105 protein-coding genes, 3 tRNA genes and 7 pseudogenes (2 of these 115 cut by a window edge) are annotated in these 115,343 nt (G+C 50.4%); 55 read left to right on the top strand and 60 right to left on the bottom strand.

The window, feature by feature from the left end:
• The 5 genes from yebS to BZK42_RS02120 form a co-directional block, all read left to right on the top strand.
• A protein-coding gene (yebS, locus tag BZK42_RS02140) for a membrane integrity lipid transport subunit YebS (RefSeq protein ID WP_016152782.1) crosses the window boundary here: on the top strand, positions 1-1,255 show its 3' portion. It extends 29 nt beyond the left edge of the window; the window shows 1,255 of its 1,284 coding nt (coding positions 30-1,284); its start codon lies beyond the left edge, outside the window; it ends in the stop codon at positions 1,253-1,255.
• Positions 1,224-3,857 (top strand): PqiB family protein, encoded by a 2,634-nt coding sequence (locus BZK42_RS02135; RefSeq protein WP_080858676.1) that lies wholly within the window; start codon positions 1,224-1,226, stop codon positions 3,855-3,857. Before yebS ends, BZK42_RS02135 begins: the two co-directional genes overlap by 32 nt.
• Positions 3,858-3,940: 83 nt before the next feature.
• Entirely contained in the window at positions 3,941-5,362 is a 1,422-nt protein-coding gene (rsmF, locus tag BZK42_RS02130) for a 16S rRNA (cytosine(1407)-C(5))-methyltransferase RsmF (protein WP_072050809.1), read from the top strand.
• 100 nt (positions 5,363-5,462) lie between these two features.
• Positions 5,463-5,699: a DUF1480 family protein gene (locus BZK42_RS02125; RefSeq protein WP_169922378.1), complete on the top strand. Its 237-nt coding sequence runs from the start codon at positions 5,463-5,465 to the stop codon at positions 5,697-5,699.
• A 102-nt stretch (positions 5,700-5,801) separates the two neighbouring features.
• The gene (locus tag BZK42_RS02120) at positions 5,802-5,993 is read left to right on the top strand and encodes a YdfD/YebW family protein (protein WP_016152779.1); all 192 of its coding nucleotides are present in this window, start codon (positions 5,802-5,804) and stop codon (positions 5,991-5,993) included.
• On the opposite strand, the gene pphA is transcribed toward BZK42_RS02120, so the two are convergent.
• The 5 genes from pphA to yobA all read right to left on the bottom strand — a co-directional run bounded on the left by pphA (position 5,994) and on the right by yobA (position 10,183).
• Positions 5,994-6,635 (bottom strand): protein-serine/threonine phosphatase, encoded by a 642-nt coding sequence (pphA, locus tag BZK42_RS02115; RefSeq protein ID WP_080858674.1) that lies wholly within the window; start codon positions 6,633-6,635, stop codon positions 5,994-5,996.
• 77 nt (positions 6,636-6,712) lie between these two features.
• A complete protein-coding gene (locus tag BZK42_RS02110; RefSeq protein ID WP_080858673.1) occupies positions 6,713-7,993 on the bottom strand; it encodes a hypothetical protein in 1,281 nt (426 codons plus the stop codon).
• A 580-nt stretch (positions 7,994-8,573) separates the two neighbouring features.
• Complete coding sequence (locus BZK42_RS02105; protein WP_080858672.1) at positions 8,574-8,912, bottom strand: YebY family protein; 339 nt, start codon at positions 8,910-8,912, stop codon at positions 8,574-8,576.
• Between the two features lie 20 nt (positions 8,913-8,932).
• Positions 8,933-9,805 carry a copper homeostasis membrane protein CopD gene (copD, locus tag BZK42_RS02100; protein ID WP_049271209.1) on the bottom strand — a complete coding sequence of 291 codons (873 nt, stop codon included), beginning with the start codon at positions 9,803-9,805 and terminating at the stop codon, positions 8,933-8,935.
• Positions 9,806-9,808: 3 nt separating this feature from the next.
• Positions 9,809-10,183, bottom strand: a complete 375-nt coding sequence (gene yobA / locus BZK42_RS02095) for a CopC domain-containing protein YobA (RefSeq protein ID WP_080858671.1) — start codon at positions 10,181-10,183, stop codon at positions 9,809-9,811.
• Positions 10,184-10,326: 143 nt separating this feature from the next.
• Between yobA and BZK42_RS02090 the strand changes: the two genes are divergently transcribed.
• The 3 genes from BZK42_RS02090 (at position 10,327) to exoX (ending at position 12,006) form a co-directional block, all read left to right on the top strand.
• Positions 10,327-10,557 carry a DNA polymerase III subunit theta gene (locus BZK42_RS02090; RefSeq protein WP_003034925.1) on the top strand — a complete coding sequence of 77 codons (231 nt, stop codon included), beginning with the start codon at positions 10,327-10,329 and terminating at the stop codon, positions 10,555-10,557.
• A 106-nt stretch (positions 10,558-10,663) separates the two neighbouring features.
• Entirely contained in the window at positions 10,664-11,320 is a 657-nt protein-coding gene (locus BZK42_RS02085) for a carbon-nitrogen hydrolase family protein (RefSeq protein ID WP_016156222.1), read from the top strand.
• 23 nt (positions 11,321-11,343) lie between these two features.
• Positions 11,344-12,006: an exodeoxyribonuclease X gene (exoX, locus tag BZK42_RS02080; RefSeq protein WP_016152773.1), complete on the top strand. Its 663-nt coding sequence runs from the start codon at positions 11,344-11,346 to the stop codon at positions 12,004-12,006.
• Here the strand turns inward: exoX and ptrB are convergent.
• From ptrB to yebG, 4 genes are all read right to left on the bottom strand, one after another.
• Complete coding sequence (gene ptrB / locus BZK42_RS02075) at positions 11,988-14,063, bottom strand: oligopeptidase B (RefSeq protein ID WP_211280435.1); 2,076 nt, start codon at positions 14,061-14,063, stop codon at positions 11,988-11,990. The two genes, exoX and ptrB, sit on opposite strands and share 19 nt — an antisense overlap.
• A gap of 86 nt (positions 14,064-14,149) precedes the next feature.
• Positions 14,150-14,809, bottom strand: coding sequence for a tellurite resistance TerB family protein (locus BZK42_RS02070; protein WP_016156220.1), 660 nt, complete (start codon positions 14,807-14,809; stop codon positions 14,150-14,152).
• Positions 14,810-14,910: 101 nt separating this feature from the next.
• Complete coding sequence (gene yebF, locus BZK42_RS02065; protein WP_016152770.1) at positions 14,911-15,264, bottom strand: protein YebF; 354 nt, start codon at positions 15,262-15,264, stop codon at positions 14,911-14,913.
• A 121-nt stretch (positions 15,265-15,385) separates the two neighbouring features.
• On the bottom strand, positions 15,386-15,676 hold the full coding sequence (yebG, locus tag BZK42_RS02060; protein WP_003833810.1) for a DNA damage-inducible protein YebG: 291 nt from the start codon (positions 15,674-15,676) through the stop codon (positions 15,386-15,388).
• A gap of 132 nt (positions 15,677-15,808) precedes the next feature.
• On the opposite strand from yebG, the gene purT reads away from it, so the two are divergent.
• On the top strand, positions 15,809-16,987 hold the full coding sequence (gene purT, locus BZK42_RS02055; protein ID WP_080858669.1) for a formate-dependent phosphoribosylglycinamide formyltransferase: 1,179 nt from the start codon (positions 15,809-15,811) through the stop codon (positions 16,985-16,987).
• A 66-nt stretch (positions 16,988-17,053) separates the two neighbouring features.
• Here purT and kdgA read toward each other — a convergent pair whose 3' ends face one another.
• The 3 genes from kdgA to zwf all read right to left on the bottom strand — a co-directional run bounded on the left by kdgA (position 17,054) and on the right by zwf (position 21,249).
• Entirely contained in the window at positions 17,054-17,695 is a 642-nt protein-coding gene (gene kdgA, locus BZK42_RS02050; RefSeq protein WP_016152768.1) for a bifunctional 4-hydroxy-2-oxoglutarate aldolase/2-dehydro-3-deoxy-phosphogluconate aldolase, read from the bottom strand.
• 34 nt (positions 17,696-17,729) lie between these two features.
• Positions 17,730-19,541 carry a phosphogluconate dehydratase gene (edd, locus tag BZK42_RS02045; RefSeq protein WP_047358576.1) on the bottom strand — a complete coding sequence of 604 codons (1,812 nt, stop codon included), beginning with the start codon at positions 19,539-19,541 and terminating at the stop codon, positions 17,730-17,732.
• Between the two features lie 232 nt (positions 19,542-19,773).
• Complete coding sequence (gene zwf, locus BZK42_RS02040; RefSeq protein WP_003034896.1) at positions 19,774-21,249, bottom strand: glucose-6-phosphate dehydrogenase; 1,476 nt, start codon at positions 21,247-21,249, stop codon at positions 19,774-19,776.
• A gap of 368 nt (positions 21,250-21,617) precedes the next feature.
• Here zwf and BZK42_RS02030 point away from each other — a divergent pair, with 368 nt between their 5' ends.
• Together BZK42_RS02030 and pyk are read left to right on the top strand one after the other, a co-directional pair.
• Positions 21,618-22,487 carry a MurR/RpiR family transcriptional regulator gene (locus BZK42_RS02030; RefSeq protein ID WP_080858668.1) on the top strand — a complete coding sequence of 290 codons (870 nt, stop codon included), beginning with the start codon at positions 21,618-21,620 and terminating at the stop codon, positions 22,485-22,487.
• 118 nt (positions 22,488-22,605) lie between these two features.
• The gene (gene pyk / locus BZK42_RS02025) at positions 22,606-24,048 is read left to right on the top strand and encodes a pyruvate kinase (RefSeq protein ID WP_046276423.1); all 1,443 of its coding nucleotides are present in this window, start codon (positions 22,606-22,608) and stop codon (positions 24,046-24,048) included.
• A 46-nt stretch (positions 24,049-24,094) separates the two neighbouring features.
• Here the strand turns inward: pyk and lpxM are convergent, their stop codons facing one another.
• The 3 genes from lpxM to znuA form a co-directional block, all read right to left on the bottom strand.
• Entirely contained in the window at positions 24,095-25,066 is a 972-nt protein-coding gene (gene lpxM, locus BZK42_RS02020; RefSeq protein WP_080858667.1) for a lauroyl-Kdo(2)-lipid IV(A) myristoyltransferase, read from the bottom strand.
• A gap of 119 nt (positions 25,067-25,185) precedes the next feature.
• Complete coding sequence (gene mepM, locus BZK42_RS02010) at positions 25,186-26,505, bottom strand: murein DD-endopeptidase MepM (RefSeq protein ID WP_016152763.1); 1,320 nt, start codon at positions 26,503-26,505, stop codon at positions 25,186-25,188.
• 15 nt (positions 26,506-26,520) lie between these two features.
• Entirely contained in the window at positions 26,521-27,465 is a 945-nt protein-coding gene (gene znuA / locus BZK42_RS02005; protein ID WP_019076521.1) for a zinc ABC transporter substrate-binding protein ZnuA, read from the bottom strand.
• Between the two features lie 78 nt (positions 27,466-27,543).
• On the opposite strand from znuA, the gene znuC reads away from it, so the two are divergent.
• From znuC to BZK42_RS29025, 6 genes and pseudogenes are all read left to right on the top strand, one after another.
• A complete protein-coding gene (znuC, locus tag BZK42_RS02000) occupies positions 27,544-28,299 on the top strand; it encodes a zinc ABC transporter ATP-binding protein ZnuC (protein ID WP_016152761.1) in 756 nt (251 codons plus the stop codon).
• Positions 28,296-29,081: a zinc ABC transporter permease subunit ZnuB gene (znuB, locus tag BZK42_RS01995; protein ID WP_080858666.1), complete on the top strand. Its 786-nt coding sequence runs from the start codon at positions 28,296-28,298 to the stop codon at positions 29,079-29,081. Before znuC ends, znuB begins: the two co-directional genes overlap by 4 nt.
• Before the next feature lie 703 nt (positions 29,082-29,784).
• Positions 29,785-30,642 (top strand): protein YibB, encoded by an 858-nt coding sequence (gene yibB, locus BZK42_RS01985; protein ID WP_046276027.1) that lies wholly within the window; start codon positions 29,785-29,787, stop codon positions 30,640-30,642.
• Positions 30,643-30,777: 135 nt separating this feature from the next.
• The gene (locus BZK42_RS29210; protein ID WP_318043728.1) at positions 30,778-31,167 is read left to right on the top strand and encodes an Arm DNA-binding domain-containing protein; all 390 of its coding nucleotides are present in this window, start codon (positions 30,778-30,780) and stop codon (positions 31,165-31,167) included.
• Positions 31,168-31,699: 532 nt separating this feature from the next.
• Positions 31,700-31,963: pseudogene (locus tag BZK42_RS28895) on the top strand (SOS response-associated peptidase family protein); the annotation flags it as partial.
• A gap of 54 nt (positions 31,964-32,017) precedes the next feature.
• A complete protein-coding gene (locus tag BZK42_RS29025) occupies positions 32,018-32,224 on the top strand; it encodes a hypothetical protein (protein WP_080858665.1) in 207 nt (68 codons plus the stop codon).
• A 99-nt stretch (positions 32,225-32,323) separates the two neighbouring features.
• Here the strand turns inward: BZK42_RS29025 and BZK42_RS01970 are convergent, their stop codons facing one another.
• The gene (locus BZK42_RS01970) at positions 32,324-33,250 is read right to left on the bottom strand and encodes a LysR family transcriptional regulator (RefSeq protein WP_047054289.1); all 927 of its coding nucleotides are present in this window, start codon (positions 33,248-33,250) and stop codon (positions 32,324-32,326) included.
• A 182-nt stretch (positions 33,251-33,432) separates the two neighbouring features.
• Here BZK42_RS01970 and BZK42_RS01965 point away from each other — a divergent pair, with 182 nt between their 5' ends.
• The 4 genes and pseudogenes from BZK42_RS01965 to BZK42_RS28890 all read left to right on the top strand — a co-directional run.
• Positions 33,433-34,596: a mandelate racemase/muconate lactonizing enzyme family protein gene (locus BZK42_RS01965; RefSeq protein ID WP_080858664.1), complete on the top strand. Its 1,164-nt coding sequence runs from the start codon at positions 33,433-33,435 to the stop codon at positions 34,594-34,596.
• Positions 34,597-34,672: 76 nt separating this feature from the next.
• Positions 34,673-35,518 carry a fumarylacetoacetate hydrolase family protein gene (locus BZK42_RS01960; RefSeq protein WP_047054293.1) on the top strand — a complete coding sequence of 282 codons (846 nt, stop codon included), beginning with the start codon at positions 34,673-34,675 and terminating at the stop codon, positions 35,516-35,518.
• Between the two features lie 85 nt (positions 35,519-35,603).
• Positions 35,604-36,947: an MFS transporter gene (locus tag BZK42_RS01955; RefSeq protein ID WP_047054294.1), complete on the top strand. Its 1,344-nt coding sequence runs from the start codon at positions 35,604-35,606 to the stop codon at positions 36,945-36,947.
• Between the two features lie 617 nt (positions 36,948-37,564).
• Positions 37,565-37,660, top strand: a pseudogene (locus tag BZK42_RS28890) (SOS response-associated peptidase); the annotation flags it as partial.
• Between the two features lie 114 nt (positions 37,661-37,774).
• On the opposite strand, the gene BZK42_RS01950 reads toward BZK42_RS28890, so the two are convergent.
• Positions 37,775-39,316 carry an EAL domain-containing protein gene (locus tag BZK42_RS01950; protein WP_249025124.1) on the bottom strand — a complete coding sequence of 514 codons (1,542 nt, stop codon included), beginning with the start codon at positions 39,314-39,316 and terminating at the stop codon, positions 37,775-37,777.
• A gap of 278 nt (positions 39,317-39,594) precedes the next feature.
• Between BZK42_RS01950 and BZK42_RS01945 the strand changes: the two are divergent.
• A pseudogene (locus BZK42_RS01945) lies at positions 39,595-39,726 on the top strand (DinI family protein); the annotation flags it as partial.
• A gap of 26 nt (positions 39,727-39,752) precedes the next feature.
• Here BZK42_RS01945 and BZK42_RS01940 read toward each other — a convergent pair.
• Positions 39,753-40,340: a DUF4376 domain-containing protein gene (locus tag BZK42_RS01940; protein WP_065554943.1), complete on the bottom strand. Its 588-nt coding sequence runs from the start codon at positions 40,338-40,340 to the stop codon at positions 39,753-39,755.
• An 11-nt stretch (positions 40,341-40,351) separates the two neighbouring features.
• The gene (locus tag BZK42_RS29480; protein ID WP_080858662.1) at positions 40,352-41,443 is read right to left on the bottom strand and encodes a hypothetical protein; all 1,092 of its coding nucleotides are present in this window, start codon (positions 41,441-41,443) and stop codon (positions 40,352-40,354) included.
• 281 nt (positions 41,444-41,724) lie between these two features.
• Between BZK42_RS29480 and BZK42_RS01930 the strand changes: the two genes are divergently transcribed.
• On the top strand, positions 41,725-42,018 hold the full coding sequence (locus BZK42_RS01930) for a hypothetical protein (RefSeq protein ID WP_048233519.1): 294 nt from the start codon (positions 41,725-41,727) through the stop codon (positions 42,016-42,018).
• Positions 42,019-42,154: 136 nt separating this feature from the next.
• Here BZK42_RS01930 and BZK42_RS01925 read toward each other — a convergent pair.
• Both BZK42_RS01925 and BZK42_RS01920 read right to left on the bottom strand, forming a co-directional pair.
• Positions 42,155-42,262 (bottom strand): annotated as a pseudogene (locus BZK42_RS01925) (putative holin); the annotation flags it as partial.
• A 92-nt stretch (positions 42,263-42,354) separates the two neighbouring features.
• Positions 42,355-42,543 carry a hypothetical protein gene (locus BZK42_RS01920; protein ID WP_049268779.1) on the bottom strand — a complete coding sequence of 63 codons (189 nt, stop codon included), beginning with the start codon at positions 42,541-42,543 and terminating at the stop codon, positions 42,355-42,357.
• A 144-nt stretch (positions 42,544-42,687) separates the two neighbouring features.
• Here BZK42_RS01920 and BZK42_RS01915 point away from each other — a divergent pair, with 144 nt between their 5' ends.
• Positions 42,688-43,062 (top strand): FlxA-like family protein, encoded by a 375-nt coding sequence (locus tag BZK42_RS01915; RefSeq protein ID WP_016152722.1) that lies wholly within the window; start codon positions 42,688-42,690, stop codon positions 43,060-43,062.
• A 317-nt stretch (positions 43,063-43,379) separates the two neighbouring features.
• Here the strand turns inward: BZK42_RS01915 and BZK42_RS01910 are convergent.
• From BZK42_RS01910 to BZK42_RS01900, 4 genes and pseudogenes are all read right to left on the bottom strand, one after another.
• Positions 43,380-43,709 (bottom strand): annotated as a pseudogene (locus BZK42_RS01910) (hypothetical protein); the annotation flags it as partial.
• Positions 43,669-43,845 carry a hypothetical protein gene (locus tag BZK42_RS28705; protein WP_158083347.1) on the bottom strand — a complete coding sequence of 59 codons (177 nt, stop codon included), beginning with the start codon at positions 43,843-43,845 and terminating at the stop codon, positions 43,669-43,671. The gene BZK42_RS28705 and the pseudogene BZK42_RS01910, both read right to left, overlap by 41 nt.
• A 12-nt stretch (positions 43,846-43,857) precedes the next feature.
• On the bottom strand, positions 43,858-44,334 hold the full coding sequence (locus BZK42_RS01905; RefSeq protein ID WP_080858661.1) for a toxin YdaT family protein: 477 nt from the start codon (positions 44,332-44,334) through the stop codon (positions 43,858-43,860).
• The gene (locus BZK42_RS01900; protein ID WP_080625018.1) at positions 44,334-44,573 is read right to left on the bottom strand and encodes a Cro/CI family transcriptional regulator; all 240 of its coding nucleotides are present in this window, start codon (positions 44,571-44,573) and stop codon (positions 44,334-44,336) included. Before BZK42_RS01900 ends, BZK42_RS01905 begins: the two co-directional genes overlap by 1 nt.
• An 82-nt stretch (positions 44,574-44,655) precedes the next feature.
• On the opposite strand from BZK42_RS01900, the gene BZK42_RS01895 reads away from it, so the two are divergent.
• From BZK42_RS01895 to roxA, 9 genes are all read left to right on the top strand, one after another.
• Complete coding sequence (locus tag BZK42_RS01895) at positions 44,656-45,063, top strand: helix-turn-helix domain-containing protein (protein WP_080625017.1); 408 nt, start codon at positions 44,656-44,658, stop codon at positions 45,061-45,063.
• Between the two features lie 596 nt (positions 45,064-45,659).
• Positions 45,660-45,854 (top strand): hypothetical protein, encoded by a 195-nt coding sequence (locus BZK42_RS01890; protein ID WP_080858660.1) that lies wholly within the window; start codon positions 45,660-45,662, stop codon positions 45,852-45,854.
• A complete protein-coding gene (locus BZK42_RS01885; protein WP_044711810.1) occupies positions 45,847-46,032 on the top strand; it encodes a hypothetical protein in 186 nt (61 codons plus the stop codon). The genes BZK42_RS01890 and BZK42_RS01885 overlap by 8 nt, the downstream gene beginning before the upstream one ends.
• 333 nt (positions 46,033-46,365) lie before the next feature.
• Positions 46,366-48,183, top strand: coding sequence for an exonuclease family protein (locus tag BZK42_RS01880; protein WP_080858809.1), 1,818 nt, complete (start codon positions 46,366-46,368; stop codon positions 48,181-48,183).
• Positions 48,184-48,466: 283 nt separating this feature from the next.
• Positions 48,467-48,682, top strand: a complete 216-nt coding sequence (gene xisR, locus BZK42_RS01875) for an excisionase family protein (protein ID WP_003832298.1) — start codon at positions 48,467-48,469, stop codon at positions 48,680-48,682.
• Entirely contained in the window at positions 48,682-49,968 is a 1,287-nt protein-coding gene (locus BZK42_RS01870) for a site-specific integrase (protein WP_080858659.1), read from the top strand. Before xisR ends, BZK42_RS01870 begins: the two co-directional genes overlap by 1 nt.
• A 73-nt stretch (positions 49,969-50,041) precedes the next feature.
• Positions 50,042-50,716, top strand: coding sequence for a two-component system response regulator PhoP (gene phoP, locus BZK42_RS01865; RefSeq protein ID WP_047359312.1), 675 nt, complete (start codon positions 50,042-50,044; stop codon positions 50,714-50,716).
• Positions 50,713-52,176, top strand: a complete 1,464-nt coding sequence (gene phoQ, locus BZK42_RS01860) for a two-component system sensor histidine kinase PhoQ (RefSeq protein WP_047359313.1) — start codon at positions 50,713-50,715, stop codon at positions 52,174-52,176. Before phoP ends, phoQ begins: the two co-directional genes overlap by 4 nt.
• 92 nt (positions 52,177-52,268) lie before the next feature.
• Positions 52,269-53,390: a [50S ribosomal protein L16]-arginine 3-hydroxylase gene (roxA, locus tag BZK42_RS01855; protein WP_016152697.1), complete on the top strand. Its 1,122-nt coding sequence runs from the start codon at positions 52,269-52,271 to the stop codon at positions 53,388-53,390.
• Positions 53,391-53,494: 104 nt separating this feature from the next.
• On the opposite strand, the gene pepT is transcribed toward roxA, so the two are convergent.
• Entirely contained in the window at positions 53,495-54,721 is a 1,227-nt protein-coding gene (gene pepT / locus BZK42_RS01850; protein WP_080858658.1) for a peptidase T, read from the bottom strand.
• Between the two features lie 250 nt (positions 54,722-54,971).
• On the opposite strand from pepT, the gene potA reads away from it, so the two are divergent.
• Both potA and potB read left to right on the top strand, forming a co-directional pair.
• Entirely contained in the window at positions 54,972-56,108 is a 1,137-nt protein-coding gene (gene potA / locus BZK42_RS01840; protein ID WP_016152695.1) for a spermidine/putrescine ABC transporter ATP-binding protein PotA, read from the top strand.
• A complete protein-coding gene (gene potB / locus BZK42_RS01835) occupies positions 56,092-56,955 on the top strand; it encodes a spermidine/putrescine ABC transporter permease PotB (RefSeq protein ID WP_016150058.1) in 864 nt (287 codons plus the stop codon). The genes potA and potB overlap by 17 nt, the downstream gene beginning before the upstream one ends.
• A gap of 502 nt (positions 56,956-57,457) precedes the next feature.
• Here potB and BZK42_RS29600 read toward each other — a convergent pair.
• Positions 57,458-57,634 (bottom strand): YnfU family zinc-binding protein, encoded by a 177-nt coding sequence (locus tag BZK42_RS29600; RefSeq protein ID WP_213083733.1) that lies wholly within the window; start codon positions 57,632-57,634, stop codon positions 57,458-57,460.
• A gap of 153 nt (positions 57,635-57,787) precedes the next feature.
• Between BZK42_RS29600 and BZK42_RS01825 the strand changes: the two are divergent.
• Positions 57,788-58,020: pseudogene (locus BZK42_RS01825) on the top strand (hypothetical protein).
• Between the two features lie 19 nt (positions 58,021-58,039).
• Here BZK42_RS01825 and BZK42_RS01820 read toward each other — a convergent pair.
• Both BZK42_RS01820 and BZK42_RS29195 read right to left on the bottom strand, forming a co-directional pair.
• Positions 58,040-66,622: a GH36-type glycosyl hydrolase domain-containing protein gene (locus BZK42_RS01820; protein WP_080858656.1), complete on the bottom strand. Its 8,583-nt coding sequence runs from the start codon at positions 66,620-66,622 to the stop codon at positions 58,040-58,042.
• Positions 66,623-66,778: 156 nt separating this feature from the next.
• Positions 66,779-66,943, bottom strand: coding sequence for a YnfU family zinc-binding protein (locus BZK42_RS29195; protein WP_175299807.1), 165 nt, complete (start codon positions 66,941-66,943; stop codon positions 66,779-66,781).
• Between the two features lie 318 nt (positions 66,944-67,261).
• Between BZK42_RS29195 and BZK42_RS29595 the strand changes: the two genes are divergently transcribed.
• Complete coding sequence (locus BZK42_RS29595) at positions 67,262-67,378, top strand: YnaM/YnfT family protein (RefSeq protein ID WP_350185928.1); 117 nt, start codon at positions 67,262-67,264, stop codon at positions 67,376-67,378.
• A 262-nt stretch (positions 67,379-67,640) separates the two neighbouring features.
• Here the strand turns inward: BZK42_RS29595 and BZK42_RS01815 are convergent, their stop codons facing one another.
• The 4 genes from BZK42_RS01815 to cspG all read right to left on the bottom strand — a co-directional run bounded on the left by BZK42_RS01815 (position 67,641) and on the right by cspG (position 68,736).
• Positions 67,641-67,814 (bottom strand): GnsA/GnsB family addiction module toxin, encoded by a 174-nt coding sequence (locus BZK42_RS01815; protein ID WP_016152691.1) that lies wholly within the window; start codon positions 67,812-67,814, stop codon positions 67,641-67,643.
• 206 nt (positions 67,815-68,020) lie between these two features.
• The gene (locus BZK42_RS01810; RefSeq protein WP_019076503.1) at positions 68,021-68,251 is read right to left on the bottom strand and encodes a hypothetical protein; all 231 of its coding nucleotides are present in this window, start codon (positions 68,249-68,251) and stop codon (positions 68,021-68,023) included.
• 73 nt (positions 68,252-68,324) lie between these two features.
• Positions 68,325-68,513, bottom strand: coding sequence for a cold shock small protein YmcF (gene ymcF / locus BZK42_RS01805; protein WP_087121842.1), 189 nt, complete (start codon positions 68,511-68,513; stop codon positions 68,325-68,327).
• A gap of 10 nt (positions 68,514-68,523) precedes the next feature.
• Positions 68,524-68,736, bottom strand: a complete 213-nt coding sequence (gene cspG, locus BZK42_RS01800; RefSeq protein ID WP_016152690.1) for a cold shock protein CspG — start codon at positions 68,734-68,736, stop codon at positions 68,524-68,526.
• A 1,341-nt stretch (positions 68,737-70,077) separates the two neighbouring features.
• Between cspG and BZK42_RS01795 the strand changes: the two genes are divergently transcribed.
• A complete protein-coding gene (locus tag BZK42_RS01795) occupies positions 70,078-71,163 on the top strand; it encodes an FUSC family protein (RefSeq protein ID WP_080858655.1) in 1,086 nt (361 codons plus the stop codon).
• A 203-nt stretch (positions 71,164-71,366) separates the two neighbouring features.
• Here BZK42_RS01795 and BZK42_RS01790 read toward each other — a convergent pair whose 3' ends face one another.
• The 3 genes from BZK42_RS01790 to cspE form a co-directional block, all read right to left on the bottom strand.
• Positions 71,367-71,666 carry a hypothetical protein gene (locus tag BZK42_RS01790; RefSeq protein WP_249025123.1) on the bottom strand — a complete coding sequence of 100 codons (300 nt, stop codon included), beginning with the start codon at positions 71,664-71,666 and terminating at the stop codon, positions 71,367-71,369.
• 211 nt (positions 71,667-71,877) lie between these two features.
• Positions 71,878-72,066 (bottom strand): cold shock small protein YmcF, encoded by a 189-nt coding sequence (ymcF, locus tag BZK42_RS28880; RefSeq protein ID WP_071600303.1) that lies wholly within the window; start codon positions 72,064-72,066, stop codon positions 71,878-71,880.
• A gap of 428 nt (positions 72,067-72,494) precedes the next feature.
• Positions 72,495-72,707: a transcription antiterminator/RNA stability regulator CspE gene (gene cspE, locus BZK42_RS01780; protein WP_005127641.1), complete on the bottom strand. Its 213-nt coding sequence runs from the start codon at positions 72,705-72,707 to the stop codon at positions 72,495-72,497.
• A 552-nt stretch (positions 72,708-73,259) separates the two neighbouring features.
• On the opposite strand from cspE, the gene BZK42_RS01775 reads away from it, so the two are divergent.
• The gene (locus BZK42_RS01775; RefSeq protein WP_016152687.1) at positions 73,260-73,472 is read left to right on the top strand and encodes a KTSC domain-containing protein; all 213 of its coding nucleotides are present in this window, start codon (positions 73,260-73,262) and stop codon (positions 73,470-73,472) included.
• A 139-nt stretch (positions 73,473-73,611) separates the two neighbouring features.
• On the opposite strand, the pseudogene BZK42_RS28130 reads toward BZK42_RS01775, so the two are convergent.
• Positions 73,612-73,719: pseudogene (locus BZK42_RS28130) on the bottom strand (antitermination protein Q); the annotation flags it as partial.
• A gap of 238 nt (positions 73,720-73,957) precedes the next feature.
• On the opposite strand from BZK42_RS28130, the gene potC reads away from it, so the two are divergent.
• Together potC and potD are read left to right on the top strand one after the other, a co-directional pair.
• Positions 73,958-74,737, top strand: coding sequence for a spermidine/putrescine ABC transporter permease PotC (gene potC / locus BZK42_RS01770; protein ID WP_003030794.1), 780 nt, complete (start codon positions 73,958-73,960; stop codon positions 74,735-74,737).
• A 27-nt stretch (positions 74,738-74,764) separates the two neighbouring features.
• Complete coding sequence (gene potD, locus BZK42_RS01765) at positions 74,765-75,811, top strand: spermidine/putrescine ABC transporter substrate-binding protein PotD (protein ID WP_046274797.1); 1,047 nt, start codon at positions 74,765-74,767, stop codon at positions 75,809-75,811.
• A gap of 51 nt (positions 75,812-75,862) precedes the next feature.
• On the opposite strand, the gene cobB is transcribed toward potD, so the two are convergent.
• The 5 genes from cobB to lolC form a co-directional block, all read right to left on the bottom strand.
• Positions 75,863-76,684, bottom strand: coding sequence for a Sir2 family NAD+-dependent deacetylase (cobB, locus tag BZK42_RS01760; protein ID WP_016152685.1), 822 nt, complete (start codon positions 76,682-76,684; stop codon positions 75,863-75,865).
• A gap of 15 nt (positions 76,685-76,699) precedes the next feature.
• Entirely contained in the window at positions 76,700-77,611 is a 912-nt protein-coding gene (gene nagK, locus BZK42_RS01755) for an N-acetylglucosamine kinase (RefSeq protein ID WP_016152684.1), read from the bottom strand.
• Positions 77,612-77,752: 141 nt separating this feature from the next.
• Positions 77,753-78,997 (bottom strand): lipoprotein-releasing ABC transporter permease subunit LolE, encoded by a 1,245-nt coding sequence (gene lolE / locus BZK42_RS01750; protein ID WP_016152683.1) that lies wholly within the window; start codon positions 78,995-78,997, stop codon positions 77,753-77,755.
• Complete coding sequence (gene lolD / locus BZK42_RS01745) at positions 78,997-79,698, bottom strand: lipoprotein-releasing ABC transporter ATP-binding protein LolD (RefSeq protein WP_003832278.1); 702 nt, start codon at positions 79,696-79,698, stop codon at positions 78,997-78,999. Before lolD ends, lolE begins: the two co-directional genes overlap by 1 nt.
• Complete coding sequence (gene lolC, locus BZK42_RS01740; protein ID WP_080858654.1) at positions 79,691-80,890, bottom strand: lipoprotein-releasing ABC transporter permease subunit LolC; 1,200 nt, start codon at positions 80,888-80,890, stop codon at positions 79,691-79,693. Before lolC ends, lolD begins: the two co-directional genes overlap by 8 nt.
• Before the next feature lie 261 nt (positions 80,891-81,151).
• Between lolC and BZK42_RS01735 the strand changes: the two genes are divergently transcribed.
• From BZK42_RS01735 to ldtC, 3 genes are all read left to right on the top strand, one after another.
• Complete coding sequence (locus BZK42_RS01735) at positions 81,152-82,216, top strand: acyltransferase family protein (protein ID WP_016156211.1); 1,065 nt, start codon at positions 81,152-81,154, stop codon at positions 82,214-82,216.
• 118 nt (positions 82,217-82,334) lie between these two features.
• Complete coding sequence (gene mfd, locus BZK42_RS01730; protein WP_016152681.1) at positions 82,335-85,781, top strand: transcription-repair coupling factor; 3,447 nt, start codon at positions 82,335-82,337, stop codon at positions 85,779-85,781.
• 148 nt (positions 85,782-85,929) lie between these two features.
• Positions 85,930-86,895 carry a L,D-transpeptidase LdtC gene (gene ldtC / locus BZK42_RS01725; protein ID WP_080858653.1) on the top strand — a complete coding sequence of 322 codons (966 nt, stop codon included), beginning with the start codon at positions 85,930-85,932 and terminating at the stop codon, positions 86,893-86,895.
• An 84-nt stretch (positions 86,896-86,979) separates the two neighbouring features.
• On the opposite strand, the gene bhsA is transcribed toward ldtC, so the two are convergent.
• Positions 86,980-87,237: a multiple stress resistance protein BhsA gene (bhsA, locus tag BZK42_RS01720; protein ID WP_029139491.1), complete on the bottom strand. Its 258-nt coding sequence runs from the start codon at positions 87,235-87,237 to the stop codon at positions 86,980-86,982.
• Between the two features lie 243 nt (positions 87,238-87,480).
• Here bhsA and comR point away from each other — a divergent pair, with 243 nt between their 5' ends.
• Positions 87,481-88,116 (top strand): TetR family copper-responsive transcriptional repressor ComR, encoded by a 636-nt coding sequence (gene comR, locus BZK42_RS01715; protein ID WP_016156207.1) that lies wholly within the window; start codon positions 87,481-87,483, stop codon positions 88,114-88,116.
• A 255-nt stretch (positions 88,117-88,371) separates the two neighbouring features.
• Positions 88,372-90,552, top strand: coding sequence for a TonB-dependent siderophore receptor (locus tag BZK42_RS01710; RefSeq protein WP_080858652.1), 2,181 nt, complete (start codon positions 88,372-88,374; stop codon positions 90,550-90,552).
• A 57-nt stretch (positions 90,553-90,609) separates the two neighbouring features.
• Here BZK42_RS01710 and BZK42_RS01705 read toward each other — a convergent pair whose 3' ends face one another.
• From BZK42_RS01705 to hinT, 8 genes are all read right to left on the bottom strand, one after another.
• The gene (locus BZK42_RS01705) at positions 90,610-91,149 is read right to left on the bottom strand and encodes a glycine zipper 2TM domain-containing protein (RefSeq protein WP_003030814.1); all 540 of its coding nucleotides are present in this window, start codon (positions 91,147-91,149) and stop codon (positions 90,610-90,612) included.
• 167 nt (positions 91,150-91,316) lie between these two features.
• Positions 91,317-92,621, bottom strand: coding sequence for an NADH-quinone dehydrogenase (gene ndh, locus BZK42_RS01700; protein ID WP_016152676.1), 1,305 nt, complete (start codon positions 92,619-92,621; stop codon positions 91,317-91,319).
• Between the two features lie 236 nt (positions 92,622-92,857).
• The gene (ycfP, locus tag BZK42_RS01695) at positions 92,858-93,400 is read right to left on the bottom strand and encodes an alpha/beta hydrolase YcfP (protein WP_003030817.1); all 543 of its coding nucleotides are present in this window, start codon (positions 93,398-93,400) and stop codon (positions 92,858-92,860) included.
• A 21-nt stretch (positions 93,401-93,421) separates the two neighbouring features.
• Entirely contained in the window at positions 93,422-94,447 is a 1,026-nt protein-coding gene (gene nagZ / locus BZK42_RS01690) for a beta-N-acetylhexosaminidase (RefSeq protein ID WP_080858651.1), read from the bottom strand.
• Positions 94,448-94,457: 10 nt separating this feature from the next.
• Entirely contained in the window at positions 94,458-95,282 is an 825-nt protein-coding gene (gene thiK / locus BZK42_RS01685; protein ID WP_080858650.1) for a thiamine kinase, read from the bottom strand.
• On the bottom strand, positions 95,263-95,904 hold the full coding sequence (lpoB, locus tag BZK42_RS01680; RefSeq protein ID WP_016152673.1) for a penicillin-binding protein activator LpoB: 642 nt from the start codon (positions 95,902-95,904) through the stop codon (positions 95,263-95,265). Before lpoB ends, thiK begins: the two co-directional genes overlap by 20 nt.
• 13 nt (positions 95,905-95,917) lie before the next feature.
• Complete coding sequence (locus BZK42_RS01675; protein ID WP_019076489.1) at positions 95,918-96,292, bottom strand: YcfL family putative periplasmic lipoprotein; 375 nt, start codon at positions 96,290-96,292, stop codon at positions 95,918-95,920.
• Between the two features lie 2 nt (positions 96,293-96,294).
• On the bottom strand, positions 96,295-96,654 hold the full coding sequence (hinT, locus tag BZK42_RS01670; protein ID WP_016156204.1) for a purine nucleoside phosphoramidase: 360 nt from the start codon (positions 96,652-96,654) through the stop codon (positions 96,295-96,297).
• Between the two features lie 348 nt (positions 96,655-97,002).
• Here hinT and fhuE point away from each other — a divergent pair, with 348 nt between their 5' ends.
• Positions 97,003-99,189 (top strand): ferric-rhodotorulic acid/ferric-coprogen receptor FhuE, encoded by a 2,187-nt coding sequence (fhuE, locus tag BZK42_RS01665; RefSeq protein WP_080858649.1) that lies wholly within the window; start codon positions 97,003-97,005, stop codon positions 99,187-99,189.
• Positions 99,190-99,287: 98 nt separating this feature from the next.
• On the opposite strand, the gene BZK42_RS01660 is transcribed toward fhuE, so the two are convergent.
• Positions 99,288-99,363 (bottom strand) — tRNA-Asn (locus tag BZK42_RS01660).
• Positions 99,364-99,523: 160 nt separating this feature from the next.
• Between BZK42_RS01660 and BZK42_RS01655 the strand changes: the two genes are divergently transcribed.
• Positions 99,524-101,011 (top strand): EmmdR/YeeO family multidrug/toxin efflux MATE transporter, encoded by a 1,488-nt coding sequence (locus tag BZK42_RS01655; protein ID WP_279272318.1) that lies wholly within the window; start codon positions 99,524-99,526, stop codon positions 101,009-101,011.
• Between the two features lie 99 nt (positions 101,012-101,110).
• Positions 101,111-101,186, top strand: a tRNA-Asn gene (locus BZK42_RS01650).
• 42 nt (positions 101,187-101,228) lie between these two features.
• Here BZK42_RS01650 and cbl read toward each other — a convergent pair.
• Positions 101,229-102,179: an HTH-type transcriptional regulator Cbl gene (gene cbl / locus BZK42_RS01645; protein WP_080858647.1), complete on the bottom strand. Its 951-nt coding sequence runs from the start codon at positions 102,177-102,179 to the stop codon at positions 101,229-101,231.
• Between the two features lie 101 nt (positions 102,180-102,280).
• A complete protein-coding gene (nac, locus tag BZK42_RS01640; protein ID WP_016156200.1) occupies positions 102,281-103,198 on the bottom strand; it encodes a nitrogen assimilation transcriptional regulator NAC in 918 nt (305 codons plus the stop codon).
• A gap of 60 nt (positions 103,199-103,258) precedes the next feature.
• Here nac and BZK42_RS28875 point away from each other — a divergent pair, with 60 nt between their 5' ends.
• The 5 genes from BZK42_RS28875 (at position 103,259) to BZK42_RS01620 (ending at position 108,497) form a co-directional block, all read left to right on the top strand.
• On the top strand, positions 103,259-103,411 hold the full coding sequence (locus BZK42_RS28875) for a hypothetical protein (RefSeq protein WP_165500029.1): 153 nt from the start codon (positions 103,259-103,261) through the stop codon (positions 103,409-103,411).
• A 113-nt stretch (positions 103,412-103,524) separates the two neighbouring features.
• Positions 103,525-103,600 (top strand) — tRNA-Asn (locus BZK42_RS01635).
• 213 nt (positions 103,601-103,813) lie between these two features.
• On the top strand, positions 103,814-105,130 hold the full coding sequence (shiA, locus tag BZK42_RS01630; RefSeq protein ID WP_080858646.1) for a shikimate transporter: 1,317 nt from the start codon (positions 103,814-103,816) through the stop codon (positions 105,128-105,130).
• Positions 105,131-105,248: 118 nt separating this feature from the next.
• Complete coding sequence (locus BZK42_RS01625) at positions 105,249-106,703, top strand: AMP nucleosidase (protein WP_016152657.1); 1,455 nt, start codon at positions 105,249-105,251, stop codon at positions 106,701-106,703.
• A 15-nt stretch (positions 106,704-106,718) separates the two neighbouring features.
• Positions 106,719-108,497 carry an aminopeptidase P family protein gene (locus BZK42_RS01620; protein ID WP_080858645.1) on the top strand — a complete coding sequence of 593 codons (1,779 nt, stop codon included), beginning with the start codon at positions 106,719-106,721 and terminating at the stop codon, positions 108,495-108,497.
• A gap of 55 nt (positions 108,498-108,552) precedes the next feature.
• Here the strand turns inward: BZK42_RS01620 and ptsG are convergent, their stop codons facing one another.
• The 6 genes from ptsG to pabC all read right to left on the bottom strand — a co-directional run bounded on the left by ptsG (position 108,553) and on the right by pabC (position 114,553).
• On the bottom strand, positions 108,553-109,986 hold the full coding sequence (gene ptsG / locus BZK42_RS01615) for a PTS glucose transporter subunit IIBC (RefSeq protein ID WP_016152655.1): 1,434 nt from the start codon (positions 109,984-109,986) through the stop codon (positions 108,553-108,555).
• 293 nt (positions 109,987-110,279) lie between these two features.
• Positions 110,280-111,077, bottom strand: a complete 798-nt coding sequence (locus tag BZK42_RS01610) for a metal-dependent hydrolase (protein ID WP_016156196.1) — start codon at positions 111,075-111,077, stop codon at positions 110,280-110,282.
• A 10-nt stretch (positions 111,078-111,087) separates the two neighbouring features.
• Positions 111,088-112,092, bottom strand: a complete 1,005-nt coding sequence (gene holB, locus BZK42_RS01605; protein ID WP_016152653.1) for a DNA polymerase III subunit delta' — start codon at positions 112,090-112,092, stop codon at positions 111,088-111,090.
• Complete coding sequence (gene tmk, locus BZK42_RS01600) at positions 112,089-112,730, bottom strand: dTMP kinase (protein ID WP_080858644.1); 642 nt, start codon at positions 112,728-112,730, stop codon at positions 112,089-112,091. The genes holB and tmk overlap by 4 nt, the downstream gene beginning before the upstream one ends.
• A complete protein-coding gene (gene yceG, locus BZK42_RS01595) occupies positions 112,720-113,742 on the bottom strand; it encodes a cell division protein YceG (RefSeq protein WP_046274793.1) in 1,023 nt (340 codons plus the stop codon). Before yceG ends, tmk begins: the two co-directional genes overlap by 11 nt.
• 1 nt (position 113,743) lies before the next feature.
• Positions 113,744-114,553: an aminodeoxychorismate lyase gene (pabC, locus tag BZK42_RS01590; protein ID WP_046274794.1), complete on the bottom strand. Its 810-nt coding sequence runs from the start codon at positions 114,551-114,553 to the stop codon at positions 113,744-113,746.
• 344 nt (positions 114,554-114,897) lie between these two features.
• Between pabC and BZK42_RS01585 the strand changes: the two genes are divergently transcribed.
• Positions 114,898-115,343, top strand: partial view of a fimbrial protein gene (locus BZK42_RS01585; protein ID WP_046274795.1) — the 5' portion only. Its footprint extends 97 nt past the window's final position; the window shows 446 of its 543 coding nt (coding positions 1-446); the start codon lies at positions 114,898-114,900; its stop codon lies beyond the right edge, outside the window.

Below are 115,343 nucleotides of genomic sequence, written 5' to 3'. Positions count from 1 at the left end.
GACTAAAAAAATAGCCATCAGGTCCATTGGTGATGCCCTCCCTCGTGCGCATTACCATCGTTGCCCTGAATGTGACCTGATCTTTAGCTTGCCTAAAATGCGTTCGCACCAAAGTGCATTTTGCCCACGCTGTCAGGCAAAAATTCGTGACGGACGCGACTGGTCATTAACACGACTGGCGGCTATGGCTTTCACCATGCTGCTGCTGATGCCCTTTGCCTGGGGAGAACCGCTCCTGCACATCTATTTATTAGGTGTGCGCATTGACGCCAATGTGCTGCAAGGCATCTGGCAAATGACCCGACAAGGCGACCCACTCACCGCATCCTTTGTACTCTTTTGCGTTGCCGGCGCGCCCATCATTCTCGTGACCTCAATCGCTTATCTGTGGTTTGGCAATATTCTTGGGATGAACCTGCGCCCAGTGCTGCTAATGCTGGAAAGGCTCAAAGAGTGGGTGATGCTTGATATCTATCTGGTGGGCATTGGCGTCGCATCAATCAAAGTTCAGGACTATGCTTTTTTGCAACCCGGTGTAGGTCTGTTTGCTTTTATTGCGCTGGTGATCCTCAGTGTTTTGACGCTGTCGCACCTTAACGTTGAGCAGCTTTGGGACCGTTTCTACCCGCAAAGACCAGCCCGTCGGCCCGATGAAAAACTCCGCGTCTGCCTCGGCTGCCACTTTACAGGTTATCCGGACGCCCGAGGTCGCTGCCCTCGCTGTCATATCCCGTTGCGCTGGCGCAGGAATCAAAGTATCCAAAAGTGTTGGGCTGCTCTGCTGGCCTCGATCGTCCTGCTTTTGCCTGCTAATCTGCTGCCCATCTCGGTAATTTATGTCAATGGCGGCCGCCAGGAAGACACGATCCTGTCAGGCATAATGTCCCTGGCGAACAGCAACGTTGGCGTAGCGGCGATTGTTTTTATCGCCAGTATTCTGGTTCCATTCACCAAAGTGATTGTGATGTTTACGTTGCTCATCAGCATCCATTTTAGATGTGAACAAGGATTGCGTACCCGCATCAAACTGCTGCGTATGGTGACCTGGATTGGTCGCTGGTCGATGCTGGATCTCTTTGTTATCGCTTTAACCATGTCGCTGATTAATCGCGATCAGATACTTGCTTTTACTATGGGGCCAGCTGCGTTTTATTTCGGCGCAGCGGTAATATTGACTATTCTTGCTGTGGAATGGCTGGACAGCCGCTTACTTTGGGATGCACATGAGTCAGGAAACGCCCGCTTCGCAGACTGAAGCGCAGATTAAAACTAAACGCCGTATCTCTCCATTCTGGCTGCTGCCTTTCATCGCGCTGATGATTGCAGGATGGCTTATCTGGGGAAGCTATGAAGATCGCGGCAATACCGTAACCATTGACTTTATGTCTGCTGACGGCATTGTGCCGGGCCGTACTCCCGTTCGTTATCAGGGCGTTGAAGTGGGCACCGTGCATGATATCAACCTCAGCGAAGATCTACGCAAAATTGAAGTACGCGTCAGCATCAAATCGACCATGAAAGATGCTCTGCGCAAAGATACCCAGTTCTGGTTGGTCACGCCGAAAGCGTCGCTGGCGGGGGTTTCTGGCCTGGATGCGTTGGTTGGCGGCAACTATATCGGCATGATGCCCGGAACCGGCGAGCCGGAAGATCATTTCGTCGCCCTCGATACGCAGCCCAAATATCGTCTGGATAATGGCGATTTGATGCTGCACCTGCGCGCCCCTGACCTCGGGTCGCTCAATAGCGGTTCGCTGGTTTATTTCCGCAAGATTCCGGTGGGCCGGGTGTATGACTACACCATCAACCCAAATCATCAGGGCGTAACCATCGACGTGCTGATCGAACGTCGCTTTACCAACCTGGTGAAAAAAGGCAGCCGTTTCTGGAACGTGTCCGGTGTGAATGCGGATGTCAGCCTCAGCGGAGCGAAGATCAAGCTGGAGAGTCTGGCGGCGCTGGTCAATGGCGCCATTGCTTTTGATTCGCCCGAAGACTCTAAACCCGCGGTGGCCGATGACACGTTTGGTTTGTATCAGGATCTCGCGCACAGCCAGCGGGGAGTGATCGTCAAGCTTGATTTACCCAGCGGCGATGGACTCAAGGCCGGCTCAACGTCGCTGATGTATCAAGGATTAGAAGTCGGGCAACTGACCAAACTGGATTTAAATCCGGGCGGTAAAGTGACCGGCGAAATGACGGTCGATCCCAGCGTCGTAACGCTGCTGCGCGACAATACGCGGATTGAATTACACAGCCCTAAATTATCGTTAAACGATGCCAATATCAGTTCGCTACTGACTGGCAAAACTTTCGAGCTGGTTCCTGGCGAGGGCGAGCCGCGTAACCAGTTTGCGGTTATTCCTGCTGAGAAGTCGTTGTTACACGATCCGGGCGTCATGACGCTTACGCTGACCGCGCCGGAGAGTTACGGTATTGATGCCGGTCAGCCGCTGATTCTTCACGGCGTACAGGTCGGTCAGGTGATTGATCGCACGCTCTCTGGCAAAGGTGTCTCATTTACCGTTGCCATCGAACCACAGCATCGCGCCCTGGTGCAAGGTGACAGTAAGTTTGTGGTCAACAGCCGCGTTGACGTCAAGGTCGGGCTTGATGGCGTGGAATTCCTTGGCGCCAGCGCCAGCGAATGGCTCAGCGGCGGCATTCGTATTTTGCCCGGTACCAAGGGTGAAATGAAAAAAAGCTACCCGCTGTATGCCAACCTGGAAAAAGCGATTGAAAACAGCCTGAGCGATCTGCCAACTACCACGCTCAGCCTGAGCGCCGAAACGCTGCCTGATGTGCAGGCCGGTTCGGTGGTGTTATACCGCAAATTCGAGGTCGGTGAAGTGATTAGCGTTCGCCCACGCGCCGATGCGTTTGATATCGATCTGCATATCAAACCGGAATATCGCAACCTGCTGACCAGCAACAGCGTATTCTGGGCCGAAGGCGGGGCAAAGGTTCAGCTTAACGGTAGCGGATTGACCGTACAGGCATCTCCCCTGTCGCGAGCGCTCAAAGGGGCGATTAGCTTCGATAACCTCAGCGGCGCCAGCGCCAGCCAACGCAAAGGCGACAAGCGTATTCTGTATGCTTCCGAAACTGCCGCGCGTGCGGTGGGCGGCCAGATAACCCTGCACGCGTTCGATGCCGGTAAACTCGCGGCCGGCATGCCAATTCGCTACCTGGGGATCGATATCGGCCAGATCCAGACGCTTGAGCTAATCACCGCCCGTAACGAAGTTCAGGCAAAAGCGGTTTTGTATCCGGAATACGTGCAGACTTTTGCCCGTAGCGGTACCCGCTTCTCCGTGATCACACCGCAAATCTCAGCGGCAGGCGTCGAGCATCTGGATACGATCTTACAGCCGTATATTAACGTTGAACCAGGACGCGGTAACCCGCGCCGTGATTTTGAACTGCAGGAAGCCACCATTACCGACTCTCGTTACCTCGATGGTCTGAGTATTGTGGTAGAAGCGCCGGAAGCGGGTTCGCTGAATATCGGTACGCCAGTCCTGTTCAGAGGCATTGAAGTGGGGACCGTCACCGGGCTGACGCTGGGCTCGCTTTCTGACCGCGTGATGGTGGCGATGCGCATTAGCCAGCGCTATCAGCATCTGGTGCGGAACAACTCCGTGTTCTGGCTGGCATCAGGATACAATCTCGACTTTGGTTTGACCGGCGGCGTCGTGAAGACCGGTACCTTCAATCAGTTCATTCGCGGCGGAATCGCCTTCGCTACGCCACCGGGTACGCCGCTGGCCCCGAAAGCGCAGGCAGGTAAACACTTCCTGCTGCTCGAAAGCGAACCAAAAGAGTGGCGTGAATGGGGAACCGCCCTGCCACGTTAATCTCTCCCCTTGCTCCGGCGTACATACTCGCGCCGGAGCACTTATGCTACACTGCGCACCTGTTTTTTTGCCGGTGGTACCAAGTGGCTTATTTTCCCGACGCCTTTCTAAACCAAATGCGTGAAGCAATGCCTTCCACGCTCTCATTTGATGATTTTCTCGCTGCCTGCCAGCGTCCGCTGCGTCGCAGCATCCGCGTCAATACGCTGAAAATCTCCGTTGCCGACTTCCTCACTCTGACAGCACCTTACAACTGGTCGCTCACTCCGATACCCTGGTGCGCTGAAGGTTTCTGGATCGAACGCGATGATGAAAAGTCAGTACCGCTCGGCAGTACCGCGGAACATTTAAGCGGCCTGTTTTATATTCAGGAAGCCAGCTCAATGCTGCCGGTCGCCGCGCTGTTTGCCGATGGTAACACCCCGGATCGCGTGATGGATGTCGCGGCAGCCCCCGGCTCCAAAACCACGCAAATTGCCGCAAAAATGAAAAATCAGGGTGCTATTCTGGCGAATGAGTTTTCCGCCAGTCGCGTCAAAGTCCTGCATGCCAATATCAGCCGATGCGGGATAGCCAATGTCGCGCTAACCCATTTTGACGGGCGGGTATTTGGCGCAGCGTTGCCAGAAGCCTTCGATGCCATTTTGCTGGACGCCCCGTGTTCCGGTGAAGGCGTGGTGCGTAAAGATCCCGATGCGCTAAAAAACTGGTCGCCAGAAAGTAATCTGGAAATTGCCGCAACCCAGCGTGAACTTCTCGACAGCGCCTTTCATGCCTTGCGTCCCGGCGGCACGTTGGTTTACTCGACCTGCACGCTGAACCGTGACGAAAATGAAGACATTATGCAGTGGTTGATTGAGACCTACCCGGACGCCGTCGAGTTTTTACCACTGGGCGATTTATTCCCGCAGGCTGAACGCGCCCTGACCCCGGAAGGATTCCTGCATGTGTTCCCGCAGATCTACGATTGTGAAGGTTTTTTCGTCGCGCGTCTGCGCAAAACTGCCGCGATCCCTGCACTACCGACGCCAAAATACAAAATCGGTAACTTCCCGTTCAGCCCGCTTAAAGGACGTGAATCCGCGCTTGTCACTCAGGCCGCTAACGCCTGTGGATTGCAGTGGGAAGACACTCTGCGCCTGTGGCAGCGTGATAAAGAGATTTGGCTGTTCCCAACCGAGATTGAAACCCTGATCGGCAAAGTCCGCTTTTCCCGACTCGGCATCAAACTCGCTGAAACGCACAATAAAGGGTACCGCTGGCAGCATGAAGCCGTCATTGCTCTCGCCAGCACAAATCACAGCCATGCGTTTGAACTGACCCTTGCCGAAGCCGAAGAGTGGTACCGCGGACGGGATGTCTACCCGCAGACCGCACCGACCACCGACGATGTGCTGGTTACGTTCCAGCATCAGCCGATTGGCCTGGCGAAACGTATTGGATCGCGATTAAAGAATAGCTACCCGCGCGATCTGGTCCGGGATGGCAAACTCTTTACAGGATAACGCACGTTTTTACTGGCGCTTTTGCTAACGTTGACTACGCTGAAAAATGGACGGCCTAACTGGTCGTACCACAACCAGCAAATAAACGGAGAGCACGATGATGAAAACCAGTGTGCGCATTGGCGCTATTGAAATCGACGACGCCGAGTTACATGGCGAATCGCCAGGGGACCGAACGTTAACCATTCCGTGTAAATCCGATCCGGATTTATGCATGCAACTTGATGCCTGGGATGCCGACACCAGCGTCCCGGCGCTTCTTAACGGAGAACATTCAGTTCTATTTCGCGAGCACTACGATCGTAAGTCAGATGCCTGGATCATGCGCCTTGCCTGATTCAAAAAGAACCCGTCGCCAGACGGGTTATTTCTTGGTTAATTTCCCTCATCTATCAACATCTTCTACACTACAGCTATGGCTTTACCATTTGAGGATGGAATGTTCACGCTGGTTCTTTTTGTGTGCTACCTGGGTGGCGGTTGTGAAGATATCGTTGTTGATGTCTACAAAACTGAGCAGCAGTGCCTGATATCGATGGACGATCAGCGTATTCGTAACGGCGGATGTTTACCCGCGGATGACTACATAGACAGCTTCTGGCGTCCGGCCCAGGAATACAGCGATTTTTGATTATTGCAGTTGCACCAGCGTCAACTCGCCGCCAAACACCACACCGGTATCAATATAGTGCAGATTCTCGTGATCCAGCCGCTGACGCAGAGGCGTATGGCCAAACCAAAAGTGATCCGCGCCGCGAATGCCGTTGCCTTTATTCATCAGCCTTGTGCGATCCCACAGTACCCGCTGTAAATCGACCTCTTTTTGCCACTGATAATTATCATCAGGGTAATCTGCGTGAGCAATAACGTGTATGCCGTTCTGGCAACGCAGCTCCAGAATCCAGGGTAATTGCCGACACGTTTCAAGAGCGGCTTTCGCCGCTGGCTGCTCCGCCTGCGCAAACCACGAACCGCCATTCATAAACCACAGGAATTGCTCCCCGGTTGCCAGCGCGTCCAGCCCCATCTGTTCATGATTCCCTCTGACCGCGATAATCCAGCGTTTACGCAGTAGTTTCAGGCAACGCAAACTGTCAGGTCCGCGGTCGATAACATCCCCCACTGAAACCAGCAGGTCCTGCCACGGATCAAAATGACACAGGCGCAATTTCGCCATCAATAATGAGAAGCAACCGTGGATATCCCCGACCACCCAAACATGTCGCCAGCACGTCGCTTCCACTCTTTGATAAGCATTGTCAGGCAGTCCCATTTGACCTCCTGTACACAAATATTGCCCTGTTCTAAATTAAACCATAGCAGTAAAAAACAGAGCGACCGAATCATACATCACGGTCCTACGCTATCCACGCGTCGACGAGGTACTAACGCAACAGCTTCCAGTTCTGCTTCCAGTTCAGCTACTATAGATTGCAGGTCATAAGTGGGTGCATTACGCGCACGAGCTCTTTCTTCTCTTTTCTGTTTACAACACAATTCCTGATAGAAATCATTAACCGCAGGGATATCCCCGGTAATTTTTATCACATCATGTTCATGATAAAACAGCAACGGCGGCCCACCTTTGGTATCAAATGCAACGGCCTTAAGCGGCGTGAGCTCCATCGCCTCAATAAAACCTTTGTCACAAGTCAATATTCCAGGGAAAAAATATCGCTCATCATTTCCTGTATTGAAGGTAAGTGCTTGCTCTAAATATCGACAATGAGTCAGATCCCAGGCCATACCATGTAATGCCGACCACATGTTTTTCGACTTTTTATGTATTTTGTTAAAAAACCTAAATTCTGTCCCTCGTATAAAAAACTCACTCGCTAGAATTAACTCTCTTGTTGCCAAAAAGCATACTTTGGTGTGAGCAAAACTTAATAGTTCGATCAATTTATTTTTGAGCGATCTGGCAGGCGATTTGATTTGGATGATACTCATCATAAGAACATAAGCGTAAATACTATCGTGCCTGTCTCTTAAGGCACGCCTGAACTCAGAGTCTTTGTTTTTGGTGAGCAGTGAGCTAAAATGTCTGTCGGTATTAAGAAAAAGCTCACCTTGCGATATTTTTGAGGTCAATACTCCGCTGGTTCCTGAATTAACGAGATCAACATCTTTTATAAATTCGTAACCCATCAACTTATCGAATATTTTATGGTGATTCTCTTTCTCATCCAGATTTTTAAGGTTCTCCAGTTCATATAACACAGAGTCTACCTGCGTATTCTGATGAGAAATAAATTTAAATATTTCTTCGATGTCATCATCCAGACCAGAAACTTTACCATTGATATATGGTCTGAGATAACTTAATGCCTGGCTATCAAGAGATATTGAGTAATCTATTTTAAATGTGGAGTGTCCTTTATCGCTGAACATTTCCTCTATGGTTTGAGGATCCATAACGAAAACATTTTCATCATTGAATAAAGAGCGTATAGACGCCCCATGCTTGAATTTCTTGTTAGTTTGAAACCCTGGATATGGCCCTTTAGGCGATGAAAAGACAAATTTATACTCTGGGATTAATAGATAGAAACTGGTGTATAGTTTTAATGCTGCAGAGAGATCTTCAGCATTACCAATCTCCATCACGAGTCTTTCTTTTAACTTTTCCATTTCTTATATCTCGTTATTGAGAAACTAAGTCCATGTATCAGGGGCCAAAACGGCATCAATTGATGGATAATTATACCGCTATTGATACAAGTGAGTCTAAACCTCTGGGCACTAGTGACAACTGAAATGCTGGCACATAAGCCGGCTATACGCCTGGAGATCAGGAAAAAATGGGCATCACGATCTGATCTTTTTCTGCGCAAATGAAGTGTAAATGTTAAAAGCAGTGTGGTATAACGAAGAAATCCCGAATTGTGATATGCGGACAAATTTCGGAAACTTTCGGACATGATGTCCTAAGTGATTGAAATAAAATCCACATAAAAAGAGACCGAATACGATTCCTGTATTCGGTCCAGGGAAATGGCTCTTGGGAGAGAGCCGTGCGCTAAAAGTTGGCATTAATGCAGGCTAAGTTACCCTGCCATTTAAGAATAGATGACAGCGCCAGGTTTTCCAGTCCGCGACTAAAGTGGCCTGAAAAAAGGACGATTGTCACACATCCAAACGTAAAAACCGCAAGTTCTCCTGAGAGAGCCTTGCGGTTTTTTATTGGAAATCAGAACGCTACATCTGACAATTAGCAGAGCTTTTCTGCACGCACCACAAACGGTGCGAGGCTCATTTTTTCGCCCGGTTTCGCCGGGTCGTCAATCTGGATAATCTCGATTGGCTTCGCCGTAGTTTTCCCGCTCTCTACCTGCTGTCTGGCAACATCATTCAATGGGTATTGCACCAGCGTACTGGGATTGATGACATACAGCGCGTTACCCGGACGGCAGGTCAGCATCACCTCTTCCCGATTAAAGGCCCACTTATCTTTGCCAACCTCAAAACGGCTGACGGTGATGACCTGTGGCGCAGCCAGCGCGGCCCCTGAACTTGCCAGTAGTAATAACGAGATAATGATTTTTTTCATGCGTTTCGCCAATCCATCAATCAGAAAGGTTCGAGGGTTGCAAACAGGCTGACAATCGCCAGCACAACGGCCCCAATTCCCCATTCCAGCTTAGTCATCCAAACAAAATAGAGTGTCATACTGCGGTTATCCTGCCGCATGCGTGGTACCAGAACATACCGATTCACCAGCGCAATCGCCACCATTAGCATCACCAGAGCACCTTTTAACAAAAGCAGTTGCCCGTAAGCCATGTGCCAGGGAACAGAAAAACCAACAATAAACAGCGCATTCATGATACCGGTAAGTAAAACTCCGATAACGAAAAGATGCCCGTAGCGGGAGAAACGCATCATAGTATTGATGGCCTGTTCCCGCCAGCGGCCTTGCGCCATTTGCATACAGTAAAGTACGGGCAGCAAACCACCGAACCAGGCGGCAGCGCATACCAAATGCAAGGCGTGGTTAACCTGCTGGATTGCCCCTGCGATACCGCTATGCAGCGTCGCGTGTCCGACGCCAGCCAGCAAAATAAACTGCGCAATCGTCAGCATTAACAGCCGTCGCGGCATGCTGCGCGGTACTATAATTACCACCACCAGCGTGACCAGCGCGAGGATAATCTGCCATAACCACACGCCGCCAAACTGCGTTTGCAACACGGCGCCCCATATGTCACTAGAAATAACATCCCGCCAGCCTGAGCCCATTAAACCACCCTGGATCGCCAGCATCAGCGTCGCGCTAATAAAGCTCCACGCTGCGGCATGTCGTTGTAGACGCAAAAAACGACGCATCATTAAACGACGAACCGAAACGGGAGCCAGCCATGCGCCGTAGAGCGCACAGCCAAACACCAGCATCAACGTGGTAAAATGGATAAACCGTAGTGCAACCCAGGTAAATTCCAGCATCGGTTATTTCACGCTAAAGGTATATTGCCCCTTTGTCTTATGGCCATCCACGGAGACGACGTGCCAGTCGACAGTATATTTTCCGGCCTTAAGCGTTTGAGCAAGTGGAATAATCAGTTGTGTTTTGTCCTGTTCACTGCGTGATGCCTTGCCCGTTTTGATCTGTTCTTTGTTTGGGCCTGTTAGCGTTGCGCCGCTGAATCCCGGCTCAACACCTTCTGAGAAATTTAGCGTCAACGCCTGAGGAGATACCGCAACATCGGCATTAGCCGCCGGGCTTTGTTTTGTCAGGTGAGCATGAGCCAGGGCGGCGGGAGTTGCCAGAAGGCTGGCGAGTACGATGAGAGCGTTGCGAAGCTTAGATGCAGATGAAGCCATTTCAACTATTCCTTTTTGTTATGTCTAATCTATAGAGAATAACCTTCTACAATGATCGAGTCGAGAATCATCATTTCGGTCTTGCCATTAATGCACACTCTTAGTAACTTTGCGCGCCGAAAGACAGAGAAAAGGAGAAGCCCATGAACATCAATCTGGCCAAACTTGAGCAAGCTGAAATGGATAAGGTCAATGTTGACCTGGCCGCGGCGGGTGTCGCATTTAAGGAGCGATACAACATGCCGGTTGTTGCCGAAGTCGTTGAGCGTGAACAGCCCGAACATTTACGCGACTGGTTTCGGGAAAGACTGATCGCGCACCGTCTGGCATCCGTTTCCCTTTCACGTTTACCCTACGAGCCTAAAGTTAAATAAAACTTATATTACGTTACGATTCCTTACATGATGCCTGCTACAGTATAAGTATATTCTTAATCTATACTTTAAAGATGGTTGTAGACACTATGAAAAGGAAATCATTATGTCACACTGGAAAATCGCAGCAGCACAGTACGAACCTCTTCAGACCTCAGTTACCGAACATGTCGCGCATCACCTGCAATTCATTCAGGCAGCCGCTCAATGCCAATGTGAATTGCTGGTTTTCCCCTCCCTTTCCCTGTTGGGTTGTGTTGATGAGAATGACGCGCTCCCTGCCCCACCCGATGAAGCGTTGTTAGAACCTCTCGCGCATGCTGCCGTGACTTATCGCATGACGATTATTGCGGGGCTATCGGTAGAACATAACAATCGGTTCGTAAAAGGTATCGCGCTTTTCTCTCCCTGGATGACCTCCCCCTTAACGTTTCACCAGAGCCACGGGGCCTGTATCGCCAGACAGCAAAATGCCATCAGCGTTGTGGATAGCCAGCCGGAAGGTATCGATATCGACCCGGCGTACTCGCTATTCACCAGCAGTCAGTCTGTCAGTGAGCCCGAATTGCTCTCCTCCACATCTCGTCTACAGAGTTTCTCGCATAAATTTGCCATCGCGGTATTAATGGCCAATGCGCGTGGCAGCAGCGCGTTATGGGATGAGCAAGGTCGATTGATTGTTCGCGCAGACAGCGGTTCCTTACTCTTAACCGGTCAACGCACGCCACGGGGTTGGCAAGGTGATATCATTCCTTTACGCTAATCGTTTTGGGTCAGGAGCATGGCATGTTGCGCATAATAGATACAGAAACCTGTGGTCTGCAGGGAGGCATTGTTGAGATTGCTTCTGTCGATGTGGTTGACGGAAAAATAGTCAACCCCATGAGCCACCTGGTGCGTCCTGACCGCCCCATCAGCCCTCAGGCGATGGCAATTCATCGCATTACGGAAGCGATGGTGGCCGATAAGCCGTGGATTGAAGATGTCATCCCACAATATTACGGCAGCGAATGGTACGTGGCGCACAATGCAAGTTTTGATCGCCGCGTATTACCCGACATGCCCGGGGAGTGGATTTGCACCATGAAACTCTCCCGTCGTTTGTGGCCAGGAATCAAATACAGCAACATGGCGCTGTATAAATCGCGCAAGCTGAGCGTGCAGACGCCAGCTGGCCTGCATCATCACCGTGCCCTGTACGACTGCTACATCACCGCGGCACTGCTGATCGACATCATACAAACGTCAGGCTGGTCAGCAGAACAGATGGTCGATATTACCGGCCGTCCTGCGTTACTTACTACTTTCACTTTCGGCAAGTACCGCGGAAAACCTGTATCAGAAGTGGCTGAACGCGATCCGGGCTATCTGCGCTGGTTATTTAATAACCTCGACAGTATGAGCCCGGAGCTGCGCTTAACGCTAAAGCACTATCTGGATAACGCCTGAGCAGATGCCTGCCCAGGCAGTGTCCCCTGCGCCAGTCCGATCAAAAACGCGTATTCCATGGCCACGCCTTCGTATGATTTAAAACGCCCGGATTTTCCGCCATGCCCGGAATCCATATCCGTGCAGAGTAACAGCAGACGATCGTCCGTTTTCAGCTCGCGCAGTTTTGCCACCCATTTTGCCGGTTCCCAGTATTGCACCTGGGAGTCGTGTAATCCCGTCGTAACCAGCAGATGAGGATAATCCTGCGCTGTAACATTGTCATACGGGCTGTAGCTTTTCATGTAGGTGTAATACTCTGCATCCTGCGGATTCCCCCACTCTTCAAACTCACCGGTCGTCAGGGGAATGGACTCATCCAGCATCGTGGTCACCACATCGACAAAAGGCACCTGCGCAATGACGCCATGGAAGAGTTCTGGGCGCTCATTAATGGCAACACCCATTAACATTCCTCCGGCGCTCCCCCCCATGCCATAACACAGCGAAGGCGCGCCATAACCCATTTTTAGCAGCGCGTCGCAGACGTCGAGGTAGTCATTGAAGGTATTTTTCTTGAGCAGAAACTTACCGTCTTCGTACCACTGCTGTCCTAACTCGCCGCCGCCACGCACATGAGCAATGGCATAAACAAAGCCGCGATCCAGTAAGCTCAAGCGGCTGCTGCTGAAATCGGCGTCCATGCTGGCGCCATACGAGCCATAGCCGTAGACCAGTAACGGATTTTTCCCTTTCAGGAAATACTTTTGATGGTAAACCAGCGAAACCGGAACCTCGGTGCCATCACGCGCGGTGATCCAGACGTGTTCGCTACGGTAGTTCGCCGCATCAAACCCTGGGACCTCCGTCTGTTTGAGTACGCGACGCTCTCCGGTGTCCATATCCAGTTCAAACAGCGTGTCCGGTGTGGTCATGGAGGAATAGCCATAACGCAGACGCGATGTCTCAGGTTCTGGATTATAGGCAAGCCATGTCACATACGCCGGATCATCAAAAGCGATACCGACCACTTCGCGCGTTTTACGATTAATCTGTCGCAGGCTGGTTAAGCCCCGCTGACGCTCTTCCACCACCAGCCAGTCTGTGAACAGCGTAAAGCCCTCCAACATGACGCTGTCGCGCGGCGGGATCAGCGTCTCCCAGGCTTGTTCATCACGCACACGGGTACGGTACAGGCCGAAATTTTTACCCTGACGATTGGAACGCAGATAAAACGTATGCTGATAGTGATCGAGGCTGTACTCGTGATCTTTGCGTCGCGCTAAAAAGACTAACGGCTCGGCATCCGCCAGTTCTGCGTCAAGTAGCAAAACCTCACTGGTGGTCGCGCTGGCGATATGAATAACCACATAATGTAACGAGGTCGTTTTATGTAGACTGACATAAAACATGTCATCGGCTTCTTCATACACCAGCTCATCCAGTGATGACGGCGAGCCGACGGTATGCCGCCACACTTGATACGGGAGCAGCGTCGTTGCGTGTTTGCGCACATAATAGAATGTTTGCGAGTCATTCGCCCAGACCAGATCCGCTTCAACGTTTTCCAGCACTTCCGGATACCAGTTACCGCTTTGCAGATTGCGAAAACGCACGCCATATTGCCGACGAGAGAGATAATCTTCGGCCAACGCCATGATGGTGTTATCCGGAGATATCGCCAGTCCCCCCAGCGTATAAAACTCACTGTGGGCCGCGCGCTGGTTACCATCCAGCAAGGTGTCCCATTCATCCCACTCTTCACTGAAGGCAGACTGACGCTGATAAATGGCATATTCGCACCCCGGTTCATAAATATGCCGGTAGCGATAACCATTCTTCACATAGGGGGCGGAAGCATCCTGAGGCGGGATACGGTCGATAATCTCTTTCAGGACGCGATCCTGCAATGCCTGCTGCGAGGCCATAATCTGGCGGCCATACGCATTTTCTTGTTGCAGATAATCCAGCACTTCTGGCTGCGAGCGGGTGTCATCTCGCAGCCAGTAAAAATTATCAACGCGGGTATCGCCATGATTCGTCATGGCGTGGGGGATACGAGAAGCTTTTGGTAGCATGTCATTGTTCTTTTGCTTAAACATCCTATAAGGGTGGCAAAAGACAGCAATGATGCAAGCGAAACATGCGCCTTAACGGTAAGTAATTAACCCGGTAAAGCCTGTTTTTGTTCTTTGAGATCCTGTTCAATGCCTTCACGAACATCCTGCGGGATCTTCAACGCATCGCCCAGCGCGTTCAGATAGCTACGCTCCATAAAGTGGTCGATATCAATCGCCGCACAGCTCAGGAAGTAAATTTCCAGCGCCTCTTCTTCGTTGCGGATCCCTTGTGCCAGGCGCTGAGGATCTAACGGTTGTTCAATGGCGCGTTCGATCAGAACACGGCCCTGCTCTTCCACGCCTGCTTCACGGAGCTGCTGCTCAATGGCGGTACGTTCTTTGGCATCAATATGACCATCGCTTTTCGCCGCAAAAACCAGCGCCAGGATCAGTCGTTCGGTTCGCTCATCCAGCGGCGAGCTTTGTGCACCGAACTGCGGCTCACCCTGATGCGCCGCGCGAACCTTATCCTTGTATTTGTTCCATAACACGGTACCGGCAACCGCACCGCCGCCCACCAGAAGCGCGCTGGTGCCGTATTTACTCAGTAATTTACGTGAAGATTTGTTGGCAACCAGTAATCCTGCCAGACCGCCTAACGCGCCGGGAACCAGAAGTTTACTCAGCCCTTGCTCACCAGAAGATGACGCGGAAGATCCTTTTTGCCCAAGAAGAGATTGAAGTTGATTCAGCCAGTTAGCCATGTTGCCCCTCAAGTACAGACGAATAATCATCAAAGCGTACCCGAGGGGATGTCAGGAAGTGTTCAGGTCATCAAAAGAAGTGCAAATACATTCTACCTTCGTTACTGCGACTGATACTCCGCCGTTCCGGCTTTGCAGTCGACTTTTACCTGGTAGTGAATATCCGCGCTTTTACCGCGAACCGTGAGGGGAACTGACCATTTCCCATCTTTACCCGTAATATCGGGCGTGTTGACCCAGGCGACAGGATCGGCTTGCCCGACGCGTTTCTGATCGTCAGCCCAGCGCGCGATGCGATTTTGCTGATAATCACGTTTCACGCTCGCCGCGATACCGTCAGCATTCAGTCCTTCGCACTTGGGGAACTGAACTTTCTTGCTTTCCATATTTGCCGCAAATACAGATACGCTGGCAGATAACAACAGCAGGCTCAACAACGCTCTTTTTTTATACATTCTTTTCTCCTTAATCTCCCCTTCGTCCTTCAGGTTGCCTGTTGCAACGTGAAAAGACGTCAGGGATTGCACAATGATTCAGGGAAAAGCATGGTACAAAACGTCAGGAGCGCAAGTCGTTTCAGGCAGCCTGAGTATCATCCTCAGCGTGCGCATCGTTTTCGACCGCCTGCGGAGAGGGCAGCTTGCCGTTTTTCAGAATGGCGCTCAGCACATCTTTCTGCTCAGCCAGCCACAGGGAAAGCGCTTCGCGCTGCTCGTCTTCCAGCGCTACCGGCGATTGCTCCAGCCATGTGTCGAGCAAATCTGCTGTATCAAGCATTTTGTCATACGCATCGGCTTCCTTTTTGCTGGTAAACGACATTTTTTCCTCACCTTCCCGAATGACTACGTATTTAACTTCAACCGCCATTTTTGCAGCCTCTTAAATTACCTGTATTTATGTACAGTATATTCTTTTTGCGCCTTGAAATCAACCTGGTAATAAAGACAGACGCAAACGTTTTCGTATATACTGCGCCCAGATAAAACAGGGGATTAATTTATGACGTTATTAGGCACAGCGCTGCGTCCCGCAGCAACGCGAGTGATGTTATTAGGTTCAGGTGAACTGGGTAAAGAGGTGGCGATTGAATGCCAACGCCTGGGTGTGGAAGTCATTGCCGTGGATCGTTACCCCGACGCGCCAGCCATGCACGTTGCCCATCGCTCATACGTAATCAACATGCTGGATGGCGATGCTTTACGCCAGCTCGTCGAGCGTGAAAAACCACATTATATCGTGCCGGAAATAGAGGCGATTGCCACGGATATGCTGGTAAAACTGGAACAGGACGGTCAAAACATCGTGCCGTGCGCCCGGGCGACGCAGTTGACCATGAACCGCGAAGGAATCCGTCGTCTCGCCGCCGAAGAATTATCTCTACCGACCTCTTCTTACCGCTTTGCTGACAGCGAAGCCCGCTTTCGCGAGGCCGTCGCCGAAATCGGCTATCCCTGCATCGTGAAGCCGGTAATGAGTTCCTCCGGTAAGGGACAGAGCTTTATTCGTTCCGCCGATCGACTCACTGAAGCCTGGAATTATGCTCAACAAGGCGGCCGAGCAGGTGCCGGACGCGTTATCGTCGAAGGCGTAGTGAATTTTGATTTTGAAATCACCCTGCTTACCGTCAGCGCCGTTGATGGCGTGCATTTCTGCGCACCGGTAGGACATCGTCAGGAAGATGGCGATTATCGCGAATCCTGGCAGCCGCAGCAGATGAGTGACCTGGCGCTGACTCGAGCGCAGGAGATTGCCCGTAAGGTGGTGCTGGCGCTGGGCGGCCACGGTCTGTTTGGGGTAGAGCTATTTGTCTGCGGTGATGAGGTGATTTTCAGCGAAGTTTCCCCTCGCCCTCACGACACGGGTATGGTGACCTTGATTTCGCAGGATCTGTCTGAGTTTGCCCTGCATGTTCGCGCATTTCTCGGTCTGCCGGTTGGCGCAATCCGTCAATATGGGCCTTCTGCTTCCGCCGTTATTCTGCCGCAGCTTACCAGCCAGAATGTCACGTTTGATAACGTACAGGCCGCTGTGGGCACAGGTATGCAAGTCAGATTCTTCGGCAAGCCAGACATCGACGGGAGCCGTCGTATGGGCGTTGTGCTGGCCACAGCGCAGAGTATTGAAGACGCAGTAACACGCGCGAAAGACGCGGCGGCACAGGTGAAAGTCGCAGGATAAAAAACGGGCCAGATGGCCCGTTTCAGACTCGCAGGCCCGGTAATGATTACCGGGCATTTTGCGTTATTACAGCTTCGCGCCTTCTACTGCTTCACGAGCCAGCTTGGTAATGCGTGCGTAATCACCAGCTTCCAGGGCATCTGCCGGAACCAGCCAGGAACCACCGATGCACAGCACACTTTTCAGTGCCAGGTAATCACGGTAGTTCGCTGGAGAGATACCGCCGGTTGGGCAGAAACGGACCTGAGAGAACGGACCCGCAATTGCCTGCAGCGCTTTAGTACCGCCGTTTGCTTCCGCCGGGAAGAATTTGAACTCTTTCAAACCGTAGTCCATACCCAGCATCAGTTCAGAAACGGTGCTAATGCCTGGGATCAGCGGAATAGTGCCTTCAGTTGCAGCTTTCAGCAGCGGCTCGGTCAGGCCCGGGCTGATAGCAAACTGCGCACCCGCTTCAGTGACTTCAGCCAGCTGTTGTGGATTCAGTACGGTACCCGCACCCACGATAGCGTCGGGAACTTCTTTTGCGATCGCGCGAATGGCATCCATCGCACATGCGGTACGTAAGGTCACTTCCAGAACGCGCACGCCCCCTGCAACCAGCGCTTTTGCCATTGGCACCGCGTGTTCCAGTTTATTAACCACGATAACCGGTACAACCGGGCCAGTGGTCAGGATTGCTTCTGCACTTGTCTTCCAGTTTTTCATCAGAGTTTTCTCTCGCCTGATTACAAAATAAGTCTTAAAAAGTGATACAGGTTGCGCCCTGCTCCGCACCGGACAGCTTTTCACGCAACGCGCTGAACATTTCACGTCCCGTACCCACGCGCGATGCGCTGAGATCAGGAATGTGTGGCTGACGGGAGGCAAGTTCCTCTTCATCCACCAGCAGCGTCAATTCACCTGTCTGTCCATTCACACGAATGATGTCGCCATCGCGTACTTTTGCCAGCAGCCCGCCATCATAGGCTTCCGGGGTTACATGGATTGCTGAAGGCACTTTACCTGAAGCACCTGAAAGTCGTCCATCGGTAACTAACGCAATTTTGAAACAACGGTCCAATAATACACCAAGTGGCGGCATGAGTTTATGTAATTCTGGCATTCCGTTCGCTTTTGGTCCCTGATGGCGCACAACCACCACGCAATCCCGGTCAAGCAGACCGGCATCGAACGCGGGTAAGACATCATGCTGACTTTCAAAGACAACTGCCGGCGCTTCAATAATCTGGTTTTCTACCGGTACCGCCGACGTTTTCATCACCGCACGCCCGAGGTTACCGCTCAGCACTTTGGTGCCGCCGTGGTGGGAGAATGGTTGGTCAAAGGTGGCGATCACGTTGCTGTCCAGAGACTTCACCGCCCCTTCGCGCCAGTCCAGTTCACCCTCGTTAAGCCACGGTTCCATGGTGTAGCGGGATAAACCGAATCCGGCAACGGTGTTCACATCTTCATGTAGCAGACCCGCATTAAGCAGTTCACGCATTAACACCGGCACGCCACCCGCCGCCTGGAAGTGGTTAATATCTGCCGGACCATTCGGGTACAGACGCGCCATCAGCGGCACGATATCGGACAGATCGGAGAAATCATCCCAGTTAATCAGAATCCCGGCCGCACGCGCCATAGCCACCAGGTGCATCGTATGGTTGGTAGAGCCCCCGGTCGCCAGCAGCGCCACAATACCGTTCACTACCACTTTTTCATCGATCATTTTACCGATCGGCATCCATTCATTGCCATTGCCGGTCAGGCGTGTTACCTGACGGGCTGCAGCCGCGGTCAGCGCTTCACGCAGCGGCGCATCAGGATGTACAAATGAGGAGCCAGGCAGTTGCATACCCATAAACTCCACTACCATCTGGTTAGTGTTCGCCGTGCCGTAGAACGTACAGGTACCCGGAGCGTGATAAGACGCCGCCTCGGATTCAAGAAGCGCCATGCGATCGACTTTACCTTCAGCATACAGCTGACGGATACGCACTTTTTCTTTGTTCGCCAGACCGCTCGCCATCGGACCGGAAGGAATAAAGATTGACGGCAGATGACCAAATGACAGCGCAGCCATTACCAGGCCCGGGACAATTTTGTCGCACACGCCGAGGAACAACGCGCCGTCGAACATGTTGTGGGAAAGGCCCACTGCAGCAGACATCGCAATCACTTCACGACTGAGCAGAGAAAGCTCCATCCCATCTTGTCCCTGGGTCACACCGTCGCACATTGCAGGTACACCGCCAGCAACCTGGCCTACTGCATTGGCTTCATGCAGTGCTTTACGAATGATGGCCGGATAGTGTTCATACGGCTGATGCGCGGAAAGCATGTCGTTATAGGAGGTAATGATCGCGATATTGTTACGCAGCATGCTTTTCAGCGAGGCCTTATCGTCCGGCTGACACGCAGCAAAACCATGCGCCAGGTTACCGCATGCCAGTTGCGAGCGATGAACGGTAGTTGATTTCGCTTGTTCAATACGGGCGAGGTAGGCGGAACGTGTGTCACGAGAACGTTCGACGATACGTTGTGTTACGCGTAACAAATTCGGATTCATAGAGGCTCCTAAAATTTCTCTGTCAGAGCGTTGGATCAACAATGTGTTTCAGTTGGGTAAAAATAGCTGAATCGCTTGTTGGCCGTAGCTCAGGGGCAAAATCGTTTCAGGCAGTGTAATAAAAAAAGCCCCGCGGGTGAATCCACGCGGAGCTTAAAAGTGCAAAAATTATTCTACAATCTGTGTTAGATCATGTTACCGGTAAAATAACACCTATGGGCTAGATGATATTTTACTCGAATTCGTTCCAGGAACGACCATCTCGGGTAATCATCGCCACAGAAGCAACCGGGCCCCAGGTCCCTGCCTGATACGGCTTCGGCGCGTCGTTGTCCATCGCCCAGGCTTCGGTAATTGAGTCGACCCACTTCCATGCTTCCTCAACTTCATCACGACGCACAAACAGCGCCTGAATTCCACGCATTGTTTCGAGCAGCAGGCGCTCATAGGCGTCGGCAAGGTGCGTCTGGTTGAAGGTTTCGGAATAGCTCAGATCAAGCTTGGTAATTTGCAGATTATGCTTGTGATCCAGACCCGGCACTTTGTTCAGTACCTGGATATCGACACCTTCATCAGGCTGCAAACGGATGGTCAACTTGTTCTGCGGCAGATCCTGCCAGGATTCTCTGAACAGATTCAGCTCAGGCGTTTTGAAGTAAACCACCACTTCAGAGCACTTCGTCGGTAAACGTTTACCGGTACGCAGGTAGAACGGAACTCCCGCCCAGCGCCAGTTATCGATATCCACACGGATCGCCACAAACGTTTCCGTGTTGCTGCTCTTGTTCGCGCCTTCTTCTTCCAGATACCCCGGCACTTTTTTGCCCTGGGCAAAACCCGCGGTGTACTGACCGCGAACCGTTTTTTCACGTACGTTCGAACGATCGATACGACGCAGCGATTTCAGTACCTTCACTTTTTCATCACGAATGCTGTCGGCGCTCAGATCGGACGGCGGAGACATCGCAATCATGCACAGGATCTGCAGCAGGTGGTTCTGAATCATGTCGCGCATTTGACCTGCCTGGTCAAAATAGCCCCAACGGCCTTCAATACCCACTTCTTCCGCCACGGTAATTTCTACGTGATCGATAGTGCGGTTATCCCAGTTGTTCACAAACAGGGAGTTGGCAAAACGCAGTGCCAGCAGATTCAGGACCGTCTCTTTGCCAAGATAGTGGTCGATACGATAAACCTGACACTCTTCGAAATACTCGCCGACCTGATCGTTGATTTCACGGGATGTTGCCAGCGACGTACCCAGCGGTTTTTCCATCACAACACGGGCTGGTTTAGCATTCAGCTTTGCTTCACCCAGGCCTTTGCAGATCGCGCCAAAGGTGCTCGGCGGCATCGCGAAATAGTTAATGGTGGTACGTGATTTTTGATCCAGCATTTCGCCCAGACGGCTAAACGCGGCGGTGTCATTGACGTCCAGATTACAAAACTCCAGACGACCGCTGAGAGTCTCCCACAAACCTTCGTCGATTTTTTCTTTCATGAAGGTTTCGAGCGCTTCACGCACAACCTTGGTATAGGCTGCTTTGTCCCAGTCGGCACGCCCTACCCCAATGATACGGGTTTCCGGGTTAATCTGGCCGGCCTTTTCCAGTTGATACAGGGAAGGCAGCAATTTCCGCCGCGCCAGGTCGCCCTTCGCGCCGAAAATGACCAGGTCACATGCCTGGGCTGTTTGCGTTACCGCCATGTCATTCTCCTCAATTAAGTGCCTGGTGCTTTTGCCAGACACTGGTTGTAATTTTATTACAGTGCACTGTACTGCTTTTACGTGAATCCGGAAACCGTAAACGCTTATCCAGCCGTGCTGTTACCGCGAACAGTCGCTTTATGGGCGTTTGCCGTCGCAAATTGGACAAAAAAGTCATCTTTTTTCGTACCCCTGAAGACGTAAGAAAACCCGACTCCGATCATGTAATGAAAAAAAACAACAACTATTCTGTCCATTTTGCCCCGTTGCTGCATTAGCAGGGGTAATATCTATACACGAAATTATGCCCCGATTTCTCCGTATCATTGAAATCGTTTTTGCCCATGACCCATGAGTCTACCTACATCATGAATATGCTGGAAAAAATCCAGTTAAAACTGGAACAGTTGAGCAAGTCAGAGCGTAAAGTTGCCGACATTATTCTTGCCTCTCCCGAGCGGGCAATCCATTCAAGCATCGCCACACTTGCTGTGGAAGCCAATGTCAGCGAACCGACGGTGAACCGTTTCTGTCGCAGCATGGATACCCGCGGCTTCCCTGATTTTAAACTGCATCTGGCGCAAAGTCTGGCAAATGGCACCCCTTATGTTAATCGCAATGTGGATGAGGATGACAGCGTAGAATCTTACACGGGGAAAATCTTCGAGTCAGCGATGGCAAGCCTCGACCACGTCCGCCAGTCGCTGGATAACGCAGCGGTAAACCGGGCCGTAGATTTATTAACTCAGGCGAAAAAAATTGCCTTCTTTGGCCTCGGTTCTTCTGCCGCAGTGGCGCATGACGCAATGAATAAATTTTTCCGGTTTAACGTACCGGTAATCTATTCCGACGATATTGTTCTGCAACGCATGAGTTGCATGAATTGTAGCGACGATGACGTCATTGTGGTTATTTCTCATACCGGAAGAACCAAAAGTCTGGTGGAACTGGCGCAGTTGGCACGGGAAAATGACGCCATGGTTATCGCCCTCACCTCTCCCGGCACGCCACTGGCGCGTGAAGCAACGCTGGCAATTACTCTCGATGTACCGGAAGATACTGACATTTATATGCCCATGGTCTCTCGACTTGCTCAACTGACCGTGATAGATGTGCTGGCTACAGGATTTACTTTGCGCCGTGGGGCAAAATTTAGAGATAACTTGAAGCGTGTCAAGGAAGCGCTCAAGGAATCGCGTTTTGATAAAGAATTACTCATCAAGAGTGATGACCGCTAAAAGCAATAACAATGTTCTACCCTTTTATCATCCGGGTCGTTCATTTACCGTTAATATTTGAGAACGACCGGATTAATGTTCACGCAACACCAAGTTGTTTCAGTCAACGGAGTATTACATGTCCAGAAGGCTTCGCAGAACCAAAATCGTTACCACGTTAGGCCCGGCAACTGACCGCGATAATAACCTTGAAAAGATTATCGCCGCGGGTGCGAACGTCGTACGTATGAACTTTTCTCACGGCTCTCCAGAAGATCACAAACTGCGGGCGGATAAGGTCCGTGAAATTGCCGCAAAACTGGGACGTCATGTAGCTATTTTGGGTGACCTGCAGGGACCTAAAATCCGCGTATCAACCTTTAAAGAAGGTAAAGTATTTCTTAACGTTGGCGACAAGTTCCTGTTAGACGCCAACCTCGGCAAAGGCGAAGGCGACAAAGAAAAAGTCGGTATTGATTATAAAGGACTGCCTGCTGACGTCGTCCCAGGCGATATCCTGCTGCTCGACGACGGTCGCGTACAGCTTAAAGTGCTGGAAGTTCAGGGCATGAAAGTCTTCACCGAAGTTACCGTCGGTGGCCCGCTGTCCAACAATAAGGGCATTAACAAACTGGGCGGCGGTCTCTCTGCTGAAGCCCTGACCGAAAAAGACAAAGCCGACATCGTCACCGCTGCGCAAATCAGCGTTGACTATCTGGCCGTCTCCTTCCCGCGCTGCGGCGAAGATCTGAACTATGCCCGCCGTCTGGCGCGAGACGCTGGCTGCGATGCGAAAATTGTCGCCAAGGTAGAACGTGCAGAAGCCGTCTGCGACCAGAATGCGATGGATGACATCATCCTTGCCTCCGACGTGGTGATGGTGGCGCGTGGCGACCTGGGCGTTGAAATTGGCGATCCTGAGCTGGTAGGTATTCAGAAAGCGTTGATTCGCCGCGCACGTCAGCTGAACCGTGCGGTCATTACCGCCACGCAGATGATGGAATCGATGATCACCAACCCAATGCCGACCCGTGCGGAAGTGATGGACGTGGCTAACGCCGTCCTCGACGGTACCGATGCCGTTATGCTCTCTGCAGAAACTGCAGCAGGTCAGTACCCAGCTGAAACCGTCGCGGCTATGGCACGCGTCTGTTTGGGTGCTGAGAAGATCCCGAGCATCAATGTTTCTAAACACCGCCTTGACGTGCAGTTTGATAACGTTGAAGAAGCGATTGCCATGTCAGCGATGTATGCCGCTAACCACCTGAAAGGGGTCACCGCTATCATCACAATGACGGAATCCGGTCGTACCGCGCTGATGACTTCACGTATCAGTTCTGGTCTGCCGATTTTCGCGATGTCTCGTCATGAACGTACGCTGAATCTTACTTCCTTGTATCGCGGCGTCACCCCAGTTCACTTTGACAGCGAAACTGACGGCGTCGTTGCCGCCAATGAAGCAGTGAATCTGCTGCGCGATAAAGGCTATCTGGTTTCCGGCGACCTGGTCATTGTGACGCAAGGCGATGTCATGAGCACCATTGGCTCAACGAATACCACGCGTATTCTGACCGTCGAGTAACGCCCCGTTTGATGTAAAAAAGCCTCTCGTTTGAGAGGCTTTTTTTTTATTTCTTCGGATAAAGATCTTTACGCTTATAAGGCTCAATTTCACCAGGTTTACGCGTCTTAAGCAGTTTTAGAATCCAGGTGTATTGCTCGAGATGCGGCGCCACAAAGATTTCCACTTCTTCGTTCATTCGTCTGGCAATGGTGTGGTCATCCGCCGTCAGGATGTCATCCATCGGAGGACGAACCTGAATCGTTAAGCGATGCGTTTTCCCATTGTATACCGGGAACAGCGGCACCACACGGGCGTGACACACCTTCATCAGGCGGCCAATCGCCGGTAACGTGGCTTTATAGGTAGCAAAAAAATCCACAAACTCGCTGTGCTCAGGGCCATGGTCCTGATCCGGCAGGTAGTATCCCCAATATCCCTGACGTACAGACTGAATAAACGGTTTGATGCCATCATTACGCGCATGCAAACGACCACCGAAACGACGGCGTACCGTGTTCCAGACATAATCGAATACCGGATTTCCCTGATTGTGGAACATCGCAGCCATTTTCTGTCCCTGGGAAGCCATCAGCATCGCTGGGATATCTACGCCCCAACCATGAGGAACCAGAAAAATCACTTTTTCATCGTTGCGACGCATCTCTTCGATGATTTCCAGCCCCTGCCAGTCGACCCGATGCTGAATTTTTTCCGGGCCGCGTATGGCGAGTTCCGACATCATGACCATCGCCTGAGGTGCAGTCGCAAACATCTCATCGACAATAGCTTCACGCTCAGCTTCGCTGCGCTCAGGAAAGCAGAGGGATAAATTGATCAGTGCTCTGCGACGCGAGCTTTTTCCCAGCCGCCCAGCCATTCTTCCGAGCTTTGCCAGAATTGGATCGCGAAATGATGCCGGCGTTAACGAAATACCTGCTATCGCCGCCACGCCCAGCCACGCCCCCCAGTAGCGCGGATGGCGAAATGATTTGTGAAACTCGGGGATATATTCAATATTCTTTTTTTTCGTTTCCATGCTCTTCCAGTGTCTGGTACGGCGAAAAGTAGATCTGCTGATAGTGTAGCGGCGCGCGATGCGCCGTACAAAATAAAAAAGCCGGCACGCATAGCGTACCGGCTCTGTCAGCGTGTTAATTAATCGAAACGCAACTGAGGAACAACCTCTTTCACCTGAGCCAGGTAATCGGTGCGATCCGACCCGGTCAGGCCTTCTGTGCGCGGCAGTTTCGCCGTCAGAGGATTCACTGCCTGCTGGTTGATCCAGACTTCGTAGTGCAGATGCGGACCCGTTGAACGCCCGGTATTGCCAGACAGCGCGATACGATCGCCACGTTTCACTTTTTGTCCTGGTTTGACCAACAACTTACGCAGGTGCATATAACGCGTGGTATAGGTGCGACCATGACGAACCGCAACATAGTATCCGGCTGCGCCGCTGCGCTTCGCTACAACCACTTCGCCATCACCCACCGACAGCACCGGCGTCCCCTGCGGCATCGCAAAGTCGACACCTTTGTGCGGCGCAACGCGTCCGGTCACCGGGTTCAGACGACGCGGGTTAAAGTTGGAAGATATGCGGAACTGCTTAGCCGTCGGGAAACGCATAAAGCCTTTCGCCAGTCCGGTACCGTTGCGGTCATAGAACTTACCGTCTTCAGCACGGATTGCGTAATAATCTTTGCCTTCAGAACGCAAGCGTACGCCCAGCAGTTGGCTTTGCTCGCGTTTACCGTCCAGCATTTCGCGAGACATCAGTACCGAGAACTCATCGCCTTTTTTCAGTTTGCGGAAATCCATCTGCCACTGCATGGCCTTAATCACTGCGCTGATTTCAGAGCTGGTCAGTCCGGCATCTTTGGCACTGGCGACGAAGCTTCCGCCCACGGTGCCTTTGATTCGGCTGTTAACCCAATCGCCCTGCTGCATTTCGCTGCTCATTTTGAAACCCGTCGCGGTGCGATCGTAAGTACGGGTTTCACGACGGGAGACTTCCCAGGTCAGGCGCTGCAAATCACCTTCCGCGCCTAACGTCCAGGAAAGTTGCTGACCAATTTTCAGGTTACGCAGTTGTTTGTCGGAAGCCGCGAGTTGGCTGATGTCACCCATATCGATGCCGTACTGATTCAGAATACTGCTCAGCGTATCGCCCGTGGAGACAACATACTCATGCACGCCGGCTTCACCAGACGTTTTGTCATCCAGTTCGTCCTGTGGGATAGCTTCGTCTTCCTGAGCGGCCTGATCGATAGGTTCGCTGGCCTCAGGCAATAGTGAACGAATCTCGCTTTTTTCCAGCTCGATAGTTTTGACGATAGGTGCAGAATCAGGATGGTAAACATAGGGCCGCCAGACAGCGACGGCCAATGTCAGTACGGTAAGCGACCCCAGCATAACGCGATGGGGCCGCGGCAGATTATTAAATGCCAGAGCGACAGAGCGGGCTATCTGTTGCACGTAATCACTTCCTCATTAATCTCCTTTCAGGCAGCTCGCATACTGGTTGGCTAATTGGTTCAAAAACGCTGAATAGCTTGTTTTACCCAGTTTGATATTCGTTCCGAGCGGATCCAACGTTCCCATTCGAACGGATGTCCCTCTCGCGACGGCTTCAACGACCGCTGGCCTGAACTGTGGCTCAGCAAAAACGCAGGTTGCTTTTTGCTCAACCAACTGTGTTCTTATTTCATGTAAACGCTGCGCACCAGGTTGAATCTCAGGGTTCACGGTAAAGTGACCAAGCGGTGTTAGTCCGTAGTGTTTTTCGTAGTAGCCATAGGCGTCATGAAAAACGAAGTAACCTTTTCCCTTGAGCGGCGCGAGCTCGTTACCTACCTGCTTATCGGTTGCGGCTAATTGTGCCTCAAAATCCTTCAGGTTGGCGTCAAGTTTGGCTCGACTTTGCGGCATAAGTTCCACTAATTTTTCATGGATTGCAACCGCTGAGGCCCGTGCTATCTCTGGGGAAAGCCAAAGATGCATGTTGTAATCGCCGTGATGGTGATGCTCGTCACTTTTTTCACTGCCGGCATCATTATGTCCATGATCGTCATCATCGTCGTCAGCACCTTTCATGAGTAACGGCTTCACGTCATTGAGCTGCGCAATCGTTACCTGTTTTGCGTTAGGAATATTCTTGACTGATTTTTCCATAAACGCTTCCATCTCAGGTCCAATCCAAACGACTAAGTCCGCGCCCTGTAAGCGTTTTACGTCTGAAGGACGCAATGAGTAATCGTGTTCGGAAGCCCCGTCAGGCAGCAGAACCTGGGTGTCAGTAACCCCGTCAGCAATGGCTGAAGCGATAAACCCCAGTGGCTTAAGAGAAGCCACGACAGCGGCATTTGCCGACTGTGTTGCACTACCCCAAAGAGCAGCGGATAATGCTGCGAAAAGAAGCGTATTTTTATGTAACATAATGCGACCAATCATCGTAATGAATGTGAGAATTGTGATATTATAACATTCTATAACTTCTGCAAGACTAAAATTGATATGACGACTTTGGTTTCACTGGAAAATGTCTCGGTCTCTTATGGTCAACGCCGCGTCCTCTCTGACGTATCGCTTGAACTTCGACCCGGTAAAATATTGACGCTTCTCGGCCCAAATGGTGCCGGGAAATCTACGCTGGTGCGCGTTGTATTAGGGCTGGTAGAGGCTGATGAGGGAGTTATCAAGCGTAATGGTCGATTGCGGATTGGCTATGTGCCGCAAAAACTGTACCTCGATACGACGCTTCCGCTGACGGTAAGTCGGTTTATGCGCCTACGTCCCGGCACCAAAAAAGAAGATATCCTTCCGGCACTGAAGCGTGTTCAGGCCGGACATCTGATGAATGCGCCGATGCAAAAACTCTCTGGCGGGGAGACACAACGCGTCCTGTTGGCCCGTGCTTTATTGAATAAACCTCAGCTACTGGTACTTGATGAGCCAACCCAGGGCGTGGATGTCAATGGGCAAGTCGCACTGTACGATCTTATCGACCAGCTGCGACGTGAACTGGATTGCGCCGTACTGATGGTTTCTCATGACCTGCATCTGGTGATGGCAAAAACCGATGAGGTACTGTGCCTGAACCATCATATTTGTTGTTCTGGTGCGCCGGAAGTGGTTTCCATGCACCCGGAATTCATCTCAATGTTCGGACAACGCGGTGCCGAACAACTCGGAATTTACCGTCATAATCATAATCACCGCCACGATTTACAGGGTCGTATCGTCTTACGCCGGGGAAATGGTCACTCATGATTGAATTGTTATTACCCGGTTGGTTAGCCGGGATCATGCTGGCCTGTGCCGCTGGCCCGCTCGGCTCGTTTGTGGTCTGGCGTAGAATGTCTTATTTCGGTGATACGCTGGCCCACGCTTCGCTACTGGGAGTCGCCTTTGGCCTGCTGCTGGATGTAAACCCTTTCTATGCGGTCATCGTCGTCACCTTGTTGCTGGCAGGCGGTCTGGTATGGCTGGAAAAACGCCCCCACCTCGCGATTGATACCTTACTGGGCATTATGGCCCACAGTGCGCTGTCATTAGGGCTGGTTGTCGTCAGCCTGATGTCCAACATCCGTGTGGATCTGATGGCCTACCTGTTTGGTGATTTGCTCGCCGTGACGCCAGAAGATCTTATCTCCATCGCCATTGGGGTGGTTATCGTTCTGGCGATTTTGTTCTGGCAGTGGCGCAACCTGCTGTCGATGACCATCAGTCCGGATCTGGCATTTGTGGATGGCGTGAAACTGCAACGCGTTAAGCTTCTGCTGATGCTGGTCACAGCATTAACTATTGGCGTGGCGATGAAATTTGTCGGGGCGTTAATTATCACCTCGCTGCTTATTATCCCTGCGGCAACCGCCCGTCGCTTTGCCCGTACGCCAGAACAGATGGCAGGGGTTGCCGTTGGTGTGGGAATAATAGCGGTTACAGGCGGGCTGACCTTCTCGGCCTTCTATGACACCCCGGCAGGTCCTTCCGTGGTGCTGTGTGCTGCGCTGCTGTTTATCTTCAGCATGATGAAAAAACAGGCGAGCTAATGCGTATTTTAGCCGGATGGAGGCTATCGCCTTATCCGGCTTTTTATTTCATGAACGACCCATCCTGAATAACATTGCCACATACCACTCGATCCAGTCGTTAGCGTGTTTCATCGTCCAGTTCCATTTAACCTTGATCAGTTCCTGGACGAACCACTGTGTGGTGACAGTCTTCCGGGCATTCGGTTCTCCATGTATCTAAGCATGCCAGGCCATTTCAATATCGCTACATCGTGGCATCATTACTCGCACTAACGAACATTAACCTGTGAGACGCAATCATACTCTTGTTTACACCGTGGTTGCAGCAACTCTCATTTCTGCTCACTATCAATTGGCCAGCCTAGTCATCTTTAATGATGTCCGTTATTACTCCAAATATCATGGAAGGAATACTGTTTTATTTAATTCAGCAACCTATGGTTATCATATATTATAAAAAACAGACAGTTGCAAAGCAAATAATACCGCCATGTATTATTTATCATTAAATAATACATTGTGCTAACCTGTTGTTTGGTATATCCGTTGAAATCCTCAAAAATTCGATAAGTGCAACCCATTGTTTTTCATTTTAAATATCACATGATGCTTCCCGCCTCATGTTGATACTGATAGAATGCCTCCATATGACAGACATAATAAATATGTATTCAACATTTTAGTAGTTATTGGATAGGTATAAAACACGGGTTGTATGAAAATGAATTCATCTATTACCATAGTTACAGCGTTTTTCGATATAGGACGAGGAGACTGGACGAGTAATAAAGGTTTCTCTCCTCATTTAGAGAGAACATCTGATACCTATATTCAGTATTTTAAAAACCTGTCTGAATTAGATAATGATATGGTCATTTTTACATCCAGTGAACTTAAACCCAAAGTTGAAAAAATTAGACACGGGAAAAACACTGTTGTAGTGGCTTTAGATATTAATAAAAAATTTCGACATATTAAAAAAATAATTTCGCAGATTCAAAAAGATGTCGAATTCATAAGCAAGCTTGAAACTCGCCAGTTGATTAATCCCGAATACTGGTCCCCAGACTATGCACTGGTTTGCAATCTGAAAACATATTTTGTCAACAGAGCTATAGAGTTAAATCTTGTAAATAATGATATGGTTGCATGGGTTGACTTTGGTTACTGCCGTAGTGCAGAAGTAACCAGAGGGTTATCTCGATGGGATTATCCTTTCGACCGAAACAAAGTTAATTTCTTTACAGTTAAAAAAGGCCTGACAGTCAAAACTATCCATCAGGTTTTTGACCACATGATTAACAATCGCTCCTATATTATTGGTGGGGCAATCGTAGCAACACAAAAAAAATGGAAGGAATTTTACAAACTAGTTTGTCAGTGTCAAATAAAAACCCTCAAAAATAACATAGTTGATGACGATCAGGGTATTTTTATAATGTGCTACCATTACAACCCCCAATTAATAAAACTAAATTACTTGGGTAAGAACCGCTGGTTTAATCTGTTTAAACTATTCGGAAGGAAAGATTTAATTACTTTATCAAGAAGATTAAAAGTCTCTCTAATAGGAAAATAATCTTTAGCTGATGTATGAACAATGCTGATTCTAATCAGTCTCGGCATCGTTTTACATAAGTCTGTAATATAGTCAATGGAGATTCAGGCCAGATGATGTTTTGAGCATCCTCGGGGTTGATTCGGTAAAAATACGATTGGTATCGTTCATTTTAAACGGATCATATTTACCTATCGCGGCATACGTTGCCGCGAAGTCCTTCGGGGCTGGACAGTGAACAGCAACAACATCAAAAAAGCTGGAAATCTTCGCGCGCTCAGAACAAGCGAAATACAGTTCGGTAAGTTCGACTATGCGGAACGTTTCCCGGAACCCAAAACGCTTAAGAAGTTCATCACAGCCAAAAAAATCACCACGTTTAAAGAGCTGAGTGATTTTTTTACAGACACCAAATCCTTAGAGGTATCTGGTGCAACGCTGCTACCGCTTACTTCGGTCGTAAATACGTTACAGCGTGTAATCGCAGAAAATGCCCGTCTGGTAGATATTGAGCATGCCGACATTTTGCATTACCGAAAGGAGTGACTGACCGGGACAATTATTAACCCGGCAATGCCGAATCTGGCCAGACAGGGCCGCGCGCCCTCAACAGTCAATAAACAGAAGGCAGTTTTATCAGAAATGCTTAAGCTCGCAAACCGAAGCCAGTTTATATTGCATGCTCCTTATGAAGGCGTGTCGCGACTCAAGTTATCTAAAACTGATCCCGACCCACTTTTAATTCATGAGTACCAGGCACTGATAACCGCCCTTCCCCGTAGCCAGGCATTAATCATCATTGTTGCCGTACATACGGGGATGAGGCCAGGCGAGATATGCGCCCTCGCATGGGAAGATATTGTTTAATTTCATAGCGCTGCTTTCAATCTTCATAATCAGCGTTAGACTATAAAATTGATTTTGTAAATTTAGCAATTACAGTCAATTACCATAAAATCAATCAGTTAATGAAAAATCGCCTTGGACAATTTCGGGCAATGTGAGTCATTTCATCGCCCCAAATCATGCCCCGAACTGATTTTTGCCCCCAAATTTGCCCCCAAAAATTAACAATCGATGGTGGTCTAAGCTGCCGCTAATTTATGCACGTTCTGAAACTACAACCATCAGCAGAATGTTTAAACCACTCTGGCAGCATGGCCGTGTAATTTGCTTAGCTGATGGCTGGTAAGAATGGAAAAAGGAAGACGACAAGAAACAGTCTTGCTTTATTCATCGGGCCGATGGTGCCGTACCGGCTGATAAATTTATACGGCACGCGGTGACGCGTGCCGTTGGAAATGTGAAAAATCAGGGGCCCCAATTAATTCAACCAATGTGACGCAGCATTACATTGCCAAATTCATAGCTACCATTTGATATAATTGAAATTATCATGCTTTCTACTTTCAAAAACAGCCAGTGGCTACCTTTACAACTCATTGATTATCTAAACTTTGATTTTAGTTTGGGGAAGAGTTTTCGCCAAGAATCCAAGTTTTTCGCCGGCACATTCAACGCACTACCACTATTGGCAAACCTCGATGATAAAGCTTTTACTGCCGCTGAAGTCCGCTATGAGCGAAGAGCGGCCATCGGATAGTACTAGCTCTGCATGTAATGCCACGTCTTATGGGCTTCATGTTCTCTCACTTTTTTCTTATGATGGTGCAGTAAGAAATGCGTGAATATTTTCCGATTGTCAGATCTGGTCCTCTACGAAAATTTCCCACAACTCTTCTACAGCGCGGGACATCTTTGCTGCCGGGCGGAAAAGCCTGATGTCTATGGGTACCCAGAGCGCGCTCTCTTTCTTCGCCGCAACGGCAATGGAACCGGCATCAACATCCGGCGCTGCCAGCGTTTCCGGCAACCATGCGATGCCGTCACCGGCCCTGACCATGGCCAGTAATGTTGCAGCCAGATCGGCAGTGAATGCGATTTCCATTCCGCGTCTGGCACGGTTGACCTGCGAGGTGTTGGAAAGGATCCGGCCAAGGCCGGATTCAGCCGAATAGGACAGAAAAGGAAACTTTTTGCCGCCCGATGCATACCACATTGGCTCGCGGGTTGCCGGATCGCATCTGGAATAAGGCAATAATGTTTCCCGCCCGAGCCGAACACTGAAGTATTTCGACTGATCAAGATTGATGCGCATATGAGGGTGGTAGTAACAAAGCAAAAACTGCGCGTCACCTTTGTCGATCATGCGTTCACAGGCACTCAGTGTGTCAGATAACAGGCGAAAAGAACCGAAGCGGGCGATTTTTTCGTTATTACGCATCAGTGCTGGGAAAAAAGAAAATGACAGAGAGTGCGTGGCGGAAAAAATAACATCCGGTCTGGTTTCTCCTGCGGCCTCTATAGATTCACTTCTCAAGGTATAAAGTGCGCGAATAAGTTCAGGGATCTGCGTAACGAATACTTCCCCGGCGCGCGTCAGGCTGACGCCCCGACGATTTCTTTCAAAAAGCGGCGTTCCAAGCCACTCTTCCAGCGAGACAATCCTCCGGCTGAATGCTGGCTGCGTCACATATCGTGAAGCTGCCGCACGGGAGAAATTCAAGGACTGTGCCAGCGCAACACAGTCCTCAAGCCAAGTTAACTCCAAGTGATGCCGATTTTGCATTACAGCCTGCCTCTTTGGCATTAGAACGAAATTTGTTAACTGCTTAGGATGGTATCAGACAGGACAACAAGGTCCCTGAACACTACGTTAGTGCATTATGCCGATAAATATACGGCATGACATAAAATATAGCGTAGGTAATTTAGTTAGATCGTATTTGACTGGAAACTGCCGGAGAGAACATGCGTATCCTTGACGTTGTAGAAATTACCAAGCCTATTTCTTCCCCTATCCGTAATGCTTACATCGATTTCAGCAAGATGACGGCCAGCCTGGTTGCCGTTGTGACAGACGTTGAGGTAGACGGACGTCGCGTAGTGGGATACGGCTTCAACTCTAACGGCCGTTACGGTCAGGGCGGCCTGATCCGTGAACGCTTCCGCAACCGTATCCTCGAAGCCGAACCAGAAAGCCTGCTGAATGCCAAAGGCGACAATCTAGATCCGCATAAGATCTGGGACGTCATGATGAGCAACGAAAAACCGGGCGGTCACGGCGAACGTTCAGTTGCGGTAGGTACGTTGGACATGGCCATCTGGGATGCAACCGCAAAAATTGCTAACAAGCCGCTGTTCCGCCTGCTGGCAGAAATGAAGGGCGTTGAGGCTAACCCGCGTGTTTTTGTCTACGCGGCGGGCGGTTACTATTACCCGGGTAAAGATCTGAGCGCGCTGCGTCAGGAGATGCGCGGTTATCTTAATCGCGGCTATAACGTTGTGAAGATGAAAATCGGTGGAGCGTCTCTGGAAGAGGACCGTCGCCGTATTGAGGCCGTCCTGGAGGAAATTGGCAGCGAAGCGCGTCTCGCCGTTGACGCCAATGGCCGCTTCGATCTGGAAACCGGTATTGCCTATGCGAAAATGCTGCGTGACTACCCGCTGTTCTGGTACGAAGAGGTCGGTGACCCACTGGATTACTCCCTGCAGGCCGCGCTGTCAGAGTTCTATCCGGGCTCAATGGCCACGGGTGAAAACCTTTTCTCCCATCAGGATGCGCGAAATCTGCTGCGCTATGGCGGCATGCGCCCGGATCGAGACTATCTGCAGTTTGACTGCGCACTCTCTTATGGTCTGGTTGAATATCTGCGCACGCTTGATGTGCTTGAGCAATTTGGCTGGTCACCGTCACGCTGCGTCCCTCATGGGGGTCACCAGATGTCCCTGAACATTGCCGCAGGCCTTGGCCTTGGTGGCAATGAAAGCTATCCCGATCTGTTCCAGCCTTACGGCGGTTTCCCTGACTCGGTGAAGGTGGAAGATGGCCATATCATCATGCCGGAACTGCCGGGTATCGGTTTTGAGGGTAAATCAGACCTTATCAAAGAAATGCGCGCGCTGGCTGTATAAGTCTCTGCTGACATCTCGTCTTGCTTAATTTAATGACGCCCTTCCGCGATGCGGAAGGGCGTAGCGGGAAAAATGTATGAAGCTTTTAAGTTATCTGACGCCTGATGGATATAAAAGTTACGGTATTTTACAGGGTGAGGGAGTTATTGACCTGAGAAGCCGGACAGATATTGATACTCCCGATTTGAAAAGTTTTATCAGAGAAAAAGGGATCGCAGCAGCTGACGGATATATCAGCTATGAGCCGGATTATCAGCTTTCTGATATTACCTTCCTTCCTGTTATTGATAATCCGGGCAAAATACTTTGCGTCGGCATGAATTATCAGGCCAAACGCACTGAGTTTAGTATTACTTCGGATGCGCCTACCATATTCATCCGGTTCTCAGATTCTCAGACCGCTCATCTGGGCAACATCGTGAAGCCTGCGCTGAGCGATCAGCTCGATTATGAGGGTGAGCTTGTAATCATAATCGGAAAATCCGGCATAAACATCGCTGAGCAGGACGCTGCAGAATACATAGCGGGCTATTCCTGCTATATGGATGGCTCCGTGCGTGACTGGCAGCATACCTGGTTCACTGCCGGCAAAAATTGGAGCAAAACAGGTGGGTTCGGTCCCTGGCTGGTTACGTGTGATGAGGTCCCCGATCCGCAAAAGCTTCAGTTAAAAACCTGGCTTAATGGTGAAATTGTTCAGCAGGACAGTACAGCTAATATGGTTCATCCAATAAGCAAAATTATCAGTTATATGAGTACCTTTACACAGCTATCCCCGGGTGATGTTATTTTGACGGGCTCACCAGGCGGTGTTGGTCGTTCACGTAACCCGCAGGTATTTCTTAATGACGGCGATATTATTGAAGTCGAAATTGAGTCAGTTGGTCGCCTGACTAATTACGTCGTTGCAGCTTCAAAATAATAAAAATATTTTATCTGACTGATATTTAAAAGGACCTGAAATCAGCATTTCCTCCCCTACATCTGCTCTAAATGAGGAAGTTATCATGAGTGATAATGCTCTTAAAGGTAATGCGCTTATCGGGAAAAAACGCTGGACAATAATACTCCCTGCAGTGTTTATCATGTATACCATTTCTTTCTTCGACCGGGTGAATATAGGCATGGCGCTGCCCCATATTACGGCCGAGATGGGGCTCAGCCCGGTAGAAGCTGGCTGGCTTGGCGGTGCATTTGCATGGGGCTACGTGGCGACGCAGTTTACCGCTGGCTGGCTGGCGCTTCGCTTTGGATCGCGAAGAATAATTGGCGTCAGCCTGTTTCTTTTTGGTGCCTGCGCCATGCTCACGGGTCTGACGCGTAACTTTGGTGAACTGGTTGCCATCCGTTTCTTCTTGGGACTTGCTGAAGGGCCGATTCAGGCAGCAACGGCGATGTTTCTGGCACAATGGTTTATGAAGCCAGAAAGGGGACGCGCATTTGGTATCTGGAACCTCAGCCTGGGGGCCGGTGCGTTTCTGGCCGGTCCAATATCGGGCTGGATCCTGGCACATCATGACTGGCGCATGATGATGGTCATTGAGGGGGCACCCGCGTGGCTGTTCTGCATCATCTGGTTTTATCTGGTACCTAAAAGTATTCAGGCTGCAAGCTGGCTCAGCGCCGAGGACCGGGATCATATCCAGAAAGACCTTGCGGCTGAGCAGTCAAACTATGTGAAGGAGAAATCTGACCCCTGGTGGACCATTATCAAAATACCGGCACTCTGGCTGATGTTAATCGGCTATTCCCTGCACAGCATGCTGGCATACGGCTTTACGCTCTGGCTGCCGACGGCACTTAAGGGGTATGGAACGCTCAGTGAATTCATAGTCGGTCTAATCAGCGGAATGCCTTTCCTGATGACCATGGTGGGCATCTGGTATATCACCCGGCGGTCAGATAAATACAACCAGGAACGGCGGCTGCATGCCGCTATTCCCACCGTGTTGTGCGGTATCGCGTTGTCAGCCGCGGCCTTTGTTCCGCTGTCTTACTACTGGGTGCAGATAGCCCTGTTCATGTTTGTCGGCCTGACAATGAAGATGCTTGTGCCGTTGGTTTACGTCCGGTTGACGGAAATCCTCCCGACAAGGAAAGCGGTCCCTGCGGTGGCATTTGTAGGTGCATGCAGCAACTTTATTGGTCAGTTTGGCGGACCGCTTGTTGCCGGCTACCTGAAGCACCTGGGGGGCGGTACTGACATGACGCTCGCATGGAGCGTACTGGGTCTGTTCTCAATCGTGGGGGGAGTACTGTTTGCCCTGGCCGTGGGACGTGAGGAAAGCGTCTGGGACATCAGGCAGGCATTCCGGGTTACTTCCCGCAGGACGATTTCCGCGCGGGAATAGAATGCAGAACCTGCCCCTGCGTATGGGGCAGGCAGACATTTTTATAATCACTGACGTTTATTAATCAGGAGTGCGATGTGAGGTTATATATCAGAGAATCTCTGGCGGCATATACAGGCGCCGGGCTCGTACTCAGGCGGGAAGAGCAGATCAGAATCAATTACGCATAATGAATGAACTTTATGCAAGATTGAATCCATTCCGGTAATAGAGTGTGCCTGATACCCTGGGTATAACTGATGTTATGCAACGTCCGCTTCTGGCACATAGCAGCCCTTAAGCGGTAACTCGCCATCATGGGGTGTCGGGGGTCGGAGGTTCAAATTCTCTCGTGCCGACCAAAAATCCTTTAATAACCAGCCTGTTACGGCTGATTTTTTTATGTCTTTTTTCTGAAAGGGGAAGCTTCGGGGAATCACTGGGAAAAAGTCCGTCAAATGTTGTCTCTTAATCGCTCTCGAACACAATGATTAAGGCCCCCTTCACTTTCGGAATTCATCAATTCACAAAGAAATCATTCCGATTTATTTTACAAGCTCCGTTTAAATCTTTAACGGTGCGCACCACTTTTTCTTACTGCCCAATACTTTTAGTCTGACATATGGCTGGAGGTTTCTATGTGTGGACGCTTTTCACAGTCAATGACACGAGAGGACTATCTTGCCCTGCTCGCTGAAGAAGGTGAACGCGACATTCCATACAATTTTGAGCCAACTAGCTGATTGAATGCGGCAAGATATCAAAATCCTTCTGCAGCTAAATTTATATAGCTCGCGGTTACGCGTGTTATATAGAATGTGAAAACAATGAAAATAAAGTAATAACTATTAAGGCAAATTGGCATCCTCGACTAATTTTGTCAATTTATCTATAGATAACGGCTTTGAGTAATACCATCCCTGTACACCGCACTCAGGGAACATTTCAGTTAAATAATTAACCTGAGTTGATGTTTCCACACCTTCGAATACGACCTTATGAGTTATATCTTTAAAAATCTCTACCAATCCTGATAATAAATTATTACTTATAGAGTATTCATCGATAGAGTCTGTAATTGATTTATCAATTTTAATTTCATCTATTTGTAAACTTGACAGCCAGTTTAAATTTGAATAGCCCGTCCCGAAATCATCAATGGCTATTGAAATACCTTTATCATTAAATAAAGAAATTACCTTTTGGAGTGAATTTAGATCCACACTCTGTCTTTCTGTTAATTCCATCATTATCATTCCGGGCTTTATATTTAATTCATCGATCATCTGAAACACTTTTCTTTGAAAAGATTCAGACAAAAGGTCTTGTGAACTAACATTAATGCTTATAAAGACATTAAATTTTTCAGAAAGGGACCTAGCTTCTTTTACTACCATTCGAAATACAAGATTACTTACATCTTGAATTAAATTATGTCTCTCTGCAATAGGGATAAAAATATCAGGAGGAATGCTACCAATATCATGGTCATCCCATCTAATTAGTGCCTCTACACCAATAACCATACCGGTTTTTATTTTATAAATAGGTTGATATACAAGATATAATGATTCATTTCTTATGGCATTTTTTAATCTTGATACTAATGATTGTTTGCGTGCAACCTTTTGATTATAAACAACACCTAAAAGAACACCTGTTACAATAGATGTAAATGCAATCAACAATATCATTAACCAATTATCGAAACTCACCCACGGAAATTTAACTCCTCCCATGACACAGATGTCATGTTTTCCATTACAACTTTGCGTAGTAATAAGTCCTAACTGATAGGATTTATCATGTTTAGCCTCCTCAAGCAGATCGACCAGTTCACCAAACCTAAACAAATGAAGAGAATGATCTCTATTGCCGACAATTGCTGAAAATCCTTTCTCTTCATGGTCTGTAGCAAATCTGTTAAAAGCAAATGGTGAAATCGTTATAGCTAATTTTTGGTTGCTTAGTAAATCAGCTTTAACATTATTTTCCAACAACACGCCAAAAAACCACGTCAAGTTATCCTTTTCAACTTTTCTATCGTATATGTTGAGTAATAATGGTGCTGGCAACTTTCCCCACAACGCAGTACAAGTAATTGCCCCATTAGAAATAAATGATATATCCTTTATAAGTGCATAAGGCCATAGAGCGATTCTTACAGCATGAAGCTGTAGTTCACTACAGGGACTATAAGCATCAAACATCTCATAACCATCATTTATTTCATCAATCTGTTGAATGAGACTAACACTTCTATTCAATACTCGTTCTGTATATGAATCGATACGCTCCTTATATATATAATAAGTAGAAATCTCAGTTAACGACAAAAACAGCAAAAATGAAAATGTGATTGATATCACATAGGGCTTAAGTGTAGTCAATTTGTAGTTCTTTATCACACAAACCTCTTAATATATCCTAACCCTTTGTGACAACATACATTCCACTATCAATATACAATGTTGAACATACAATTAAAATAGATTATCGGCAACAATAGTTGTTTCTTTATACTTTCCATTAGAAACTGACATCATACTATAGTACAAAACTATATAAGTGACATTTATGTCTCCATTTCAATCAAGTACATGTCTCCCTACATGTACAAACATCGTGAACATGATAGCATTCAAGGGGGCTGAGTATGATGAGGGAGCGTTCTTCCCCCGATGCTGGTGTTCGGGTAAAACCGCTCATGACACTGCCGGCGATCAACACTGACGCCAGCAAGTATGGGAAGGAACAGATAAGCAGCATTGTTCAGGAAATGGTAGTGTCCCAGCATTTCCAGGATTGCCGGGGTAGTGAACTGACTCATCCATCGCCCTCCGGCCAGCCAACCCTGTACTGCGCTATCTCATCCAGACTCTTCAGCATCACCACCTTTTCTTTCATTTGCCGCTGCCGTTCGTGGATTTTAAAACCCTGTATCACCACCGCCTGCACCATTGCCGCTTCCAGTTGCTTCAGGAACGCCGCATTCACCGGAATATCGTGATTATCCGCATCGGTCCAGAAGAACCCTTCCGGCAGCCCCCCTGAACCCGCAACTGCCACAACTGGAGCAAGCCGTTCTTGTGAGGCTTTTCCGCCATCCCAGCGATGACCATCCAGTTCAAAAATAATATTTGCGTTTTCCTGTGCATCCCGCCAGTTGCTGATTTCAGCCAGCTTCTGGTTGCGTGAATTATCCACCATTTTGTCAGTCACAACAAAAGGGGTGACAGGACCATACTTTCCGGATTCAAGTTCACTGTAAATTCGCCTGCCATGCTCCTCATTATCGTTCTGACAAGCAGTGAACGGCAGAAACTCATCAAACTCTGCAAATTTAACCTTACAGTTAATCGCTGTATGTTCTTTATTCGCCCACTCAGGAGCCTGAATGTCCTCAATGTTCATACAATTTCCTTTTATGAAATTCGCTGAAAAAGACCTACATAATTCGAAGCAGTACCGCTTGGCCACTGGTTTGAGATAATGCCGCAAGCTCGCCACGTCCCCGGAAGAGGGTAAGGCCCATATTGAACACCCGACCTGTAGGCATCAATAGTGAATGTACTATAACGATCCGGTGGAAAAATAATGCCGGAAGCCTTGAGACTCCCCCCTGCAACGGTTGCGCCTGGGGCAAGAGGTACTCCAACACTCATATATGCCAGCGCAAACGTACCTACAGCATGAAGTGCACCCGCTGGTGCGCCTGCCGGTCCCTGCGGGCCTTGTGGTCCCGTAGCTCCTGTTGCTCCCTTTGCGCCTGCAGGTCCTTGTGGTCCAGTTAATCCGGTATCCCCTTTATCTCCCTTATCTCCTTTTGGTCCGGCTGCGCCTGTCGGACCTGCCGACCCCTGTGGGCCTGTTGCCCCCTTTGCACCTGCAGGCCCTTGTGGTCCAGTTAATCCGGTATCCCCTTTATCTCCCTTATCTCCTTTTGGTCCGGCTGCGCCTGTCGGACCTGCCGGCCCCTGTGGGCCTGCTGCCCCTACGGGTCCTTGTGGACCTGTCGCCCCCGTTAACCCAATATCACCCTTATCCCCTTTTGGCCCGGTTGCACCTGTCGGACCTGCCGGCCCCTGCGGGCCGCTGAGGTCTTCATTTTCCTGTATCTCTTTGATGGTATCAGCGGCGGCTTTTGAGGCTGCACTTCTGGCCTGTTCAGCAAGAAGCTGTGCTTCATCCCTTGCCTGTCCACTTTCTTTCTCACTGGCAGCAGCAACCTGTGCGCTGTTCCGGGCATTCAGGGCATTTTCCTGAGCTTCATCGCGTAGTGTCAGGGCCTCATCTCTGGCCTGTTCTGCGCGAGTGACACTCTCAGCGGCTGCATTTTTCTGTTTCTCAGCCTTTTCGGCTGACTGCAGGGCTGATGCATCACTGGAAGATGCCGATTCTGCACTGGCTGATGCCGCAGCCTCTGATTTAGCAGCCTTTTCGCTGTACTCCCTGGCATGCTGTTCACTTAGCACTGCAACTGCCGCGCTGTTATCACCCTGTTCTGCCGCCTGCATGGCCGTGAGGGCGCTTTCACGCGCTGAGGTTTCAGATGCGGCGGCATGGCGCTGTGTGTGATTAAAGGGTCAGGCTTCACGGGCTGGATTTATCAACAAAGCACGTAGCGGATGATTCCCGTGAGCCTGAAATGAAAAAGGCCGCCAGTTGGCAGCCTAAAAATGATGTTTGATAATTTTTCCATCGAGCAAGGTTAGACTAGCCAATTACAGTAGCTTGCTCTCCAATTCAATTCCTGATCTACTACTTGGTTCTAGCAACCAATGAAAAAGGATAGATCGTGAATAATGGGAAAAATGAACGATTCAGAGTGTACTTATCCAGTTTTGATGCGGATATTGCAGCACTAACAGAAGCCTGTAAAAGTATCAGCAACAGTCTTAACTCTGTTTTGGAGAGCACAAAAAGAGAGGGGTTTATAAACCCGATTCAAGTTTTCATAGATTCTTTAACACTGAATCAGCCCGAAACACATTCTAATATCTGGGTAGCCGTTAATTCATCATGGCAGATTGCAGAAGAAGCCAGGCTAAAACTTGAGAAATTTGGTTATAAGACTGGTGAAATTATTTAAATATCCTCCGGCATAGCCGGAGGTTTTTCTGATACGCCTATAAGGCTCTGTTTCCAGTTGCGTCCTAACAGGCGCATACGATCTTACATATACATCACACTTCGTTACTTATGACCCGTGAACGGGCTACCCGGATAAATGCGCCAAACACCACACCGTAATCGGTTCCGGTTAACAGTTCATAGACACTGGCCCCCGTCAGGACACCACCAGCCAGCCCAGTACCGGAAATCGGATCGGGCATTTAGCCCCCTCTAAATTGCTGTGAGTCCTCTCAGGAATGAGGGGAATAAAAAAAAGGCCGCCATGCGGCAGCCTCGAAGTAAGTACGGTTGTTTACAATGGTGGAGAGAGAGGACCTTCTAACACCTCTGCTTCACCGTTATGGCAAATGTCATCGCCTCTGGTCAGATGCCAAACACCTGTGATTATTTTCCCCGTTTCCAAGTCATCAACAGTGTCATTCGTGTAGTACGCTACCTGTACAACACCGACATGCTGAATCCAGTAATACCCTTCTTTCATAAGCTCCTCCGCGATACTCAGCAGATAGTATAGAGCAGTACAAATAATGCTGTGGTGCAGGAAGCCACAACTTAATCTTTGCTAATAAAGTAATTTCGAAAGATGACGATAATGGGTAATAAATGTAAGGCCGGAGGAACCACCATGAGCATGACAGTTAGCACTTTGGGTCAGGACATACTGCAAAGCACAGTAAAACAAGCACCTTCAAGTACTGGCAACTCTGTTTCACAACAAATTCAAAACCTGAAAAAACAAATTGGTGAGTTGACAAAAGAACTCAGCGCCATGGGTTCAAAAATAAATGAAGTAACCTCCGAAGATGAGGCAAAACTGCTTAAACAGCAGATGGAGATGATTCAAAGGCAAATCGAGTCTATGTACGCAAAAATTGCTCAATTACAAAAACAAGAAGCAGAAAAAAACCAAATGGCATCGGGTGCATTACCTACGGTAAGTGACAAATCAAGTTCGAACGTTGCAGGGAATAATACTAAAAATATTGATGTCTACGTTTAGCAGTGACCCCCTATCATTTTTCCTCTGAGTTAGAAACGAAAAAGGATTGTGAGAACTTGTTTTCGAGTTAACGATTTCAGATCGGCGATATGACAGGGGTACTGGTGCTATGCACCTCGCGAATACCCCTGTCGTATCGCCGGAAACCAAAAACCCCGCTGTGGCGGGGTTCTCGTTATGTTCAAATTGTTCGCTTTTTGTCGCTGCCATAGTGGCGTAGCTCTGCCAAGCATGAATAAATTATCTGATTTTCTGGCCCGTTTTCAACACCATTATCAAAAAATAGCATCAATAGCTAAAAAATGATTTCAGTGAGTCTATTCAGATAACAGTTTGCGTGCTTCCAAAAAGACCTTTGCTCTGAATATTTCCAGGCACCAGCGCACGCGCTTTCTCGCCTCCCCATCAGTTAACCATGGCGCAATCGCCTGCAACTCCCGGGTTATGTCTGAGATTTTTTTTCGGGTGGTGTAATACTGAAGACCGACCACATAAACCGGATCATTAATATCCAGCGCCTGCAGTACGCATTGCTCAACAAAATCGACATCATCATTATGCAGGGCTTCGTCAATTACACTGGCAGGTGACTGTGGCCAGAGAATGCTATGTGCCCTGTTCATCGCCTGCTGCCCACGGAATCCCTCTTACCGTCACCATGCGTCCGCGTTCGTTGCGGTATTTCATCCCCGGAATCAGTTCAGCGCTGCGATCGACTGTCTCCGCCGGTACTTTGTGCTTCATCGCATTTTTCATGCGGTCTACTAATTCCTGGGCAAGCATGAGAGCCTCCTGTTACGCCACACGCGGACCAATATGGTTGAACTGGATGCTGACGCCGGGAATGAGATCGGCCAGCGCCTGTATTGCCTCTGCCGTTTCTTTGCGGATTACCTGCATTGGCTTACCAGTCAGCACCGCACTGGTCGCCTCGATGCACTCGCGGTTCGCAATGGCCACCAGGTTATGTAAGTCATGCTGACCAGCCAGCTCTGCATCCATCGCAGCTCTGATTGCTGGCGCCAGCGCAGCTGCCTGACCACGATAATTCGGCGTGTCATTTCGAAATGCCCGCTGGATGATCTGCGTGTTGTTATGCAGGCGGCGCGCATACTCTGACGGGTCGACGATATCCGCCAGGCTGTCCAGCAAATCACCGTAGTGATGCGTTGTAATCAGCGGGACTATCTTTTTCCAGCCCCCTTTCCTGCCATCCTTCACCGCCCACTCTTCAAGCTCGAGGGCCAGCAATTTAATCTCGTTGATTTTCATCAATCAGATTCCTTCTTGGTTGTGCAGGTATTCTGTTTACCAAGGCGTTTAGCCTGGCGGTAACGGTCATAAACGTCTTTGTCGTAATGGAGAGCACCATTTGAGGCATCTGCGAGACGCTGAGCACAGCGCTCGGGAACAAGTTCTTTCCACTGACTGACAGCAGAGCGGTCGACGCCAGCAGCATGTGCCACTTGAGTGTTTGTGCCGAAGAATTTCACGGCATCAATTTTGTACATTAAGCAACCTCGTTTGTTGAGTTTATTTAACAAGGTTATTTGGTGAGAATTCTTTAGTCAAGAAGAATTAAGATATCTAAACATGAATAGTGAAACTTTAGGCCGTCGAGTGTTACGTCGACGCAAAGATGTTGGGTTAACGCAGCGAGATCTTGGAAAAGCTCTCGGGATATCTCACGCCACTATTTCGCTATGGGAAAGTGACAATACTGAGCCTTCAGGTAAGAACCTGCATGCACTTGCTAAGGTGCTCCAGTGCAGCCCTACTTGGATTTTGTTTGGTGATGAAGACCAGACTCCTGCAGAACCAGTCTCAATTGAAGAGCAGAGAACTTTAAGCGTTGATGAACAAGAGATGCTTGATCTCTATCGCTCTTTGCCAGAATCAGAGCAACAAGCTCAAATCCAAAATCTCCGGGCTCGAGTTGAAAACTTCAACCAGCTCTTCGAAGAACTCCTAAAAGCCCGCAAACGAACAGAAAAAAAATAACCTTTTTCAGTAAGTTATCTTCTTACACCTCTTTTGTTGAGTTTTATCACCAAAAATAACTTGCCAAACTTGGTTAGTAATCTTAACCTTATTCCATCAAGTAACCACACGCAGTGATTACTCAGAATCAAAATGTTCCGCTTACCCTGGCGATACAGGGGAAAACAGATTGGAAGATTTAACGCAAAACAGGTGTCTTCGGGAGGGGTTACGGGCTGGAGTGACTACCAGCATCGACAGCTCTATCCAACGAAACGGAACCGTCTAACCCGCGGTTGTCGGCGAAAAGTACCGTAGGGATGCCAGCTGGTCACTGGCCCCCGCCCGAAGATACCTACCACCGCGCCTGATGTGGTTAAAAGCAGGCCAAAGCAATAAGAAGTAGAACCCTGTTCTGGCGGTCCGGTGTTTTCCCGTATGTATCCGGCCACCGCCAGCTTTTTCAGGGAACAACATGCAAGCGCACTCCTTCACTTACCAGTTGGGTGACAGGTATGAAACAGGCGGAGTGCACTTGCAGATGTGATTAATTGCTGTGTGTGCCGCGTGGTCTTTGCCCATCTTCCACGATGGGCACCTTTTTTACCGGAGGGTTTATGAAAAATTCACAGCCAGTTATACCGGACGGGGATCCTGATGTGGAAAGCTCAGTTAATAATTTTATTTACCAGTTAAGCGTTCCTGCTTTTCGCGACCGCCTTACAGCTGAACTCGAGACACTGTACGAACAACAGAAGGCAGCTCTCGATCACACAGAATCTTTACTCAGGATGGTGCGTGCCAATGGTTAAATTTACCAGCGAAGATATTGCCCAACGTACAGCTGAAGCTGAATATAAAAAGGCTGTAGCTGATATAACCGGAGTTCAGAAATACAAAGATGAAGCGGTGCTGGATATGTGTTTCATCAAAGTAATGACAAAAATAGTTAACGACCAGAGGGTTAATATTAGCGAGTTTTTACGCTGAACTTTTATTTACCCCCTTCGATAACTTCAAACAATTAAGAGATTTTTTATTTATGCCTTAACTGGCAGGGCTAACTATATCAATCAATGATGGCCCTGTCATAGCCAGCCATGCAGGGAGGGTAAGTGACACTTGAGTGCTGTCCGTATTGCAAAAAATGGAGTTCTGATGACTCCATGTATAAATCAACAAAAAGAATGAATAAGAGAGTGGTCACTGCTTATTTCTGTAGCCTTGAGCATGCTATCTCCTACAAACAAATTCATGAACCACGGCGCTGTAATTTAAGCAGAAGCAATGCACGCCATTCACATAAATATTATTGAGGTTATTATGACAATTGGATTAAAAAAATTTGGCGGGAGATTCGAACCGAAAAAAAGCGCACTTGAAAAAGATAGTTCGCTTCCGGTTTATGTTGCTTTGAAACAAGCCAAGAATAAAACAATAGCAAAAACATTACTGCATGCGGATTTTATACAGTTCGCGCCAGATTATGCTGATGATTATTTTGCTCCCAAGGTATGGGAAGTAGAGGAAGGAATGTTCTGCACTGTTGAAGGGCAGTTCTATACCGACCTTTTCACTGGTGAAATTGTCTGGAATGCTGAGAAAGGCGAACCAGAGCGCATCATAGTTGAGCCAGAGCTTGCTGGCGGAAATGAACAACTTAATGCTGACGCGACAGAAGAAAAAATGAAACCGGTGAAAGAGCTGGATGTGCTGGCCCGCGCATACTGCCTTGCGGTGTTTGGTGCCATTGAGAAAATCACCCCTTCTCAGTATGGCCAGTTAATCGACATGCTGAATGATGATGAATTTAGCCCTTTACGCGAACAGGCAGAGGGTCTTGCCAAAGAACCCCGCATTCTTGCCATGCTTCCTGAAAAACAGACCGAATGCCTGGCCTGGGTGCGTCAGAAGGCGCGCGACAATGCTAAATGGCCAGACTATAAAAACCTGTTTACCCAATGGGCTGATACCCCGCCCGATAAACGCGAGCCAGTAAAGTGTGTTCAGACTGGCACCACGAGCAGTGACAAGCCGACCATGAACGAACTTGCTACCAGACTGCGCTATCGCACAGCCATGGGAAAATTATCCCGATCCATGGATTTCGACGTGTGCAACCCTCCTGTTGGCATTGAAATGCGGATCAATACCATGCTGTGCAGTAAAGATGTAGAGATTGATGACTGGTGTGCGCCATTTTCACGTACACCGGGTATTCATGATTATCACCCGGCGGCCATCGTGGCCATCATCAAAACCGCTGATGAAAAACTTCATATTTACCCTGGAGAACTTCGCCAATACATCGATAGCTGCATTGCGGGTTTTGACTGCGTTAATCCACCACAACTGGTCATTGATATTGCCTGCGGCCGTACGTCTGCCCCGCTGCCACAAAAAAATGATGGAGCAAAATCTGATAGTAAAACCGAACAGACGTTACAGGACGAAAATTTACCACCAGCAGTCTGCCCGGCTCACGCTGCAGAACTCGACAGGGAGCTGGATGCAGCATTTGCCAATAGCGCCTCAAATGAGAGTGAAAAAACGGAAGTTACCGAACAGGAAGACGATCGCCCACTTCTGGATGATCATGAAATTGAGATAGCCCACGCGCTGAACGACCTGCTTTCGGGACGTACTGACATTATGGGCAAGGAAGAAGCGGAAGGCGTTGTGGCATGTACCGGTCATATTATCGCTGACATTCTTCCTCTGCTGATCATCGATATTGCCACCACTGAATTTTGTCTGTCGCCCAATTTCAGCGACGAAGAAGTTCACGATGTCGCAACGACAATTCTTGATAGCTGGTCTGATGATGCTGCCTCGCGTCAGAAGATCGCCCTCGATGCGATAGTAGAATATCGCCGACCAGAGCCACCAAAACCCATAGTGATGGATCCACCAGCTGTCACCGCCAAACCGAAGAAAGAACCAGAACTGACTGTTTCCGCACCGGGTAGCAATTTCACAAATGGCGAACCGTTTACCACCCTCACCTATCGCCAGCAACTGACGCTCGCAGCGCTGCAAGGGATGTGTGCAAACCCGGCATACCGCGGCGATTTTGACGAATTGCCGCACATGGCCGCAGCGTTGGCCGCAGGGGTTATAAGTGCGGAGGCGGAACAGTGACAGAGAATTTAACCGGCGATAAAGCCCTGATCCGTTCTCTGCACATCTGTGATGATGGATGTGACTGGACGTCCTGGCATTTATGGCGAATGGGAGAACGCAGGCGCATAAGTGAACATGTTTTCACGCGGCTACCAGTTCGTCAGCGCGCTATACAGCCGAGCATGAAACCCAAGAAAAAACAGTGCCAAAAACGAAAGGCAAAACCAACTACTGATTTTTGATTATCAATATTCGCCAGCTGCAGCATGTACTGTTGTGGCTGGCGGCATCGGAGTTATGTATGTCGCAACTCATTTTCAGCGAAGAGTGGATGGTTGAAGCGCGACTAACAGAAAAGACCGGCTTGTCTGAAAGACAAATTAAAAGTTATCGGTTGAATTTGTGGATCGAAGGCGTGCATTTCAAACATCTGACAGCTCTCGGGGAAACTGACAATTCTAAAGGTCTGCTTTGGTACAACTATCCAAAGATTAACCAATTAGTACAGGAAGCATGATGGACTTTCCAACCGGCGTTGAGCTGCATAACGGAAAAATACGGATCACATTTACCTATCGCGGCAAACGTTGCCGCGAAGTCCTTCGGGGCTGGACGGTGAACAGCAGCAACATCAAAAAAGCTGGAAATCTTCGCGCGCTCATAACAAGTGAAATACAGCTCGGTAAGTTCGACTATGCGGAACGTTTCCCGGAATCCAAGGCGCTTAAGAAGTTCATCACAACCAAAAAAATCACCACGTTTAAAGAACTGAGTGTTTTTTTTACAGACACCAAAGCCTTAGAGGTATCAGGTGCAACACTGCTATCGCTTACTTCGGTCGTAAATACGTTACTGCGTGTAATCGGAGAAAATACCCGTCTGGTAGATATTGAGCATGCCGACATTTTGCATTACCGAAAGGAGTTATTGACCGGGACAATTATTAACCCGGCAATGCCGAATCTGGCCAGGCAGGGCCGCGCGCCCTCAACAGTCAATAAACAGATGGCAGTTTTATCAGAAATGCTTAAGCTCGCGAACCGAAGCCAGTTTATATTGCATACTCCTTATGAAGGAGTGTCGCGACTCAAGTTATCTAAAAATGATCCCGACCCACTTTTACTTCATGAGTACCAGGCACTGATAACCGCCCTTCCCCGTAGCCAGGCATTAATCATCATTGTTGCCGTACATACGGGGATGAGGCCGGGCGAGATATGCGCCCTGGCATGGGAAGATATTGATTTGGTAAAAGGTGAAATCCACGTATCCAGAAGTTTGACGAATAAGCGAGTATTTGTACCTCCTAAGACAGATGCCGGAATAAGGACGATAACGTTGCTTAGACCCGCTTTGGATGCACTGAAGGAACAATACGAAATCACCGGCGCTAATCCGAAGCAAGAAATTCGATTTCACCATCGGGAGATCGGAAAAACTGAGCAGCAATCTCTTCGTTTCGTTTTTTCACCGACAGCATATTCGTCCAAGAAAGGCAGTTACTTCTCCAAGAACTCGATTGCCTATGGCTGGAAGCGAGGCACTAAACTTGCCAATATCCGCGAAAGGAATCCTTATCAGTCACGGCATACCTATGCATGCTGGACGTTGATGGCCGGAGCGAACCCGTCATTCATAGCGAGTCAGATGGGACATGAAGATGCGCGAATGGTGTACGAGGTTTACTCCAAGTGGATTGGCGACATGAACCAGGATCAGGTCAACATGCTGAACAATCAGATGCCAACAGCACTGCCCCCAGGACGCCCCCACGGGCAGGGGAGCATGAGAAAAGTTATTTAATTTCATAGCGCTGCTTTCAATCCACATAATCAGCGTTAAACTATTTATACCGTTATTTTAGGGAGAAACGATGATGCGCGTACTGGTTGTCGAGGATAATGCTTTATTACGCCACCACCTCAAGGTTCAGTTACAGGATTTAGGGCATCAGGTGGATGATGCAGAAGATGCGAAGGAAGCGGACTATTATCTGAATGAACATCTGCCGGATATCGCGATCGTTGATTTAGGACTCCCCGATGAAGACGGTTTGTCATTGATCCGCCGTTGGCGTAGCAATGAGGTTTCGTTGCCGATTCTGGTGTTAACCGCGCGTGAAGGCTGGCAGGACAAGGTGGAAGTACTCAGCGCCGGAGCCGACGATTACGTCACAAAACCGTTTCATATCGAAGAGGTGGCAGCGCGCATGCAGGCACTTATGCGTCGCAACAGCGGTCTGGCATCGCAGATTATCTCTCTTCCTCCTTTCCAGGTGGACCTCTCTCGACGCGAGTTATCCGTCAATGATGAAGTTATCAAGCTCACGGCGTTCGAATACACCATTATGGAAACACTTATCCGTAATAACGGCAAAGTGGTCAGTAAAGATTCGCTCATGTTACAGCTTTACCCGGATGCCGAGCTGCGTGAAAGCCACACCATTGATGTTCTGATGGGGCGTCTGCGTAAAAAAATACAGGCGCAATACCCGGATGATGTCATCACCACCGTGCGTGGCCAGGGATATCTGTTTGAACTGCGCGAATGAATAAATTATTGCGTCATTTATTCCCGTTATCACTGCGGTTGCGCTTTTTACTGGCAACCGCGGGCGTGGTATTGGTGCTTTCGCTGGCCTACGGCATGGTTGCCCTGGTGGGTTACAGCGTCAGCTTTGATAAAACAACGTTCCGCCTGCTGCGGGGTGAAAGTAACCTGTTCTATACCCTGGCAAAATGGGAGAACGGTAAGATAAACGTCGAGCTGCCCGAGAATCTCGATATGCAAAGCCCAACAATGTCGCTGATCTATAACGAAGACGGTGAGTTGTTGTGGGCGCAGCGCAATGTTCCCTGGCTGACGCACAGTATCCAACCGGAATGGCTAAAAGCGAACGGTTTTCATGAGATTGAAGCCAATGTAGATGCCACCAGCACCTTACTGGGCGAAGATCATTCCGCTCAGCAGCAGCTAAAAGAAGTCAGAGAAGATGATGACGATGCCGAAATGACCCACTCGGTCGCCGTGAACGTCTACCCCGCCACTGCCAGAATGCCACAGTTGACCATAGTGGTTGTCGATACCATTCCTATTGAGCTAAAGCGCTCGTATATGGTATGGAGTTGGTTTATTTATGTGCTGGTCGCCAATCTGTTGCTGGTCATTCCGCTGTTATGGGTAGCCGCCTGGTGGAGTCTGCGGCCCATCGAATCGCTGGCGCGTGAAGTCCGTGAGCTTGAGGAACATCATCGAGAGATGTTAAACCCCGCCACCACGCGCGAACTGACCAGCCTGGTCCGCAATCTTAATCGACTTTTAAAAAGCGAACGCGAGCGCTACGACAAATACCGTACGACGTTAACAGACCTCACCCATAGCCTGAAAACACCGCTGGCGGTATTACAGAGTACGCTCCGCTCGATGCGTAATGAAAAAATGAACGTAAGCGACGCGGAACCCATCATGCTGGAACAAATCAGCCGTATTTCCCAGCAGATTGGCTATTACCTGCATCGCGCCAGCATGCGTGGCAGCAGCGTGCTGCTTAGCCGCGAACTGCATCCGGTCGCGCCGTTGCTGGATAAACTCACCTCGGCGCTAAATAAGGTGTATCAGCGTAAAGGCGTGAACATAAATCTCGATATCTCACCCGAAATCAGTTTTGTGGGCGAACAGAACGATTTTGTTGAAGTGATGGGCAACGTGCTGGATAACGCATGTAAATATTGTCTGGAGTTTGTCGAGATTTCAGCGCATCTGTCCGAAGATCAGCTACACATTCTGGTTGAAGATGATGGTCCAGGTATTCCGCAAAGCAAACGGGAAGTGGTGTTTGACCGTGGACAACGTGTCGATACGTTACGACCAGGGCAAGGCGTTGGACTGGCGGTGGCGCGAGAAATCACCGAACAGTATGACGGGCAGATTATTGCAGGCGATAGCCTGCTGGGTGGCGCGCGCATGGAAGTTATTTTTGGCCGCCAGCAGCCGGGGCAAAAAGACGAGTAATCGCCGCATGTAATAAATATTTACTGATTTCCCGCTTGCGGTTAAGTATCCGTTATAATCGGTTGCAGAAACCAGCCTGCGGGATGCTCATTATGGAATACCAACTCACACTTAACTGGCCCGATTTTCTTGAACGCCACTGGCAGAAACGCCCGGTGGTCTTAAAACGCGGGTTTAACAACTTTATTGATCCACTCTCTCCTGACGAACTGGCTGGACTGGCAATGGAAAGCGAAGTCGACAGCCGACTCGTCAGCCACCAGGACGGTAAATGGCAGGTTAGCCACGGTCCGTTCGAAAGCTATGATCATCTCGGCGAGAACAACTGGTCGCTGCTGGTACAGGCGGTCAATCACTGGCATGAGCCAACCGCCGCGCTGATGCGCCCGTTTCGCGAACTGCCGGACTGGCGGATTGACGATCTGATGATCTCCTTCTCTGTCCCCGGCGGCGGCGTTGGCCCACATCTTGATCAGTACGATGTGTTTATCATTCAGGGAACCGGTCGACGTCGCTGGCGCGTGGGCGAAAAACTGCAGTTGAAGCAGCACTGCCCTCACCCGGACCTGCTGCAGGTCGCCCCGTTTGAAGCCATCATCGATGAAGAGCTGGAACCCGGCGATATCCTGTACATTCCACCAGGATTCCCGCACGAAGGCTATGCGCTGGAAAACGCCATGAACTATTCGGTCGGTTTCCGCGCGCCGAATACTCGCGAACTGATCAGCGGGTTCGCCGATTACGTTTTGCAACGTGAGCTGGGCAGCACGTATTACAGCGATCCTGACCTGCCGCCGCGCGATCATCCGGCTGACGTTCTGCCGCAGGAAATGGACAAGCTGCGTGAAATGATGCTTGGACTGATTAATCAGCCGGAACATTTCCAGCAGTGGTTTGGCGAGTTTATATCTCAGTCTCGTCATGAGCTGGATATTGCTCCACCGGAGCCGCCGTATCAGCCAGACGAAATTTACGATGCCCTGAAGCAAGGGGATGTGTTAGTGCGTCTGGGCGGATTGCGCGTATTGCGCATCGGCGATGACGTCTACGCCAACGGTGAGAAAATTGACTCCCCGCATCGCCCTGCCCTGGAAGCGCTTGCCAGCCATATTGTTCTGACGGCCGAGAACTTTGAGGATGCGCTGGAAGATCCGTCTTTCCTTGCCATGCTTGCCGCACTGGTTAACAGCGGATACTGGTTCTTCGAAGGATAATACGAACGGTGCCTGATGCGACGCTAGCGCGTCCTATCAGGCCTTTTGGAGTGAAATACTGTAGGCCGGATAAGCAACGCGCTATCCGGCATCTATCGATAAATTTACAGCTGCTTTGCGGTTAATTCCGCAATACGTACAATCACCCGCACCGCTTTTTCCATTCCTTCCAGAGTTACAAACTCATGTTTACCATGATAGTTGTAGCCTCCGGTAAACAGATTCGGACACGGTAACCCCATAAACGACAGCTGCGCGCCGTCGGTGCCGCCACGAATAGGTTTCAGCACCGGCTCAATATCGCAATCGCGCATCGCCTTCTGAGCGATATCCAGCACGTGCGGATGCTCAATCACTTTTTCGCGCATATTGTAGTAGCTGTCTTCAATCACCAGTTCGATATAGCAATCCGGGTGTAACCCTTTGCCGACCTTTTTGGCGATCTCCATGATCTTGCGTTTGCGCGCTTCAAACTGCTTGCGGTCAAAATCACGGATGATGTAGTGCATATCCGCCCGATCGACCGTCCCTTTCATGCTCGCCAGATGATAAAAGCCTTCGTAGCCTTCCGTCGTTTCCGGGCTTTCGTCTGCCGGAACCTCAGCATGAATACGAGCAGCCAGCGACAGCGCATTCACCATCACCCCTTTTGCGGTACCGGGATGGACATTGTTGCCGACAATTTTGATATTAACCGACGCGGCGTTGAAGTTTTCAAATTCCAGCTCTCCCACGCCACCGCCGTCAACGGTATAGGCCCACTGCGCATCAAATGCCGCAACGTCAAAATGCTTCGCCCCTTTACCAACCTCTTCGTCCGGCGTAAAGGCCACGCGGATATCACCGTGCGGAATATCTTTTTGGATGAGCACCGCCAGCGCGGTCATGATTTCCGCCACGCCTGCTTTATCATCCGCGCCCAGCAGCGTTTTACCGTCTGTGGTGATCAGCGTCTGACCCAGAAGTTGATGCAGCACCGGGAACATCACCGGCGACAGAACTTCATCACCAATGCCTAACGCAATATCGCCGCCGCGATAGTTTTCAACGATTTGCGGATTAACGTTTTTACCGCTGAAATCCGGTGAGGTATCCACATGGGAAATAAAGCCGATCGCGGGAATATTGCCAGCAACGTTAGCGGGCAACGTGGCCATCAGCGTCCCCTTTTCGCTCAGTGAAATGTTAATCAGCCCCATCTCTTCGAGCTGTTGTTTGAGCAGTTGTAATAACTTCCACTGTCCTTCGGTGCTGGGTACCTGCCGCACGCCCGATTTTGATTGGGTGTCCAGCGACACGTAGTGTAAAAAACGCTCAAGTAGTTTATCCATGCAGTCACCCTCACTTTTTGTGACAACATTATCAATAAGCAACAAAAGACAAATATTGCGTCAGGTCACTTTTATCCCCGCAAGTGAGAATATTTCGCCCTGACATCCCCTCTGACTATAGGGCTAAGTCAGTAATTCGCAACAAGGATTGGCGATTACCATGGTTTGCCGTAGAATAACGGCCCTCATTAAGAGTCATCAAGGTGGTTAACCACGAACCCCGCAGCGGTCAGCCATCCGTTGCGTTTACATGGGACAGAGTAAAAAATTGAATAAACAACCGCGTTCGCTTTCTCCACTGGTGCAATTAGCGGGAATTCGCAAAAGTTTCGATGGCAAAGAGGTGATTTCCAGCCTGGATTTGACCATCAATAATGGCGAGTTTCTCACGCTGCTTGGCCCCTCTGGCTGCGGTAAAACAACCGTTCTTCGCCTGATTGCCGGTCTGGAAACGGTTGATTCCGGTCATATCATGTTGGACAACCAGGACATCACTCACGTTCCTGCGGAAAACCGCTACGTGAACACCGTCTTCCAAAGCTATGCGTTATTTCCCCACATGACCGTTTTTGAGAATGTGGCCTTTGGCTTACGCATGCAAAAAACGCCCGCAGCCGACATTCCTCCCCGCGTTACCGAAGCTCTGCGCATGGTGCAGCTGGAAGAGTTCGCCCAGCGAAAACCGCATCAACTCTCCGGTGGACAGCAGCAGCGCGTAGCGATTGCCCGAGCGGTGGTCAATAAACCCCGTTTACTCCTGTTAGACGAATCTCTCTCTGCGCTGGACTACAAACTGCGCAAGCAGATGCAGAACGAACTGAAAGCGCTGCAACGTAAGCTTGGTATCACCTTTGTCTTTGTCACTCACGATCAGGAAGAGGCGCTGACCATGTCAGACCGTATCGTGGTGATGCGCGATGGCAAGATTGAGCAGGACGGTACGCCGCGCGAAATCTACGAAGAGCCGAAAAATCTGTTCGTCGCCGGGTTTATCGGTGAGATCAATATGTTTAACGCGACGGTGATAGAACGTCTGGACGAACAGCGCGTTCGTGCTAACGTTGAAGGTCGCGAGTGCAATATTTATGTCAACTTCGCGGTGATTCCCGGGCAGAAGCTGCACGTCCTGTTACGCCCTGAAGATCTGCGCGTTGATGAAATCAACGACGACAATCATATCGAAGGCCTGATCGGCTACGTGCGTGAACGCAACTACAAGGGCATGACGCTGGAGTCGGTTGTGGAACTGGAAAATGGCAAGATGGTGATGGTCAGTGAATTCTTCAACGAAGACGATCCTGACTTTGACCACTCTCTCGACCAGAAAATGGCGATTAACTGGGTAGAAAGCTGGGAGGTCGTACTGGCTGATGAAGAACACAAGTAAATTCCAGAGTGTGGTGATCGTCACCATTGTCGGTTGGCTTGTGTTATTTGTCTTTCTGCCCAACCTGATGATCATCGGCACCAGCTTTTTGACCCGCGACGATGCCAATTTCGTCAAAATGGTCTTTACGCTGGAAAACTATACACGCCTGCTCGATCCGCTCTATTTTGAGGTACTGGTTCACTCCCTCAATATGGCGCTGATTGCCACGCTCGCCTGTCTGGTGCTCGGCTATCCGTTTGCCTGGTTTTTGGTGAAACTGCCGGAAAAAGTGCGTCCATTGCTGCTGTTCCTGCTGATTGTTCCGTTCTGGACCAACTCGCTTATTCGCATCTACGGACTCAAAATATTCCTCAGTACCAAGGGCTACCTCAACGAATTTCTGTTGTGGCTCGGCGTGATCGATACCCCCATTCGCATCATGTTTACCCCCAGCGCGGTGATTATCGGCCTGGTGTACATCCTGCTGCCGTTTATGGTGATGCCGCTCTATTCCAGCATTGAAAAGCTCGATAAACCGCTGCTGGAAGCCGCGCGCGATTTGGGCGCCAGTAAACTTCAGACCTTCACCCGCATCATTATTCCGTTAACGATGCCGGGAATTATCGCCGGATGCCTGCTGGTTATGCTGCCCGCAATGGGGCTGTTTTACGTTTCCGATTTAATGGGCGGGGCGAAAAACCTGCTGATTGGCAACGTGATTAAAGTTCAGTTCCTGAACATCCGCGATTGGCCGTTCGGTGCTGCCACCAGCATTACGCTGACCATCGTCATGGGTCTGATGCTGCTGATCTACTGGCGCGCCTCCCGCTTGCTGAACAAGAAGGTTAGCGACATTGATAGTTAACCGATATTACCTATAAAGTTAAAATGATCATGGCATGCAGTTTACCCTCAAGTAAACTGCATGCCAGGTCACGAACGGGGATAAGATTTGTAAAATCAGAAAGGAATTGTAAACCCGCAAAAATATGCCGTCATGATAAGCATGAATTTATTATCGATATTCAAGAAATTGTCTTCTGGATTCATCATCTTCAAGGTACTCAAATGAGAGAAGGCGAATTTTGGTAAGGTTATAAAACCACTCGCAATCGTTTCGTTGAATAATTTCGCCAAGCTTGAAACATATTCCTGATGCTTCCCGGATAATCGCATATTTACCATTATTAAACCTGGCCCTGTGGATACAGAAAGATTGACCAACCTGCCCATGACAGCTGTTCGAAAGGATATGTCCTTCAATAAAAATAGATTTTTTAGATTTCATCATCATATCCTCTCAAACTGCAGTACAGGAGCAATATTGTCATTTCCCAACATCACTCACGTTAGGTGGCAGAAGCCGATCAGCCGCCGATACACCAGCATTCTGATGGTCTGAACAACAGCCCGCAGGCAGGGCACTCCAGAACCGCATCTTTTCTTAGTTTACCTGCTTTCTGATCGGCTCTGTATGCGCATACCGGGCAGGCAACATGCACCGGTCTTTCTTTAAAGTGCCTGAGTCCTTTTGTATAAGACATAAATAATTCTCTGAGGAACACAGTAATTATTATACGCCTTAATATAAAAATAACTGGCTTAAGTTATGTTAATTTATGATTAAATCAGGATATCAGATATTGAAAATTAAACGTCTGATTTATGATATAATACCCTTCCGTGAGAAATTTATCATGAAATCAGAAGACACCCTTGACTGGTACCCGGCCCAGTTGCCACCAGTGAAAATTATTCTTGGCGAAGCCGTGCTGGCAGTGGGCAAACAGGGCCGACCTATTAATACCCGAACTTTGCTGGAATACCTTCAGGTCATGCAGGACAAGCAAAAAAACGAGATGACAAAATCGCCATGCAGACAGCGATTGAGGTTCTCAGGGATAATCAGCGCATTAACGGCAGACGTTAATGCGCGTCTGGACTCAGTGTCAGTTCTGAATAATCTCAACCGTATGGTTTTGTCCATCATCCCGCAGCGGTATTCTGTCATCAGGGAGGAGAGCACCATCCAGTGTAACGCGATATTCTGCATCGCCGCGTGAGACACTAATCTGATAATGGCTTTCGCCATATTGATAAGTCATAGAAAAAGACGGCCACCCATCCGGCAACCGGGCATGAACCGTAAGGTCAGCACCGGAACGTTTTATCCCCAGTAATTCCTCGGTAAGTAAACGCCAGGCCCAGCCTGATGAACCGGTATACCAGCTCCATCCGGCACGTCCGATATGGGGAGCGACGCTGTAAACATCAGCGCTCATGACATAAGGCTCGGCTTTATAGATCCCGACTGAGTTCGCATTCAGAGTATGATTTATCGGGCTGAGCATGGACCAGAGTTGCCAGGCACGTTCGGCATTCCCCATTCGGGCAAATGCCATCACAGCCCAGATAGCGCCATGTGTATACTGCCCTCCGTTTTCCCGCACACCAGGCAGGTAGCCCTGTATGTAACCCGGATTTGGACCGTGCCCATCGAAAGGCGGCGTTAATAGTTTTATCAGTCCCCCCTCGCTATCCACAAGGTGCTTATCCAGCGCCTGCATGGCCTTTGCGCACCGTCCCGGGCTAGCGGCCCCGGACAATACTGACCAGCTCTGGGCAATCGCATCAATCCGGCAATCCTGTGATGCTTTCGACCCCAGGGGAGTACCATCGTCAAAATATCCACGCCGGTACCATTCGCCATCCCAGGCGTGGGCTTCGAGATTGCTTTGCAGGCGCACAGCCTGTGAACGGCACATTGAGGCGACACTTTCATCCAGCCTGCGATCAGCCAGCGCCGCAAACCGCTGCAAAATGTCGAACAGAAAGAAGCCCAGCCAGACGCTTTCACCCTTGCCTTCGATCCCCACCCGATTCATGCCGTCATTCCAGTCACCCGCCCCCATCAGCGGCAGACCATGCTCCCCGAACTGTTGTCCATACTTAATGGCTTTGACGCAGTGTAACCAGAGAGTCTCTTCGGTACCGCTGATCACCGGCGTATCATAGGCAGACTCTTCACCAGGCTGAAGCGGACGTCCCTCCAGATAAGGAATACGTGTTTCCAGTACATCCATATCCCCCGTCGTTTCAACATAGTGGCAAACGGCAAGCGGAAGCCACAGATAGTCATCGGAACAGCGGGTGCGCACCCCGTTGCCGTGTGGCGGGTGCCACCAGTGCTGTACATCACCCTCAATAAATTGCCGTGATGCACACAGGATTATCTGTTCTCGCATCCGGTTCGGATCAGCATGACTCAGCGCCAGCGTATCCTGCAGTTGATCGCGAAAACCAAATGCGCCGCCGGACTGGTAGTAACCGCTGCGAGCCATCAGGCGGCAGGCTACCGTCTGGTACAATAGCCAGCCATTCACCAGTAAATTTACCGATGTGTCGGGGGTGTTAACCACGATTTTATCGAGCACATTGTGCCAGTGGTTGTGAACCCGGTTCAGCTCCTCGCGGACCGTCTCCTCATTCATATAACGGGCAAGCGTCTCCTGAGCTCGAATATGATTCTCCTCTGCGCCGAGGATAAAAATAAACGTCCTCTGATCGCCATCAATTAATGTTACCGCCGATTGTACTGCCCCGCAGGGATCCAGACCGGCGCCCGTTTTACCTGAAAGCCTGCGTAGCTTCATGACCGACGGGGCGTACAGAGAACCATTACGACCGATAAACTCCCGGCGATCCCCGGTCAACGAACAGTCATTACCGCTGACGGCAAAAAAGGCAGTACGACCGCTACCGTTATCACCATAAAAATTGTTCGCCAGCACTCCGCAGCCGCCAGGCGGTCTGGCCGCATGAGTCACAATGTGAGGGGCTGAGCGAGTTCGTGTTCCTCCGAGCGTCCACTCCACATAGCCGGTGACGGAAAGTTTTCGTGTCCGCCCCGAAGAGTTACTGAGCGTCAGGAGCGCCAGTTTAACCGGCGCCTCTTCGGCAACCAGGACCGTCAGCTCGCTGTCTATACCATTCTCTCGATGGGCAAACACGCTGTAACCGAAACCATGGCGGGTCAGGTAATCACCATGTCCGCGAACAGGTAAAGCCGTCGGTGACCAACACTCACCGCTCTCTTCATCGCGCAGATAAAACGCCTCGCCGCTGCGATCGCTCACCGGATCGTTCTCCCACGGTGTCAACCGGTATTCATGTGCATTCTCGTACCAGGAGTAGGCCTGTCCCGCCTCTGAAATCACAGTGCCAAAACGGGCATTTGCCAGTACGTTTGACCAGGGAGCCGGTGTCTGCGCATCTTCGCGCAGGACAATCTGATATTCCCGACCATCCTGAGAAAATCCACCGTACCCATTGAAATGGCATAACTGACTGATATCGGGGCTCCAGTCCGTATGTTGATTACGCTCGCGCACAGCTCGTGGAATGAGTGCTCTGGCCTGAGGTTTAAGGGTGTGAGTACGCTGATTAAGCTGCTCATTGATACTGCCTGTGCGGTCATCAAGATAAAGACAGGCCACGCTCATCAAAAGCAACTTATCCTCAGCAGAGAGATGCTCGCCATTACGAACAAAAATACCGCCCGTTTTGTCCAGCAGGCTGGCTTCAGATCCGGCATAAATTAAGTCCATAATCTGATTTTGTAAGCCCTGCTGGTAGCCGCCGGGGCTGTTATTCAGGATAACCAAATCAACATCCAGCCCTTTCTGTCTCCAGTAACGGTGTGCCTGAATCAGTGTGGTCACTGAGGCAATACTTTCCTCGCTGGTAATACTGAGAAGCACTATCGGCAGATCGCCTGAAATTGCCCAGCCCCACAGACCGGACTGACCACGCCGGTTGCGGCTGATCGCCTGGCCTTCGGCGCGCAGCTCCTGGACAGGGTAAAGCACCGCGCTGGCAAGACGATTAAACAAAGTGGCATCATCTTCACTGGCGTTCATCTGGCGTAACACCACCAGACTGTGAGACCAGGCCAGTTCAAAGACGCGATCAGCGATAGGGTAATCGCGGTATTTTTCCAGCAACGCCAGGCTCTGCTGGCGGGTCTCACTGATGCCATAAATGATATCAATCGTGACCGGCTGCCCCGGCTGCAGAGTGATGGCGTGGCGTATTGCCAGGATCGGATCCAGCACTGACCCCGATGTGTTGCTGAGCGCCCCGCCTGCCTTTATTGCCTGGGCATCAGCAGGGTTTCTGCCACGACCAAGAAATTTTTCCCTGTCTGTTTCAAACGAAACGTTATGACGGTTATCGCCATGCACCACCATCATGTGAAACAGGCAGGGACTCGCTTCACCCGGAGAACGCGGGCGCCGGTGGCAAAGAATAGCGTCACGCTCAGGATCCAGTTCCGTCTGAATAAACAAATTGCTAAATGCCGGGTGTGCCAGATCGCTGGCTTCAGGTGCCAGTACTACTTCGGCATAGGTTGTCAGTTCCAGAGAGCGGGGCTGGCGACCACGATGAATCAGTGTGAGCCGTCGCAACTCAATATCATCCTCCGGGGAGATCACAACCTGAGTTTTGACGCTGAGCCCATCGAAAGAGCGTCTGAATTCAGCACTCGCATCGGTGAATATCACTTCCTCGTCATGCCCGCTGGTGTGGGCTGTCGGTTGCCATGTATTGCTCGACACATTCCCCGTCTGTATATCGCGGATATAGCAAAATGCTCCCCAGTTATCGCGGGTGGTATCACTGCGCCAGCGCGTAAGCGCAATATTATTCCAGCGACTATAGCCGCCGCCGCCCGTGGTCAACATCAGATGATAATGGTTGTTGGACAGCAGTTGAATATCCGGGGCCGGCGTGTCCACGCCATAGAAAATACGGGGTTCATAGCGAACGGGTTTGACCCTGCCCTCATGAGATTCAAAATGACGGCGCGGACTGTACAGATCAACTGCATCCGGCACGCGTTCCTGTAACAGCAGGCTCGCTGAGCGGAAGACCGTACTGGACATGAAGCGTTCAGTCATCGGGGCGTCAAGTAGCACATGAGCCAGCGCCTGAAACGCCATGCCCTGGTGATGCGCCATCCAGGACTGAACCACCGCATAGAGCTGACCGGTTGCGAGGCGTGAGGGAGTATAGTCCAGCGCTTCATAAAAACCGTATTCACCATGTGCGCCATTTTTTTGCAGCCTGAACAGGTTCTCACAGGCTTTCTGTGGGGAGACCATCAACGCCAGCAGTGTGGCGTAAGGGGCGACTACCATGTCATCGGCAAGCCCCCTGCGCAGGCCGAGACCCGGCACACCAAATGCCTGATATTGATAATTATGCTGAACATCAAAAGCATGATAACCAGACTCTGAAACGCCCCACGGTACTCCGCGTTCTTTCCCCCAATGAATCTGGCGCATTACCGCCGACTGACTCATTTCATCGAGCAGGCTGCCTGGCCAGGTGGGCATTACCAGATTCGGCATCAGGTATTCAAACATTGACCCGCTCCATGACATCAGGGCGGTTTCATTGTCAATGGTAGTGAACAGTCGTCCCAACGCGTACCAGCTTTTAAGTGGTAGCTGATTAGTGGCAATGGCAAGAAAGCTGGTCAGGCGGATTTCAGACGGTAGAAGATCGTAGTGGCTCTTGTCAGGCATATTCGTGTCACAGTTATAGCCAACACTGAGCAGACTGGTTGCTTCGCTGTACAGAAAGGCGAAATCCATCCGGGCATGCTCATCCAGCCGTTGTTCAAGTTCAGTGATAATATTGAGTCGCATCCGGGCCTGCTCCGTCGCTGACGCCGGGGGGGTTCCTACACCAGTAAATGTTGCGCGGGCAAGCTCGCACAAAGTCGGCAGCGTCTGTTCGTTCCAGGATGCAGGTAACCAACCAAGCAGCAGCGACCACTCATGGCAAAGCTGAACCAGTTGATGCTCCAGATGTCCTGCCCAACGCATCTGAAGAGGAGATCCCTGATGGCATAGCGTGTTCAGGTGATTGCACTGGGTGCGCATATTTTTCAGCTCGCTGAAAAATGTCTGCGGAGAGAGCGACACCGCGCTCAGGCAGTGTTTTCGCAGCAACCGCAAGCTGTCAGGCGGGTTATGACCCCACTGTTTTTCCAGAATATCCAGCGTATCGTTGAGTCCTGCCAGTATCTGTTGGCTGTTTAGAACTGGCTGATGACGCATGGCGGACAGCCCTGCACGCAGTGTCAACAAATGCCCTGCCATGTTGCCGCTGTCAACGCTTGAGATATAGCGTGGGCTGAGGGGGGCCAGCGTACGAGTGTCATACCAGTTGTAGAGATGGCCCCGGTAGTGCTCCATTTTATCCATTGTGTCGAGCGTGAGCGACACGCGCCGGAGCACTTCCCCGCCGGGCAGGTAGCCAAAGTCCCATGCAGTCAGGTTAGCCATGAGGGAAAGGCCAATATTGGTAGGAGAAGTTCGATGGGCCACCGTCGGCTGCGGTATTTCCTGGTAGTTATCAGGCGGAAGCCAGTTCTCTTTTTCTGTGGCAAAGGTTTCAAAAAACGCCCAGATTTCACGGCTTGTCTGGCGCAACAGCTGTTTTTGTTCCGGATTGGGCGAAAACACCTTACGCGCAGGCTGACGACTCAGCCAGCTCATCAGCAGCGGTGCCGCACACCATAACAAACCGATCGGCAACGCAATCCCCAGCAGTTGTGGAGCAAATTGTCCGGTCAGTATTATCAGCATCACACCACATGCAACATTCAGCCACATCGCCTGATAAAAACGCGCGACAGTGGGTCCGGCCTGATTGCTGTCCTGGCTGTGGCTGACCCACTGGCTGAGGTGACGCCTGCTGAACCCCAATCGCCATAACGTCACGGCGATCGCTTTTAGCGAATATCCGGCTTCATGCGGCAGTATCGCAAAATTAAGGCCGATACCTGACAAACGCTTCAGCGCGCCCGCCCCTACCAGTAACAGATGCGGCTTCAGGCGGCGACGCAGAGGTTTATGCAGCAGGTCATGGGTGATGCAGAGGATGGTTGGCAACAGCCATATCAGCGACAGTACGCCCAGCCAGTAAACCGGATTAGGTACCCCTAGCAGGGTGAAGAACAGCAATACCAGTAATGAGGGGGCGACCAGACTGCGACGCAGATTATCGAGTAATTTCCAGTAAGAAAGCGCGGTCAGCGGATTCCTGGCCCGGGTTCCATCGGCTCTTCTGACACGTGGTTTCAGCCAGTTAAGCAGTTGCCAGTCACCCCGGATCCATCGTGAACGACGTGCAACATCCGACAGATAATTATTCGGGTACTGTTCATAGAGTAACACCTCACTCAGCAGACCCGAACGTGCATAGCATCCTTCGAGTAGATCATGGCTGAGAACCAGGTTTTCCGGGCAGGTGTTGGCCGTGGCCTGCATAAAAATGTCAACATCGTAAATCCCTTTCCCCACGAACGATCCTTCCCCAAAAAGGTCCTGATAGATATCCGAAGACATCATCGAATAGGGATTATTGCCCGGTATGCTGCTGCGCATGGCGGCGTAACGTCCCTGACCGTTGCGTGGTATCTCCTCCGCAAGGCCGGGTTGTAAAATGCCAAATCCTTTGACAACCCTCTGGCGTACCGGATCATACTCTGGCGTATTCAGCGGATGCGCCATCGTCGCGACCAGTTTGTGCGCCGTATCGCGCGGCAGCACCGTATCACTGTCCAGGGTAATGACGTATTTAATGTGGCCCGGTAAAAGGTTAGCAGGCATGTCTGCAACGCTGACGAATTGTGTCCCCGGATGGCGCAACCAGTTGTTCAGTAACGCCAGTTTTCCCCGCTTGCGTTCATAGCCCATCCACGTTCCTTCCGCGGGGTTCCATTCAGGCTGGCGGTGTAGCAGATAAAAACGTGGGCGGCTGGAGGGATAGCGGCGATTCAGCGCCTGCGTATCAGCGATCGCCTGTCTGAGCAGCATCTGGCTTTCCGGCGAGGGTTCATTTGCAGAATCAGCGAAATCAGTGAGCAGCGCAAACCTGAGATTTTCGTTTTCATTCCCCAGCCAGCAGACTTCAAGACTGGTGAGGAGTTGGCTGAAACTTGCGTGGCTGGTCAGCATGCAGGGGATGACTAACAGAGTGGCGCTGTCAGGGGGAATGCCGGTTGAGAAATCCATCCGCGGCAAGGGGCGAGGAACGCGAAAACGGGTGGTGGCGTCACTGAGTAAATCGCTCATCAACTGAGTTACAGCGATAATCAGAGGGAATATCACCGCGATCAACAGCCAGTCTGCGCCCTGCATGGCTGTTTCGTGCAAAATCGCTGCGGTCGTTGCGGTTGTCAACAACGCCAGGCTTCCAAGCCATGACAGCAGGGTTATTCTGTTGAAACTGTGCCGCAAGCGCATGAGCCTTGAGGTGTCTGCTAACAGATGAATTTCCAGCGCCTGCCGACCTTCGCCTGCGAGATAATAACCAATATGATGTTCCAGTGAATCGGGAGCACTGTTTCCTGAAAGCGTCAGCACCCTGTCAGCAACTTCAGGCTCGCTGAGACCACTGTCTCTGGCCAGGACCTCAACAACGTGCCGGTAATGATCCCGGGTATTGAAGTGCATCCGAGGATAGATACCGGCAGGATCATTGCGTAATGCCTGTTCGACGACACTTATCGTTTCGGCGAAATCAGCCCAATCCGTTTCACTCAGTAATCGCAGACCCGCGATACTGTTACTGACAGATAGCTGGCTGGCGGCAAGCTGTTGATTGAAATTATGTATGAGAACGTCGGTGGTGATCCCCTGTTCCCGAAGGCACTGATCAACCCAGGTCAGAGGTAACGACAGCGCATTGCCATGCCCCTGCAGACGCCGCACCAGCTCTGCGACAAACGCACTGGTTAACGTAGGTCGGGAGCGTGCCATATCGGCAACAACCATGATTAAATCGCCAGGGGCATTCTCTGCACATCCGAAAATCTTTGTTATCCACATATCGGCCAGCGTTCTGTCCTGCTGCGCTTTGATCACTCCGATACTGATACGACGAAGATTTTCAATCAGCGCCAGGCGCAGCATTCCCGGTAACGCCCAGACTTCACCTAATGTCAGCGGGGTCACCTGTTGATAGGCGGTGAGATAGCTGGTCAGGCTGGCGGCATCCCAGCGCCCGTCACCGTGAGCAATGGCCTCTGATGCAATATTGTAAATTCGTGGGCAATTCAGCGGCGACATCAGCGACGGGAGACCTTTACCAAAGCTTTTCGGCAAGTGCTGACGGACAGTGCGGATTTGTTCCTCAATCAGATAATAATTGTCCAGCAACCACTCCCCGGCAGGCATGATGCTGGTCTTTTTACCCGCGTTAAGCTCATAACAGCTTTGGGTAATGATGGCCTCATTCTCGCCGAGTCTTTTTAGAAGATAATAAGGATGTTTATCCGGCGATAATTTATGGGTCCGTGCGAGCTTCTGACCGTAGCGTTCCATCTGGGTGGTCGAAAAGAGTTCTGACTGCAGAGTGCTTTCACCGGCAGGATCGTTCGCCGAAAACGTTACGCTTTCGGTAGCATTCATCGGAATATGGGAGCGGTTAAACCACGCCCTGGGGTTCATTTTCATAGCATTGCTCTGATGCAGAGTTAGCATGCAGGAGCAGTTGCGAAATCAGTTCAGAAACGTTCTCTCAGGATGGGCGTAAGGCATCAGGGATTTAACAGCTGCCGGGATTTGACTTAAGTATAGAACACCGGGTTTAGGTGCAACTAAGTGTCAGGGTTATCGTGGTGAAACAAACAGTGTTTTACAGCCAGGGCACAGCATTGTCTGCTTAAGGCGAATTTTAGAAATAGATTGGGATGAACGTAAGCCGCAGGCCGGGCAGATGACAGTAGTCGTCGATACGCCGCCGAGGTACTTCATTGCGTAATCGATGAGAGACATGATGATTACCCTTTCGATGAATGAGATTCACTGTACCACGTTTGGATAAAATTTAACCATTTAATTTATCTTCCTATTTTTTATCCAAAAGGGGGATATCACAGGGTAGATGACGACGTTTGCCAAGATAGATATTTGCAGCCACAGGGGCCGTTGAGACCGTTGATCCGCCACTCTTGGATATGGCTCCCTGCAGCCCGCTCTGGTATACAATCACCCGCTTCGATATTTTTTCCGGAAAATACTATGATATTTACCTTGAACTTTTCCTTTATGCCTTAGTCTAATAATCAAATCCATCTGAAATGAAGAAAATTTATGATTACCAGCCTTTCATTGGTATTTACCGTCATTACCGCTCTGTGCATTATGTTGTTTGCTGCGGTAAAAGTAGGAGTTGGGTTATCTAACAATCCCGACCGAAATGATAATTAACCCATTCGCAGGCTACTACGTCATCCCACTCCCCTCAATGTGATACACACTGACCACGAAATTTCCGACAAGTGCATTCCCTGCCCTGAGCCAGCAGTAGCCCGATAGCGCGGGCTGGCATCGGACAGGCCCCATTAAAAAGTCAGGACTTGTCTCTATGATTAAAAATGAAGGTTTTGACAACATCCAAATTTTTTGACAGTAATAAAAAAGCATTACCTTTTAAGATAATGCTTTCCATTCAAGCTGGGTCTTTTAACAATTAGATCAATGTAATTTTAATATCATAGCTTTCAAGCCCAGTCATTTTTTCACGAGCAGTAAACTGGATGTCGGAAACTTCTTTTCCTGTCTTTTTTTTGAGTTCAACAATTTTTTTTGTAATGAATTCAGAAATATCCGCTTCAGTTTTTGTTTTTAACTCTTCGACGTTCATTATTTACCTCTCTTGATCTCTAACGTATCAACGCCAAGTATGTAACATTCCCCGTGGAGCACTTATAACAGCGCTGACATGTTTAAAAGATAGAATGGAAAGACTCAATAATCAAGAGGTTGCAGTACAATCTTCATACAAGAAAAGCGCAAAACATCTGCAAACCACTGGACTACTATCTCGGTAGGTAAAGAAACAATCAGATGTCACTTCAAAAGCTTCGATGCTGCCTCGAGAATCTCTTCGGAACTGACATCGCGATCAGAGGCAACATAAACTATTTTATGGTCTCCTGTCAGAGATGGAAATCCTGCTGACATCACGGACAGGTGTGCTTTTTCCCCATTGGGAAACTCACGCATTATCGAAGTAATTCCCTTCATTACGGATACAACAACTGCCGGTTCTGAGTTAAAAAAAACGATTACTTTTTTCATAATGATACCGTGATTGTTCGTACAAAGATGAACGGTTTAGCATACAAAAAAGGCTCCATAAGGAACCTGAACTTTATTTTCTAAAATCTAACAAAGTCTGACCAGAACGAATGTATAGCGCAATATTGTCAAATGTAATCATTACCGATTTGCAAAAAATACATTTTGCTCCGAAAGGATTTTTTTCAGTAACATCAAAGCTCGACGTTCTGTACTGAGATCCGTGGCAACACGGGCATCTGAAGTGAATATGATGTGTAATAACAGTTACCTTATACAACCACGACATTAACTGCTGAGGGGCCTTTAGGTCCCTGTTCAACACTAAACTCAACTTCCTGATTCTCATTCAGCGTCTTGAAATCGTTACTCTGGATAGCAGAAAAGTGTACAAACACATCTTTACTGCCATCTTTAGGGGTGATAAACCCAAAACCTTTTTCAGGATTGAACCATTTAACTAAGCCAGTCATTTTATTAGACATAATTATTACCTTTCTTGAGTAAGCCCTTGGGCAGAATGGTCCGAAAAAAATCATCAGAGAGAGAAGCTAGCAAGGAAATCTCAACAGGAACAAGAAATAAAATTATTACAGCGACTGCTTTAGATAAATTCGTTACAAACCAAGAATTCATTAACGCATGATTAACCAAACATAGCAAGATTTAGTTTTATAGGGAAATCGCACATGATTCTTATCAAAAAAATGAATTTAAATAGCTTAAATCGAAAATTATGTCATGCTGCTTAAGACCTTTATCTATCACCCTAAGTTTTCAGGGATTTTGACTCACGGAAGAGTCGTATTTCCTCCATCTCAGCATAATATTTAGCGTCTACCACGAAATTTCCGAGCATGTCAGAGAGGATTACAACGTCAGCTCCGGCTGTTTTGCTTTTGGCAGGAACGGCAAGATTTCCGGTGTGCTTTGCGGCATTCAGGCGGCGGGTAAGATTTGTGGTATCGGTGTGCGGCTGGCAAAGAGTAACAGACAGGATAGAAAAAGCCGCATATGGCTGCCTGGGTTATATTTATCAGTAGATTGTTCGCGTCTTAATGCCCGGCTGACACTAAGCTCACCATAACAATGCAAGAATCTTATTGTTGGTGCAAACGCACCGTCATAGCGCACCACTGAAACAATATGAAACAATCAAACAATCAATACCCATGCTTTTTTGTTTGTTGTTGACATTTAAATCTGCCATTAATTAGGAACCGAATCTGTGGAGGATATTTATGCTCAAACTTTTCCATTACCATTCTCAATACTGGATATTTCTCGCACTTGCACTTTCTGTTTACGTAGTGGCTTTTCGATAACATATGAATAGGTTGTGTACTGCTTCCATCTAATGTAGCCAGAACTTATATCTCATGAGCTTTGGTCCGGGCCTTAGCTCATCAAAGTGCATATGTTATAAATATAATGATACCGTTGCTGATATAAAGCCGTGCACAGACACCATCTGACCTGTTTTGCTTAGCCTTATAACAACCTGTAAAAGAAAACGTTTTAAACATGCTAACCAGTATTTTGGAAGTCCACAACTTTTTAATATCTGTCAAAGTCAACATGTTGAATTTAAGTCAGGGGCCACTCAAGATGTGTAGAACCGCTTACCATCATAATGGCAAATCCAAAGATAATGTGGGTATTAAAAATCACCTCTTCTTTCGCTACTGCATTAGCTATTGATTAACAATAACCTATATCAGGCATCGCCCTCCTTTTTTATAAGTTAAAAAAGTAAGACGAGATTATTTTTTCAGTGTATATCTGAACATTCTTTATAATTCTGTCTATGTTAAAGATTTTAACCAATGAAAAACAATATTTTTTCCATTGAACGGAATAAACCGATAAGTCCTTTAGAACTTAAGATTTACCGCAACTATCGTGTAGTTCATGGGATCCGTATTGCTTTAGCATTTGTTATAACTTTCTTACTGATAAGAATGTTGAATTTACCAGACCACTCCTGGCCCCTGATTACACTGGTTGTGGTCATGGGACCAATTAGTTACATGGGCAATGTGATACCCAGGGCACTTGAACGTATGGCGGGAACTGTAGGGGGTGCGATTTTGGGGATCATCGCATTACACATTGAAATGTACTCTCTCACTATGATGATGCTGTGGTGTGGATGCGCAGCTTTCCTTTGTGGTTTTCTGGCCATGAGTAAACGTCCCTATGCCGCATTATTGATTGGTATCACGCTGGCGGTTGTCAGCAGCGCTCCTGCAGGAGACTTACAAACAGCATTGTGGCGAAGCACCAACATTATTATAGGATGCATTCTGGCGATGTTGTTTACCAGCATTTTTCCCCAAAGAGCATTCATTAACTGGCGTATACAACTTGCTGACTTTCTTTCTGATTATCTAAAAATAACAACTGCGGGAGTCTCCCGAAACGTTCTTGCGCCCCCAAGAATGACCAAACTTCAAACGCGAGCGTTGAATAATGTAGTAAAAATGCGCAGCCTTATTACACCAGTAAATAAAGAAACAAAGATTGCGAAGAGTCTACTTGAAGATATTCAATCGATAACCCGCGATATGATAGCGGCGCAAAAATTTCAGATAAATGCCCACTGGGCATCTCGTGGCAGTCGATTTCTCATATTGAATACTCATACGCTGTCAGATATGGAACAAATGACCCGTAGCACCCTCAACACCCTCGCACATGCCTTGCATGAAGGAAACCCAACGCCGATAGCATCAAATAGCGAGCATCTTCTCGAAATTACTAAAGAGTTGCATTGTCTTTTACTCGCCAATGAGGGCGAGGAAATCATTGAAAGCGCCGTTCACGGATATGTCTGGTTGAGCATTCAGCTTGCTATCCAACTTGAAGCACTATCAACCCTAATCACAAAAGCGCTTAAAGAAAATAATTAATTTCAATGTCAACCGAAAAATATGTAATCATTATTGCCTCACACCGTCCAGATATCACAACCTATCTTTTAGTAATGAAAAAGGCCCATTCTATTGTATGGGCCAGAAAAGAAGAGTTTTGCACTACCAGGCTGGATGCCTCTCAGTAGGTCTTTGATTGAGAAACCATAATCCGTGAGCACCGTAGGTGATTTATAACTCGTTTACAGAACAGATTTTTTCCTGATAAATATCAATATTTCTCTTATCTCATCGGCCTTTTGACCGTGCAAGGCATGACTTTTCCGTTCGATCAAATCAATGATATTCCCTGTCGTAACCCTTTTTCCATTTTCAAGTAGCTGGATAACTGTTTCACCAATTTCCTGGGCCATAATATGGTTTTGTATGATTCTCAATGCGTTGCCCTTTATATGGTTATTAGTAATACCGTTACACATCAGACATGATGTTAATAGCAAAACAAAAAACAATTCTTTGCCCAACTTACTTGTATGTTGCACGGATAACCCTGAAATGACAAAACCCCGTTAGAACGAGGTTTTTATTCATGGTGTAACCATAGAGGATCAAACCCTCGTCTCCTGCAAGTTCAAAAGTCGCCCGCTCAATTCGATGAGGTAGTAGCAGACTGACGGCCCTTGTTGGACTTAAACCAGTGCCTGGCAATGATAATGAATCTTGCCGCCTTAACTGGAAGGTCAGAGCCAAATGTTACTTTCGCAACACCTGTTCATTTGATTTACTGGAAGTATATGGCGCATAGTTATCAGGTGTGATCATTGATGATTTACAAAAAATACACTTTGCACCAAAGGGATTTTTCTCAGTCACATCAAAATGGGAAGTTCTGTACTGTGACCCATGACAACAAGGGCACTTAAAATAAATATGGTCGGTCATGATGTTAGCCTTTATTTGCTACAACACTCACTACCGCAGTGATATCCAAAAGATCTATTTAACTAATAGTTTCTCTTGGTTTTCAGTATCAGGTTACAACTCACTATTAAAAGCAATAAAAAATAAATATTTCTTATCAGTTCACATGAGGAATCTAAAATAATATAATTTTCTTTATATTATAGCACCAGCGATTTTTGGGATGTTGTTAGCTTTTACGAATGCACTTAAGCGTGCAAGAAAAACTACAGAGGTAAAACAACAAATGACATTTATAAAATAATCATTTCAACTGTTCTACCCAATGATTAGACTCAGACATCTGTTCAGCTTTATGTTGACAGATGTTGAGTTTCTGAAAAACTAATATATCTACTCAGGCATTCACCGTCTTCGCTATCGTATATTAGTTTACATCAGGAAAAATATCAGGCAGCTACAACGTTTTCAGCTGACGGCCCTTTTGCACCAGCAGTAATGCTGAACTCAACTTTTTGGCCTTCATTCAGCGTTTTAAAGCCACCACTCTGAATAGCAGAAAAGTGTACAAACACATCTTTACTACCATTGTCAGGGGTAATAAAACCAAAACCTTTAGACTCGTTAAACCATTTTACTAAACCAGTCATTTTATTAGACACAGGTAATTCCTTAAATTCTATGTAGCCTTACGGCGAAAAGGGCTTCGCACACAATCTAATTAGTAACGATAAGAAGGCTCAAAAGAAAGGATTATCTGTGGATAACGCTTGAGATGAGAACTGCTTTACTAAACCGCTTTAATGGGTCTGTGTACCTAACCAACCCCTCATTAATCACACACCCCACAAACAATAGCAAGTTATTTTTTCATTTAATTTTTCGCAAAATCTTAGAAATGGAAACTGAGACAGCATAATCAATGAGTTCTGTTCACCAGCAATAACATACAGCCGGTCGTCCCCTGGATAACGAAAAACAAAATAGAATATATTTATCAGTTACTTAAAGGAAAGCCCGTTTCAATCCCTAAAAATCCAGCAACGAATTTTCGTGCTATTTTTCGCAGTTCAGGAAATTAAAGCAACAAAGAAAATCATTTCATCCAACCAGTAAACTCTGAAACAACCATAACATTTACAAAACTATGCTCCTTTTGTTTCATATCAGTGTATTATCAGAGAAGGAAAATTAAAAAATTTGAAGGAGAAAAAATGCAACGACAGGCAATGATTTCATCAAAAATAAAATTTATTGGTTACTACCCATTAGAAAAGATTCTGGAGATAGGGTTCGTAAATTCTTCAACTTTCCAGTATGTGGGCGTTCCAGAAAGCATCTATAACTCTTTTCTCACGGTGCAATCTAAAGGCCGTTTCTTTGACGGTGTCATTAAAGGTAAATTCTTGTGTCGTAAAACAGGGTGATTCAAGAAATTTACGCTGTAGATAGCGTAAAACGCCGTTCTGGTGTTTTCTGTTTTTTGTTACCACCGGGCCAGGAAATTGATATCCAAAAAACCACTATTCCCGTCAATTTCGTTACCCTTCGTTAAGCATGCTCCCTGCAGCGTTCACAGGTTTCAAACACTGGGACGCCATGCTCTTTCGTGGCTTTGCAGTCAAGTACCTCCTCTTTACCACCACAGCGGCAGCGTGCGCTAATTGTTCCCTGAACCGATTGCTATACCGCCACTCGCAGTCAGCAATGAGTAAAGCTGGTCATTTAAATGGCCTTTTTTTCCCGATCATCCTAAAAATTGTTGTAAAATTCGCGGCCTTAGTGATAGCTGCTTCTTTTTGGCTATCTGTTTTGGCGGGAAGTTTTGGAGAGATTTTGGAGAAGAGAAAAAGTTGATTATTTTCAATACTCTGAAAACATCGCGCCTTCTGAACAAGAAGGTGAAACGCGAATGATCGGTCGGCTGCTCAGAGGCGGTTTTATGACCGCCATCTACGCGTATCTGTATATTCCAATCATTATTTTGATTGTGAACTCCTTTAACAGCTCGCGCTTTGGCATCAACTGGCAGGGTTTTACCACCAAATGGTACGGCCTGCTGATGAACAACGATAGCCTGCTACAGGCAGCGCAACACTCGCTGACGATGGCGGTGCTATCCGCCACGTTTGCCACGCTGATCGGCTCACTCACAGCGGTTGCACTGTACCGCTACCGTTTTCGCGGTAAACCGTTTGTCAGCGGCATGCTGTTCGTGGTGATGATGTCGCCGGATATCGTAATGGCGATTTCTTTGCTGGTGCTGTTTATGCTGATCGGCATTCAACTGGGTTTCTGGTCACTGCTGTTCTCGCATATCACTTTTTGTCTACCTTTTGTGGTGGTGACGGTTTACTCACGTCTGAAAGGTTTTGATGTACGAATGCTTGAAGCCGCCAAAGATCTCGGCGCCAGTGAAGTGACTATTCTGCGCAAGATTATACTGCCTCTGGCAATGCCTGCAGTGGCTGCCGGCTGGTTGCTGAGCTTTACGTTGTCGATGGATGATGTCGTCGTGTCGTCCTTCGTTACCGGGCCTGGTTATGAAATTTTGCCGTTAAAAATCTACTCCATGGTAAAAGTCGGCGTATCACCAGAGGTGAACGCGCTGGCGACCATTTTGTTGGTTCTGTCGCTGGTTATGGTGATTGCCAGCCAGCTTATTGCACGTGATAAAACCAAGGGCCGCTAAGGCCCTTAATTCAGGGGACGTTAAATGATGAAAAAATGGTCACGCCACCTGCTCGCGGCGGGTGCTCTGGCACTGGGCATGAGCGCCGCTCACGCTAATGACAACAACACGCTCTATTTCTATAACTGGACCGAGTATGTCCCGCCTGGACTGCTGGAGCAGTTCACCAAAGAGACCGGCATTAAGGTTATCTATTCGACCTACGAGTCGAACGAAACCATGTACGCCAAGCTCAAAACCTATAAAGACGGCGCATACGATCTGGTGGTTCCGTCCACCTATTACGTCGATAAAATGCGCAAAGAAGGCATGATCCAGAAGATCGACAAGTCGACGTTGACCAACTTCCACAACCTCGATCCGGAAATGCTCAACAAGCCATTCGACCCCAACAATGACTACTCTATCCCGTATATCTGGGGTGCGACGGCCATTGGCATCAATAGCGATGCCATCGACCCGAAAACAGTAACCAGCTGGGCCGATCTGTGGAAACCGGAGTACAAAGGTAGCCTGCTGTTAACGGATGATGCGCGTGAAGTGTTCCAGATGGCGCTGCGCAAGCTGGGATACTCCGGCAATACCACCGATCCTAAAGAGATTGAAGCCGCCTATAACGAGTTGAAGAAGCTGATGCCTAACGTCGCGGCATTTAACTCTGACAACCCGGCCAACCCGTATATGGAAGGCGAAGTCAATCTGGGGATGGTGTGGAACGGCTCCGCGTATGTTGCGCGTCAGGCAGGTACTCCGCTGGAAGTGGTATGGCCGAAAGAAGGTGGGATTTTCTGGATGGACAGCCTGTCTATTCCAGCGAACGCAAAAAATAAAGAAGCTGCGCTGAAGCTGATTAACTTCCTGCTACGCCCGGACGTGGCGAAAGAAGTCGCGGAAACCATCGGTTATCCGACGCCAAACCTGGCAGCACGTAAGCTGTTAAGCCCTGAAGTCGCGAACGATAAAACCCTCTACCCTGATGCAGAAACCATCAACAAAGGGGAATGGCAGAACGATGTCGGTTCCGCCAGCGCTATCTATGAAGAGTATTATCAGAAGCTGAAAGCAGGACGTTAATTCAGCGTTGTAAGGAATGCCCGATAGCGCTGCGCGTATCGGGCAAAAAAATCACAGTCCTTTCAATAACTTCTCAACAAACTCAGGCACCACCTGGCTTGCCGGACCGTAATACTTCTCTTCAAACTCGCTTCCTACCTGGCTCGGTTCGAGATTTAGCTCTACCGTATGCGCCCCGTGTAGTCTAGCTTCATGCACAAACCCCGCTGCCGGGTATACATGGCCCGATGTACCAATCGCAATGAACACATCGGCCATTGCCAGTGCCATATAAATTTCATCCATGCCCAGCGGCATTTCACCAAACCACACCACGTGCGGGCGCAGCGGCGCCGGAAACTGGCAACAATGGCATTTATCTTCCGCAGTCACATCGCCAGTCCACTCCAGAATCTGCCCGCTTTGCGAACAGCGAACCTTGAGCAGTTCGCCGTGCATATGGATTACGTTCTGGCTGCCCGCACGTTCATGCAGGTTATCAATATTCTGCGTCACCAGTAAAAAACGGTCGCCCAGCTCGGCTTCGAGTTTTGCCAGCGCGATATGCGCCGCGTTAGGCTGGATTTCTGATTGTTGCAGCTGATGACGACGGGCGTTATAAAACGACTGGACCAGTTGCGGATTACGACTAAATCCTTCCGGAGTCGCAACGTCCTCTACCCGATGTTCTTCCCAGAGACCATCCGCCGCGCGAAAGGTTCGAATTCCTGACTCAGCGGAGATTCCCGCTCCCGTCAGTACCAGCACTCTTGGTTTTTCCATCAATTCAGGCACCACTCTGTCTCTGAAAAAGATTCGTTGACGCAGGCGATCGCGCATATGGCGTTTATTTTTACGAAAGCGGCTTAACCGATGACCCCGGCGCGACAGCATAACAACCTCTTTGTATTAATCGGTAAGATGTAGGAAAGCGGCTCCGCGCATCCCGCCCGCATCACCGTGCCGCGCCTGCTCAATACGCGGCACCCGGGCAACCGGCAGCAGATGACGTGGCAGTCGGTCCGCCAGTTGCGTCGTAATAGCGGTAAAATTCGACAAGCCTCCGCCAATCACCACCAAATCAGGATCGACGATAGTCAGGATATTCCCAAGGCACACCGCCAGCAAATCCAGATAGCGTTCAACATGGGCACGTGCTTGTTCATCACCCTGCTCCCACAGCGCGATAATTTCCCGGGCATCCAGCGATTGATGGTAGTAATGCTGATACAACCACGCAAATCCACCGCCGGAAAGATAGCTTTCGATGCATCCCAGTTGACCGCACCCGCAGCGGCGCAATGGGAAATCAAAGCCCATCAACGTCAGCGCATCGACTGGCAAACGGATATGACCAAACTCGCCGGTGATATAGCTGCGTCCGGTGATGGATTTCCCGTTAAGCACCAGACCGCCGCCAACACCGGTGCCGAGGATCAACCCCATCACGAGCGGATATTGGGTGAACTCGTCATCCCAGGCTTCGGAGAGGGCAAAACAGTTAGCATCGTTATCCAGACGCACATCGCGGTCAAGGCGAGCGCTGAGATCGGCGCGGAGCGGCTTACCACTGGCAGCAGGAACGTTGGCCGCATACAGCGTGCCGTCTTCCGTTTCCGGCATGCCAGGAATGCCGATGCCTACCGAACCTTTAACGCCGAACCGCTGGTCCGCTTCCGTCACCAGATTGCAGACCGCATCAAGGAAAGCGTCATAGCTGTCGCGAGGCGTAGGGACGCGTGTTTCCCATTGCAAACGACGTTGCTTATCAAATACGCCCAGCGCAATTTTGGTTCCGCCGATGTCAAATCCGTAATACATCACCGCTCCTTGATACACGTCATCCTTCAAGATGCCTTGGGGTTGGCTGCGCACTCACCCTCCAGTCACATCGTTATCTATGCTCATGGAGATTTCGGTTTGCCGCCTTACCGCCGCATGAATGCTTTCGTGTATATATTGTTATTGGCCGCTAAGTACTCTCGCAGGATCAATATTGCTGGCGCGACGCGCCGGATACCAACTTGCCAAAAGACTCAGCACGAGTGCTGTCACCAGCACGTAAATCACATCCAGCCAGTGTAATTCCGATGGCAGGAAGTCAATGAAATAGATATCGCCGGACAGGAACTGATGGCCGATAAGAGCTTCAATCCCGTTAATGATCGGCGTCAGTTGCAGCGAGACAACTACCCCAATGACGACGCCTATCAGGCTACCGAACAGCCCCGCCAGCAGGCCGTACCAGACAAAAATGGCACGGATAAGGCCATCTTTAGCCCCCAGGGTTCTTAATACCGCAATATCGCCGCTTTTGTCTTTTACCGCCATCACTAACGTGGAAACGATATTAAAACAGGCCACGCCAATCACCAGCACCATCGCCAGATACATAATGGCGCGGATCATCTGGATATCGCGATACATATAACCGTAAGTACCGATCCAGCTCTTAATGTACACATAGTTATTGGTGACTTCACCCGCGTCTCGCACCAGCTTATTAGCGTTAAACACGTCGTTCACTTTCAGCGCGATCCCGGAAACGCTGGATCCCATATCCAGGTATTGCTGCGCGTCTTCCATTGGGATCATGGCAAAACTGTGATCGAGCTGACCGCTCAGTTGCAGGATCCCCGTGACGTGCAAACGCACGCGTTTGGGCTGCTGTAACTTATGATCCGCACTGGCGTTAGGGATCATAATCGATACCCAGTCGCCCTGCTTCACCTTCAGCGCATCGGCAATTCCCTTACCAATAATGATTTGTTGCTCACCCGCTTTGAAATTATCCCATGCGTGGTTTTGCACAAACGAGGGTAGCGCGCTTAAACGCTGCTCCTGCTGCGGATCAACGCCCTTCACCTGCACTGCGCGTAGGTTCGCCCCACTCTCCACCAGCCCGGTAAAGTTAATATAAGGCGCCGCAGCAGCAATGCCTGGTACCTTCTGTACCTTGTCGAGCGCTTCCTGCCAGTTGTTCCACGGCTGATTCACGGCTTCAATCTCACCGTGCGGCACCACGGCCAGAATACGGTTGTTAAGCTCACGCTCAAATCCGTTCATGGCGCTTAAGCCGACGATCAACACCGCGACGCCCAACGCAATGCCAACGGTGGAAATCACGGAAATCAGCGAGACCATGCCGCCGCGCCGCCGACCACGGCTAAAACGCAGACCAATCAATAACGATAAAGGCGAAGCCATTACTCAGCTCCCATCAGGCTCAGTTCAGCCGTCAGGCGACCATCGCGCATTTCAAGCTGGCGGCTCATGCGCTTCGCCAGTTGCAGATCGTGTGTCACCACCAAAAATGCCGTGCCCTGAGAGCGGTTCAGCTCACCCAGAAGCTCGAAAATGCTGTCCGCGTTACGCGCATCAAGGTTACCCGTTGGCTCATCCGCCAGTACCAGGCGCGGGTTATTCACCAGCGCACGAGCAATGGCCACGCGCTGGCGTTCACCGCCTGACAGTTCAGACGGGCGATGGCTGGCACGATGGTCCAGCCCTACTGCTTTCAGCATATCTCGTGCGCGCTCGGTGATTTCAGCCGGTTTTTTCTTGCCGATCAGCAACGGCATCGCCACGTTTTCCAGCGCGGTAAAGTCCGGCAGCAGATGGTGGAACTGATAAATGAAGCCCAGCTTCTGATTACGCAGTTCCGCTTTCGCCGCCGACGAGAGTTTGCTCATCGGCTGACCGCTAAAAATGACATCGCCGGAAGTTGGCGTATCCAGCCCGCCTAACAGATGCAGCAACGTACTCTTACCGGAACCGGAGCTGCCGACAATCGCCATCATCTCACCTTCACCGACGCAAAAACTGACATCGTGCAGTACATCGGTCTGCACTGTGCCTTCCTGATAGCGTTTGCACAGGTTGTCGCATTGCAACAGGATCTTATTCATAACGTAAAGCCTCAGCGGGTTGAGTGGCGGCAGCGCGCCAGGAAGGATAAAGCGTAGACAGCAGCGCGATGGTCATCGCCACCAGCGCAATGACGATAACCTGCAGCGGCTCAATGGCGACCGGCAGCGCAGCCCCATCCAGAAGCACACCGATAATTGGCATCAGGTTGTTCAGTTGACTGGCGAGTAATGCGCCCAGCACCGCGCCCAGCAGCGCGCCGATAATCCCGGCACTGGCCCCCTGAACCATAAACACCATCATTATCTGCCGCGGCGTCAGCCCCTGCGTTTGTAGAATCGCCACTTCCCCTTGCTTCTCCATTACCATCAGACCCAGCGAGGTAATAATATTAAATGCCGCCACCGCCACGATCAGGCTAAGCAGCAGCCCCATCATGTTTTTCTCCATACGCACGGCCTGGAACAATTCCCCTTTGCGCTCGCGCCAGTCCTGCCATTTGGTGCCTTGCGGCAGCGTTTGCTGGCTCAGCGTATCAACCTTTAACGGCTCGTTGAGCCACAGACGCCAGCCGGTAATATTGCCCACCGGGTAGCGCATCAGACGTGACGCATCCTGGATGTTGGTCAGCATCTGGTAGCCGTCGACTTCGCTGTTGGCGGCGAAGGTGCCAATTACCGTAAACAGACGCTGGCTCGGCAGACGCCCCATCGGGGTAAACTGGCTGGCTGAGGGCACCATCACGCGAATTTGATCGCCACGATTAACACCCAGTTGCCCGGCAAGCTGCTCTCCGAGGATGACATTATACTTACCCGGCTGCAGATCTGTTTGCTTCACATTGACCAGATATGGCGTTAATGGATCTTTTTGCGCCGGGTCAATACCCAGCATCACGCCGACTGCCACGCTACGCGCACTTTGCAGTACCACATCCCCCGTGGTTATCGGTGCGACGCGGTTGACGCCGTTCAACACCACCGCTTTTTCCGGCAGCTGTTGCGGGTTTAGGGAACCCTGTTCAGACGAGAGGACGGCCTGAGGCATCAGGCCAAGAATATTGTTTTGCAGCTCGCGCTCGAAACCGTTCATCACCGACAACACCGTAACCAGCGCCATTACCCCGAGAGTAATGCCAATGGTGGAGAGCCAGGAAACGAAGCGACCGAAGCGATCTGCTGCACGCCCACGCATATAACGCAGGCCGATGAATAGAGCGACAGGTTGGTACATGAAATCCGTCTGGTTGCTGTTAGCAAAGTCACGAGTATATAAGCGAAAGCGGAATGGGTAAATGACTGAACCGTAAGTGTTCGTCAGCACTATTCTTAAAAGTATAAATAAATCAAACCGCTAAAGTTGTCCCTCTTCCCTTCAACCCTGATCCCTGACCTTTATCCTAAAAAAACAAAATGCAGACAGTTACGCATTACAGCGCACAGCAGGTTGCGCAGGATGGCAGGCTATTGCAATCAATATGGATGCGCCGTCTCAATGAATAAAAAAGAACTATGGATTAATCAAATCAAGGGGTTATGCATTTGTCTGGTGGTGATTTACCACTCAGTGATCACATTTTACCCGCACCTCACCACCTTTCAGCATCCACTGTCAGAGGTGTTGAGCAAATGCTGGATTTACCTCAATTTGTACCTGGCACCGTTTCGCATGCCGGTGTTTTTCTTTATTTCGGGGTATCTGATCCGTCGCTACATCGATAACGTCCCGTGGACAACCTGCGTGGATAAACGGATCTGGAGTATCGCCTGGGTGCTGGTGCTTTGGGGAGTGGTGCAATGGCTGGCGTTGGTGGCGCTCAATAACTGGCTCGCCCCGCAGCGCGATCTGACCCATGCCGCCAACGCCGCTTATGCGGATTCGATTGCGGGTTTTACCCACGGGATGCTGACCGCCAGCACCAGCCTGTGGTATCTGTACGCACTGATTGTCTATTTTGTTCTGTGTAAAATTTTCAGCCGTTGGGCGATGCCGTTGTTAGCATTATTTGTGGCGCTGAGCGTGGCGATCAATTTTTTCCCGACCCCGTGGTGGGGAATGAACAGCGTGATTCGCAATTTGCCCTGGTATAGCCTCGGCGCATGGTTTGGCGCAACGCTGATGGCGTGGATCAAGGAGGTGCCCCTGCGCCGCCATGCGGTCATTGTTCTGGGTTGCACAATCGTCGCCGTCGTCGCGTGGCTGGCAAATGTCTCGCTATTGCTTTCTCTCCTTTCCATTGTGTTGATCATGAAGCTGTTTTATCAGTTCGAGCTCCACTTTGGCATGCGCGCGTCCAGTCCGTTAAGCGTGATTGGCGCCAATACCATCGCCATCTACACCACACACCGTATTCTGGTTGAGCTGTTCAGCTTAACGCTTATCCCCAAAATCAATCATGCCGCCTGGCCTGCATACGCGGAGCTGGCCCTGCTACTGGTGTATCCGTTCGCCTGTCTGCTGCTGTGCACCCTGTTTGGCCTGCTGGTGCGTAAGATTTCACAAAAAACCGTGGCCGATCTGCTCTTTTCCCCGCCCTCTTTATCGCTCGCCTCGCGCTAACCCCTACGCGCTTTTTGCCCCCATTCGGGGGCGAATCAATTTGCTTATGAGAAACGATCACGGATAATAAAGAACATTGCTTATCAGATGTATATCTAAACGAGATCCTGACAACCGAATGCCTGAACAACATCGTTACACGCTCCCAACGGGCGCTTCCGATCAGCGCCAGTTGGGTGAGCTTACGGGTGCCGCCTGCGCAACGCTGGTCGCCGAAATCGCCGAACGTCACGCGGGTCCAGTGGTGCTGATCGCGCCGGACATGCAAAATGCTTTGCGTCTGCATGATGAAATTCGTCAGTTTACTGACCAGATGGTGATGAACCTGCCCGACTGGGAAACGCTTCCCTATGACAGCTTTTCTCCCCATCAGGAGATTATCTCCTCACGGCTCTCCACGCTGTATCAACTGCCCGCCATGCAGCGCGGCGTACTGATCGTTCCGGTAAATACGTTGATGCAGCGTGTCTGTCCGCACAGCTATCTGCACGGTCATGCGCTGGTCATGAAAAAAGGCCAGCGGCTTTCGCGCGACGCCCTGCGCGAACAACTGGACAGTGCTGGCTACCGCCATGTTGATCAGGTCATGGAACACGGCGAATACGCCACGCGTGGCGCATTGTTAGATCTGTTCCCGATGGGCAGCGAATTGCCTTATCGTCTGGATTTCTTTGATGACGAAATCGACAGCCTGCGTCTGTTTGATACTGACACTCAGCGCACGCTGGAAGAAGTCGATGCCATTAATTTGCTGCCCGCACACGAATTCCCGACTGACAAAACGGCCATCGAACTGTTCCGTAGTCAGTGGCGTGATACTTTTGAGGTGAAACGCGACGCCGAGCATATTTATCAACAGGTCAGCAAAGGCACATTACCTACGGGGATTGAATACTGGCAACCGCTGTTTTTCAGCGAGCCGCTGCCGCCGCTGTTCAGCTACTTCCCCGCCAATACGTTATTAGTAAATACCGGCGATATCGAGACCAGCGCAGCACGCTTCCAGGCCGATACCCTGTCACGCTTTGAGAATCGCGGCGTTGATCCGATGCGCCCGCTTCTGCCACCGGAATCGCTGTGGCTGCGGGTTGATGAGCTGTTTTCTGAACTTAAACGCTGGCCGCGTGTTCAGCTGAAAACCGAGAGTCTGCCGAAGAAAGCGGCGAATACCAACCTCGGGTTCCAGAAGCTGCCGGATATCGCCGTTCAGGCACAGCAAAAAGCACCGTTAGATGCATTACGTAAATTCCTTGAAGGCTTTACCGGTCCGGTAATTTTCTCGGTGGAAAGTGAAGGACGCCGGGAAGCGCTAGGCGAACTACTCGCCCGCATCAAAGTCGCGCCGAAGCGGATATTGCGACTCGACGAAGCCGTAGACAACGGTCGTTATCTGATGATTGGCTCAGCCGAGCACGGCTTCATCGATAGCAAACGCAATCTGGCGCTGATTTGTGAAAGCGATCTGCTCGGTGAACGTGTGGCGCGTCGCCGCCAGGATTCTCGTCGCACCATCAACCCGGACACGTTAATTCGTAACCTCGCGGAGCTGCATCCCGGTCAGCCAGTGGTGCATCTGGAGCACGGCGTGGGTCGCTATGCCGGTATGACCACGCTGGAAGCAGGCGGCATTACCGGTGAATACCTGATGCTCACCTATGCCAACGACGCCAAACTGTATGTGCCGGTGTCGTCGCTACATCTGATAAGCCGCTACGCCGGCGGCGCGGAAGAGAATGCGCCGCTGCATAAACTGGGCGGTGATGCCTGGTCACGCGCCCGACAGAAAGCCGCTGAGAAAGTCCGCGATGTCGCGGCAGAGCTGCTGGATATTTATGCCCAGCGCGCAGCGAAAGAAGGCTTTGCCTTTAAGCATGACCGTGAACAGTACCAGCTGTTTTGCGACAGCTTCCCGTTTGAAACCACGCCCGACCAGGCGCAGGCGATCAACGCGGTACTCAGCGATATGTGTCAACCACTGGCCATGGACCGCCTGGTGTGTGGCGATGTCGGCTTTGGTAAAACCGAAGTCGCGATGCGTGCCGCCTTTCTCGCCGTAGAGAATCACAAGCAGGTTGCCGTGTTGGTACCGACCACCCTGCTCGCTCAGCAGCACTTCGACAACTTCCGCGACCGCTTTGCCAACTGGCCGGTACGCATTGAGATGCTGTCCCGTTTCCGTAGCGCCAAAGAGCAAGCGCAGATTCTGGAGCAGGTTGCCGAAGGTAAAATCGATATTCTCATCGGCACTCACAAACTGCTGCAAGCGGATGTGAAGCTAAAAGATCTGGGGCTGCTGATTGTCGATGAAGAGCACCGTTTCGGCGTTCGCCACAAAGAGCGTATCAAGGCAATGCGCGCGGATGTAGATATTCTGACTCTGACAGCAACGCCAATTCCACGCACGCTCAACATGGCGATGAGCGGCATGCGCGATCTGTCGATCATCGCCACACCGCCCGCTCGTCGTCTGGCGGTCAAAACCTTCGTGCGCGAATATGACAACCTGGTGGTACGCGAGGCTATCCTGCGTGAAGTTATGCGCGGGGGACAAGTTTATTATCTCTTTAACGACGTCGAAAATATCCAGAAAACCGCTGACCGATTAGCGGAACTGGTGCCGGAAGCGCGCATTGGTATCGGCCACGGGCAAATGCGCGAGCGCGAACTGGAACGCGTGATGAACGATTTCCACCATCAGCGTTTTAACGTGCTGGTATGTACCACCATTATCGAAACCGGGATCGACATTCCCACTGCCAACACCATCATCATTGAACGAGCTGACCACTTCGGTTTAGCGCAATTGCATCAGCTACGGGGTCGTGTGGGACGCTCACACCATCAGGCATACGCCTGGCTGCTAACGCCGCATCCAAAAGCGATGACCACCGACGCACAAAAACGCCTGGAAGCCATCGCCTCGCTGGAAGATTTAGGTGCAGGTTTTGCGCTGGCGACCCACGACCTCGAAATTCGTGGCGCAGGGGAACTGCTGGGCGAAGATCAAAGTGGCTCCATGGAAAGTATCGGTTTCTCACTGTATATGGAGCTGCTGGAAAACGCTGTCGATGCGCTCAAAGAAGGGCGTGAACCGTCGCTGGAAGATCTCACCAGCCAGCAAACCGAAGTCGAACTGCGCATGCCATCGCTTCTGCCGGATAACTATATCCCGGATGTCAACACGCGACTGTCGTTCTACAAGCGCATTGCCAGTGCGAAAGGCGAAACCGAGCTGGAAGAAATTAAGGTCGAGCTGATAGACCGTTTTGGCCTGCTGCCCGACCCGGCCCGGACGTTGCTGGATATTGCCCGTTTACGCCAGCAGGCGCAGAAACTGGGGATCAGAAAGCTCGAAGGCAATGAAAAAGGCGGTACTATTGAGTTTGCCGAGAAAAACCACGTTAACCCGGTCTGGCTAATTGGTTTACTGCAAAAACAACCGCAGCACTTCCGTCTGGATGGTCCAACACGCCTGAAATTCATGCAGGAGTTGGGCGAGCGTAAAGCACGGATCGACTGGGTTCGCCAGTTTATGCGCCAGCTTGAAGAGAACGCCGTAGCCTAGCGTCAAGCCGGGTGAGTCCTCCACTCACCCGGCCTGATGAATTTACAAACTCTTTGCACTTCCCTGCACTTCCCGACACTGCAAACCGCCATAATTCTTGTTTACTTTTACATAATAAAAACCACGTAAAAACAATGGATTTATGGTGATGTTAAACAATAAACGACTCTCTCGCTGGTTAACATTTTTTACGCTTGCCGCGACCTTCGCGTTAGCGCTTCCGGCCCAGGCAAACACCTGGCCGCTGCCGCCACCGGGAAGCCGCGTGGTGGGTCAGAATGCCGTTCACGTTGTCGAAGACAATGGCGGTTCTCTGGAAGCGATTGCGAAAAAATACAATGTCGGCTTTCTGGCGCTGCTACAGGCCAACCCCGGCGTTGACCCTTACGTACCACGTCCGGGCAGCGTGCTGACTATTCCGTTACAAACCCTGCTGCCGGACGCGCCACGCGAAGGCATTGTTGTCAACCTCGCCGAACTGCGTCTTTATTATTACCAGCCAGGGACAAATTCGGTGACCGTGTATCCTATTGGTATTGGCCAGTTAGGCGGTGACACGCTGACGCCCACAATGGTAACCACCATCTCTGATAAACGTGCCAACCCAACCTGGACGCCTACGGCAAATATCCGCGCGCGATACAAAGCGAACGGGATCGACCTTCCTGCCGTAGTGCCTGCCGGGCCGGATAACCCGATGGGCCATCATGCCATTCGCTTAGCGGCATACGGCGGCGTGTATCTGCTGCACGGAACTAATGCTGACTTTGGCATCGGAATGCGCGTCAGTTCCGGCTGTATTCGTCTACGCGACGGTGATATCGAAACCCTGTTCCGTCAGGTGAAGCCAGGAACCAAGGTCAATATTATCAATACGCCAATCAAAGCATCTGTTGAACCTAACGGCGTGCGCCTGGTTGAAGTACACCAGCCGTTGTCCGAAAAAATCAATGACGACCCGCAATTGCTGCCGATCGTGCTGAACGCATCCATGCAGACGTTTAAGAATGCGGCGCAAACGGACTCTGCCGTCATGGAACATGCGATGGAGATTCGCTCAGGCATGCCGGTCGATGTCACCCGTCATCACGACGTTGCTCAACAACCGCTGTAATTCAGCGCATAAAAAACCCCCGCTGGATTTTATTCCTCGGGGGTTTTTTATTTAACTCGCAGTGGCATTGCGATGGGTTAAATCTTATTTGTAGATAACTGCAGTCCCGTGGAGGGTGTTAGGACCGGTAACAGAAGTAATACGGAAAGACTTCGCCCCCATCTCATCCGCTTTCTGTGCCAGTTGATCTTCCAGAGAACCTAAGTTAGTCCCCGCATTCGCAGAAATAGTACCGACTTTCTGTTGGCCCGCAGGTGTGGCCTGAACTTCAACGGCAGCAAAACTTGCAAATGAGAGTGAGCTAAGAACAGCAGCAACAAACAGAGTTTTTACGTTTTTCATGATAGTGACCTTTAGCAGATGAATGTGTGTCGCAAAGATTAACTTAACGATCGATAGGTAAATCATAGATGTGATCCAGGTCACACGTCAACATTTTTTTGTAATGATCGTTATATAAAATACAAAGACCTTATTTTTCATATCAATAGCGTTAAATTATTTTTATCGCTAATCCGCTGGAGTGTGCAGTCGAATATTTTTATAATGGTTATTCAATAAACCCAACAAAGGTACATCGGCGCCATGACAACTGAAATGACAGGTTGTGCTAAAAAAAGCCGTGGCCGACCAAAAGTGTTCGACAGGGAAGCCGCGCTTGATAAGGCCATGACACTCTTCTGGCAGCACGGGTATGAAGCGACATCGCTCGCCGATCTCGTAGAAGCAACTGGCGCAAAAGCGCCCACGCTGTATGCGGAGTTCACCAATAAAGAGGGGTTGTTTCGTGCCGTACTGGACCGCTACATCACTCGCTTCGCGGCGAAACATGAAGCCCAGTTATTTTGTGAAGAAAAAAGTCTTGAGTGCGCGCTGGAAGACTATTTCACCGCAATAGCGACCTGCTTTACCAGTAAAGACACCCCGGCGGGATGTTTCATGATTAACACATCTGCGACACTGGCGGCCTCTTCCCGGGATATTGCGCACACGGTGAAATCCCGCCATGCCATGCAGGAACAGACGCTTACCCAGTTCCTTCACCAGCGTCAGCAACGAGGCGAAATTCCGGCCCATTGCGACGTGCAAAAACTGGCCGAATACCTGAACTGTATTTTACAGGGTATGTCGATCAGCGCCCGTGAAGGCGCAACGTTTGAAAAACTGATGCAGATCGCACACACGACTCTGCGACTGTGGCCTGAACTTATCAAAGTTTAACCCTTTCCCGCTATTTCCCCGCAGTACTGACACCACCGGGAGCTGATTAAGCCCCCGGTTAGATTTCCGCGGATTACCCCTACATTATTCAGTGTTTTCATCATCTTATCCGATCATTTTTTGTAAAATGTATTGATAACAACAATTATTATCAGCAATATTCGCATTTGTTTTAACACCTGTTTCACAATGTAACCATCGGTTTCTCTACCGCCATAACAAAAACAGATCGACTCTTTTTTAAAAGGAATACGAATGCATAAGCGTCTCTGGGTGCTCAATCCTCTCTTGTTGTCTTTAACTCTCCCAGCCATCGCGGCTGAGGAAGATAACCTCATCGTCAGTGCCAACCGTAGTCAACGCACCGTGGCAGAAATGGCACAAACGACCTGGGTTATTGAAGGAAGCGAGATTGAACAGCAGGTTCAGGGGGGGAAAGAGTTCAAAGATGTTCTTGCTCAGTTAATCCCAGGAATTGATGTCAGCAGCCAGGGGCGCACAAACTACGACATGAATATGCGCGGTCGTGCCATCGTAGTACTGATAGACGGTGTCCGTCTGAACTCCTCGCGTACTGACAGTCGCCAACTGGATTCTATTGACCCGTTTAACATCGCACACATTGAAGTCATCTCAGGTGCAACCTCACTGTATGGCGGCGGCAGTACCGGTGGGTTAATCAACATTGTCACCAAAAAAGGCCAGCCGGAGCGTGAAGTAGAACTCGAACTGGGGAGTAAAAGCGGCTTCAATAACAGTAACGATCATGATGAACGCGTTGCCGCGGCGGTGAGCGGAGGAACCGATCGCGCTTCCGGGCGCATGTCCGTCGCGTATCAACGGTTTGGCAACTGGTATGACGGCAATCACGATGCCCTGCTGCTGGATAACACCCAAACCGGCCTGCAGCACTCCGATCGTCTGGACGTGATGGGCACCGGAACGATTGAGCTTGACGACAACCGTCAGTTACAGCTGGTTACGCAGTATTATAAGAGCCAGGGGGATGACGATTACGGACTGGATCTTGGCGAGAACATGTCCGCCGTGACGGGAAACGGTAAGGCTTATACCAGCAGCGGACTGAATTCCGATCGTATTCCCGGCACCGAGCGTCATCTGATCAGCCTGCAGTATTCAGACGCGGATTTCTTCGGCCAGAACCTGGTCAGCCAAATCTATTACCGTGACGAATCGCTGAAATTCTACCCCTTCCCTACGCTAAGCAAAGGCAAGGTCACCAGTTTCTCCGCATCGCAGCAGGACACAGACCAGTTTGGTGCCAAAATCACCCTCAACAGCCAGCTGATGGACAACTGGGAGCTGACGTGGGGTGTCGATGCCGATCACGAAACCTTCGATTCCAATCAGAAATTCTTCGATCTGGCCTGGTCCCTGCCCTCCGGCGGTATGGACAACCGAACCGCTTATACCACCGGGCGTTACCCCGGTTACAGCATCACCAACTTCGCGCCTTTCCTGCAGAACAGCTATGACATTAACGACATCTTTACCCTCAGCGGTGGTGTGCGCTATCAATGGACCGAAAACAGGGTGGATGATTTCGTGGGCTATGCCCAACAACAGGGAATTGCCACCGGTCTGGCAAACTCCGCCGATACCATTCCTGGCGGTAAAACCGATTACGATAATTTCCTGTTTAACGCCGGTATCCTCGCCCACCTGACCGACCGTCAGCAGACATGGTTTAACTTCTCTCAGGGCGTGGAGCTTCCGGACCCGGGGAAATATTACGGTAACGGCACCTATTCCCTGGTTGGCGATCATTACCAGCTCCAGCGCAGCGTCAACGTGGCGGACTCACGCCTGGAGGGGATTAAAGTTAACTCCTACGAACTGGGATGGCGCTACACTGGCGACAGTCTGCGCACGCAGCTGGCCGCTTACTACTCTACGTCGGATAAATCGATCGTTATCAACCGCAGCGATATGACCATTAACGTCCAGCCCGACGATCGCCGTATTTATGGCCTTGAAGGTGCGGTGGATTATTTCATTGCGGATACGGACTGGAGTCTGGGCGGCAACTTCAACGTCATTAAATCGGAAGTGAAGCAAAACGGTAAGTGGCAGAAATGGGATGTCACCCTGGCTTCCCCGTCCAAAGCCACCGCGTGGGTCGGCTGGGCACCTGAACCGTGGACATTGCGCGTACAGAGCCAGCAAACATTTGATCTGACGGACGCCAGCGGCAATAAGCTGGACGGCTATAACACGATGGACTTTATCGGCAGCTATCAGCTCCCGTTGGGTAAACTGACCTTTAGCGTGGAAAACCTGCTGAATGAAGAATACACCACGCTGTGGGGACAACGTGCGCCACTGCTGTACAGCCCAACCTACGGTAGCCCGTCACTGTATGAATACAAGGGCCGGGGCCGCACGTTTGGTCTGAACTACGCCTTAACCTTCTGATAAAAAAAGCCCCCCAGCCTGAGCGAATGGGGGGCTAATGTTCAGGATAATGCTATTTTACGCTTTGTTATTCAGTACCAACTGTCCGTTGTTATCCAACGGAATTTGCGCGCCGGGGTCCTTATCCATACGGATTTTCCCCTGCTGATCGCCAATTTTGTACGTCACGTCGTAGCCCAGCATTTTTTCAGATTTGTCATACACCGTTTTACAACGCTGCTGCGTAGTAGTGTACGTATCATTTTCTTGCATCGAACCCTGGATCTGGTTACCTGCATAACCGCCGCCTAAAGCACCGGCCACGGTAGCAATATCTTTACCGCGTCCGCCGCCAAACTGATGGCCGATAACGCCACCAGCAACCGCACCCAGCACGGAACCCGCGATACGGTTTTCATCTTGTACCGGCTTACGGTGTGTGACCGTCACGTTCCGACACTCCTGGCGCGGTGTTTTTACCGACTCTTTAATCGGTGTTGCAGAGACAACTTGTGCATACTGTGGGCCACGCTCAAAAACGTTAAGACTGGCCACCGCTGCAACACCCAGCGCAGCAGCTACGCCAATCCCTATACCCGCCAACATAGATTTATTCACGGGACTTCCTCCTTTTTTGCTATTAGCAACAACTTTGCAACAGAAGGTAAGGAATGCCAATCAGATTACGGATGAAAATAGCACGAGGAGGAGCGAAGGCAGGATGATTCGGAGAACTCTGAAGGAAGGCGCCGGATAAGTACAATCATCCGACGCCATAAGCCGTATTAATGCAGTTTCAGACGCGGGCGGATCACCCGGTTAATGCTGCCAACCAGCATCATCAGACCGGTTTTAAAGTAACCGTGCAGAGCAATCTGGTGCATGCGGTACAGTGAGATGTACACAAAGCGCGCAATACGCCCTTCTACCATCATCGAACCACGGGTCAAGTTACCCATCAGGCTACCCACGGTAGAGAAGTTAGAAAGTGAAACCAGAGAGCCGTGGTCTTTGTACTGATACGCTTTCAGCGGCTTGCCGTTCATCTGCGCCAAAATGTTGTTCATTGCGCAGCTTGCCATCTGGTGCGCAGCCTGAGCGCGCGGCGGCACAAAACCACCTTCCGGGCGAGCGCAGGAAGCGCAGTCGCCAATCGCGTACACGTCGGGATCGCGCGTGGTCTGCAGAGTCGGCTCAACCACCAGTTGGTTAATACGATTGGTTTCCAGACCGCCAATGTCCTTCATAAAGTCTGGCGCTTTGATCCCCGCAGCCCACACCATCAGATCGGCTTCAATGTACTCGCCATCCTTGGTATGCAGTCCGCCTTCATCAGCGCTGGTTACCATCGTCTGGGTCAGTACGCGTACGCCCAGTTTGGTTAACTCATTATGCGCAGCACTGGAAATACGCGGCGGCAACGCAGGCAGAATACGCTCACCGGCTTCTACCAGCGTAACGTTCAGCGCTTCGTTGGTCAGCCCTTTGTAACCATAGCTGTGCAGCTGTTTTACCGCATTGTGCAGCTCGGCTGAGAGTTCAACCCCCGTCGCACCGCCGCCGACAATGGCGATATTTACTTTGCCATTAGCGCCCAGATTCGCGGAATACTTCAGGAACAGATTCAGCATCTCCTGGTGGAAACGACGCGCCTGATGCGGGTTATCCAGGAAAATGCAGTTTTCTTTGACGCCCGGCGTATTGAAATCGTTGGAGGTACTACCCAACGCCATCACCAGCGTGTCATACGGGACTTTGCGCTCAGGAACCAGCAGCTCGCCCTTCTCATCGCGCAGCTCGGCAAGAGTAATGGTTTTCGCTTCGCGATCGATATCCACCACCGAACCCAACTGAAACTGGAAACCGTGGTTACGGGCATGCGCCAGATAGCTCAGCGCATCCACGCCTTCGTCCAGGGAACCCGTCGCGACTTCATGCAGTAACGGTTTCCATAAATGGCTGTGGTTTCTGTCCACCAGCGTGATTTTGGCCTTTTTCTTGCGCCCCAGCTTTTTACCCAGCTGCGTCGCCATTTCCAGTCCGCCAGCACCGCCGCCGACAATCACGATTCTTTTTAATGGTGTAGTCAACGTGACCCCCTTAAATTTATTAACCAATTGTTAATTAAAAGTTATAGGCATAGCCTTTAATTAACAACAAGTTACGATAATGAAAATGTTCTTCGAGAGTGAGAATAACACGAACGGTGCATTGGTCATACCAAAATTGATGTGTATCAAGTTTTGATGCTGAAAAGATAGACAACACGAACTTTAAGAACAAAAAAACCAGCCCGAAGGCTGGTTTTTTAAACGTTCATTGAGGATTAACCTAACGTCTTGAACGCTTTGATGCGCTGCAAATGCGGGGAGATATTCTTAAACTTGTGCGTCTGCTCTTCGTCCCAGACTATCTCGTAAAAGTGATGCAGCTCTTCTGACGAACGCTGACTATTGAGCGCTTCATCATGACGCGACAGGATCACCAGGCAGCGATCGCGATTCTTTTCGCGGAAATTGGTCACGCATTTTGTCGCGATATCGGCATACTCTTCAGGCCTGTCGATTTTTCCTTCCATGTTCTCATACGGGAACAGGTTGGGATTAAATACTACCTGACGAATATCACACAGGAAACCAATCCGTTCAGCCCAATATCCCCCGAGCCCCACGCCACAAATCAGCGGACGGTCGTCCACATTAAGCTGCAGCATTTTGTCCACTTCTTTCAGTAGATGCTGCATGTCATGTTTAGGATGCCGCGTACTGTAGCTAATCAGCCTGACATCCGGGTCGATGAACTGTAGCTGCAACACCTTTTCGTGGTTGCCCGGGCTGTTAGAGTCAAAACCGTGTAAATAGATAATCATCGCATCCTCGCCAAACTTGCGTTAATGACCTGCTTTCTCTTCCTGCCAGCGCTCATGAAGCTGGTTGAGCTGGGCGCTTACCGTCTTCCAGCGTGCCGAGTCCATCAGTTCCTGACGTGAAAATGAACCTTTATGATACAAACGTGTAACACGTTCTGCATTGATCGGCGACAGATTATCTAACACACTGACCGCGCCTTTACGATTATTGCAGACCAGGATCATATCGCAACCCGCATCCAGCGATGCCTGACCACGCTCCGCATAGCTTCCCATAATCGCCGCCCCTTCCATCGACAAATCATCGGAGAAAATGACGCCATCGAAACCAAGCTCCTGACGCAGCACCATTTTCAGCCAGTGTGGCGAACCGCTCGCCGGACGCGGGTCCACGTCACTGTAGATGACATGCGCAGGCATAATGGCATCGAGTTTGTTTTCCGTAATCAACGTCTGGAACACGGACATATCTTTTGCACGAATTTCGGCTTCTGAACGTGGATCGGTTGGGGTTTCTTTATGCGAATCCGCCGTCACTGCCCCATGCCCGGGGAAATGTTTACCGGTAGTTTTCATGCCAGCAGCATGCATACCGTCAATGAAGCGAGTCGCCATAGCCAGCGCTTTCCGCGAATCGGCATGGTAAGAGCGTTCGCCAATCGCCGCGCTGATATGCCCCACATCCAGCACCGGCGCAAAACTGATATCTATATCCATTGCGATCATTTCGCTGGCCATTAGCCATCCGGCGTCCTGAGCCAGATTGCCGCCGTCTTCCAGACCGTGCAGTGCTGCAAAGGATTGGGCCGCAGGCAGACGCGTAAATCCTTCGCGAAAACGCTGTACCCTGCCGCCTTCCTGATCTACCGCCACCACCAGATGATTACGTGATGCCGCGCGAATCTGGCGCACTAATTCACGCAACTGTTCCGGGTCATGATAATTTCGGGTAAAGAGGATCAACCCACCTACCAGCGGATGCGCCAGAATCTCACGCTCTTCAGCGTCCAGCTCATACCCTTCGACATCCAACATTACTGGGCCCACACTGCTCTCCTTATCCTTTCATTATTAGCTGCCGCCAGGTTTCATCGGCCAGCCTGATAAATTGTCGATCGCCAGTTTGTCGCCAGCGATACTCAAACCACCCCGCTTTCAGCATTATGACCCAGGGCCGCCATCGTCTGACCTGCCGCCACAGCGCGTTTTGTTCAATGTGCGCTCGTTGGGCGTAGGCGCTAACCAGCCGTTGGTGCTGAGATTCGTCGTTGACCCAAACCGCCGCCAGCTCCAGAGCGATATCACCGTCTCCGGCATATTCCCAGTCAATCAGCCGCAGCCCTGATGCTGTACGTACGATGTTGTCACCGTGGACATCCATATGCAGAGGTCCCAGACGCAAAGGTCGAGGCTCACCGCTTTTCCTGAGTCGCTTCAACGCTCGCAACCAGCATGGCGTACGACGCGCCGGATCGCCACACTGCCAGTACTGTTCGAGTAGCGGCAGCAGACTGATTCGCCAGCCCAATTGGGGTTGTTGGTGCAGATGATACAATAAGCCAGCGAGTTCGTCGGCGTCCGGCAATCTGGATTCTACCTTACCGTGAAAAAAGTCGACCGCCATCCACCCACGTATATAAAAGCGGGGGCGCGGCGCAAGGCTTTCAGGCAGGTGCTTTAACGCGTGATAGTGGCGTAAGAAATGCGATTCCGGCGCGTCAGGGTCGTGATGACAGCGCAACACTAAGCGGTGGGTATCGTGTTCGATGATGCAGCTCCCGCCGCTCAGACCGCTCTGGTTGGCTACGACGGGATGATACTGCGGGAAATAGCGCGACAACACCTCGTCGCGCGTTAGCCAGTTATTGTTGCTGTACGGCACCTTTACCTGACCAGATTATCTCGCCAGTTTGTACCAGCATTAATTGCATTTGCAGGGCCGGCGAATTGACGTTGCCGGAGGCGCTGGAATAGAGCACATACTGTGCGCCAACGTTACGGGCGATACCAATCGCTTTGCTGCGCGTTCCCAGACTGTCGTTCGGCGACAAACCTAACTGCTGTTTGGCGACAGCCAACTGCTGGGCGGAAACCAGGGTAAACTTGCCGTTATTCGCCAGCGCGTTCCTCAAGGTCTCGGTGGCTTCACCGGCATTCAACGAGCCGTTGGTCCGGTTATTCACGCTATCAACCAGCAGAACACCTCCCGCTTTGACGCCGTCAGCCTGCAGCATTTTGCCGACCATCGGCTGCATAGCCCCGTTCCAGTCATAGTGACGTTGACGTGGCGTCGGCTGCGCCGTTTGGTCCTCGTGCTCAATCGGACCCGGCTGCTGCGGTATGCTTGGCACCGTTGGTACAACCGGCACCGGTTGTTGCGGCTGCGCGGGCTGTTCCGGCACTGGCTTTACTTCCTCTACTGGTGCGGGCTCACGTTGCGCCACACAGCCAGAGAGAAACATCGCCAGCGCGGCAATCAGTGCGTAGCGATTCATTTTGATCATCAAGATTCACCCCTTACAAATAAAGATAAAGTCTAACCTTGTGCGCCCCCAGAAAATTGGCGCTGCCGTACAGCGTCACCGACGAATGAGCCGGGATAGTCACGCTGCGTGGCGCTTCCAGAGGATGCATTTCCAGTCCTCTGGCGTCATACCAGTAAAACCGATAATGAACGGTAACGGGTTCTTGTCTTTCGTTATAAAGTCGCGAGGATGCTGAGGCCTGAATATCAGACGTGGTTAACGTCGGCTGTTCTGCTGTAATGCCCGACGCCAGAATCGTTGATTCCATCACCAGCGACTGTTCATCACTTACCGGAATTTCAGGATGTGCCCGACAGCCAGCCAGTAGCAGCAAGCTCAGTGAAAGTGCAATGCATCCTCTGGTCATGCTTACAGACCTTTATGCGCAAGCATTGGACCAAGCGCCCGCCCGCCCAGCAGGTGCATATGAATGTGATACACCTCCTGACCGCCGTGACGATTGGTATTCATAATTAAACGATACCCATCCGCAGCAATGCCTTCCTGCTCGGCGATTTTCGCCGCTACGGTGATCATGCGACCCAGCGCCTGCTCGTGTTCCGCCGTCACATCGTTGACGGTCGGGATCAGGACGTTAGGAATGATCAGAATGTGCGTAGGTGCCTGAGGGGAAATATCACGAAACGCAGTGACCAGTTCATCCTGGTACACGATATCTGACGGAATTTCACGACGGATAATTTTGCTGAATATAGTTTCTTCTGCCACGACGTTTTCCTTTTTCATTAACAGCCCAAGCGTTATGCCATGCTACGCCGGGTCACTCTGCGAGTATAGAGTATGAGCGAGTTACTCACGCTCTTTCAACTTTAACCCTCGATTTTTTAAGCAAAAAGCCCTGCCACTGCTGTTCTTATAACCATTTCCCGTCGCTATTACTTAAGCATAGTACTGAAACAACATTTCATTTATGCCGTAGCATCTGTTTACACATTGAATGTGAATGCGTATATTTCGCATTTGCATTCATATGCAAACTTAATAATTTACAACCAAAGGGTTCATCACAACCTCAGTGATTCGAACTTAATATTAATAATTATCAAGGACTTTTCGATGTCTTTCACAACACACAACGGGGATGACCAACGCCAACCGGGGCTTGCCCCTTCTGTACTGGCAGCCTGCATCACGTTAGCACTATTGCCTTCCACCAGCCTCGCAGCCCCTGCTGAAGAGACAGTTATCGTTGAGGGCTCTGCTCCAGCCACATCCAGTGAGGAGCAAGATTACAGCGTTAAATCAACGACTGCTGGCACCAAAATGCAGATGACGCAGCGCGATATTCCGCAATCAGTCAGTATTATCAGTCAGCAGCGCATGGAAGATCAGCAACTGCAAACGCTGGGCGATGTCATGGACAACACGTTGGGGATAAGCAGAAGTCAGGCGGATTCAGATCGCAGTAGCTATTACTCTCGCGGATTTCAGATTGATAACTACATGGTCGATGGGATTCCGACCTATTTTGAATCCCGCTGGAATCTCGGTGATGCCCTTTCCGACACGGCCCTTTTTGAGCGTGTCGAAGTGGTCCGTGGCGCAAACGGGCTAATGACCGGGACGGGTAACCCCTCAGCGTCGATTAATATGATCCGTAAGCATGCCTCCAGCCGCGAGTTCACCGGTAATGTTTCTGCGGAATATGGCAGTTGGAATAAACAACGATATGTGACCGATCTGCAAAGCCCGCTCACGGCAGACGGCAACGTGCGCGGGCGCATCGTGGCGGGCTACCAGAATAACGACGCCTGGCTTGATCGCTACAATAGCGAAAAAATGTTCTTCTCCGGGATTGTCGATGCCGATCTGGGCGGCACCACCAGCCTGTCTGTGGGTTATGAATACCAGCGCATTGATATCAACAGCCCAACATGGGGTGGATTGCCGCGCTGGAATACCGACGGCAGCAAAAACAGCTATGACCGCTCGCGCAGCACTGCGCCGGACTGGGCGTACAACGATAAAGACTTCAACAAAGTGTTTGTCACCATCAAGCAACGTTTTGCCGATACCTGGCAGGCGACCATGAATGCCACCCACTCCGAGGTCAAGTTTGACAGTAAAATGATGTACGTCGATGCCTATGTCAATAAAGCCGATGGTACGCTGATTGGCCCGTATAGCAGCTATGGTCCGGGCTATGACTACGTCGGAGGTACCGGCTGGAACAGCGGCAAGCGTAAGGTGGATGCCGTCGATCTGTTCGCCGACGGCGGTTACGACCTGTTTGGTCGTCAGCATAATCTGATGCTGGGCGGCAGCTACAGTAAACAGAATAACCGTTACGAAAGCGCGTGGGCGAACGTATTCCCCAACGAAATCGGCAGCTTCTATACCTTCGATGGTAACTTCCCGGAAACCAACTGGAACCCGCAGTCATTGGCCCAGGACGATACCACGCACATGAAATCGCTCTACGCCGCAACACGTATTTCGCTGGCCGACCCACTGCATTTGATTGTCGGCGCGCGTTATACCAACTGGCGTATCGACACCCTCTCCTACAGCATGGAACAAAACCACACCACGCCGTATGCGGGCCTGGTGTATGACATTGACGATAACTGGTCTACGTACGCCAGCTATACCTCAATCTTTCAGCCGCAGAACAAGCGCGACAGTTCCGGTAAATACCTTTCCCCAATTACCGGCAATAACTATGAACTTGGCCTGAAGTCCGACTGGATGAACAGCCGTTTAACCACCACCCTCGCGGTGTTCCGCATTGAACAGGATAACGTGGGCCAATCAACCGGCGTACCAATTTCCGGTAGCAATGGCGACACGGCCTATAGAGCTATGGATGGAACGGTCAGCAAAGGGGTCGAATTCGAAGTTAACGGTGCGATCACCGATAACTGGCAGATGACGTTCGGCGCGACACGCTATGTTGCTGAAGACAACGAAGGCAATGCGGTAAACCCGAACCTACCGCGTACCACAGTAAAACTGTTTACCCGTTATCGCCTGCCAGCCATGCCGGAACTGACCGTGGGCGGTGGGGTTAACTGGCAGAATCGTGTTTATAGCGATACGGTCACGCCGTTTGGCACATTCCGTGCGGAACAGGGAAGCTACGCCCTGGTCGATTTATTCACTCGCTATCAGGTGACGAAAAATTTCTCTGTGCAGGGTAACCTCAATAACCTGTTCGATAAAACCTACGACACCAATGTCGACGGATCTATCGTCTATGGCGAGCCGCGCAACGTCAGCGTCACCGCCAGCTATCAGTTCTGATTCGAAACACATCACGCTCCACCTGCTCGTCAGGTGGATGCATTGGACTGAGAACACAAAAAGCCCACTTAAGTTTCCTTAAGCGGGCTTCTTAAATATGGCTCCTCTGACTGGACTCGAACCAGTGACATACGGATTAACAGTCCGCCGTTCTACCGACTGAACTACAGAGGAATCGTTGTGGAGGCTTATCTTAGCGGCGAAAAAATTTTTGTCAAACCCCATTTCCCCGAATAAGTTTCAATTGATGCTTCTCTCGACAGTTTGTTGCATTTCCAGACATTTTAAATGGAAAAAACTTTGCAGCTTTTTGGATTCTCCCTCATCATTTGAAATGAGGTTTCAACTTTCTTCTTTAAGGTCCACTTTGAACGTCTCCGCTGCCTTACGCCAGGTCGCTTCCCGCACGCCCTGGTATGCCAAACGCAAGAGTTATAAGGTTCTCTTTTGGCGCGAAATCACTCCGCTTGCGGTCCCCATTTTTCTGGAAAACACCTGTGTACTGTTGATGGGCGTACTGAGTACCTTCCTTGTTAGCTGGTTGGGAAAAGAAGCAATGGCTGGCGTTGGTCTCGCCGACAGTTTCAACATGGTCATCATGGCGTTTTTTGCCGCCATCGATCTGGGAACAACGGTGGTGGTAGCATTTAGCCTGGGAAAACGTGATCGTCGACGGGCAAGGGCAGCAGCCAGACAATCGCTGGTGATCATGACGATTTTTGCTACCGCGCTGGCAGCGGTCATTCACTATTTTGGTGAACAGATTATTGACGTTGTCGCCGGTGAAGCAACCCCCGATGTTAAGGCTTTGGCACTCACCTATCTGGAACTAACGGTGCTCAGCTACCCGGCGGCAGCCATTGCTTTGATCGGTAGCGGCGCACTCCGCGGAGCCGGAAATACCAAAATTCCGCTGTTGATTAATGGCGGTATGAATATCCTAAATATCATTATCAGTAGCATCCTGATCTACGGGGGCTTTTCCTGGCAAGGGCTAGGATTTGTGGGGGCAGGACTCGGGCTGACCATTTCACGCTACATCGGTGCGTTCGCCATTATCTGGGTGCTGATGATTGGTTTTAATCCGGCGCTGCGAATTCCCTTCAAAAGCTATTTTAAGCCGCTCAATCTCGCCATTATCTGGGAAGTTATGGGGATCGGTATTCCGGCAAGTATTGAGTCAGTGCTATTTAATGGCGGTAAACTGTTAACGCAAATGTTTGTCTCCGGCATGGGAACCAGCGTAATTGCCGGAAACTTCATTGCCTTTTCTATCGCCGCGCTCATCAACCTGCCGGGGAATGCTTTAGGCTCCGCGTCGACAATCATTACCGGCAGGCGTCTGGGAAATGGTCAGATTGCCCAAGCGGAAATCCAGTTACGCCATATATTCTGGCTCTCAACAATCGGCTTAACCGCCATCGCCTGGCTAACCGCCCCCTTTGCCGGCGTTATGGCCTCATTTTATACCCACGATCAGGATGTAAAAGAGGTCATAGTCATCCTAATTTGGCTCAACGCAGCGTTTATGCCGATATGGGCGGCATCCTGGGTGCTACCATCAGGGTTTAAGGGCGCACGTGATGTGCGTTTTGCGATGTGGGTATCGATGTTGGGCATGTGGGGCTGTCGCGTTGTGGCGGGTTACACCTTGGGAATCGTATTAGGATGGGGTGTAGTCGGCGTTTGGTTAGGGATGTTCTTCGACTGGGCCGTGCGCGCCGCGTTATTTTACTGGCGTATGGTTACAGGCCGCTGGTTATGGAAATACCCTCGCCCCGAGCGTGAAAAGTGCATAAAACAACCGGTTGCGTCTGAATAAGCGGCGAAATGGGGAATATTTCAGCAAACGATCGCATTTATCTATTCAGGCTTTGACAACGCTGAGTGGCATCGCTAATATTCGCCTCGTTCACACAATTCCTCTGTAGTTCAGTCGGTAGAACGGCGGACTGTTAATCCGTATGTCACTGGTTCGAGTCCAGTCAGAGGAGCCATATTTAAGAAGCCTGCTTAGGAAACTAAGCAGGCTTCTTGCATTATATCTGATAATCAATCACGGCTTCATCTGGCTCCAACGCCTGGCGCTTGATTTCATCGACGGATAACCCTGCGTTGCATAGCTCAATAAATCGCCAGACATAGTTGCGCTGCAGTTGCCCGCGTTTCAGGCCCAGCCAGACGGTATTTGCATCAAATAAGTGCCGGGTATCCAGACGGGTTAAGCTCCCCTCCTCCTGCTCTCCACTGGATTGTTCTGCCACCAGCCCGATTCCCAGCCCCAGCGACACATAGGTTTTAATCACATCCGAGTCCTGGGCGCTGAGGATAATATCCGGCACTAACCCTTTACGGGCAAATGCCTCATCGATACGGGAACGCCCCGTAATCCCCTGACGATACGTAATTAATGGCCAGTGGGCGATAGATTCCAGTGTGAGAGGAGACGTTTTCACCAAGGGATGATCGTGAGGAACAAGCAGGCTGTGGTGCCAACGAAACCAGGGAAAAGCTACCAACAGCGGATCGCTGCTCAGTCGCTCGCTGGCAATCCCGATGTCTGCCCCACCGTTTTGCAGCAGTACGTCAATCTCCTGCGGTGTACCCTGGATCAGTTCCAGACGTACCTCAGGAAAGAGCTCACGAAAGGCTTTAATCACCGCGGGCAGGCTATAGCGCGCCTGTGTATGCGTGGTGGCAATCGTCAGTACACCGGACGTGTCATTGGTAAACAGATCCGCCAGTCTGCGAACGTTGCTGGCCTCATTCAGAATACGCTCGGCAATAACCAGCAAGGCTTTGCCCGGTTCGGTCATGCCCAGCAGGCGTTTACCGCGACGGATAAAAATCTCAATGCCAAGTTCATCTTCAAGTTCACGAATATGTCGGCTGACTCCCGACTGCGAGGTGTACAGTATATTCGCGACTTCCGTCAGGTTGTAATCCTGACGGGCCGCCTCGCGGATTATTTTAAGTTGCTGGAAATTCACTTTTCGCTCCGGGCACATCAGACATTACGCTATTGTTAAAGTCTGATGCCCGGCATAACAAATAATAAAAACCCGCATCTTATTCCTGGAGGGAATAAGGTTTAGCTGACCAGCTGTAGCTCGCGGTTTTCCAGTGCCGGACGGCTTACCAGCGACAACAGGATCTCCTTCACGGCCTGTGCCTGCGGCGATAAGCTCCCTCTGGCTGAGACGTTCAGCGATAATGGCAGATTCATCGATGGGGTTGTTATCCGCGCCATCCAGCCGTTAGCGGCATTACATAATGAACGGGCCGCCGACTCAGGCAACACTGTGACGCCCATCCCACTGGCGATGGCAGCCGTTAAGGTGGCGATTGATTCAATTTCGCCAATCACTTTGGCCGTCAGGCGACGAAGCGAAAAAGCTTCATCTACACGCAGGCGAACTGCGCTGTAATCCCGTGGCAAAAACAGATTCATCTGCGCCACCGCGGCTAAATCGACGCTTTGCCCCGGGCAATCACGCGTCCCGACCAGGTACAGATCCTCTTTAAGCAACGGTTGACTGCTGATACCCGCCACGGGTGAGCGCTCGTAGAGCACCGCCATGTCTAAATGCCCGCTGAGCAGCTTGTCATTCAGCACCGCCCCACTGTTTTCATGCAAATAGACCAGCACATCGGGCAGCTCTGCTCGTACTGTCTGTAATAACGGCATAGTGATGGCTGACGCCGCCGTCCCCGGCGCCAGGCCAATAGAGACCTGTCCCCCCAGGGTCTGACCTACGTTATTGACCGCAAGTTGCGCCTGCTCGCACTGACGTAAGATCGTCCGCGCATGGGCATACAACACTTTCCCCGCTTCCGTCGGTGTGACGCCGCGTTTGGTGCGAATCAGCAGTTGCTGATCCAGTTCGCCTTCCAGCGTAGCAACCTGCTGGCTCAGCGCGGGTTGCGCGATATGCAACACTTCCGCTGCCTGGGTCAGGCTACCTATATCGACGATTTTCACGAAATATTTCAGTCGTCTGAAGTTCATTTTGCCTCCTGTCGGAATACCAGAACCCGTGCTGGCAGTCATTAATTTCAGGATTGCAAGATGCTTGCCAGTTTAGTCAGCAGCCGTGTTTTACGGTTAAAACCGCGTAAAGTCAGGCTCAAAGGTGAAGAATGGACTTTTTGCACACCTGAACCTCTCATTCTGGCTGCCCTGGAAGAGGTAGACGCGCACCAGAATGGGGCAAAAGCATAAAAAGACGGAAAGATCGCCGCTTTGCTGATTTTGTCAGCAAACGAACGCACAAATGTATTTCCCCCTTTGACAAGCCTCATCGCCCTCGCTAATATGCGCCTCGTTCAAACGATTCCTCTGTAGTTCAGTCGGTAGAACGGCGGACTGTTAATCCGTATGTCACTGGTTCGAGTCCAGTCAGAGGAGCCAAATTTAAGAAGCCTGCTTAGGAAACTAAGCAGGCTTTTTGCTTTTCTGTTTTTCATTCGTCTTATTTTTCATGTAGCCCTCTGGTGAGGGAGATAATCGTTTTCTCTTCCCGTCTGTCGCGGTAATCTCATAACGGTCGTTAATATATCGACTGCAATGTGTGTAGCCCAATTCAAATACTAATAACTAAAAGACAGTACAGACAGGATAACTATGGATTCCACTCTCACCTCCGCGGGTCCCCAAGAGGACGTCTCTTCGCTTCATCGTGCCCGACGCGCTGCGCTTGGTAGCTTCGCTGGCGCCGTGGTCGACTGGTATGATTTTCTGCTTTATGGCATCACCGCCGCACTGGTCTTTAATCGCGAGTTCTTCCCGCAGGTTAGCCCGGCAATGGGAACACTTGCCGCATTTGCCACCTTTGGCGTCGGATTTTTGTTCCGTCCGTTAGGCGGGGTTATCTTCGGCCACTTTGGCGATCGCCTTGGCCGTAAACGCATGCTGATGCTCACCGTCTGGATGATGGGGATTGCCACTGCGCTGATAGGGATTATTCCTTCTTTTGACACTATTGGCTGGTGGGCCCCTGTGCTGCTGGTGACGCTGCGCGCCATTCAGGGATTCGCCGTTGGTGGTGAATGGGGCGGCGCGGCGTTGCTCTCGGTCGAAAGCGCGCCGAAAAATAAAAAAGCCTTCTACAGCAGTGGCGTTCAGGTCGGTTACGGCGTCGGACTGCTGCTTTCTACCGGTCTGGTCTCACTGATTAGCTCGCAAACTACCGATGAGCAGTTCCTGAGCTGGGGCTGGCGTATTCCGTTCCTGTTCAGCATCGTACTGGTTTTGGGCGCGTTGTGGATGCGCAACAAAATGGATGAATCAGCCGAATTCGAACAGCAGCAACAGGCAGCGCAACCAGAGAAAAAGCGGTTACCGGTGGTCGAGGCGTTAATCCGCCATCCGGGCGCATTCTTAAAAATTATCGGCTTGCGCTTATGTGAACTGCTGACGATGTATATCGTCACCGCGTTTGCCCTTAATTACTCTACGCAGAACCTGGGCCTACCCCGCGAGCTGTTTCTGAATATCGGTTTGTTAGTGGGAGGACTGAGCTGTCTGACCATCCCCTGCTTTGCCTGGCTTGCCGACCGCTTTGGTCGACGGCGCGTGTACATTACCGGTGCACTGGTCGGTACGCTGAGCGCCTTCCCGTTCTTTATGGCGCTGGAAGCACAGTCTATTTTCTGGATCGTGTTCTTCGCGATTATGTTGGCCAATATTGCGCACGATATGGTGGTCTGCGTACAGCAGCCTATGTTTACCGGTTTGTTTGGCGCAAGTTATCGCTACAGCGGCGCAGGCGTTGGCTATCAGGTGGCAAGCGTGGTTGGCGGTGGTTTTACCCCTTTCATTGCTGCGGCACTGGTGACATTTTCTGGAGGAGACTGGCACAGCGTGGCCATTTATCTGATGGCCGGGTGTCTTATTTCCGCCGCCACTGCATTGCTGATGCGGGATAAGCAGCACAGTTAAGCCCTGATGCGAAGGTCATTCGACCTTCGCACAATCTTCCTCTACGTCTGACTTTTGTTTCATATTCCTGTGACATACTATCGGGAGAGCAGTACATCTGTGGAACAAGGAGACAGACATGAACAATAAGGGCTCCAGCCTGACCCCAACTCAGGCACTGGATAAACTGGACGCGCTGTACGAGCAGTCGGTTAAAGCACTGCGTAGCGCCATTGGTAAGTACATTGAAACAGGGACGCTCCCTGACATAATCGCCCGCCATAATGGTCTTTTTGTTTACCCATCGCTTTGTGTCACCTGGGATGGCAGCGCCACCAATCCCCCGAAAACCCGTGCCTATGGCCGTTTTACCCATGCGGGCAGCTATACCACTACGATCACCCGTCCGTCGCTTTTTCGTCCCTATCTTGAAGAACAACTCACGCTGCTGTATCAGGATTATGATGCGCATATCTCCGTCGAACCGTCGCAGCATGAAATCCCTTATCCCTATGTGATTGATGGTTCTGAACTGACGCTCGACCGCTCGATGAGCGCCGGATTAACGCGCCATTTCCCCACTACCGAGTTGTCACAAATCGGCGACGAAACAGCCGACGGTACCTATCATCCGGCGGAATTCTCCCCGCTGTCGCACTTCGACGCCCGACGAGTAGATTTTTCGCTCGCACGACTGCGTCACTACACGGGAACGCCGGTTGAACATTTCCAGCCATTTGTGCTGTTCACCAACTACACCCGCTATGTCGATGAGTTCGTGCGCTGGGGCTGCAGCCAGATCCTCGATCCGAACAGCCCCTATATCGCGCTGTCATGCGCGGGCGGGATCTGGATCACCGCTGAAACGGAAGCTCCGGAAGAGGCCATCTCCGATCTCGCCTGGAAGAAACATCAGATGCCCGCCTGGCATCTAATCACCGCCGACGGTCAGGGGATCACGCTGGTCAATATCGGCGTTGGCCCGTCTAACGCTAAAACCATTTGTGATCATCTGGCCGTACTGCGCCCTGACGTCTGGCTGATGATTGGACACTGTGGCGGCCTGCGTGAAAGTCAGGCGATTGGCGACTATGTTCTGGCCCACGCTTATCTGCGTGACGACCATGTGCTGGATGCCGTGCTACCACCGGATATTCCGATTCCGAGCATTGCGGAAGTACAACGCGCACTGTATGACGCCACCAAAGAAGTCAGCGGCATGCCCGGCGAAGAGGTTAAACAGCGCCTGCGTACCGGTACCGTCGTCACCACCGACGATCGCAACTGGGAGTTACGCTATTCCGCTTCTGCGCTGCGTTTTAACCTCAGTCGCGCGGTGGCTATTGATATGGAAAGCGCCACCATCGCCGCCCAGGGTTACCGCTTCCGCGTCCCTTACGGCACACTGCTGTGCGTTTCCGATAAACCGCTGCACGGCGAGATCAAACTGCCTGGTCAGGCCAACCGTTTTTATGAAGGTGCCATTTCCGAGCACCTGCAAATAGGTATTCGGGCAATCGATCGTCTGCGTGCTGAAGGCGATCGACTGCACTCCCGTAAATTACGTACGTTCAACGAACCGCCGTTCCGTTAAGGCCTGAAGGTAACTATGCACAACTCAACTCCTCTTTCCGCTCTGCGCAACCTGCTGTTAGCACAAGGGCTGGATGGCATGATTGTTCCGCGCGCCGACGCTCACCAAAGCGAAGATTGTACACCGCATGACAATAAGCTGGCCTGGCTGACCGGTTTTAGCGGCTCCGCTGGTCTCGCGTTGGTCCTGCGCGACCGCGCATTAATGTTTGTCGATGGACGCTATCAGGTCCAGGTGCGCAATGAAGTCTCGCTGGATGATTTTGAAATTCACCATTTACATGACGAACCGCTGGCCGATTATTTGCAGTCTCACGTTGCTGCCGGCGCGCGTATCGGCTTTGAACCGTTGCTGATGGTCAACAGCCAGTTTGAAGCACTGTCGGCGACCCATTGCGAGCTGGTGCCTCTTGAGCAAGATCCTTTCGACCAGGTATGGCTTGACCGCCCGGCAGCCCCCTGCGGCATCATTCGTGAAATGCCCATTGAAATCAGCGGGGAAAGCAGCACACAAAAACGTGCCCGCGTCGTGGATCTGCTCACGCAACAACAGGCCGACGTTCTGGCGATCACGCTGCCGGATAACATTGCCTGGCTGCTGAATGTGCGCGGTTCCGATCTGCCAATGGTGCCAGTGCCGTTTTCGTTCGCCCTGCTCCATCGCAGCGGCGAGCTGGAATGGTTTGTGGATAGCAACAAAACCCAGCAGCTCCCTGCTGCACTGCTGAATACGCTCACGCTGGCCCCAGAAGAGAGTTTTCTTGCCCGCTGCCAGCAGTTGGCCAAAGGGAAACGCTTTTTGGTCGATAAAGACTACGCCCCGGTCGCGCTGCGTTTTGCCATTGTAGAACACGGTGGCGAAGTCTTATGGGCACCCGATCCCATCACCTTGATGAAAGCGCACAAGAATGACGTTGAACTGGCGGGCTATCGGGAATGCCATGAAAAAGATGGCGCGGCCTGGGTTAACTTTCTGGCATGGCTTACGCATGAAGTTCCCTTGCGCGAAGCGGCAGGCAATCCGGTCACTGAGCTGGAAGCGCAGGCCAGGCAACTGGAATTTCGCCAGCAGCAGCCGGGATTTATCGAGCAAAGCTTCAACACGATTTCGGCCTCAGCCAGCAATGCCGCAATGTGCCATTACCATTCCAGCGAAAAAACCAATACGCCCATTACCTCTCAGGCCATGTATCTGAATGATTCCGGCGGCCAGTACCATAATGGTACGACGGATACAACGCGCACCCTCGCGTTTGGTCCACAGGATCCGCAGCGTCGTCTGCATTACACCGCTGTGTTGAAAGGCTTTTTGTCGCTTATCTCACTGCAATTTCCCAGCGGCACTCAGGGTCATCAACTGGATGCCTTTAGCCGTCGGGCGCTGTGGGATCTGGGTCTGGATTTTGATCACGGTACGGGACACGGCGTAGGCCATCAGCTCCTGATCCATGAGCAGCCCCATCGCATTGCCAAAAAAGTAAACCCCTGGCCTCTGGTCGCGGGCAATATCATTACCATCGAGCCGGGTTATTATCTGGCCGGAGAATATGGGATCCGTATTGAGAATCAGGTGGAGATTATCAACAGTCGTCCTGGCTTCTGTCGCTTCTCAACGCTGACGCTGGTGCCAATTGATTTAAGTCTGGTTGAACTGCATCTGCTAAGTGAGGCTGAAAAGCAGTGGATTGATGATTACCACCAGCAGGTCAGAGAGACGTTATCCCCACGCGTGAACGCAGAGGCTCGTCCGTGGTTGTTCGCCGCCACTGCGCCGATTCGCGTTCAGGCCAATTAATGCATTAAAAAAGGCAGCCCGCAGGCTGCCTTAATTCTCCCCAACTTTTTACTGCTTAGCTGTGACGGATGTACTCATCCATTTCAGTTTTCAGGTTATCGGACTTAGTACCGAAGATAGCCTGAACACCGGAACCCGCCACTACAACGCCCGCCGCACCCAGTTTCTTCAGGCCAGCCTGATCCACTTTGGCAACGTCAGCGACGCTGACACGCAGACGAGTGATGCACGCATCGAGGTTAGTGATGTTTTCTTTACCGCCGAATGCCGCAACCAGGGCCGGAGCCATTTCGCCGGACGCACCCGCTTTGGTATCTTCGGTAGCATCTTCACGACCCGGAGTTTTCAGGTCCAGCGCTTTGATCAGTACACGGAAGATGGTGTAGTAAACAATCGCATAACCGATACCGACAATCGGGAACAGCCACAGTTTGCTGCTGTTACCGGACAGAACGATAAAGTCGATCAAACCGTGGGAGAACGACGTACCGTCACGCATACCCAGCAGGATACAGATCGGGAATGCCAGACCAGCCAGAATTGCGTGGATGATGTACAGGATCGGTGCCACGAACATGAACGAGAACTCGATCGGTTCGGTAATACCGGTCAGGAACGAGGTCAGCGCCGCGGAGATCATGATACCGCCCACTTTCGCGCGGTTTTCTGGTTTAGCAGAGTGCCAGATAGCGATAGCGGCAGCCGGCAGACCGTACATTTTGAACAGGAAGCCACCGGACAGTTTGCCCGCAGTCGGGTCACCCGCCATATAGCGAGGGATATCGCCGTGGAATACCTGGCCCGCAGCGTTGGTGTATTCACCGATCTGCATCTGGAATGGAACGTTCCAGATATGGTGCAGACCAAACGGCACCAGGCAGCGTTCAATGAAACCATAGATACCGAACGCTACGACCGGGTTCTGGTATGCAGCCCACTGGGAAAACGTCTGAATAGCAGTCCCGATCGGCGGCCAAATGAAGGACAGAACCACACCGGTGAAGATAGCGGCCAGACCAGAAATGATAGGAACGAAGCGCTTACCCGCAAAGAAGCCAAGATACTCAGGCAATTTGATACGGTAGAAACGGTTGAACATATACGCTGCAATCGCACCGGAGATAATCCCCCCGAGAACACCCGTATCAGCAAGGTGTTTAGCTGCGATCTCTTCAGCAGGTAAATGCAGAACCAGCGGCGCAACAACAGCCATGGTCTTAACCATAATGCCGTAGGCAACAACGGATGCCAGTGCAGATACGCCGTCGTTATTGGTGAAGCCTAACGCGACACCGATGGCAAAAATCAGCGGCATGTTTGCAAAAACAGAACCGCCTGCTTCTGCCATTACGTGCGATACAACGGCTGGCAGCCAGCTGAAGTTAGCGGAACCGACACCCAGCAGGATACCTGCAATCGGGAGTACGGATACCGGCAGCATCAGCGATTTACCGACCTTTTGCAGGTTAGCAAATGCATTCTTAAACATAATTGAGAGTGCTCCTGAGTATTTGTGCTTTTCTACGTTCTCACGCATTAGCGAGGGGGGAGAACCTCGCCGTGTATAGGGCATCTAAGTACCCTTTATTTATTACACAGAGTAAAATAATTCAGTTTGTTTTTGTTTGACGGCTATCACAATTCAGTCGTGGATGGCCGTAAAATCCGCACATTCCGATAAAATGCGTTTCTGAATGTGTCAAACCGGTTATTCACCGCCCATTTTGAGGCGGTGAACTTTACTCGCTTTGCTTATTAATTACGAGCTTTAAAAAAAGTCAGTTAACGAACGGATTGCAGGCGAGAAGCGTCGATGTGAAACAGGCGGGCAAAGTTATCAGTGGTTGCCTGCGCCAGTTCTTCAACGGCAACACCTTTCACTACGGCCATATACTCCGCAACGTCACGGGTCATGGCGGGCTGGTTCTCTTTTCCACGATGCGGTACAGGCGCAAGGTAGGGAGAATCCGTCTCAACCAGCAACCGATCCAGAGGAACATAGCGGGCGGCATCACGGAGCTGATCTGCGTTACGGAACGTGACGATGCCGGAAAACGAGATATAAAATCCGAGGTCCAGCAATTTGCCCGCCGTTTCTCTGTCCTCTGTAAAACAGTGTAGTACGCCACCACAATCCGTCACTTTTTCTTCGCGCAGAATAGACAGCGTATCGGCCCGCGCATCGCGGGTATGTACGATAACTGGCTTTTGTAACTCACGGCCAATCTGAATATGATGGATAAAAGATTCCTGCTGGCGCACCTTTGTTTCCGGCGTATAGAAATAGTCCAGCCCGGTTTCCCCCATCGCCACAACACCCTCTTCGGCGGCAAAACGGCGCAGGTCTTCAACATCATAGGCTTCATCCTGATTTAACGGATGCACGCCGCAGGAGAACACCACATTGTCACGTTCACCGACCAGTTCGCGCATACTGCGGTATCCTGGCAGAGTGGTCGCGACGGCAAGACAGAATTTCACATCGCGTGCGGCTGCTTTCGCCAGCACGTCATCCACGTCCTTATGCAGAGATTGATAATCCAGGCCATCAAGATGGCAGTGTGAGTCGACTAAAAACATAATGTCTCTCTCAAAGATGGGGAACAGGCAGTACGGTGCCTGGTTGCAGGTAATGCTCAATACGCAGGATAAGATCGGTTAACACCAGTTCACGGTTTACGCCTGTTACGTTCAGCAACTGCTGACGGCAATGACAAACGTCACCGAGTATCGCCTGTATCCGGGCGACGGATAACCGTTCTGCGATAGAAGATATCAGGTCCAGCGCATCAGGATTGGTTAAATGGGAAACCCCATACGGACGCTTCAAGGCATCCGTCAACAACGTTGCCAGCCAGTGTAAACGGGCGGCGGCCTGATCGTGGTTTAACGCCGCGAGCAGGATATACCAGTCACCTGCGTTTAATGTGTTTGCCAGTGCCGCACAAAAATCTGTGCGATGCGCCCAGCTTTCAGCCTGTAACAACGAGAGTGCCGCACCAGGCGAACCCGCGCTCAGGCGTAATGCGCTCAACAGCGCTTCTGGAGATGCGGTCACTTCGCGGGCGAGCCAGGAGATTGCGTACGACTCAGCCGGCGGCGCAAGATGGTGTAACCGGCAGCGGCTGCGCAATGTCGCCAGCAATCGCGCAGGCTCTGTGCTGGCGAGGAAAAACCAGGTTTGTGCAGGCGGTTCTTCCAGCGTTTTTAGCAGAGCATTGGCAGCAGCATCAGTTAACTGGGCAGCATCAGGGATCCACACCACTTTCGCACCGCCAAGGCGTGAATGCTCGTACAGCTTTTCACTCACTTCACGTACCGCATCAACCCCCAGCGTGCTTTTGCCTTTTTCCGGCAGCAGCGAATAGTAATCAGGATGCGTCCCCGCCTGCATCAATTGACAGCCCCGGCAGTGTCCGCAGCTTTTATGCCCTTCCGGCTGCTGGCACATTAAATAGCGACTGAGCGCGTAAATCAGCGCGTCGTCACCCATTCCGGGTAATGCCTGAATCAGTAACGCATGGTGACCACGACCCGCCTGGTAGCTGGCTACCAGTTTTTCAAAATCTGGTCGTAACCATGGGTACCATTTCATGCGCCCTGCTCCTGCACCCACTGGGTGATGGTATTGCGGATATCAGCCATCACAGCTTCCAGCGGCTGCGTAGCGTCGATGGTACGAATGCTGGCATCTTTGGCACCCAGTTCAAGATAGCGCGCGCGGGTGCGATTAAAGAAATCGAAAGATTCCTGCTCAATACGATCCAGCTCGCCGCGCGCACGGGCACGCTTCAATCCGACTTCTGGAGTCACGTCCAGATAGAGCGTCAGGTCCGGGCGAAAATCACCGAGCACAGCATCGCGCAGGGTTGCCAGCATGTTTTGATCGATGCCGCGTCCGCCCCCCTGATACGCCTGGGTCGACAAATCGTGACGGTCGCCAATTACCCATGCGCCTTTTGCCAGCGCAGGTTTAATAACGGTTTCGACCAGCTGTACGCGCGCGGCGTAAAACATCAGAACTTCAGCTTTGTCAGTGATGACCTCGTCACCCACCGACTTAATGTCCAGCACCAGACTTCTTAGTTTCTCCGCGAGCTGAGTTCCCCCCGGTTCGCGGGTAAAAACCATGTCACGAATACCGAGTTGCTCAAGTGTCTCTACCACCACGTTACGCGCAGTGGTTTTTCCGGCGCCTTCCAGGCCCTCGATGACGATATAGTTACTGCCCATTTTTTTCCTTAAGCACTTTCAGGTAATCCTGCACGGACCGGTTGTGGCTGGCAAGATTGGTGTTAAACGTGTGACCGCCTTTACCGTCAGCCACGAAATAGAGGTACGGCGTTTTTGCCGGATGCGCCGCGGCCTGCAATGAGGCCTCTCCCGGCATGGCAATCGGGCCAGGCGGCAGCCCCGTAATGGTATAAGTGTTATAGGCGGTCGGGGTATCTAAATCCACACGCGACAACTTGCCATTATACCGTGACCCCATCCCGTAAATCACCGTCGGATCGGTCTGTAAACGCATGCCAATCCGTAAGCGGTTAATAAAGACGGAAGCCACCTGGTCACGCTCGCTGGCAACCGCAGTCTCTTTTTCGATAATAGAGGCCATGGTTACCAGCTGATTTTTGTCCTGATAAGGCAGGCCTTCAGCGCGCCCTTCCCAGACCGAGTCTACCGCTTTAACCATTTTCTGATGCGCGCGTTTTAGCAACGCCACGTCGGTTGTATTGGCGGTATACATCCAGGTATCTGGCCAGAACCAGCCTTCTACCCATTGCGGGTTCTCCAGCTTCAGCGCCTGAGCAACGGTCTCGTAATTATCATCGCTCAGCGTATGTTTGATGTACGGGGCGTCACGAAGCTGTTTGAGGTAGTCGCTCAAACGCATCCCTTCAACCAGACGTAACGGGAACTGCGCCTCTTTACCGCTTTCCAGCAGTTGCAACATATCCCGGACTGTCATGTCGGGCGTAAAACGGTAGGTTCCGGCTTTAAAATGCGACAGTTCGGGTTCCACACGCAGCAGCCACTGGAACACACGCGGACGATTGATGATTTTTTCGCGATAAAGTTGCTCGCCCAGCACCAGACGCCCGGTGCCTGCCTTCAGGGAAAAAATAGCCTCTTCTTTGATGAGTAGCGTACTGTTCGCCAGTTGGCGAACTTTCCACGCGCCGAACCCGGCAGCGATACCCATCACTACCAGCAACAATAATAAAACGCCTAACAATTTCTTCATGCTAATCAGACAACTCACACAGTGGGGCTAAATATTGGTAAAGTTCGCGCGACGGCCAGCGTTGGCCCTCAAATTTTTGCACCGGAACAATCGGCATCAGTGCATTGCAGATAAAAACTTCGTCCGCATCGACCAGCGTCTCAAGGCGAGCGGCAACTTCAGCCACCCGATATGGCGAAGCGGCGAGCTGCCTGATAATGTGCTGGCGCATAATACCGTTAACGCCCGCCTGATCAAGACACGGGGTAAACACATCCATTCCCCGGCGCCAGAATAAATTCGCGGCACAGCATTCCGTAAGCCACCCTTCGCTGTCAAGGACCAGCGCCTCATCGGCGTTTGTCTGCTCAAGATGAGCGCGGATCAGCACCTGTTCAAGGCGATTCAAATGTTTGAGACCCGCGAGATAAGGATTACGTCCCAGCGGAACCGGGCTAAGCGCAAGGGTTGCGCCCTCGGCTTTCCAGCGGGCGTAATGCGTGGGGTATGAGGAGGTGCTGATTATTCGCGTGGGCTGCACGCAACCTACTGTGCTATAGCCACGCGTACCGACCCCACGAGTAATAATGACTTTAAGCACGCCGTCTTGCTGTGTGCGCGCAACAAGACGCATTTCCTCCGCTAACGTAGCCCAGTCGAGAAATGGGATCGCGAGCCGCGCACAGGCTTTTTCGAGACGAGCTAAATGGGAAAAAAACAACGTAATATTTCCATGAATAATACGTGCCGTTGTAAAACAACCATCCCCAAAGAGCAGTCCACGATCGTTTACCGCCACGCGCTCAATCGGCTCACCATTGATAAGATACATTCACCCTCCGAATTTTATATCTCAGATTGTCAGGTGAAGGCAGGGTTCGCAAGCATTTTATCGGCATCATTTATGTTTTCCGGAACGAACACCAACAGAACAATCTATATCATATCAACGTCATCGAGACGAAATACCCCAATAAAAAAAAGACATACGTAAACAGGTTAAATACAAAAAACAAATACAATACTAAATTTTAATGTATTTAGAAAAAATGAAATCAATCTTAAGATATTATTTGTGTTAATACCTATTACATTACGGCATACTTCCAGCGTATATTTACGTTAAGGTAAATATATATCAATTAATTTTTACATCAATTCAAAGGGATTTTTATAATGAAAGGAAAATTGGCTGCTGTCGCGTTTTTGGGTTTTATGGGTGTCGCATCTTCTGCAATGGCCCAGGATGGTCAAGTAAACTTCACCGGTAAAATTATTGAAGCAGGTTGCCAGATTAACGGCTCCGTTACCAGCACCCAGAACGTTAAACTGGGCGAAGTAGCTAAAACTGCATTTACCAACGCCGGCGATACGGCTGCGACCACTAAATTCTCTATGGTACTGTCCGCCTGTCCGGCAGCTCTGCTAGGTAAACCCGTCGCTGTAAAATATGACGGTACTCCTGATATAACCGATAACGATTATCTTCAGTTGACCAACTATGGTAACACAGGCGTAGCGGATGGCGTAGCTATCCAGTTACTGAACACTGATGGCACCCCATTAGCGCTGGGGACTGCTTCTAATGCAGTCACTATCAATGCTGATGCAGCAGCAGAAAC

It is taken from the genome of Citrobacter braakii, from assembly GCF_002075345.1.
Classification (GTDB): Bacteria; Pseudomonadota; Gammaproteobacteria; order Enterobacterales; family Enterobacteriaceae; genus Citrobacter; species Citrobacter braakii.
This window is presented reverse-complemented; position numbering and strand designations above follow the sequence as displayed.

Bases quoted from the DNA above. Each gene is read 5' to 3' on its own strand.
- BZK42_RS01970 (WP_047054289.1), bottom strand. From the start codon at position 33,250: ATGCAAAATCGGCATCACTTGGAGTTAACTTGGCTTGAGGACTGTGTT.
- BZK42_RS29480 (WP_080858662.1), bottom strand. From the start codon at position 41,443: ATGCAGGCGGCAGAACAGGGTGATAACAGCGCGGCAGTTGCAGTGCTA.
- purT (WP_080858669.1), top strand. From the start codon at position 15,809: ATGACGTTATTAGGCACAGCGCTGCGTCCCGCAGCAACGCGAGTGATG.
- cobB (WP_016152685.1), bottom strand. From the start codon at position 76,684: ATGCTGTCGCGCCGGGGTCATCGGTTAAGCCGCTTTCGTAAAAATAAA.
- BZK42_RS01885 (WP_044711810.1), top strand. From the start codon at position 45,847: ATGGTTAAATTTACCAGCGAAGATATTGCCCAACGTACAGCTGAAGCT.
- potD (WP_046274797.1), top strand. From the start codon at position 74,765: ATGAAAAAATGGTCACGCCACCTGCTCGCGGCGGGTGCTCTGGCACTG.
- lolD (WP_003832278.1), bottom strand. From the start codon at position 79,698: ATGAATAAGATCCTGTTGCAATGCGACAACCTGTGCAAACGCTATCAG.
- shiA (WP_080858646.1), top strand. From the start codon at position 103,814: ATGGATTCCACTCTCACCTCCGCGGGTCCCCAAGAGGACGTCTCTTCG.
- BZK42_RS01880 (WP_080858809.1), top strand. From the start codon at position 46,366: ATGACAATTGGATTAAAAAAATTTGGCGGGAGATTCGAACCGAAAAAA.
- BZK42_RS01675 (WP_019076489.1), bottom strand. From the start codon at position 96,292: ATGACCAGAGGATGCATTGCACTTTCACTGAGCTTGCTGCTACTGGCT.
- BZK42_RS29595 (WP_350185928.1), top strand. From the start codon at position 67,262: ATGATTACCAGCCTTTCATTGGTATTTACCGTCATTACCGCTCTGTGC.
- yibB (WP_046276027.1), top strand. From the start codon at position 29,785: ATGAATTCATCTATTACCATAGTTACAGCGTTTTTCGATATAGGACGA.
- BZK42_RS28875 (WP_165500029.1), top strand. From the start codon at position 103,259: ATGCTTGCCAGTTTAGTCAGCAGCCGTGTTTTACGGTTAAAACCGCGT.
- ptrB (WP_211280435.1), bottom strand. From the start codon at position 14,063: ATGCTACCAAAAGCTTCTCGTATCCCCCACGCCATGACGAATCATGGC.
- ycfP (WP_003030817.1), bottom strand. From the start codon at position 93,400: ATGATTATCTATTTACACGGTTTTGACTCTAACAGCCCGGGCAACCAC.
- yceG (WP_046274793.1), bottom strand. From the start codon at position 113,742: ATGAAGAAATTGTTAGGCGTTTTATTATTGTTGCTGGTAGTGATGGGT.
- cspG (WP_016152690.1), bottom strand. From the start codon at position 68,736: ATGTCTAATAAAATGACTGGCTTAGTTAAATGGTTCAATCCTGAAAAA.
- BZK42_RS02090 (WP_003034925.1), top strand. From the start codon at position 10,327: ATGAACATCAATCTGGCCAAACTTGAGCAAGCTGAAATGGATAAGGTC.
- exoX (WP_016152773.1), top strand. From the start codon at position 11,344: ATGTTGCGCATAATAGATACAGAAACCTGTGGTCTGCAGGGAGGCATT.
- xisR (WP_003832298.1), top strand. From the start codon at position 48,467: ATGTCGCAACTCATTTTCAGCGAAGAGTGGATGGTTGAAGCGCGACTA.
- BZK42_RS01610 (WP_016156196.1), bottom strand. From the start codon at position 111,077: ATGTTTTTAGTCGACTCACACTGCCATCTTGATGGCCTGGATTATCAA.
- lpxM (WP_080858667.1), bottom strand. From the start codon at position 25,066: ATGGAAACGAAAAAAAAGAATATTGAATATATCCCCGAGTTTCACAAA.
- BZK42_RS02120 (WP_016152779.1), top strand. From the start codon at position 5,802: ATGTTCACGCTGGTTCTTTTTGTGTGCTACCTGGGTGGCGGTTGTGAA.
- phoQ (WP_047359313.1), top strand. From the start codon at position 50,713: ATGAATAAATTATTGCGTCATTTATTCCCGTTATCACTGCGGTTGCGC.
- BZK42_RS01955 (WP_047054294.1), top strand. From the start codon at position 35,604: ATGAGTGATAATGCTCTTAAAGGTAATGCGCTTATCGGGAAAAAACGC.
- phoP (WP_047359312.1), top strand. From the start codon at position 50,042: ATGCGCGTACTGGTTGTCGAGGATAATGCTTTATTACGCCACCACCTC.
- comR (WP_016156207.1), top strand. From the start codon at position 87,481: ATGACAACTGAAATGACAGGTTGTGCTAAAAAAAGCCGTGGCCGACCA.
- lolC (WP_080858654.1), bottom strand. From the start codon at position 80,890: ATGTACCAACCTGTCGCTCTATTCATCGGCCTGCGTTATATGCGTGGG.
- nac (WP_016156200.1), bottom strand. From the start codon at position 103,198: ATGAACTTCAGACGACTGAAATATTTCGTGAAAATCGTCGATATAGGT.
- lolE (WP_016152683.1), bottom strand. From the start codon at position 78,997: ATGGCTTCGCCTTTATCGTTATTGATTGGTCTGCGTTTTAGCCGTGGT.
- BZK42_RS02110 (WP_080858673.1), bottom strand. From the start codon at position 7,993: ATGGAAAAGTTAAAAGAAAGACTCGTGATGGAGATTGGTAATGCTGAA.
- ptsG (WP_016152655.1), bottom strand. From the start codon at position 109,986: ATGTTTAAGAATGCATTTGCTAACCTGCAAAAGGTCGGTAAATCGCTG.
- BZK42_RS01795 (WP_080858655.1), top strand. From the start codon at position 70,078: ATGAAAAACAATATTTTTTCCATTGAACGGAATAAACCGATAAGTCCT.
- znuB (WP_080858666.1), top strand. From the start codon at position 28,296: ATGATTGAATTGTTATTACCCGGTTGGTTAGCCGGGATCATGCTGGCC.
- BZK42_RS02105 (WP_080858672.1), bottom strand. From the start codon at position 8,912: ATGAAAAAAATCATTATCTCGTTATTACTACTGGCAAGTTCAGGGGCC.
- BZK42_RS01895 (WP_080625017.1), top strand. From the start codon at position 44,656: ATGAATAGTGAAACTTTAGGCCGTCGAGTGTTACGTCGACGCAAAGAT.
- BZK42_RS02125 (WP_169922378.1), top strand. From the start codon at position 5,463: ATGAAAACCAGTGTGCGCATTGGCGCTATTGAAATCGACGACGCCGAG.
- pepT (WP_080858658.1), bottom strand. From the start codon at position 54,721: ATGGATAAACTACTTGAGCGTTTTTTACACTACGTGTCGCTGGACACC.
- yebF (WP_016152770.1), bottom strand. From the start codon at position 15,264: ATGTATAAAAAAAGAGCGTTGTTGAGCCTGCTGTTGTTATCTGCCAGC.
- BZK42_RS01625 (WP_016152657.1), top strand. From the start codon at position 105,249: ATGAACAATAAGGGCTCCAGCCTGACCCCAACTCAGGCACTGGATAAA.
- BZK42_RS01890 (WP_080858660.1), top strand. From the start codon at position 45,660: ATGAAAAATTCACAGCCAGTTATACCGGACGGGGATCCTGATGTGGAA.
- ymcF (WP_071600303.1), bottom strand. From the start codon at position 72,066: ATGACCGACCATATTTATTTTAAGTGCCCTTGTTGTCATGGGTCACAG.
- BZK42_RS01810 (WP_019076503.1), bottom strand. From the start codon at position 68,251: ATGAAAAAAGTAATCGTTTTTTTTAACTCAGAACCGGCAGTTGTTGTA.
- pphA (WP_080858674.1), bottom strand. From the start codon at position 6,635: ATGGGACTGCCTGACAATGCTTATCAAAGAGTGGAAGCGACGTGCTGG.
- BZK42_RS29025 (WP_080858665.1), top strand. From the start codon at position 32,018: ATGCTTTCTACTTTCAAAAACAGCCAGTGGCTACCTTTACAACTCATT.
- znuA (WP_019076521.1), bottom strand. From the start codon at position 27,465: ATGTTACATAAAAATACGCTTCTTTTCGCAGCATTATCCGCTGCTCTT.
- BZK42_RS02030 (WP_080858668.1), top strand. From the start codon at position 21,618: ATGAATATGCTGGAAAAAATCCAGTTAAAACTGGAACAGTTGAGCAAG.
- BZK42_RS01710 (WP_080858652.1), top strand. From the start codon at position 88,372: ATGCATAAGCGTCTCTGGGTGCTCAATCCTCTCTTGTTGTCTTTAACT.
- edd (WP_047358576.1), bottom strand. From the start codon at position 19,541: ATGAATCCGAATTTGTTACGCGTAACACAACGTATCGTCGAACGTTCT.
- BZK42_RS01655 (WP_279272318.1), top strand. From the start codon at position 99,524: ATGAGGTTTCAACTTTCTTCTTTAAGGTCCACTTTGAACGTCTCCGCT.
- yebG (WP_003833810.1), bottom strand. From the start codon at position 15,676: ATGGCGGTTGAAGTTAAATACGTAGTCATTCGGGAAGGTGAGGAAAAA.
- BZK42_RS02070 (WP_016156220.1), bottom strand. From the start codon at position 14,809: ATGGCTAACTGGCTGAATCAACTTCAATCTCTTCTTGGGCAAAAAGGA.
- ldtC (WP_080858653.1), top strand. From the start codon at position 85,930: ATGTTAAACAATAAACGACTCTCTCGCTGGTTAACATTTTTTACGCTT.
- mfd (WP_016152681.1), top strand. From the start codon at position 82,335: ATGCCTGAACAACATCGTTACACGCTCCCAACGGGCGCTTCCGATCAG.
- potB (WP_016150058.1), top strand. From the start codon at position 56,092: ATGAAGAACACAAGTAAATTCCAGAGTGTGGTGATCGTCACCATTGTC.
- pabC (WP_046274794.1), bottom strand. From the start codon at position 114,553: ATGTATCTTATCAATGGTGAGCCGATTGAGCGCGTGGCGGTAAACGAT.
- BZK42_RS01965 (WP_080858664.1), top strand. From the start codon at position 33,433: ATGCGTATCCTTGACGTTGTAGAAATTACCAAGCCTATTTCTTCCCCT.
- BZK42_RS01940 (WP_065554943.1), bottom strand. From the start codon at position 40,340: ATGAACATTGAGGACATTCAGGCTCCTGAGTGGGCGAATAAAGAACAT.
- fhuE (WP_080858649.1), top strand. From the start codon at position 97,003: ATGTCTTTCACAACACACAACGGGGATGACCAACGCCAACCGGGGCTT.
- potC (WP_003030794.1), top strand. From the start codon at position 73,958: ATGATCGGTCGGCTGCTCAGAGGCGGTTTTATGACCGCCATCTACGCG.
- BZK42_RS01900 (WP_080625018.1), bottom strand. From the start codon at position 44,573: ATGTACAAAATTGATGCCGTGAAATTCTTCGGCACAAACACTCAAGTG.
- tmk (WP_080858644.1), bottom strand. From the start codon at position 112,730: ATGGGCAGTAACTATATCGTCATCGAGGGCCTGGAAGGCGCCGGAAAA.
- BZK42_RS01820 (WP_080858656.1), bottom strand. From the start codon at position 66,622: ATGAAAATGAACCCCAGGGCGTGGTTTAACCGCTCCCATATTCCGATG.
- BZK42_RS01775 (WP_016152687.1), top strand. From the start codon at position 73,260: ATGCAACGACAGGCAATGATTTCATCAAAAATAAAATTTATTGGTTAC.
- BZK42_RS01815 (WP_016152691.1), bottom strand. From the start codon at position 67,814: ATGAACGTCGAAGAGTTAAAAACAAAAACTGAAGCGGATATTTCTGAA.
- BZK42_RS29195 (WP_175299807.1), bottom strand. From the start codon at position 66,943: ATGTCTCTCATCGATTACGCAATGAAGTACCTCGGCGGCGTATCGACG.
- BZK42_RS28705 (WP_158083347.1), bottom strand. From the start codon at position 43,845: ATGCTTGCCCAGGAATTAGTAGACCGCATGAAAAATGCGATGAAGCAC.
- BZK42_RS01870 (WP_080858659.1), top strand. From the start codon at position 48,682: ATGGACTTTCCAACCGGCGTTGAGCTGCATAACGGAAAAATACGGATC.
- BZK42_RS01905 (WP_080858661.1), bottom strand. From the start codon at position 44,334: ATGAAAATCAACGAGATTAAATTGCTGGCCCTCGAGCTTGAAGAGTGG.
- bhsA (WP_029139491.1), bottom strand. From the start codon at position 87,237: ATGAAAAACGTAAAAACTCTGTTTGTTGCTGCTGTTCTTAGCTCACTC.
- BZK42_RS01735 (WP_016156211.1), top strand. From the start codon at position 81,152: ATGAATAAAAAAGAACTATGGATTAATCAAATCAAGGGGTTATGCATT.
- znuC (WP_016152761.1), top strand. From the start codon at position 27,544: ATGACGACTTTGGTTTCACTGGAAAATGTCTCGGTCTCTTATGGTCAA.
- lpoB (WP_016152673.1), bottom strand. From the start codon at position 95,904: ATGATCAAAATGAATCGCTACGCACTGATTGCCGCGCTGGCGATGTTT.
- potA (WP_016152695.1), top strand. From the start codon at position 54,972: ATGGGACAGAGTAAAAAATTGAATAAACAACCGCGTTCGCTTTCTCCA.
- BZK42_RS01920 (WP_049268779.1), bottom strand. From the start codon at position 42,543: ATGAAAGAAGGGTATTACTGGATTCAGCATGTCGGTGTTGTACAGGTA.
- nagK (WP_016152684.1), bottom strand. From the start codon at position 77,611: ATGTATTACGGATTTGACATCGGCGGAACCAAAATTGCGCTGGGCGTA.
- BZK42_RS01620 (WP_080858645.1), top strand. From the start codon at position 106,719: ATGCACAACTCAACTCCTCTTTCCGCTCTGCGCAACCTGCTGTTAGCA.
- BZK42_RS02135 (WP_080858676.1), top strand. From the start codon at position 1,224: ATGAGTCAGGAAACGCCCGCTTCGCAGACTGAAGCGCAGATTAAAACT.
- pyk (WP_046276423.1), top strand. From the start codon at position 22,606: ATGTCCAGAAGGCTTCGCAGAACCAAAATCGTTACCACGTTAGGCCCG.
- yobA (WP_080858671.1), bottom strand. From the start codon at position 10,183: ATGGCTTCATCTGCATCTAAGCTTCGCAACGCTCTCATCGTACTCGCC.
- kdgA (WP_016152768.1), bottom strand. From the start codon at position 17,695: ATGAAAAACTGGAAGACAAGTGCAGAAGCAATCCTGACCACTGGCCCG.
- BZK42_RS01960 (WP_047054293.1), top strand. From the start codon at position 34,673: ATGAAGCTTTTAAGTTATCTGACGCCTGATGGATATAAAAGTTACGGT.
- BZK42_RS02085 (WP_016156222.1), top strand. From the start codon at position 10,664: ATGTCACACTGGAAAATCGCAGCAGCACAGTACGAACCTCTTCAGACC.
- copD (WP_049271209.1), bottom strand. From the start codon at position 9,805: ATGCTGGAATTTACCTGGGTTGCACTACGGTTTATCCATTTTACCACG.
- BZK42_RS01915 (WP_016152722.1), top strand. From the start codon at position 42,688: ATGAGCATGACAGTTAGCACTTTGGGTCAGGACATACTGCAAAGCACA.
- BZK42_RS29600 (WP_213083733.1), bottom strand. From the start codon at position 57,634: ATGTCTTATACAAAAGGACTCAGGCACTTTAAAGAAAGACCGGTGCAT.
- holB (WP_016152653.1), bottom strand. From the start codon at position 112,092: ATGAAATGGTACCCATGGTTACGACCAGATTTTGAAAAACTGGTAGCC.
- zwf (WP_003034896.1), bottom strand. From the start codon at position 21,249: ATGGCGGTAACGCAAACAGCCCAGGCATGTGACCTGGTCATTTTCGGC.
- roxA (WP_016152697.1), top strand. From the start codon at position 52,269: ATGGAATACCAACTCACACTTAACTGGCCCGATTTTCTTGAACGCCAC.